General features: G+C 69.9%; 105 protein-coding genes (2 of these 105 cut by a window edge). 48 read left to right on the top strand and 57 right to left on the bottom strand.

What is annotated here, in order from left to right; translation table 11 throughout:
* The 4 genes in view from A4W93_RS20125 to A4W93_RS20140 are tightly spaced (at most 5 nt apart) and all read right to left on the bottom strand, a layout consistent with a single transcriptional unit that may run on beyond the window.
* Nucleotides 1-857, bottom strand: partial view of an FAD-dependent oxidoreductase gene (locus tag A4W93_RS20125; RefSeq protein ID WP_237357587.1) — the 5' portion only. It extends 892 nt beyond the left edge of the window; the window shows 857 of its 1,749 coding nt (coding positions 1-857); its start codon is at nt 855-857; the stop codon falls past the left edge of the window.
* The gene (locus A4W93_RS20130) at nt 850-1,683 is read right to left on the bottom strand and encodes a shikimate dehydrogenase family protein (protein WP_085752301.1); all 834 of its coding nucleotides are present in this window, start codon (nt 1,681-1,683) and stop codon (nt 850-852) included. The genes A4W93_RS20125 and A4W93_RS20130 overlap by 8 nt, the downstream gene beginning before the upstream one ends.
* Nucleotides 1,680-3,428, bottom strand: coding sequence for an FAD-dependent oxidoreductase (locus A4W93_RS20135; protein ID WP_085752302.1), 1,749 nt, complete (start codon nt 3,426-3,428; stop codon nt 1,680-1,682). The genes A4W93_RS20130 and A4W93_RS20135 overlap by 4 nt, the downstream gene beginning before the upstream one ends.
* A gap of 5 nt (nt 3,429-3,433) precedes the next feature.
* Nucleotides 3,434-4,246 carry a sugar phosphate isomerase/epimerase family protein gene (locus tag A4W93_RS20140; protein WP_085752303.1) on the bottom strand — a complete coding sequence of 271 codons (813 nt, stop codon included), beginning with the start codon at nt 4,244-4,246 and terminating at the stop codon, nt 3,434-3,436.
* Nucleotides 4,247-4,337: 91 nt separating this feature from the next.
* Between A4W93_RS20140 and A4W93_RS20145 the strand changes: the two genes are divergently transcribed.
* The 4 genes from A4W93_RS20145 to A4W93_RS29780 all read left to right on the top strand — a co-directional run bounded on the left by A4W93_RS20145 (nt 4,338) and on the right by A4W93_RS29780 (nt 7,967).
* On the top strand, nt 4,338-5,252 hold the full coding sequence (locus tag A4W93_RS20145; protein WP_169726566.1) for a LysR substrate-binding domain-containing protein: 915 nt from the start codon (nt 4,338-4,340) through the stop codon (nt 5,250-5,252).
* 129 nt (nt 5,253-5,381) lie between these two features.
* The gene (locus A4W93_RS20150) at nt 5,382-5,774 is read left to right on the top strand and encodes a hypothetical protein (protein WP_157131710.1); all 393 of its coding nucleotides are present in this window, start codon (nt 5,382-5,384) and stop codon (nt 5,772-5,774) included.
* 4 nt (nt 5,775-5,778) lie between these two features.
* Entirely contained in the window at nt 5,779-7,035 is a 1,257-nt protein-coding gene (locus tag A4W93_RS20155; protein ID WP_157131711.1) for a hypothetical protein, read from the top strand.
* A 65-nt stretch (nt 7,036-7,100) separates the two neighbouring features.
* Nucleotides 7,101-7,967 carry a hypothetical protein gene (locus A4W93_RS29780; protein ID WP_157131712.1) on the top strand — a complete coding sequence of 289 codons (867 nt, stop codon included), beginning with the start codon at nt 7,101-7,103 and terminating at the stop codon, nt 7,965-7,967.
* 69 nt (nt 7,968-8,036) lie between these two features.
* Here A4W93_RS29780 and A4W93_RS20160 read toward each other — a convergent pair whose 3' ends face one another.
* On the bottom strand, nt 8,037-8,849 hold the full coding sequence (locus tag A4W93_RS20160; protein ID WP_085752307.1) for a class I SAM-dependent methyltransferase: 813 nt from the start codon (nt 8,847-8,849) through the stop codon (nt 8,037-8,039).
* Between the two features lie 125 nt (nt 8,850-8,974).
* Between A4W93_RS20160 and A4W93_RS20165 the strand changes: the two genes are divergently transcribed.
* Nucleotides 8,975-11,704: an ATP-binding protein gene (locus A4W93_RS20165; RefSeq protein WP_169726567.1), complete on the top strand. Its 2,730-nt coding sequence runs from the start codon at nt 8,975-8,977 to the stop codon at nt 11,702-11,704.
* A 3-nt stretch (nt 11,705-11,707) separates the two neighbouring features.
* Here A4W93_RS20165 and A4W93_RS20170 read toward each other — a convergent pair whose 3' ends face one another.
* The gene (locus A4W93_RS20170; protein WP_085752309.1) at nt 11,708-13,033 is read right to left on the bottom strand and encodes an MFS transporter; all 1,326 of its coding nucleotides are present in this window, start codon (nt 13,031-13,033) and stop codon (nt 11,708-11,710) included.
* 120 nt (nt 13,034-13,153) lie between these two features.
* Nucleotides 13,154-13,582, bottom strand: a complete 429-nt coding sequence (locus A4W93_RS20175; protein ID WP_085752310.1) for a DoxX family protein — start codon at nt 13,580-13,582, stop codon at nt 13,154-13,156.
* 131 nt (nt 13,583-13,713) lie between these two features.
* Between A4W93_RS20175 and aspT the strand changes: the two genes are divergently transcribed.
* The 6 genes from aspT to A4W93_RS20205 are packed head-to-tail and all read left to right on the top strand — an operon-like array spanning nt 13,714 to nt 21,863.
* Complete coding sequence (gene aspT, locus A4W93_RS20180; protein WP_085752311.1) at nt 13,714-15,399, top strand: aspartate-alanine antiporter; 1,686 nt, start codon at nt 13,714-13,716, stop codon at nt 15,397-15,399.
* Between the two features lie 29 nt (nt 15,400-15,428).
* Entirely contained in the window at nt 15,429-17,096 is a 1,668-nt protein-coding gene (locus tag A4W93_RS20185) for a bifunctional aspartate transaminase/aspartate 4-decarboxylase (RefSeq protein WP_085752312.1), read from the top strand.
* A 3-nt stretch (nt 17,097-17,099) separates the two neighbouring features.
* Nucleotides 17,100-18,494 carry a TolC family protein gene (locus A4W93_RS20190; protein WP_085752313.1) on the top strand — a complete coding sequence of 465 codons (1,395 nt, stop codon included), beginning with the start codon at nt 17,100-17,102 and terminating at the stop codon, nt 18,492-18,494.
* A gap of 19 nt (nt 18,495-18,513) precedes the next feature.
* Entirely contained in the window at nt 18,514-19,527 is a 1,014-nt protein-coding gene (locus A4W93_RS20195; RefSeq protein ID WP_085752314.1) for an HlyD family secretion protein, read from the top strand.
* Nucleotides 19,528-19,530: 3 nt separating this feature from the next.
* Entirely contained in the window at nt 19,531-20,715 is a 1,185-nt protein-coding gene (locus tag A4W93_RS20200; protein ID WP_085752315.1) for an ABC transporter permease, read from the top strand.
* Nucleotides 20,712-21,863, top strand: coding sequence for an ABC transporter permease (locus A4W93_RS20205; protein ID WP_099959944.1), 1,152 nt, complete (start codon nt 20,712-20,714; stop codon nt 21,861-21,863). Before A4W93_RS20200 ends, A4W93_RS20205 begins: the two co-directional genes overlap by 4 nt.
* A 66-nt stretch (nt 21,864-21,929) precedes the next feature.
* On the opposite strand, the gene A4W93_RS30640 is transcribed toward A4W93_RS20205, so the two are convergent.
* Nucleotides 21,930-22,058, bottom strand: coding sequence for a hypothetical protein (locus A4W93_RS30640; protein WP_257790061.1), 129 nt, complete (start codon nt 22,056-22,058; stop codon nt 21,930-21,932).
* A 65-nt stretch (nt 22,059-22,123) separates the two neighbouring features.
* A complete protein-coding gene (locus A4W93_RS20210; protein WP_085752316.1) occupies nt 22,124-23,332 on the bottom strand; it encodes an MFS transporter in 1,209 nt (402 codons plus the stop codon).
* Nucleotides 23,333-23,422: 90 nt separating this feature from the next.
* Between A4W93_RS20210 and A4W93_RS20215 the strand changes: the two genes are divergently transcribed.
* Nucleotides 23,423-24,217, top strand: coding sequence for an AraC family transcriptional regulator (locus A4W93_RS20215; RefSeq protein ID WP_085752317.1), 795 nt, complete (start codon nt 23,423-23,425; stop codon nt 24,215-24,217).
* A 114-nt stretch (nt 24,218-24,331) separates the two neighbouring features.
* Here the strand turns inward: A4W93_RS20215 and A4W93_RS29785 are convergent, their stop codons facing one another.
* The 3 genes from A4W93_RS29785 to A4W93_RS30105 all read right to left on the bottom strand — a co-directional run bounded on the left by A4W93_RS29785 (nt 24,332) and on the right by A4W93_RS30105 (nt 27,505).
* Nucleotides 24,332-25,435, bottom strand: a complete 1,104-nt coding sequence (locus tag A4W93_RS29785; protein WP_157782200.1) for a hypothetical protein — start codon at nt 25,433-25,435, stop codon at nt 24,332-24,334.
* Nucleotides 25,436-25,562: 127 nt separating this feature from the next.
* The gene (locus tag A4W93_RS29790) at nt 25,563-26,507 is read right to left on the bottom strand and encodes an alpha/beta hydrolase (protein ID WP_157782201.1); all 945 of its coding nucleotides are present in this window, start codon (nt 26,505-26,507) and stop codon (nt 25,563-25,565) included.
* 11 nt (nt 26,508-26,518) lie between these two features.
* Nucleotides 26,519-27,505 (bottom strand): hypothetical protein, encoded by a 987-nt coding sequence (locus A4W93_RS30105; protein ID WP_157782202.1) that lies wholly within the window; start codon nt 27,503-27,505, stop codon nt 26,519-26,521.
* 300 nt (nt 27,506-27,805) lie between these two features.
* On the opposite strand from A4W93_RS30105, the gene A4W93_RS20230 reads away from it, so the two are divergent.
* Complete coding sequence (locus A4W93_RS20230; RefSeq protein WP_085752320.1) at nt 27,806-28,156, top strand: DUF2200 domain-containing protein; 351 nt, start codon at nt 27,806-27,808, stop codon at nt 28,154-28,156.
* 16 nt (nt 28,157-28,172) lie between these two features.
* On the opposite strand, the gene A4W93_RS20235 is transcribed toward A4W93_RS20230, so the two are convergent.
* The gene (locus A4W93_RS20235; protein ID WP_085752321.1) at nt 28,173-29,342 is read right to left on the bottom strand and encodes a GGDEF domain-containing protein; all 1,170 of its coding nucleotides are present in this window, start codon (nt 29,340-29,342) and stop codon (nt 28,173-28,175) included.
* A 199-nt stretch (nt 29,343-29,541) separates the two neighbouring features.
* Between A4W93_RS20235 and A4W93_RS20240 the strand changes: the two genes are divergently transcribed.
* The 3 genes from A4W93_RS20240 to A4W93_RS20250 all read left to right on the top strand — a co-directional run bounded on the left by A4W93_RS20240 (nt 29,542) and on the right by A4W93_RS20250 (nt 32,701).
* Nucleotides 29,542-31,083, top strand: coding sequence for a methyl-accepting chemotaxis protein (locus tag A4W93_RS20240; protein WP_085752322.1), 1,542 nt, complete (start codon nt 29,542-29,544; stop codon nt 31,081-31,083).
* A gap of 258 nt (nt 31,084-31,341) precedes the next feature.
* Complete coding sequence (locus A4W93_RS20245) at nt 31,342-32,322, top strand: AraC family transcriptional regulator (protein WP_169726569.1); 981 nt, start codon at nt 31,342-31,344, stop codon at nt 32,320-32,322.
* 61 nt (nt 32,323-32,383) lie between these two features.
* Nucleotides 32,384-32,701, top strand: a complete 318-nt coding sequence (locus A4W93_RS20250) for a cupin domain-containing protein (protein ID WP_085752324.1) — start codon at nt 32,384-32,386, stop codon at nt 32,699-32,701.
* On the opposite strand, the gene A4W93_RS20255 is transcribed toward A4W93_RS20250, so the two are convergent.
* A complete protein-coding gene (locus tag A4W93_RS20255; protein WP_085752325.1) occupies nt 32,698-34,071 on the bottom strand; it encodes a DUF2252 domain-containing protein in 1,374 nt (457 codons plus the stop codon). The two genes, A4W93_RS20250 and A4W93_RS20255, sit on opposite strands and share 4 nt — an antisense overlap.
* Nucleotides 34,072-34,142: 71 nt before the next feature.
* Entirely contained in the window at nt 34,143-35,255 is a 1,113-nt protein-coding gene (locus tag A4W93_RS20260) for a substrate-binding domain-containing protein (protein ID WP_085752326.1), read from the bottom strand.
* A 106-nt stretch (nt 35,256-35,361) separates the two neighbouring features.
* Here A4W93_RS20260 and A4W93_RS20265 point away from each other — a divergent pair, with 106 nt between their 5' ends.
* Genes A4W93_RS20265 through fdhD form a run of 3 tightly spaced genes read left to right on the top strand, consistent with a single transcriptional unit; the run spans nt 35,362 to nt 38,715 of the window.
* A complete protein-coding gene (locus tag A4W93_RS20265; RefSeq protein ID WP_085752327.1) occupies nt 35,362-37,674 on the top strand; it encodes an FdhF/YdeP family oxidoreductase in 2,313 nt (770 codons plus the stop codon).
* The gene (locus tag A4W93_RS20270) at nt 37,658-37,921 is read left to right on the top strand and encodes a hypothetical protein (protein WP_085752328.1); all 264 of its coding nucleotides are present in this window, start codon (nt 37,658-37,660) and stop codon (nt 37,919-37,921) included. The genes A4W93_RS20265 and A4W93_RS20270 overlap by 17 nt, the downstream gene beginning before the upstream one ends.
* Nucleotides 37,918-38,715 (top strand): formate dehydrogenase accessory sulfurtransferase FdhD, encoded by a 798-nt coding sequence (fdhD, locus tag A4W93_RS20275; protein WP_085752329.1) that lies wholly within the window; start codon nt 37,918-37,920, stop codon nt 38,713-38,715. The genes A4W93_RS20270 and fdhD overlap by 4 nt, the downstream gene beginning before the upstream one ends.
* Here the strand turns inward: fdhD and A4W93_RS20280 are convergent.
* The 6 genes from A4W93_RS20280 to A4W93_RS20305 all read right to left on the bottom strand — a co-directional run bounded on the left by A4W93_RS20280 (nt 38,685) and on the right by A4W93_RS20305 (nt 45,385).
* On the bottom strand, nt 38,685-39,776 hold the full coding sequence (locus tag A4W93_RS20280; protein ID WP_085752330.1) for a mechanosensitive ion channel family protein: 1,092 nt from the start codon (nt 39,774-39,776) through the stop codon (nt 38,685-38,687). The genes fdhD and A4W93_RS20280 overlap by 31 nt on opposite strands.
* A 187-nt stretch (nt 39,777-39,963) precedes the next feature.
* Nucleotides 39,964-40,755, bottom strand: a complete 792-nt coding sequence (locus A4W93_RS20285) for a ChaN family lipoprotein (protein ID WP_157782203.1) — start codon at nt 40,753-40,755, stop codon at nt 39,964-39,966.
* Complete coding sequence (gene senA, locus A4W93_RS20290; protein ID WP_237357588.1) at nt 40,745-41,977, bottom strand: selenoneine synthase SenA; 1,233 nt, start codon at nt 41,975-41,977, stop codon at nt 40,745-40,747. The genes A4W93_RS20285 and senA overlap by 11 nt, the downstream gene beginning before the upstream one ends.
* A gap of 107 nt (nt 41,978-42,084) precedes the next feature.
* Nucleotides 42,085-43,470, bottom strand: coding sequence for a hypothetical protein (locus A4W93_RS20295; RefSeq protein WP_099959945.1), 1,386 nt, complete (start codon nt 43,468-43,470; stop codon nt 42,085-42,087).
* Nucleotides 43,467-44,243, bottom strand: a complete 777-nt coding sequence (locus A4W93_RS20300; protein ID WP_085752333.1) for a LytR/AlgR family response regulator transcription factor — start codon at nt 44,241-44,243, stop codon at nt 43,467-43,469. The genes A4W93_RS20295 and A4W93_RS20300 overlap by 4 nt, the downstream gene beginning before the upstream one ends.
* 2 nt (nt 44,244-44,245) lie before the next feature.
* Entirely contained in the window at nt 44,246-45,385 is a 1,140-nt protein-coding gene (locus A4W93_RS20305) for a sensor histidine kinase (RefSeq protein ID WP_085752334.1), read from the bottom strand.
* Between the two features lie 144 nt (nt 45,386-45,529).
* Between A4W93_RS20305 and argH the strand changes: the two genes are divergently transcribed.
* The 6 genes from argH to A4W93_RS20335 all read left to right on the top strand — a co-directional run bounded on the left by argH (nt 45,530) and on the right by A4W93_RS20335 (nt 50,188).
* A complete protein-coding gene (gene argH, locus A4W93_RS20310) occupies nt 45,530-46,927 on the top strand; it encodes an argininosuccinate lyase (protein WP_085752335.1) in 1,398 nt (465 codons plus the stop codon).
* 56 nt (nt 46,928-46,983) lie between these two features.
* Nucleotides 46,984-47,643 (top strand): HAD family hydrolase, encoded by a 660-nt coding sequence (locus A4W93_RS20315; RefSeq protein ID WP_085752336.1) that lies wholly within the window; start codon nt 46,984-46,986, stop codon nt 47,641-47,643.
* Between the two features lie 147 nt (nt 47,644-47,790).
* A complete protein-coding gene (locus A4W93_RS20320) occupies nt 47,791-48,171 on the top strand; it encodes a DUF3597 domain-containing protein (RefSeq protein ID WP_085752337.1) in 381 nt (126 codons plus the stop codon).
* Nucleotides 48,172-48,262: 91 nt separating this feature from the next.
* Nucleotides 48,263-48,646: a hypothetical protein gene (locus A4W93_RS20325; RefSeq protein WP_085752338.1), complete on the top strand. Its 384-nt coding sequence runs from the start codon at nt 48,263-48,265 to the stop codon at nt 48,644-48,646.
* 22 nt (nt 48,647-48,668) lie between these two features.
* Entirely contained in the window at nt 48,669-49,562 is an 894-nt protein-coding gene (locus tag A4W93_RS20330; RefSeq protein ID WP_085752339.1) for an alpha/beta hydrolase, read from the top strand.
* Entirely contained in the window at nt 49,559-50,188 is a 630-nt protein-coding gene (locus A4W93_RS20335) for a nucleoside/nucleotide kinase family protein (protein ID WP_085752340.1), read from the top strand. The genes A4W93_RS20330 and A4W93_RS20335 overlap by 4 nt, the downstream gene beginning before the upstream one ends.
* A 6-nt stretch (nt 50,189-50,194) precedes the next feature.
* Here A4W93_RS20335 and A4W93_RS20340 read toward each other — a convergent pair whose 3' ends face one another.
* The 15 genes from A4W93_RS20340 to fliF form a co-directional block, all read right to left on the bottom strand.
* Entirely contained in the window at nt 50,195-50,437 is a 243-nt protein-coding gene (locus A4W93_RS20340; protein ID WP_085752341.1) for a glutaredoxin domain-containing protein, read from the bottom strand.
* Between the two features lie 86 nt (nt 50,438-50,523).
* The gene (locus A4W93_RS20345) at nt 50,524-51,165 is read right to left on the bottom strand and encodes a glutathione S-transferase (protein WP_085752342.1); all 642 of its coding nucleotides are present in this window, start codon (nt 51,163-51,165) and stop codon (nt 50,524-50,526) included.
* Between the two features lie 44 nt (nt 51,166-51,209).
* Nucleotides 51,210-51,971 (bottom strand): flagellar biosynthetic protein FliR, encoded by a 762-nt coding sequence (gene fliR, locus A4W93_RS20350; protein ID WP_085752343.1) that lies wholly within the window; start codon nt 51,969-51,971, stop codon nt 51,210-51,212.
* Nucleotides 51,972-51,990: 19 nt separating this feature from the next.
* On the bottom strand, nt 51,991-52,260 hold the full coding sequence (gene fliQ / locus A4W93_RS20355; RefSeq protein ID WP_085752344.1) for a flagellar biosynthesis protein FliQ: 270 nt from the start codon (nt 52,258-52,260) through the stop codon (nt 51,991-51,993).
* Between the two features lie 20 nt (nt 52,261-52,280).
* The gene (gene fliP, locus A4W93_RS20360) at nt 52,281-53,036 is read right to left on the bottom strand and encodes a flagellar type III secretion system pore protein FliP (protein ID WP_085752345.1); all 756 of its coding nucleotides are present in this window, start codon (nt 53,034-53,036) and stop codon (nt 52,281-52,283) included.
* Between the two features lie 35 nt (nt 53,037-53,071).
* A complete protein-coding gene (gene fliO, locus A4W93_RS20365) occupies nt 53,072-53,419 on the bottom strand; it encodes a flagellar biosynthetic protein FliO (RefSeq protein ID WP_085752346.1) in 348 nt (115 codons plus the stop codon).
* 15 nt (nt 53,420-53,434) lie between these two features.
* Nucleotides 53,435-53,860, bottom strand: coding sequence for a flagellar motor switch protein FliN (gene fliN, locus A4W93_RS20370; protein WP_085752347.1), 426 nt, complete (start codon nt 53,858-53,860; stop codon nt 53,435-53,437).
* Nucleotides 53,853-54,854, bottom strand: a complete 1,002-nt coding sequence (gene fliM / locus A4W93_RS20375) for a flagellar motor switch protein FliM (protein WP_085752348.1) — start codon at nt 54,852-54,854, stop codon at nt 53,853-53,855. Before fliM ends, fliN begins: the two co-directional genes overlap by 8 nt.
* 37 nt (nt 54,855-54,891) lie before the next feature.
* Nucleotides 54,892-55,476, bottom strand: a complete 585-nt coding sequence (locus tag A4W93_RS20380; protein ID WP_085752349.1) for a flagellar basal body-associated FliL family protein — start codon at nt 55,474-55,476, stop codon at nt 54,892-54,894.
* A gap of 231 nt (nt 55,477-55,707) precedes the next feature.
* Nucleotides 55,708-56,997, bottom strand: a complete 1,290-nt coding sequence (locus A4W93_RS20385; RefSeq protein WP_085752350.1) for a flagellar hook-length control protein FliK — start codon at nt 56,995-56,997, stop codon at nt 55,708-55,710.
* A 20-nt stretch (nt 56,998-57,017) separates the two neighbouring features.
* Nucleotides 57,018-57,491 (bottom strand): flagellar export protein FliJ, encoded by a 474-nt coding sequence (gene fliJ / locus A4W93_RS20390; RefSeq protein WP_085752351.1) that lies wholly within the window; start codon nt 57,489-57,491, stop codon nt 57,018-57,020.
* A 17-nt stretch (nt 57,492-57,508) separates the two neighbouring features.
* Complete coding sequence (gene fliI / locus A4W93_RS20395) at nt 57,509-58,945, bottom strand: flagellar protein export ATPase FliI (RefSeq protein WP_085752352.1); 1,437 nt, start codon at nt 58,943-58,945, stop codon at nt 57,509-57,511.
* Entirely contained in the window at nt 58,942-59,709 is a 768-nt protein-coding gene (locus A4W93_RS20400) for a FliH/SctL family protein (RefSeq protein WP_085752353.1), read from the bottom strand. The genes fliI and A4W93_RS20400 overlap by 4 nt, the downstream gene beginning before the upstream one ends.
* Nucleotides 59,696-60,691: a flagellar motor switch protein FliG gene (fliG, locus tag A4W93_RS20405; protein WP_085752354.1), complete on the bottom strand. Its 996-nt coding sequence runs from the start codon at nt 60,689-60,691 to the stop codon at nt 59,696-59,698. The genes A4W93_RS20400 and fliG overlap by 14 nt, the downstream gene beginning before the upstream one ends.
* A gap of 15 nt (nt 60,692-60,706) precedes the next feature.
* Complete coding sequence (gene fliF / locus A4W93_RS20410) at nt 60,707-62,380, bottom strand: flagellar basal-body MS-ring/collar protein FliF (RefSeq protein WP_085752355.1); 1,674 nt, start codon at nt 62,378-62,380, stop codon at nt 60,707-60,709.
* Between the two features lie 198 nt (nt 62,381-62,578).
* Between fliF and fliE the strand changes: the two genes are divergently transcribed.
* Nucleotides 62,579-62,914 (top strand): flagellar hook-basal body complex protein FliE, encoded by a 336-nt coding sequence (gene fliE / locus A4W93_RS20415; RefSeq protein ID WP_085752356.1) that lies wholly within the window; start codon nt 62,579-62,581, stop codon nt 62,912-62,914.
* Nucleotides 62,915-62,920: 6 nt separating this feature from the next.
* Here the strand turns inward: fliE and A4W93_RS20420 are convergent, their stop codons facing one another.
* Together A4W93_RS20420 and A4W93_RS20425 are read right to left on the bottom strand one after the other, a co-directional pair.
* Nucleotides 62,921-64,096, bottom strand: a complete 1,176-nt coding sequence (locus tag A4W93_RS20420; protein WP_085752357.1) for an AI-2E family transporter — start codon at nt 64,094-64,096, stop codon at nt 62,921-62,923.
* Between the two features lie 36 nt (nt 64,097-64,132).
* Nucleotides 64,133-65,095, bottom strand: coding sequence for a TRAP transporter substrate-binding protein (locus tag A4W93_RS20425; RefSeq protein WP_237357589.1), 963 nt, complete (start codon nt 65,093-65,095; stop codon nt 64,133-64,135).
* A 232-nt stretch (nt 65,096-65,327) separates the two neighbouring features.
* Between A4W93_RS20425 and A4W93_RS20430 the strand changes: the two genes are divergently transcribed.
* Complete coding sequence (locus A4W93_RS20430; RefSeq protein WP_085752358.1) at nt 65,328-66,089, top strand: PA3715 family protein; 762 nt, start codon at nt 65,328-65,330, stop codon at nt 66,087-66,089.
* The gene (locus A4W93_RS20435; protein WP_085752359.1) at nt 66,086-66,832 is read left to right on the top strand and encodes a TIGR02117 family protein; all 747 of its coding nucleotides are present in this window, start codon (nt 66,086-66,088) and stop codon (nt 66,830-66,832) included. Before A4W93_RS20430 ends, A4W93_RS20435 begins: the two co-directional genes overlap by 4 nt.
* Here A4W93_RS20435 and A4W93_RS20440 read toward each other — a convergent pair.
* From A4W93_RS20440 to A4W93_RS20460, 5 genes are all read right to left on the bottom strand, one after another.
* Entirely contained in the window at nt 66,753-67,499 is a 747-nt protein-coding gene (locus tag A4W93_RS20440; RefSeq protein ID WP_085752360.1) for a class I SAM-dependent methyltransferase, read from the bottom strand. The two genes, A4W93_RS20435 and A4W93_RS20440, sit on opposite strands and share 80 nt — an antisense overlap.
* 64 nt (nt 67,500-67,563) lie before the next feature.
* A complete protein-coding gene (locus tag A4W93_RS20445; protein WP_085752361.1) occupies nt 67,564-69,240 on the bottom strand; it encodes an alpha-amylase family glycosyl hydrolase in 1,677 nt (558 codons plus the stop codon).
* A gap of 123 nt (nt 69,241-69,363) precedes the next feature.
* Nucleotides 69,364-70,632, bottom strand: a complete 1,269-nt coding sequence (locus tag A4W93_RS20450) for a lipase family alpha/beta hydrolase (protein WP_157131715.1) — start codon at nt 70,630-70,632, stop codon at nt 69,364-69,366.
* A gap of 61 nt (nt 70,633-70,693) precedes the next feature.
* Nucleotides 70,694-71,305 carry a response regulator transcription factor gene (locus tag A4W93_RS20455; RefSeq protein WP_085752363.1) on the bottom strand — a complete coding sequence of 204 codons (612 nt, stop codon included), beginning with the start codon at nt 71,303-71,305 and terminating at the stop codon, nt 70,694-70,696.
* 59 nt (nt 71,306-71,364) lie between these two features.
* The gene (locus A4W93_RS20460) at nt 71,365-72,288 is read right to left on the bottom strand and encodes a LysR family transcriptional regulator (protein ID WP_085752364.1); all 924 of its coding nucleotides are present in this window, start codon (nt 72,286-72,288) and stop codon (nt 71,365-71,367) included.
* A gap of 115 nt (nt 72,289-72,403) precedes the next feature.
* Between A4W93_RS20460 and A4W93_RS20465 the strand changes: the two genes are divergently transcribed.
* The 3 genes from A4W93_RS20465 to A4W93_RS20475 all read left to right on the top strand — a co-directional run bounded on the left by A4W93_RS20465 (nt 72,404) and on the right by A4W93_RS20475 (nt 75,549).
* Nucleotides 72,404-72,802, top strand: coding sequence for a RidA family protein (locus A4W93_RS20465; protein ID WP_085752365.1), 399 nt, complete (start codon nt 72,404-72,406; stop codon nt 72,800-72,802).
* A gap of 164 nt (nt 72,803-72,966) precedes the next feature.
* A complete protein-coding gene (locus A4W93_RS30725; protein ID WP_099959946.1) occupies nt 72,967-74,508 on the top strand; it encodes a methyl-accepting chemotaxis protein in 1,542 nt (513 codons plus the stop codon).
* Between the two features lie 57 nt (nt 74,509-74,565).
* On the top strand, nt 74,566-75,549 hold the full coding sequence (locus tag A4W93_RS20475; protein WP_085752366.1) for a bifunctional helix-turn-helix transcriptional regulator/GNAT family N-acetyltransferase: 984 nt from the start codon (nt 74,566-74,568) through the stop codon (nt 75,547-75,549).
* Nucleotides 75,550-75,605: 56 nt separating this feature from the next.
* Here A4W93_RS20475 and A4W93_RS20480 read toward each other — a convergent pair whose 3' ends face one another.
* Nucleotides 75,606-76,238 (bottom strand): LysE family translocator, encoded by a 633-nt coding sequence (locus tag A4W93_RS20480; RefSeq protein WP_085752367.1) that lies wholly within the window; start codon nt 76,236-76,238, stop codon nt 75,606-75,608.
* Between the two features lie 103 nt (nt 76,239-76,341).
* The gene (locus A4W93_RS20485; protein ID WP_085752368.1) at nt 76,342-76,920 is read right to left on the bottom strand and encodes a helix-turn-helix domain-containing protein; all 579 of its coding nucleotides are present in this window, start codon (nt 76,918-76,920) and stop codon (nt 76,342-76,344) included.
* A gap of 50 nt (nt 76,921-76,970) precedes the next feature.
* Here A4W93_RS20485 and A4W93_RS20490 point away from each other — a divergent pair, with 50 nt between their 5' ends.
* Nucleotides 76,971-77,435 carry a GNAT family N-acetyltransferase gene (locus A4W93_RS20490; RefSeq protein ID WP_085752369.1) on the top strand — a complete coding sequence of 155 codons (465 nt, stop codon included), beginning with the start codon at nt 76,971-76,973 and terminating at the stop codon, nt 77,433-77,435.
* A complete protein-coding gene (locus A4W93_RS20495) occupies nt 77,432-78,325 on the top strand; it encodes a DMT family transporter (protein ID WP_085752370.1) in 894 nt (297 codons plus the stop codon). Before A4W93_RS20490 ends, A4W93_RS20495 begins: the two co-directional genes overlap by 4 nt.
* On the opposite strand, the gene A4W93_RS20500 is transcribed toward A4W93_RS20495, so the two are convergent.
* From A4W93_RS20500 to A4W93_RS20525, 6 genes are all read right to left on the bottom strand, one after another.
* The gene (locus A4W93_RS20500; protein WP_085752371.1) at nt 78,315-79,670 is read right to left on the bottom strand and encodes a methyl-accepting chemotaxis protein; all 1,356 of its coding nucleotides are present in this window, start codon (nt 79,668-79,670) and stop codon (nt 78,315-78,317) included. The genes A4W93_RS20495 and A4W93_RS20500 overlap by 11 nt on opposite strands.
* Nucleotides 79,671-79,689: 19 nt before the next feature.
* Complete coding sequence (locus A4W93_RS20505) at nt 79,690-80,403, bottom strand: RNA polymerase sigma factor FliA (RefSeq protein ID WP_085752372.1); 714 nt, start codon at nt 80,401-80,403, stop codon at nt 79,690-79,692.
* A gap of 15 nt (nt 80,404-80,418) precedes the next feature.
* Nucleotides 80,419-81,195 carry a MinD/ParA family ATP-binding protein gene (locus tag A4W93_RS20510; RefSeq protein WP_085752373.1) on the bottom strand — a complete coding sequence of 259 codons (777 nt, stop codon included), beginning with the start codon at nt 81,193-81,195 and terminating at the stop codon, nt 80,419-80,421.
* 48 nt (nt 81,196-81,243) lie between these two features.
* Nucleotides 81,244-82,881 carry a flagellar biosynthesis GTPase FlhF gene (gene flhF, locus A4W93_RS20515; protein ID WP_085752374.1) on the bottom strand — a complete coding sequence of 546 codons (1,638 nt, stop codon included), beginning with the start codon at nt 82,879-82,881 and terminating at the stop codon, nt 81,244-81,246.
* Between the two features lie 73 nt (nt 82,882-82,954).
* Nucleotides 82,955-85,045, bottom strand: coding sequence for a flagellar biosynthesis protein FlhA (gene flhA / locus A4W93_RS20520; RefSeq protein ID WP_085752375.1), 2,091 nt, complete (start codon nt 85,043-85,045; stop codon nt 82,955-82,957).
* Nucleotides 85,046-85,048: 3 nt separating this feature from the next.
* A complete protein-coding gene (locus A4W93_RS20525; RefSeq protein ID WP_085752376.1) occupies nt 85,049-86,188 on the bottom strand; it encodes an EscU/YscU/HrcU family type III secretion system export apparatus switch protein in 1,140 nt (379 codons plus the stop codon).
* A gap of 259 nt (nt 86,189-86,447) precedes the next feature.
* Here A4W93_RS20525 and A4W93_RS20530 point away from each other — a divergent pair, with 259 nt between their 5' ends.
* The 8 genes from A4W93_RS20530 to A4W93_RS20565 all read left to right on the top strand — a co-directional run bounded on the left by A4W93_RS20530 (nt 86,448) and on the right by A4W93_RS20565 (nt 96,097).
* A complete protein-coding gene (locus A4W93_RS20530; RefSeq protein WP_085752377.1) occupies nt 86,448-87,881 on the top strand; it encodes an alpha/beta hydrolase family protein in 1,434 nt (477 codons plus the stop codon).
* A gap of 164 nt (nt 87,882-88,045) precedes the next feature.
* A complete protein-coding gene (locus A4W93_RS20535; RefSeq protein WP_085752378.1) occupies nt 88,046-88,948 on the top strand; it encodes a methylglyoxal synthase in 903 nt (300 codons plus the stop codon).
* 91 nt (nt 88,949-89,039) lie between these two features.
* Nucleotides 89,040-91,166 (top strand): metallophosphoesterase family protein, encoded by a 2,127-nt coding sequence (locus A4W93_RS20540; protein WP_085752379.1) that lies wholly within the window; start codon nt 89,040-89,042, stop codon nt 91,164-91,166.
* A gap of 131 nt (nt 91,167-91,297) precedes the next feature.
* Nucleotides 91,298-92,842, top strand: a complete 1,545-nt coding sequence (locus A4W93_RS30730; protein WP_085752380.1) for a methyl-accepting chemotaxis protein — start codon at nt 91,298-91,300, stop codon at nt 92,840-92,842.
* A gap of 97 nt (nt 92,843-92,939) precedes the next feature.
* Nucleotides 92,940-93,572, top strand: a complete 633-nt coding sequence (locus tag A4W93_RS20550) for an FMN-binding negative transcriptional regulator (RefSeq protein ID WP_085752381.1) — start codon at nt 92,940-92,942, stop codon at nt 93,570-93,572.
* Between the two features lie 68 nt (nt 93,573-93,640).
* The gene (locus A4W93_RS20555) at nt 93,641-94,909 is read left to right on the top strand and encodes a hypothetical protein (RefSeq protein WP_157131716.1); all 1,269 of its coding nucleotides are present in this window, start codon (nt 93,641-93,643) and stop codon (nt 94,907-94,909) included.
* A 32-nt stretch (nt 94,910-94,941) separates the two neighbouring features.
* The gene (locus A4W93_RS20560; protein WP_085752383.1) at nt 94,942-95,484 is read left to right on the top strand and encodes a DUF4256 domain-containing protein; all 543 of its coding nucleotides are present in this window, start codon (nt 94,942-94,944) and stop codon (nt 95,482-95,484) included.
* A gap of 7 nt (nt 95,485-95,491) precedes the next feature.
* Complete coding sequence (locus A4W93_RS20565; protein ID WP_085752384.1) at nt 95,492-96,097, top strand: hypothetical protein; 606 nt, start codon at nt 95,492-95,494, stop codon at nt 96,095-96,097.
* Nucleotide 96,098: 1 nt separating this feature from the next.
* Here the strand turns inward: A4W93_RS20565 and A4W93_RS20570 are convergent, their stop codons facing one another.
* The 3 genes from A4W93_RS20570 to A4W93_RS20580 form a co-directional block, all read right to left on the bottom strand.
* The gene (locus A4W93_RS20570) at nt 96,099-96,518 is read right to left on the bottom strand and encodes a GFA family protein (protein ID WP_085752385.1); all 420 of its coding nucleotides are present in this window, start codon (nt 96,516-96,518) and stop codon (nt 96,099-96,101) included.
* Nucleotides 96,519-96,559: 41 nt separating this feature from the next.
* On the bottom strand, nt 96,560-98,476 hold the full coding sequence (locus A4W93_RS30735) for a Cache 3/Cache 2 fusion domain-containing protein (protein ID WP_085752386.1): 1,917 nt from the start codon (nt 98,474-98,476) through the stop codon (nt 96,560-96,562).
* Nucleotides 98,477-98,633: 157 nt separating this feature from the next.
* Complete coding sequence (locus tag A4W93_RS20580; RefSeq protein WP_085752387.1) at nt 98,634-100,268, bottom strand: alkaline phosphatase D family protein; 1,635 nt, start codon at nt 100,266-100,268, stop codon at nt 98,634-98,636.
* A 160-nt stretch (nt 100,269-100,428) separates the two neighbouring features.
* Between A4W93_RS20580 and A4W93_RS20585 the strand changes: the two genes are divergently transcribed.
* Both A4W93_RS20585 and A4W93_RS20590 read left to right on the top strand, forming a co-directional pair.
* Nucleotides 100,429-101,007, top strand: a complete 579-nt coding sequence (locus A4W93_RS20585) for a DJ-1/PfpI family protein (RefSeq protein WP_085752388.1) — start codon at nt 100,429-100,431, stop codon at nt 101,005-101,007.
* An 83-nt stretch (nt 101,008-101,090) separates the two neighbouring features.
* Complete coding sequence (locus A4W93_RS20590; protein WP_085752389.1) at nt 101,091-101,456, top strand: ribbon-helix-helix domain-containing protein; 366 nt, start codon at nt 101,091-101,093, stop codon at nt 101,454-101,456.
* 1 nt (nt 101,457) lies between these two features.
* Here the strand turns inward: A4W93_RS20590 and polA are convergent, their stop codons facing one another.
* Nucleotides 101,458-104,262, bottom strand: coding sequence for a DNA polymerase I (polA, locus tag A4W93_RS20595; RefSeq protein ID WP_085752390.1), 2,805 nt, complete (start codon nt 104,260-104,262; stop codon nt 101,458-101,460).
* Nucleotides 104,263-104,308: 46 nt separating this feature from the next.
* On the opposite strand from polA, the gene A4W93_RS20600 reads away from it, so the two are divergent.
* From A4W93_RS20600 to A4W93_RS20615, 4 genes are read left to right on the top strand one after another with little or no spacing between them, the layout of a single operon-like run.
* Nucleotides 104,309-104,611 carry a hypothetical protein gene (locus A4W93_RS20600; RefSeq protein ID WP_099959947.1) on the top strand — a complete coding sequence of 101 codons (303 nt, stop codon included), beginning with the start codon at nt 104,309-104,311 and terminating at the stop codon, nt 104,609-104,611.
* Nucleotides 104,611-105,573: a homoserine kinase gene (locus tag A4W93_RS20605; protein ID WP_085752391.1), complete on the top strand. Its 963-nt coding sequence runs from the start codon at nt 104,611-104,613 to the stop codon at nt 105,571-105,573. The genes A4W93_RS20600 and A4W93_RS20605 overlap by 1 nt, the downstream gene beginning before the upstream one ends.
* A 24-nt stretch (nt 105,574-105,597) precedes the next feature.
* Nucleotides 105,598-106,410 (top strand): BPSS1780 family membrane protein, encoded by an 813-nt coding sequence (locus A4W93_RS20610; RefSeq protein WP_085752392.1) that lies wholly within the window; start codon nt 105,598-105,600, stop codon nt 106,408-106,410.
* Between the two features lie 4 nt (nt 106,411-106,414).
* The gene (locus A4W93_RS20615) at nt 106,415-107,173 is read left to right on the top strand and encodes an SDR family oxidoreductase (RefSeq protein ID WP_085752393.1); all 759 of its coding nucleotides are present in this window, start codon (nt 106,415-106,417) and stop codon (nt 107,171-107,173) included.
* Between the two features lie 102 nt (nt 107,174-107,275).
* Here A4W93_RS20615 and A4W93_RS20620 read toward each other — a convergent pair whose 3' ends face one another.
* Nucleotides 107,276-109,582 (bottom strand): PhoX family protein, encoded by a 2,307-nt coding sequence (locus A4W93_RS20620; RefSeq protein ID WP_237357590.1) that lies wholly within the window; start codon nt 109,580-109,582, stop codon nt 107,276-107,278.
* 163 nt (nt 109,583-109,745) lie between these two features.
* Nucleotides 109,746-112,106, bottom strand: a complete 2,361-nt coding sequence (locus A4W93_RS20625) for a UvrD-helicase domain-containing protein (protein WP_085752394.1) — start codon at nt 112,104-112,106, stop codon at nt 109,746-109,748.
* Between the two features lie 98 nt (nt 112,107-112,204).
* Here A4W93_RS20625 and A4W93_RS20630 point away from each other — a divergent pair, with 98 nt between their 5' ends.
* On the top strand, nt 112,205-112,731 hold the 5' portion of the coding sequence (locus A4W93_RS20630; RefSeq protein ID WP_085752395.1) for a DUF6502 family protein. Its footprint extends 310 nt past the window's final position; only the first 527 of its 837 coding nucleotides appear in the window; its start codon is at nt 112,205-112,207; its stop codon lies beyond the right edge, outside the window.

The raw sequence follows: 112,731 nt of genomic DNA on the forward strand, positions 1-112,731 counted from the left end.
TGCGGGATCAGCGCGCGCTTGCGGGCGATGTCGTGCGGGAAGCCGCCGCAGGCGAGCACCACGCCGCGTCGTGCGTGCACCTCGTACCGGTGTCCCGAAGGGCCCGTGACACACGCGCCCGTGACCCGTTCGCCGTCGCGCAGCAGCCGCGTGACCGCGCTGTCCACCCGCAGGTCCACGCCGAGGTCGAACGCCGATTTCGCGAGGCGTGCGGCGAGTGCGTTGCCGTTGACGAGGTGCATGCCACGCCCGTGCAGCAGCAGGTCGCGCCCGTGGCGCAGCACCCGCGCGGTCACGTACGCGAAGGACCGCCACGAGCGCATCGCGTTCAGGAAGTGCCGCACGTCGGCGCCCGACGCGATGCCCATGCCCCACAGCGAGATCAGGTCGAGCGGCCGGCGCAGCGCGTGCACGCGGGCGCCGAGTTCGCGCGCGTCGAACGGCGCGGCGCACACCGACCGGCCGCCCTCGCACGCGCCGGGGCTGTGACCGTGGAAGTCGGGCACCGCGTTGCCGTCGATGAACTTCACCGACGTGCGCGACTGGAAGAACTCGACCATGCGCGGGCCCTGCGCGAGGAAGGCCTCGACGCGCGCCGGGTCGTACCGGTCGCCGAGTTCGTGCCGCAGGTACGTGCGCGGCCCGTCTTCCGGCTCGACGATGCCCGCGGCCACCGCGAGCGGGTTGCGCGGGATCCACAACCACCCGCCCGACCACGCCGTGGTGCCGCCGTACACCGGCTCCTTCTCGAGCACGACCACCTTCAGCCCGTGTGCCGCGGCAGTGACGGCCGCGGAGAGGCCACCGGCGCCGGAGCCGATCACGAGCACGTCGCAGTCGACCACGGATTCACCCACGCTCTTGCCCATTCATGGCGAGCGGACCGTCGGCCAGAAGGAAGTCCACCATGCGTTCGCACACGGCCGCGAACATGCCCACGCCCACCTGCGTGTGGCAACCGATGCGGCGCGCGGCCTCGATCAGCGGCGTCACGGCCGGCGCGGTGATCACGTCGCCGACGAAGGCCGAGCGCGACAGGTGCGAGACGTCGAACGGCAGCGGGTCGCCGTCGCGCATGCCGGAAGGCGTGGCGTTGACCACCACGTCGAACCCGGCGGGATCGGCGGAACCCACCGCGACCTTGCCGCCATGGCGCGCACGCAGCCGGCCGATGAGCGCATCGCGGCGGGTGGTGTCGTCGTCGTGGATCGCGAGTTCGCCCACGCCCGATTCGAGCAGCGCCAGCGCGATGGCCGAGCCCGCCCCGCCCGCCCCCGCCATCAGCGCGCGCCGGCCCTCGGGCTTGCAGCCCACGGCCCGCGCCGCCTCGACGAAGCCGATGCCGTCGACCTGGTCGCCGAACCAGCCGCCCTTCGCATCGCGGCGCAGGATGTTGACGGCGCCGAGGAATGCGGCGCGGTCGGTGGTGGCGGCGCAGACGCGTGTCACGTCGAACTTGTGCGGCACGGTGACGATCAGGCCGTCGAAGTTCTTCGCGGCGGTCACGCCGGCGAGGAACGCGGGCAGGTCGGGCGTGGCCACGTGGAACGGCACCACGATGGCATCGCGCCCGCGCTCGCGCAGCGCCTGCGTGACCCCGGCCGGTGATTTCACCTGGGCGATGGGGTCGCCCACGATCGCGATCACGCGCGTGGCGCCGGTCAGGTGGTTCAGGAAGTTCATGGGGTCACCTCATGGAAAGTCGGAGAGGCCGGCGCGGGCGCCGCGCCGAGCGCGTCCCGTGCCGCGATGTAGGCGAACACGAGACCGGGGCCGATCGTGATCCCGGGGCCGGGGTACACCCCGCCCATCACGGACTGCATGTCGTTGCCGCAGGCATAGAGGCCAGGGATCGGGCCGTCGTCGTCGCCCAGCACGCGGGCACGGTCGTCGGTCACGAGGCCGGTGGCCGCGCCGATGTCGCCGGGGACCAGGCGCACCGCGTAGAACGGCGCCGTGGCGATGGGCCCGAGGTTGGGGTTCGCACCGCCGAGGGAGGCGTCGCCCATGTGACGTTCGTAGTCGGTGCTGCCGCGGCCGAACTCGGGGTCGAGCCCCGCGGCGGCATGCCCGTTCATCGCCGCCACCGTGGCCTTCAGGCCCTCCGGATCGATGCGCAGCTTGCCGGCCAGTTCGTCGAGCGAACGGCCTTCGGTGAGGTAGCCGTCGGCGAGGAACGGGGCCAGGCCCTTGCCGCCGGGACGCACCATGCCGAGGCCGTACCGGCGCAACGCATCGGCGTCGCACACGAGGAAGGCCGGCACGCGCTGCGGCGCGTCGGCGCGCATCGCGAGGCCGAAGCGGTGGTACGAGGTGCTTTCGTTGACGAAGCGGCGGCCCGTGCGATCGACCGTGACCATGCCGGGCTTGGCGCGGTCCATCACGAAATGCGGGAACACGGCGGTGGTGCCGTCGGGGCGCTGGCGCAGCGACACCGGGGCCCAGAACGCGTGCGCCGCGTCGGTGGTGCCGAGGCGGGCGCCCGCGGCCAGCGCGAGGTCCTGGGCCGCACCGGTGTGCCCCGGCGCACCGGGACACCACGCCGGGTCCGCCCCCGGCAGCAGTTCGGCGCGGCGCTGCGGGTGGCGGTTGAAGCCGCCGCTCGCGAGCACCACGGCACGCGCCACGTCGACCCGGTGCCGACGTCCGCCCTGCGCGAGCGTCACCGCGGCGATGCGGCCACCCTCGCGATGCAGCGCGTCGACGGAGGTCGACAGCGCGAGCGTCACGTTCGGACGGGCGGACAGCGAATGCAGGAACCGCGCGACGAGCGCGTTGCCCATCACGAGCCGGGTGCCGCGCGGGTGGCTCAGGCGGTCGAGCCCATGCCGCAGCAGCAGGCGCGTGGCGTGGCGGAACGACTGCCACGAGCGCGTGATCGACAGCAGGTGGTTGATGTCGGTGCGGTCCACCATCATCCCGCCCAGCACCGTGAACTCGGGGATCGGCGGGCGCACGAGCGGGAACAGCTCGCCCAGCAAGCGGCCGTCGAACGGCAGCGGTTCGAGCGCGCGGCCGGCCAGCGTCGAGCCTTCGACCTCGGACAGGTAGTCGGGATGTTTCGCACACGCGCGCCAGGCCACCGACGAGTTCGCCTCGATGTGGGCCACGGCCGCGGGGCCGTTCGCCAGCAGCGCCGCGCGCATCGCCTTCGGCGACTGGCGGCCCACCGTGCGGTCGAGGTAGCCGGCCGCGCGCTCCACCGTGTCGTTGCCAGGGACCTCGGTGGCGTGGGTCGTGCCCGGCACCCACGTCGTGCCCGCGGACAGTGCCGTGGTGCCGCCCACGACGGCCGTGTGTTCGACGAGCAGCACCTTCGCCCCGCCGATCGCCGCGAACAGCGCCGCGGCGAGGCCCGCGCCGCCCGCGCCCACCACCACCACGTCGAAGGCCGTGTCGTCGGGCAGGCGGTCGGTCAGCACCTTCATGGCGGTCAGCCCAGCTGCGCGAGCACGGCCCGCGTGCCCGCGAGCGCCCGGCGGGCGCGTTCGACGGCGCCCACCGAACGCGCGAGCGTGTGCGTGGGCACCTCGACGCTCAGCGGCACGTCGGGCGGCATCAGCCGCAGCATCGCGACGAGGTCGAGCCCGCCCTCGCCCGGGAACAGGCGTTCGGCGCGGGCCTCGGCGAGGATCGCGTCCATGTCGGGCGGCAGCACGGCCGGCACGTCGCAGAACTGCATCACGTGCAGGCGCGACGGCGGGATCGTCGCGATGTCGGCGACGCGGCTGCGCGAGCGGCTCAGGTGGAACGGGTCGACCAGCACGCCGCCGTTCGGACGGTCCGCACGCTCGACGATGCGGGCGGCCTGCGGCAGGTCCCTCGCATCGGTCCACGGCATGAACTCGAGGTCGGCGGTGAGGCGGTACGTCGCCGCGAGGTCGCAGAACGCGGCGAAGCGGTCGGTCACCCGGGCCTCGTCCGGGTCGTTGGCGGCCACGAGCAGGCCGCGGGCGCCGAGGCGTGCCGCGCACGCGATGGCGGGTTCGTACGCGGCCACGTCCGTCTCGGGCTTCAGGCGGAAGATCTCCACGTCGAGCACCTGCACGCCGGTGTCGGCGAGGCGGCGCGCCACCTCGCGCAGCAGCGGGGTGTCGCCGACCAGGTCGTACTGCGGTTCGGTGGGCGTCGCGGGGATCAGGCGGATGCCCACGTGCGAGAAGCCGGCATCGGCGGCGCAGCTCACCATGTCGGGCGGGGTCAGTTCCAGGACGGTCAGGGCGGCCAGCGAGATCGGACGGGTCATGGCGGAGCGGTTCGGGAGGCGATGACGGGAAATCTATAGAAAACGAATCCCCTCTAGAACCCGCAAATCGTGGCCTTATGATTCACGAATCGTGAACCTCGACTTCCAGCTCGACGACCTCCGGGTTTTCTGCCTCGCCGCCCGCAAGGCCAGCTTCGCCGCGACCGCGCTGGAGCTGGGCACGTCGCCCGCGTACGTCAGCAAGCGCATCGCGATCCTCGAGAAGTCGCTGGGCGTGACGCTGTTCCACCGCGCCGCCCGGCGGGTCACCGTCACCGAGGACGGCGAACGCGTGTACCAGTCGGCGCAGGAGATCTTCGAGGGCGTCGAGCGCATGGGCGAGACCGTGGCCGGCGGCCGCGTCGACCCGCGCGGGGCGCTTCGGGTCACCACGAGCTTTCGCCTCGGCCGCAAGCACATCGCCCCGGCGCTCTCCGAACTCGCGCGCCGCTACCCCGCCCTCGACATCACGCTCGACGTGGTCGACCGCCGCGTCGACCTGATCGCCGAGAACGTGGACCTCGACGTGCGCATCGCCGACATCGAGGAGCCCCACTTCGTGGCCCACCGCATCGCCGAGAGCCGGCGCGTGCTGTGCGCGGCGCCCGGCTACCTCGCCGCGCGCGGCCAGCCCGCCACGGTGGCCGAACTCGCGCGCCACGACTGCCTCGTGCTGCGCGACCGCAACCAGGCCTTCGGCGTGTGGCGCATCCACGGCCCGGCCGGCGCCGAGAAGGTGAAGGTCACCGGCCGGCTGTCGTCCAACAACTCCGAGATCGTGCGCGGCTGGGCCAGCGACGGCCAGGGCATCCTCTTCGCCGCCCACTGGGACGTGGCCGAGGACCTGGCCGCAGGCAAGCTCGTGCGCATCCTGCCGGAATGCCACGGGCCGGCGGACATCTGGGCCGCGACCACGGTGCGGCTGCGCGACTCGGCGAAGGTCAGGGTGTGTGTGGCGTTCCTGAGGGAGCAGCTGGCGAAGGGGCCGTACGCGCTGGCTGAATGATTCATCGCGTCGATGTGTTGTGCATCCACCGCAAAAGGGGCCGCCATTCACTGCATCCTCAATCTTGCCGAAGCGGACCAGCGAATCGCTCACTAAATTCCGTCGCCATACCAATCATTGGAGGCATCCATGGCGACGAAAACAAGCAGACGAAACAAGCCTGCTAAGAGCGGCAGCATTGGCGGGCAGGTGCAGGTCCAGTTGGACAGGAAAGGCGGCGCATTGATCCGCGCTGATGTATTCGTGTTCGCCGATCCCACGACGCAGACCCCCAGGCTCGTTGCCACACTCCAGTTCAAGGATTTCATGGCGAATCCGGAAACGCAAAGCGTGTCCTTGTCGCCCGGAACCTATGCCGCGAGAACCTTCGTCACTCTGCGCGAAGGCATCAACACAGACTTCGCCTACACCGTGACGGCAGCGAGCCAAGTGGTGGCCCAGCTGGACGGCGACGTGAAGAAACTCTCGGCAACGAACGGTCAGCCCGATCCGCTCGTGCATACGCTTTTCTTCACGGTGTGACGCGATGAGACATCATGCGATCACGCGGGTCTCCGCGATGGTGTTGGCCGCGCTGTTCACCGCAAATGCTCACGCCCAGCAAACTCCGGCAGCCGCGACGTCCTCGGATGCCGCGAAGGACAAGGCCGTCAAGCAGGACGCAAGCGTGACGCTGCTGAGCAAGGGCACGGACAAGACGTGGCAGAACTACCTGTTGGACGATGCCGCTGCCCACGTGTCAGCCGCCTCGATGGTTGGCATCGCACAGTCCGCCGTCACCATCGCCGAGTCGACGCGGGATTTCGGCTTGCTCATGCAAGCCGTCGATCCGAAGAACAAGGGCGGAGGCATCGCAATAACGCCAGCGCGAACCCGGCATCCGTTTCCAAAGATCAATCTGAATGACTACCTGACCAACACCTTGTGGTTGCAGCCCGTAGTCAACCTGACACTCAGCTACGCGCAGGGTGTCAGCGACACAGACGTCGCGAAGTATCGTCGTCGCGCTGTTGCACTCTCCACCAACGGAACATTCGAAAAGAAAGACGATCCCGTCCAGGTCCGCGTGAAGACGCTTGAGTGCGCGGACTCGGCGATCACCGCGGCCGCCGCGGCGGCGACTGCGGCAAGCGGACCAATCGTCCCGAACCCCGGCCCCAACAAGCCAACGGCAGCCCCCAATGCCGGCCTTTCGGAAGCGATCACGACGTGCGAGAAAGCGGAGACGAAGAAGTTCGACGCCCGCTGGTTCCGACCGGTCTGGTCCGTGACCATCGCCACCGGCGATGTGGCCCTCGATTCGTCAGCGGCCAGTTCGGTTGGTTCGGGGACCTCAGCCGTGCTCGCGGCGCGCTACGGACGAGGTTTTTCGAAATCCAACATCGCTGCGGCGTCCGACGCCAAGACATCCGAAGCCACTGAACCCGACTTCGAGTGGGGCTGGGCGCTGAGTGCGAGCGCCCGCTACAACCACCGCGAACCCGTCCTGTCCAGCGTCGGCTCCGGCAGCGTTCAGCGTCAGAGCTCGAACCTGTTCGCCATCCGAGCCGCCGCAGGCACGGACACGGTCCGCCTGCTTGGCGAAGCCAGCAACGCCAGCCCGCGTGCCGTACAAGGCGGAGAGCAGACGCTCAAGAGCGCGCTCGGGATCGACTATCGCATCGCGCCGGGCACTTGGCTGAACTTTCGCTATGGGCGACGGGAGAAGACCTCGGGCAACGGCGACGAATCTGCCGGATTGCTCACGCTAACGCTGAGTCCGTCGGCGCTGATGGTCAACTGAACTTTGGGGAGCCGTTCTCTCGATCACTGGAAACGCTCCACTCGATCGAGAAACACAACGAGACCATGAGGAAACTCTCGATCCGTAAGAATCGCGCCCCCGCGAGTCCCTCACTCGCCGCACGTCTGCGTGATGGACTAGCCATTCCAACGCTCATCCTCGGCGGTCTGTGGGCCGGCGTGCAGTTCTTCTATGACCGCATCATCGCCCCGCAGTTGGAACCATCGCTGGTCCAAATGTCGGGGGCGTCTTCTGTGGTGGGTCGTTCCGACTGCTGCGTGTTGATGGATTTCGAGGTCAAGCTCACGAATCTGGGAAAGCGAGACACGTTTCTCCACACATCTCAGGCCGTTGTCGGCGTCAAGAGGGTAGAAGTGCTTTCACCCATCCCGGAAGATTCCATCAAGACCATCAATCGCACTTTTCAACGCTCGCGCGCTGTCTTGTCCGGCGCAGATTCATCAGAAATGACCTATGGTGCTTCGGGACCTGTCGGCAGTGAGTATCTTCTGCTGGCGTTGGGCAACCTGGTGCCTCCTGGCACCCAAGTCGCCCCAAGTGAATCGATAGTTCGCCACATCGTCGTTGCGGTCCCCGAGGACTTTCCATTCGTGTCGTTCAGATCCAAGGTGCATGTCCTGCACGTTGCGCCTACGGAGCCTGAACTCGACTGGCATTGGGCGGTGAAGCCGGAAAATCTTGAACTCCAGGCTTTGCCGTGGCCGAAAGACCTTGCCTTCTCATTGACGGAACTGATGAAGTGCTCGGTATCCCAGGAGACGCAAACGGCCAGGGACTGCTGGGAACTTGTCGAAAAGCATGGCGAGTCTTATTGGAATAGATTCCGATTGGTAGACAGGCACGCATACATTCTTCCCTGGTCGGTCGATACGCTGGCATTCAGAACGCGAGACCAGAAAGCCCTTCAGTAGGCAATCGATTTAATACTACAGCACCTCCGAGCCGTCATTGGGACGGCGATCCCAGCTTAAGCGCCGGCATTAGCCCATGGCCACAATCACGTGCGCCTGGATCTTCCCGGCCACTGGCCCGTCGCCATGGCGCAGGCCAATCGCCTCCGCCGCCCGGTCCGTGGCGCGCTGCAGCGCGCCTGGGTCGCGGGCTTCGATCTCGTTGCGCAGCGGCGTGCCCTGGCAGAAGGCAATCGCGACGTCGCGGGCCGAGGGTGCGCGGCTGACCGACTCGTACGTCTCGATCACGATGTCAGTGAACCCCGCGAGGCACAGTTCGTCGCGGATCACCGCGACGTTGTGGTGGCCATGGGGGGTGCGGGCGAGGAAACGTGGCGGGTCGTCCGGGAACAGCGTCGCGACAGCGGCGGTGACCTCGTCGGCGAACACGTTCTCCTCGATGCGGTCCCACACGCTGAAGGCGAAGTGCCCACCCGGCCGAAGCACGCGCCGGGCTTCGCCGTAGCCCGCGATGCGGTCGGGGAAGAACATCGCCCCGAACTGGCAGCAGACCACGTCGAACGACGCGGCCTCGAACGGCAGCGCGAGCGCGTCGGCCTGCCGCCACTCGATGCGGGCATCGGCTCCCTGCCGCTGCGCGGCGTAGTCGAGCATGGGCTGGTTGAGGTCCGTCACCACGTAGCGTGCCCCGGCCCCGAGCTTCGGCGCGAGCGCCCGCGTGACGGCGCCGCTGCCCGCCGCCGTCTCCAGCACCGCGCCGGGCGAGAATCCCGACACGAGTTCGGCCATGCGGATGGCGTAGACCTCGAAGATCAGCGGCACCATCAGCGTGTCGTAGAACTTCGGGATGGAGCCTGCGAACACCTTGTCCTTCTCGGCCATGGGACCTCCTGCAGCCACGAGTGCCTCCCGGGATGGTGGTCGCGTCCGCGGGCCTCGTCAACGCCACCCCATTGCTACACTCCCCGCTCCCCTCCGCCCCGCGCCGGCCCAGGCGCCCCGGTCCCATGCCGCCTCCGCCCGACGCCATCGTCACGTTCGGCCCGTTCGTGCTCGACCGCGCCCGGAAAACGCTGCTCCGCGAGGGCCAGCCGGTCCGCATCGGAGGGCGCGCGATGGACCTGCTCGACACGCTCGTCGAGCAACCGGGCGAAGTGCTGAGCCGCGACACGCTCGTGGCCCGGGTGTGGCCCCGCGCCGTGGTCGAGGAAACGAGCCTGCGGGTCCATGTGCTGGCGCTGCGCAAGGCGCTGGGCGACGGCTACATCGCCAACGTGCCCGGACGCGGCTACAGCTTCGTCGCCCCGGTCGTGCCCCGTTCACCGGCGCTGCCGGCGCCCCTGCCCGCGTCCCGCCACCTGCCGGTGCTGCTGACCCATCCCGTCGGGCGCGACGCCACCATCGCCGCGCTCTCGCGCCAGGTGACCGAGCGGCGCCTCGTCACCGTCGTCGGGCCGGGGGGCATGGGCAAAACCACCACGGCGATCGCGGTCGGGGCGGTGTCGGCCGCGGCTTTCCCCGACGGTGTCCGGTTCGTCGACCTGTCGCCTGTGACCGACCCGCGCCGCGTGCCCGCGGCGCTGGCCGACACCCTCGGCATCGTCGTGCCACCCGACCACCCGTGGCCCGCGCTGGACCACGCGCTGCGCCCGATGCGCGTGCTCGTGCTCCTCGACAACTGCGAGCACGTGATCGACGCGGTGGCACTGCTGGCCGACACCGTGCTGTCCGCCGCGGCCGGCGTGCACATCCTCGCCACGAGCCACGAGCCGCTCGACACACCCGGCGAGTGGGTGCACCACCTGCCGCCGCTCGGGCTGCCCGACCCGCACGCCCCCTTCGCGGCGCACGAGGCGCCGGCGGTCGAGCTGTTCCTCGAGCGGGCGCCGGGCGACCGCCAGGCGCTGCTGCGCGAGCCGGCGAACCTCGCGCTCGTGCGGCACGTGTGCCGCCGGCTCGACGGCCTGCCGCTCGCGATCGAACTCGCGGCCACGCGCATCGACACGCTGGGCGTCCAGGGGCTGGCCGACGGGCTCGACAACATGCTGGGGGTGCTGACCCGCGGCCGGCGCACCGCGTCGCCCCGCCACCAGACGCTGCAGGCGACGCTCGACTGGAGCCACGGCCTGCTCGACGACCACGACCGCACGGTGCTGCGGCGCCTGTCGGTCTTCCGTGCGCCCTTCACGGTCTCCGACGCCGTGCGGGTCGCCACGTGCGGGCGGCTCGGCGGCGAGGCCGTGACGGCGAGCCTCGTGAACCTCGTCGCGAAGTCCCTCGTCGCCAACGACACGGCCCACGACCCGGTGCGCCTGCGGCTGCTGGGCACCACGCAGGCCTACGCGGCCACGCGCCTGCGCGAGAGCGGCGAGTTCCTGGCACTGGCCACGCGCCATGCGGAACACGTGCTGCGGCTCGCGGCGGACGCGGTGGCGGAGATCCAGACGGCACCGATCGACACGGTGCAGTCGTGCATCACGCGCCAGGGCCGGGTGCTCGACGACGTGCGGGCCGCGCTCGACTGGGCCTCGTCGCCGTGGGGTGACCCGCGCCTCGCGGCAAGGCTCGCCGGCGCGACGGGCCCGCTGATCATGGCCCTCGGCCGCATCGACGAGTTCCGCCCGCGGATGCAGCTCGCGTTCGAGCAGGCGGTGGCGCTGCACCCGCCCGACCCCGAACTCGAATTCGGGGCCGGCATGGCGCTGTGCCTGATGAGCGGCCACAGCACCGTGTCGCAGGAGCCCCTGCTCGGCCGCCTCCGCGAGCTGGCGGACCGCCTCGGGCCGCCAGCTCGCATGCACCAGGTGCTGGCGCACGAATGCCTGACCGCCTTCACCCGCGGGGCCTACCCCGAATCGCTCGAAGCGGCCCGGCGCGCGCAGGCGCTGAGCGACGGACCGGACGATCCCGCCGCGATCTTCTTCGGCGACCGCATGCTCGCGCAGACGCTGCACTACCTCGGCCGGCACGCCGAGGCGCGCACGCGCGCCGAACGGGTGCTCGGGCACCCGTCGCGGCTCGCCCACCGGACCCACGTGAGCCACATCCCGGTGGCCGTGTCGCTGCGCGTGCTGCTCGCGCGCATCCACTGGCTCGAAGGGCGGCCGGACGATGCCTCGACCCTGCTCGACGACACGCTCCGGCGCGTGCACCTGGACAACCCGCACGAACTGTCGCTCGTGCTGGGCCTCGGGCTGCTGCCCGTCGCCACGTGGCGGGGCGACCTGGACGTCGCCCGCACGGTGCTGGCGCGGTTCCGCGACCATGCGCTGCAGCACTCGCAGTCGTTCTGGACCTCGTGGTCACGCATGTTCTCCGACGCCCTGGGCGACGGGACGGACCCACCCGTGCCACTGGCCGGCAAGGAGGCCGACATGGCCGCCACGCTGCGGCCCGGCCGGCCCGTGCCCGAGGCCCGCCGCCGCGTCGAGGCCGGGACGGTCGGGTGGTGCGCGCCCGAAGTGCTGCGCGCGGACGCGGTGTCGGGACTGCGCACCCGGCGGCTGTCGGCGGACGAGGCCGAGGCCGGGCTGCTGCGGTCGCTCGAACTGGCTCGTGCCCAGGGCGCGCTGTCGTGGGAGCTGCGCACCGCATCGAGCCTCGTCGACCTGTGGGCACCGCGCGGCCGGGGCGCCGAAGCACGCGACCGCCTGGCCGGCGTGCTGGCCCGCTTCACGCAGGGACGACGGACCCGCGACCTCGCCGAAGCCGCCGCGCGGCTCGATGCCCCGGACTGAAGGTCAGGCGACCGGCCGGCGCTGCTGCCCGCGCGGCGACAGGGCCAGCACCGCGAGTGTCGCGACGAGCGCCACCGCGATCACCGCGAACATCGCCACGGCACCACCGCCGCGCAGCAGCGGCAGCAGCACCAGCGGCGCCACGGCCGCACCGACGCGGTTGAGCGCCCAGGCCCCGGCGAGCGACGTGGCGCGCACGCGGGTCGGGAACACCTCGGCCGCGTACAGCGTGAGGGCCGACGTGTAGAGCGACGACACGAGCCCGAACAGCGTGCTGGAGAGGATCAGCCACAGCGGCGTGCCGCTCGCGACGAACACGAGGCCCGAACCCAGCAGCAGCACCGCGCACGCGCCGAGCGCGAGGCGCCGCTCGATGCGGTCCACCACGAACGACGCGGCGAGCGTGCCCACGAACGGGCCGAAGGTGGAGAGGCCGACGAACAGCAGCGTGTCCGACAGCTTGAAGCCCTTCTGCATCAGCACCGCGCCCATCAGCAGCGGGAACGCCACGGTGGACCACGGGCTCAGCAGGAACATCGCGGCCACGCGCGGCCAGGGGCTGCGGGATGGCGCGTCGGGTGCCCCGGCCACGGCCTGCACGGCCGGTTCCGCGCCGGCGGACAGCACGCTGCGCGACCGCTCGAAGCGAGCGCAGGCGGCCTCCGCCTCGTCCAGGCGACCACGTGCCATCAGCCACCGGGGCGACTCGGGCAGGCGGAAGAACATCAGCCCCGCGAGCAAGGACCCGGCCGTGCCCACGTAGAAGGCCCAGCGCCAGGCCTCGATGCCCAGCGGCTGCAGCGGCGTCAGCCACCGCACGAGGAACACGCCGGCCGGCGGACCGAGCGAGGCGACCGCGATGCACACGAGGGTCAGCAGCCCGCGCCGGCGCGGCGGCAGCAGGTCGGTGAGGTACGACATCATCAGCGGCGGGTACGCGCCGAGCGCGAGGCCCGCCAGCACACGCGCCGCCCCCAGCTCGACCACGCCGCGGCTCAGCGCCGCCGCGAGCGACGCCGCCGACAGCCACAGCAGCACGGCGGCGAGCGTGGTGCGGCGGCCATGGCGGTCGGCGCACCAGCCGAGCAGCGGCGCCCCCACCACCGCACCGACGTAGACGGACGACAGCAGCAGCGACAGGTCCCCCGGCGCCACCGCGTGGGGCGGCGCGGAGAACACGGCGGACAGCACGTTGCCGAGGCCGATCTCGAACAGGTCGAACGAGAAGCCGAGTGCACAGAGCGCCACGGCGGCAACGTGGAGCGCGGTGACAGGCAGCCGGTCGAGCCGGTGGCCCACGTCGAGATGGTCGAGCTCGCCCTGCCGCATGCGTGTTCCTCGGGGAATGGGGATTCGCCGCGCACGATACCCGACGGGGCCGCGCGAGGGCGCCCCGCCTCACAGGGATTCACAACGATTCACGCCCCCCCCCGCCGGCGGGTGCGAGGCTCAGTTCCAGCGGCCGGCGGCGCCGCCCACGCTGAAGCGTCCGGCCCCCAGCAGCACCACGGCGAACGCGCCGAACAGGTACATCGCCTGCAGCTCGATGGCCCAGCCGCCGGTGTTGTTCAGCTGGAAGATCTGCCCGCGGTGCACGAGCCCGATGGCCACCAGCATGTTGCCCGCCACGACGAGCGCCGCGGGCCGGGTCCAGAAGCCGGCGATCATCAGCAGCGGTGCGAGCACCTCGCCCACGTAGACGAGGTAGGCGACGGCGGAGGGAAGGCCCGCGTTCGCGACCGCCCCGAGCACGGGGCCGATGCCGTTCTGCAGCTTCGAGACACCGTGGACCAGCACGAGCAGGCCGACGAGCACCCGCAGCACGAGTTTGCCGAGGTCGTCGGAGGACGAGGAAGACAGTGCGACGGAGCGGGTCATGGCGGTCCTTTCATCGAGGGCAGCGGAAGTCCACTGTAGCGCCGGCGGCCGCCCGATGCACCAAAGGCCAATATACAGCTGCCCCCCAGGGGGCCTACCTTGCGCTCCTGATTGTCCACTGGAGGTACGGCATGGAGTGGTTGCACGGCATCTTCCAGAAGTCCCCCGAGGCCGCGCTGTTCCTCAGCCTCGCCGTCGGGTACGCGTTCGGGAAGATCAAGTTCGGCAAGTTCCAGTTCGGCGGGGTTGCCGGCTCGCTCATCGTCGCGGTGATCGTGAGCCAGGTGGGCGTGCAGGTGGACAACGGCGTCAAGTCCGTCATGTTCGCCCTGTTCATCTACGCGGTGGGCTACGACAGCGGGCCGCAGTTCTTCAACTCGCTGAACCGCCAGTCGCTGCGCGAGATCGCGATGGCGGTGTTCATGGCCATCGCCGGGCTCGTCACGGTGCTGGTGGTCGCGAAGCTCTTCCACCTCGACAAGGGCCTCGCCGCCGGCCTGGCCGCCGGGGGCATGACGCAGTCGGCCATCATCGGCACGGCCGGCGACGCCATCGCCCAGCTGGGGCTGTCCGCCGAGGAGACGAAGCGGCTGCAGGCCAACGTCGCGGTCGGGTATGCCGTGACCTACGTGTTCGGCTCGTTCGGCGCGATCCTGATCTGCGCCAACCTGCTGCCGAAATTCATGGGCAAGGACCTGCGCACCGCTGCGCTGGAGGCCGAGGCCGGCCTCAAGGGCGGCGGCACCCGTGCCGGCCCCGGCCAGGCGGCCGCCGCACCGGCGCTCGTGGGACGCCTCTTCCGCGTGGAGGGCGTGGACGGCCGCAACGTGTCCGAAGTGGAAGGCCTCGCGCACGACGATTTCACCATCGAGCGGGTGTCCCGCGCCGGCAAGCCGCTCGACCTGGCGCCCGACCTGCGGCTCGCCAAGGGCGACATCGTGCTGGTGGTCGGACGGCGCGCGCCCGTCGTCGAGACCGCCGCGCGCATCGGCACCGAAGTGCACGACGTCGAGGGCATGGCCCTGCTGATGCAGACGCGCCAGGCGGTGTTCACGCGCAAGGGCTTCAACAACAAGACCATCGACGAGGTGCGGGCGGCGGTGGACCGCAGCATGCGCCACGGCCTCTACATCACGGCCATCACCCGGGGTGGCCAGCCGCTCTCGGTGCTGCCGAACACCGTGCTGCAGCACGGCGACGTGGTCAGCTTCTACGGCACCGCGGCCGACACGGCCCGTGCGGTGGAGGCCACCGGCTACCCGCTCGCCACCGACGGCAAGACCGACTTCGTCTACATGGGCGCCGGTGTGTTCCTGGGCCTGATGATCGGCCTGCTGGTGGCGCACGTGGGTGGCATCCCGCTCACGCTGGGTTCCGGTGGCGGCGCGCTGCTCGCCGGCCTGCTGTTCGGCTGGGCCCGGTCCAAGCGGCCGATGTTCGGGGCGATGCCCTCCGAGGCCGGCCAGCTGCTGCGCGACTTCGGCCTCGCCGCCTTCGTCGCCATCGTGGGCCTCAACTCCGGCCTGCAGGCGGTGCAGACGATCAAGGAAAGCGGCATCACCATCTTCCTGCTCGGGGTGGTGGTGACCGTGGTGCCGCTGATCCTCACGATGCTGTTCGGCCGCTGGGTGCTGCGCTACGACAACGCCGCGGTGCTCGCCGGCGCGCTGTCGGGCTCGCGCAGCGCGAACCCGGCCTTCGGCGAGATCCTCGACAAGGCGGCGAGCCCGGTGCCCACCGTGCCGTTCGCCCTCACCTACGCGCTGGCCAACGTGCTGCTGACCCTGCTGGGGCCGCTCATCGTCGGCCTGGCCTGATCCCCCCCTCCTCCATCACGAGGTCCACCATGAGCGACACCGACCGCCTCCGCCCCCTGAAGACCAGCCGCGAAACCCAGCAGTCGCTGCTCTCGCTGAGTCCTTTCGAACTGAAGGACGAGCTGATCAAGCTCTCCACCGAAAACGCGAAGCCCGGCAACTACGCGATGCTGAACGCCGGCCGCGGCAACCCGAACTGGATCGCCACGACGCCGCGCCAGGCGTTTTTCCTGCTCGGACAGTTCGCCTTGACCGAGTCCGAGCGGGTGTGGAAGGACGAGGGACTGGGCGGCATGCCGGCCAAGGACGGCATCGCCGCGCGGCTGAAGACCTTCCTCGAAAGCCACAAGACCAACCCCGGCGCCGACCTGCTCGCACGCAGCGTGGCCTATGGGGTGGAGACGCTGAAGTTCGAGGCCGACGCCTTCGTGCACGAACTGGCCGACGCGATCATCGGCGACAACTACCCGGTGCCCGACCGCATCCTGCGCCACGTCGAGGTCGTCGCGCGCAAGTACCTCGACCAGGAGATGTGCGGCAACAAGCCGCCCGCCGGCACCTTCGACATCTTCGCGGTGGAAGGCGGCACGGCGGCCATGTGCTACATCTTCGATTCGCTCGAGACCAACGGCCTGCTGCGCAAGGGTGACACGGTGGCCCTCGCGGTGCCCACGTTCACGCCGTACATCGAGATCCCCCACCTCGCGCGCTACGACTTCAACGTGGTCAACGTCGACGCGTCGCCCACCTGCGGCCCCGACGGGTTCCACACGTGGCAGTACCCCGACAGCGAAATCGACAAGCTGCGCGACCCGAGCGTGAAGGCGTTTTTCCTCGTCAACCCGAGCAACCCGCCGTCGGTGATGGTGTCGCCGGAAACGCTGAAGCGCCTCGCGGACATCGTGCGCAACGACAACCCGAACCTCATCGTCATCACGGACGACGTGTACGGCACCTTCGTCGACGGCTTCCGCTCGCTGATGGCCGAGCTGCCGCAGAACACGCTCGGTGTGTACTCGTACTCGAAGTACTTCGGCTGCACCGGCTGGCGGCTCGGTGTCATCGCGCTGCACGAGGACAACATCTTCGACCGGCTGCTGACCGAACTCCCGCCCGGCAAGCGGGCCGAACTCCACGGCCGCTACAGCTCGATCTCGATGACGCCGGACAAGATCAAGTTCATCGACCGCCTGGTGGCCGACAGCCGCTCGGTGGCGCTGAACCACACGGCCGGCCTGTCGCTGCCGCAGCAGTGCCAGATGGCGCTGTTCTCGCTGTCCGCGCTGACCGACACGGCAGACCGCTACAAGAAGCTCACGCGGGCCATCGTGCAGCGCCGCCTCGACGACCTGTGGGCGGGCCTCGGCCTGCCGCGCCCGAAGATCGCGCACCAGGCCGGCTACTACGTGGAGCTGGACCTGATGGTGTGGGTGAACCAGAAATACGGCGCCGAGTTCGCGGCCTTCCTCGAAGCCAACTTCGAGCCGGTGGACTTCCTGTTCCGGCTGGCCGAGCGCTTCTCGATCGTGCTGATGGACGGCGGCGGCTTCGGCGGTCCGAAGTGGTCGGTCCGGGTGTCGCTCGCCAACCTGCCCGACGAGGCCTACCGCAAGATCGGCGAGCACCTGGCCGAACTGGCGCCACGGTACGTCAAAGCATGGCAGGACGCGAAGGCCGGCGGGGGTGCGAAAGCCTGAGCGATGAAGGTGCGGGCCGGGCTGATCGCCGCCGGCTTCGTGCTGTGCACGGGCGCGCACGCGGCCGACCTGGACCTGACCCGTGCGCTGCAGCTCGCGCAGCGCCACTCCGGCAAGCTGGGCGCCGCGGCGGCGGGCACCGAGCAGCGGCGCGAGCAGGCCGAGGCCACGCGGGGCCTCGGCGGCCCGGTGGTGTCGATCGGGGCCATCGGCTACGCCTTCGAGAAGCGGCTCGCGATCCCGCTCGAGCCCTACGCGAGCCAGATCAACGGGCTCATCGGCAACCTGCCGATCCCGCCGTCGCAGCTGCCGATCCCGCTCGACATCCCCACGCTGCCCAACTCCGTCAACCTGCGCCTGCGCGATGAAGGCGCGAGCGGCCTGCTGCTCGGCTTCTGGCCGCTCTACATGGGCGGTCGGTTCGACGGCGTGCGCGACCTCGCGAAGGGGCGCGTGGAGGAATCCGTCGCGGAGGAGCGCCAGTCGGGCGACGAGGTGGCCGCCACGCTCGTCGAACGCTACTTCGGCGTGCAGCTCGCCCGCAAGGCGCTGCAGGTGCGCGTGGCCGCGCGCGACGGCGTGGCGAAACACCTCGAGACCGCGAAGCGCATGGAGGCGGCCGGCCTCATCGCGCGTGTCGAGCGGCTGCAGGCCGACGTGGCCTTCGACCAGGCGCGCCGCGACGCCGCCAAGGCCGCGAACGACCTCGCGCTCGCGGAAAGCGCCCTCGCCCGCACGACGGGCCAGGAGTCGCTGGCGGGCCTCGACCTCGCCACGCCGCTCTTCGTCGACGCACGTCCGCTGCCCGCGCTGGCCGACTACATCGCGAAGGGCGAGGACCACCACCCCGGCATGGCCACCGTGCGCGCCAAGCGCACCCAGGCGCAGGCGCTGAACCGCATCGACGAGGGCGGCCACAAGCCTGTGGTCTACGCCTTCGGCACGAGCGAGATCCGCTCGAACAAGCCCGACTGGATCGTGGGGCTCGGGGTCAACTTCGTGCTGATCGACGGCATCGACCGCAACGCGCTGACCCGATCGAGCCTCGCGGCCGAACGGCGCGTGGACGAGGCGGAGCGCCAGGCCCGCGAGGACATCGCGCTGCTGGTGGAGCGCAACCACCGCCGCACCGAACAGGCCCGCGTGAGCCACGAGGCCATGGAGAGCCAGGAGGCGCTCGCCCGCGAGTACCTGCGCCTGCGCGAGAAGAGCTTCAGCGAAGGGCTGTCCACGGCCGTCGACCTGATCGACGCGCAGCTCAACCTCGCGAAGGTGCTGACCGAACGCGCGCAGGCCGCGTACGACTACGACCTGGCGCTGTCGGCGCTGCTGCAGTCGGTGGGCGAGATCGATCGCCTGCCGGAGATGGCCCGCGCCGCCTCGTGGCGCGTGGAGTGAACGACGAGGACGCCACACGATGGACGACACGCCCGCCCCCCGCCGCCACCTCGGTCCGACGCTCGCGGCCGCGCTGGTCGTCGCCGCGCTCGTCGCCGTCACCGCGTGGGGCATGTGGGCCGGCACGCGTCCGCCACGCATCGTGCTCGAAGGCCAGCTCGACGCCGAGCAGGTCAACGTCGCGGCCAAGGTGCCGGGCCGGGTCGCGCGGGTGCTGGTCACCGAGGGGCAGCGCATCGAGGCGCAGCAGCAGCTGATCGAGATGGACGCCCCCGAGATCGCCGCGAAGTTGCAGGAGGCCCAGGCCGTGCGGGCAGCCGCCCAGGCACTGAACGACAAGGCGCATGCCGGCGCACGTTCGCAGGAGATCCGCATGGCCGAGCTGAACTGGCGCCGCGCGGAGACCGCAGCCGTCCTGGCCGAGAAGACCTTCCGCCGCGTCGACGGCCTCGCGCGCGACGGGCTGATCGCCGCGCAGAAGCGCGACGAGGCCGAGACGCAGTGGAAGGCCGCGGCCGACCTCGCCGGCGCCGCTCACGCGCAGTACGAGATGGCGCAACAGGGCGCGCGGGTCGAGGACAAGGCCGCCGCGGCCGCGCAGCTGCGCCAGGCGCAGGGCGTCGTCGCCGAGGCCGAGGTGGCCGCGTCGGAATCGCGGCTGGCGAGCCCGGTCGGCGGCGAGGTCACGAAGGTCTATGCCAAGCCCGGCGAGATCTCGCCCGCGGGGGTGCCGGTGGCCACCATCACGGTCGTGGCCCGGCCCTGGGTGGTGCTCAACGTGCGGGAGGACCTGATGCCGCGCTTTCGCCACGGCGCGAAGTTCGACGGCGACGTGCCGGCGCTCGCCGAGACCGGCGTCGCGTTCGAGGTGTTCTACGTCGCGGCGCAGCCGGACTTCGCGACGTGGCGCTCGACGAAGTCGGGGCCGGGCTTCGACGCCCGCACCTTCGAGGTCCGTGCCCGGCCGCTCGCGGACCTGAAGGGCGCGCGGCCCGGCATGAGCGTGCTCGTGCCGATGGCTCCGGCGTCCTGAGCGATGGACCGCCCCGGCTTCACGGAGGCGCTGCGGGCCGTCGCCCATCGTGAACTGCGGGCGCTGCGGCACGACGGCTGGCTGCTCGCGCTGGTCACGTGGTGGCCGCTGCTGATGGTGGTGGTCGTGGCCGCCACGTTCTCGGCCGGGCTGCCGCGCGACCTGCCCCTGCGCGTGGCCGACCACGACCGCTCGGCCACGTCGCGGCAGCTCGCCCGGTTCATCGGCCAGGCGCCGACGCTGCGCGTGGACGGTTCGCCGGCGGACGACTCGGACGCCTTCGCCGCCGTGCGCCGCGGCGAGGCCGTGGGCCTGCTGGTGGTGCCCGAAGGCTTCGAGCGGCGGTTGCGCACCGGCTCGCCCAACGCCCTGCAGCTCTTCGTCAACGGCCAGCTCTCCACCGCGGCCAGCGTGATGCAGAGCGACGTGCAAGTGGCCGTCACGCTGTTTTCGGCCGGGGCCGAGCTGCAGATCCGCACCGCGCACGGCGAAGCGGCCGCAACCGCGCTCGGCGCCGTCGAGCCGCTGCGGCCCGGCCTCGTCACCCTCTTCAACGGGGCGATGAACTACGAAGGGTTCCTGGTGCCGGCACTCGGCGCGGCCCTGGTGCAGATGTTCGCGATGTTCACGACGGTGGTGCTGATCGGCCGCGAATTGCGCGAGGCCACCGTGTCCGCGTGGCTGGCCGCGGCCGGCGGGCGGCCCGGCGCCGCGCTGGCCGGCAAGCTCGCGGTGGGGATGCTGCCGCTGCTGGTGATCGGATGGGGGCTCGTCGGCTGGCTCGTGCTCGCGCGCGGCTTCGCGGTGGCGGGTTCGCTGCCCTTGCTGCTGGCCGCGTGGGGCGCGATGGTCGCCGCGAACGCGGCCGTGGGCATGCTCGTGGTCGGTCTCGCATCCGGCCTGCGACTGGGCCTGTCGGCCGCGGGGTTCATCACGTCGCCCGCGTTCACGTACGGCGGCATCGCGTTCCCGGTGGCCGCGATGCCGCTGCTGGCACAGGGCTGGTCGGCCGCGCTGCCCCTCACGCATTTCCTCCGGCTGCAGTCGGAGCAGTGGTGGATGGGGGCACCGTGGGCGGTGTCGATGGGCAGCGCCGCGGTGCTGGCCGGGTTCGCGGTGCTGCCGTGGTTCGCCGCACCCGCCCTCGTGCGGCGGATGGCACGGCCCGCCGCGTGGGGACACTCGTGAGCCGGCGCCATGGCGTGCTCCTGGCGATGCGCCTCACGCTGCGCGCCGTGCTGCGCGACACCGGGGTGCTGCTGCTCCTCGTCGTGGCCGGCGTGGCGTATGCGTTCTTCTATCCGCTGCCGTACGCCCGCGAGGAGGTGACGCGCGTGCCGGTGGCCATCGTCGACGGCGACCCCGGTCCGCTCACGCGACAGCTCGTGAGGTTCGCGAAGGCCTCGCCGAAGCTCGACGTGCGCCTCGTCACCGGCGACGAGAACGAGGCCCGCGAGGCGCTGTGGCGGCGCGAGGTCGAGGGGCTACTGGTCGTGCCGCGCGGCCTGCATGCCGACGTGTACCGCGGCCGTGCGGTGACGTTGCCGGTGATGGGCAACGGGGCCTTCCTGCTGTTGAACAAGACGGTGCTGCAGGGGTTCGCCGAGGTCGTGGGCACCCTGTCGGCGGGCATCGAGATCGCACGGCGGCAGGCCGGCGGCGCCACGCCCGCGATGGCCGCGCTGCAGCGCGCGCCGGTGCGGGTCGTTCCCCATTCGCTCTTCAACACGCGCGACGGCTACGCGAGCTACATCGTGCCCGCGGTGTCGGTGCTGATCGTTCAGCAGACGGTGCTCATCTCGGCCGCGATGCTGGTGGGCACCTGGGCCGAACGCGGGCGGTCGCGCCTGCGATGGCTCGCGCGGCCGCGCAACGGCCTGGGCCTGCTCGCGACGCTGAGCGCGTTCGGCACGCTCACGGGGCTCTTCTGGTTCGGCTTCGTCTTCTGGTTCTGGGACCTGCCGCGCGGTGGCAATCCGTGGGGCGCGGCCGCGCTGCTGCCGGTGTTCTGCCTCGCGTCGGCCGCGATGGGGGTCGCGCTGGGCGCTTGGGCCGGCCGGCGCGAGCGGGTGTTCATGTTGTGGGTGCCGACGTCGCTGCCGCTGATGTTCCTGAGCGGGGTGCCCTGGCCGGTGGCATCGATCCCCGCGCCGTTGAACGTGCTGGCGGCGGCGTTCCCGAGTTCGCCCGGCATCCTCGCATTCGTGCGGCTCAACCAGCAGGGCGCGTCGCTCGCGGACGTGGCGCCGCTCGGCGGGCAGCTGATGGTGCTGTGCGGGTCGTACCTGGTGCTGGCGGCGGCCGTTTCCGCACGGCGGGGGCGTTCGCCACCCTGAAACGAAACAGGCGACCCGGGGGTCGCCTGTGCGTCAGCCGGCTCGAGGCCGGCCGGCGTGAAGGGCTCAGGCCTTCTTCGGCGCGGCGGCGGCCTGGGCCACGGCCGCTTCGCGTTGCTGGCGGTCGTCCTTCTTCTGGTCCTTGGCACGCTTCTGCTTCTGCCGACGGACTGCGCGATGCTTGTCTGCGCTCATGGTGATTCCTCTTCGAGATGAATGGGTCTGGCACATGCCAGCCGCCATTGTCCCATCTCCCGAGGTCACTTCCCCGAAGGCCGGGATCGGGGCAGCAGCGCCGCCACCACCCCGAGCAGCGGCAGCCAGGCGATCGCGTGGTAGACGAAGTCGATGCTGGTGCGGTCGGCGAGCAGGCCCAGCACCGCGGCGCCGAGGCCGCCCATGCCGAACGCGAAGCCGAAGAACAGGCCCGACACCATGCCCACCTTGCCGGGCATCAGTTCCTGCGCGTAGACGAGGATGGCCGAGAACGCCGACGACAGCACGAGGCCGATGACCACCGTGAGCGCCGTGGTCCAGAACAGGTTCGCATGCGGCAGGAGCAGCGCGAACGGCGCCACGCCGAGGATCGACGCCCAGATCACCGGCTTGCGCCCGATGCGGTCGCCCACCGGGCCGCCCACCACCGTGCCCACGGCCGACGCGAACAGGAAGATGAACAGGTGGAACTGCGCCGACTGCACCGACAGCCCGAACTTCTCGATCAGGTAGAACGTGTAGAAGCTGCTGAGGCCGGCGATGTAGAAGTACTTCGAGAAGATCAGCACCAGCAGCACGGCGATGGCGCCCAGCACCACGTTGCGCGGGTACGGCGATTCGACGGCCGGGCGCTTCGCGGCGGCCCGCGCCACGTGGTGCGCCGCGTACCAGCGGCTCACCTGCAGCAGCAGCACGATGCCCAGCAGCGCGGCCAGCCCGAACCACGCGACGCTGCGCTGGCCGAACGGCACGATCACCGCGGCTGCCAGCAGCGGACCCACGGCCGTGCCCGCGTTCCCGCCCACCTGGAACACCGACTGCGCGAACCCGTGCTGCCCGCCCGAGGCCAGCCGCGCGATGCGCGACGACTCGGGGTGGAAGATCGCCGAGCCCAGCCCCACGAAGGCCGCGGCCAGCAGCACCACGCCGAAGCTCGGCGCGAACGCCAGCAGCATCAGCCCGCACAGCGTGGACGCCATGCCGAACGGCAGCGACCACGGCAGCGGCTTGCGGTCCGTGAACAGCCCGATCAGCGGCTGCAGCAGCGAGGCCGTCAGCTGGTACGTGAGCGTGATCAGCCCGATCTGGCCGAAGCTCAGGTGGAACTCGCCCTTGAGGATCGGGTACATCGCGAGGATCAGCGACTGCATCATGTCGTTGACCAGGTGGGACGTGCTGATCGCCCCCAGGATGCCGAAGGCGGGGCCGGAGCGTGCGGGGGACTGGGGCAAGGAAGCGGTGGTCGTGTTCATGGGAAGAAAACGGAGCGGCGTGCCAGAATTCTAGGAACCGGCGCCACGCCCGTCTCGCGCGAACCAACCACGGACCCTTTCGAAAAGGACATGCCCGCCACCCACCGCCCCGCGCCCCTGCCCCAGGTGCTCGTCGAGGTCGACCGCGCCCCGGCGCCGGTGGCCTGCCGCGCCACCGACTACCCGGCAGGCTGGCAGATCGAACCCCACGCCCACGCCAAGCACCAGCTCGTGCACGCCGTGCAGGGCGTGATGGTGGTGCAGGCCGCCGCGGGCCGCTGGGTGATCCCGCCCACGCGCGGCCTGTGGCTGCCGGCGGGCATGGAACACGCGATCCGCTGCATCGGCGAGGTCCACATGCGCAGCCTCTTCGTGAAGCCCGATGCCGCACCGAAGCTGCCGGAAGGCTGCTGCGCGGTGGGCATCTCGCCGCTGCTGCGCGAACTCATCCGCGCCGCCGTCGACGTGCAGCACCCGTACACGCCGAACTCCCGCGACGGCCGGCTGATGCGCCTGATGCTCGACGAACTGCGCGCACTGCCCGTGCTGCCGCTGCACCTGCCGATGCCCACGGACCCGCGGCTCGCCGCCATCTGCTCGCACCTGCAGCAGCAGCTCGACGACCCGTCGACGCTCGCGGACTGGGCGGCGCGCCTGTCGGTGGACGTGAAGACCATCCAGCGCCTGTTCGCGGCCGGCACCGGCATGACCTTCGGGCAGTGGCGCCAGCAGGCGCGGCTGCTGCGGGCGCTGGAGCTGCTGGCCAGCGGCGAGAAGGTGATCGACGTGGCGCTGGCGCTCGGCTACGAGAGCCCCAGCGCGTTCGCCACGATGTTCCGCAGGCAGTTCGGGCAGACGCCGAGTCAGTTCTTTGCTGCTCGGTAAACCCCGCGAGTTGGAAACGTACCTGACAGAGCCGACACAGTGCTCGCTGTTCTTGAGTGCAATGCCGACGCTGTCTCCAACATCGAAACGCCGAGTAGCCGGAATCGCTCTGTTCTAGGGAGCGGCGAAGTCACCGGGTGAAGCCGGCCGGGGATTCTCGTGGAGCAGAAAGATGCAGCTGATATACGGGGCCACCTCGCTCCATGCGGCCTGTCGACCGTAAAACTCCGCAAGGGTGCGACCGACGTCCACGGTCGTGGGCTTTCCGGAAGATTGGTGCGCAGAGAAGGCTGGACGAACATCCGCGTCCGCGTGCAAGTCAGCATCCTGGTGTGAATACGAATGGAACTCTTCGATTGCGCCTGGAGCGAGATGCTTGCCGGCCGAGCCCGGGCAAGTCGCGTTGTACTCAGGCGAACGCCGGCTCACATGGGCCCGCGAAAAGGAGTCCTGGACAGTATGAAGAAGACTACCGAACGCAACCGCAGCAAGATATGCGGGTTTCCGAATGTTGGGATTACCCAAGGTGAATAGATCCTGCACGCTCCAGCCGTTGGCACCAAAAACTTCGGACATCCCTGCGACATTCACCTTCGCGACTATTTCTCCGCCGAGGATGCGCTGGGTGGCAACTTTCCAAGTGAACTCGGACCACATCAGAATTCGTGCGCGTGTAACCTCCGGCGATTCGCCGTCACGTCCGCCCATTGAATGGAGGAACTGCATGTCACCAAAGTGGGAGCGCAGGAGCAGTGGGGCCGACCTTGCGTCCAGCGACTCACCGCGTTTGGCTCGCTTCTTGCCATCGACAAAGACCCGAGCCCAACATTCCGGCTGTACGACGAGGCGAACGGTTTGCCCGGGCGTACATCCGACGTACTTGCCGAAACTCCGCTCGAACCTAAACGGCGGATCGTCGTTCCAGCGGACGCCCGCGAGAATGTACGCTTGGGCGGGATCCCAGTCTGGATCGGCACAGATTTCCGCATCGCCCTCGCAATCAAGCGCACGGTTGGAAATTTCCTCGTGGACAGGAGAACCAAATTTGCGGACGCCGAAACTGGCGATCTTGCCGAGAAGCCGTTGGCCAGTTGGCTGCCCCTGGCTGGCTAAGCGTCTCTCGAACGAAGTGCCGTCTGGCGAGAGTTGAAAAGCGCGCGCGTTAGTAGAAAGAGAAAGCAGGAGCAACGTGCTCAACGCCGTGATGACTCGAAGCATTGGTACCTCCCTGATCATTGCTTTGCTCCAGCAGTCGCCCCCTTGCGATTGCCCACACGATGTGGATCGACGTATCAATCGAGACGAAGCCAAAGTCATTCCGCACAAGACTTGATCCATCGCGTATTCATGTCGGCTGTGCAGTGCAACCGCCACCCACCACTCGCCGCTCTGGAGCCATCCGGCTGCAAACGCCCGTTGATTGCGGCAAGGCAATCTCTTGCAACACCCGCGCGCTCGACATGATGTCGAGGAAGCCGCTGATAAAACCCGCCGCTTTGGCGCTGGCCACAGTGCTCCGCCAGCCCCAGTAGTCGCTGTGGCCCGCCCCCTCAACAGGTTGACTCATGACCCTGCCTGGGGAACATGGCACATCGCCGTGACGCCCAATCGCCGTTGGGAAAAATCCGTCCCCTGCAAGCGTTTGACCGAGAGGGAACGCTCCAGACAACACGATGTCGTCCTTGGAGTGAAGCACCGCCACCTGTTCCGCAGCGGTGAAGGCACTCTCCAGCGTGCCTCCCGGGAACACGGTGAACGTCGGTACCGCGGCAGCGAGCAGACACACCTTGCGGATGGGCGTCTGGAATTTGGGGTCAGCCTTTAAGCGCATGATGGTTTCGAGAACAACCCTGCATCCCATGGAATGCCCGACAAAGCACAGGTTAAGCACGTCGGTTCGCCGCAGAAGGTAGGCGCTCAAGGCGTCCGCGGTTCGTTTGGCACCGGCAATGGTGGCGGGATAGACCAGGAAATCCACGAGATCAAGCGGCCCGGCATAGTTGGCATCGCCTGGCCAGAACGCATCGGCCAGCATCGCCTCAAACCTCTCTCCAGACTCGAGATCCAGCAATCCCTTCTGCAGTTCGCGAAAGCCTGAGTAGGCTTGCTGTGCTTCGCAACGGTTGTTGTTGAAGCCGTGGATGAGTACCACGAGATCATGCTGGGATCGCGGTTGGCCGTTCTGCCATTCCGCCGTGCACGGCACGACGGGTCCACCCTCAGGGTCACGTCGCATGTCGAGCCGCAGGCCTGCGGCGTAACCATCGAAATCTCCCTCATAGCGCGACATCGCGGCCTCAGCTACCTGGAGAATTTGATCGAGGAGATGCTGTTCAGCAGATCCTTCCCGATGGGCGCCAATACCCCCCCGAGGGCGGCCTTCAACAGGAGCCCCAGAACGGAAGTCTGCGGATCGGAGAGGGTTCGCCAGCCAGCCTTTAACGACTCCCATGGATCGAAAGCCGGCTTCTCCACGAATTGTGGATCCGCACCGATGACCAACGCGATGAACAGGATGACGGCCCCGAGCAGCATCGCCCACCATTGATTGAGGTCATCCCAGCGACACGTCGTCACAGTCTGGAACGCATCGAGTTGGCGCCGCATCAACATCCTGATCCGCGCATAGCGATCCGAGTCCTGTTTGGTCGGTCCAGATGCTGGCGGGGATGACATGTAGGCCAGCCAGGCGGCTGCATCGGAGGCATCGACTCCTCGAGTCAGGAATGCGTAGAGGTGGGGATACCGCTGCGGGCCATTGAGCACTGCATCGGCTGCATCCTGGACCTGAGACATCATGCGCGATGTCTCCAACTCGAAAACTGCCCGATCAACGCTGCGCCACCGAACAATCGCATGCGAAGGGTGAGGTGTCGCGGGTTTGGATTGGCCGGATGTCAGATGGAAGAACTCGGCGTAGGCCTGCTCCGGGCTGTAGTCCTTACCCATCACTTTGCGGTAATCGGGAACGGCGTAGTGGTTTCCGCCCCCCAATGCAACGGCCGAAAGGATGCCGGGTTTCGCGAGAGCGAGTTCACCTGTGATCGAGGTGGAATCCTGTGCCAGCCAGCGCATGATGGCTGTGCGGTGGTACTTGCCCCTGACCGACAGCAATTTTTTGTAGGCCTCGAGTAATGCGACGACCAGTGCACTGGTACCCGCGAGTGTCGCCAGGTAGCCGCTGAGCGTACTCGTGAGCTGGGCCAGGGACTCCCCCGTCGAGGCCGCCACGGCGGACACGGAGACTGAAGTCAGCGTCATCACGGCAGCCCACTTCAACGCGCGCATGGTCTCTCCCTCAAATCCCATCGTCGTGGGAACAACGCCCGGCCCCATGCCTCAGGGCTCATCTGCTGATTCTGTTCATTGCAACAACGGCACGAATCATCACAGTTGATGACGCGGCCGCTTCCGTTGGAAGAAGAAGTCTCAAGCCAATGGCAATGGCGGGGACACGCTGTGAGCGTTCGGCCAACAGAGAGAAGGTGATCAACTGGCACGCCCTGAGATGCGACAGTCCAAGGGGCGCCTTGGCGACGTTCGGCGGCGGGTAGCGGGGACAATCACCCACCAACCGAAAGCCCCACCATGCCGGACCACCGCATCTTCTCCACCCCGTTCGCCAAGGTCTACCCGCTGTACGTCCAGAAGGCCGAGCGCAAGGGCCGCACGAAGGACGAGGTCGACCGGATCATCTGCTGGCTGACGGGCTACGACACCGACGGACTGAACCGCCAGCTCGCGCAGGAAACCGACTTCCGCGCCTTCTTCGACCAGGCGCCGTCGATGCATCCGAACAGCGAACTCATCAAGGGCGTGGTGTGCGGCGTGCGTGTCGAGGCGGTCGAGGACCCGCTCATGAAACGGATCCGCCAGCTCGACAAGCTCGTCGACGAGCTGGCGAAGGGCAAGGCGATGGAGAAGATCCTGCGGGCCTGACCCCGCGCGCGCTCGCTCAGGCCGCGTGCGACACGACGGCCGGCCGCACCGCGTTCCGCCCGTCCGCCTTCGCCTGGTACAGCGCTCGGTCCGCCTGGCGCGTGCCCGCCTCCCAGTCCGCGCGCGAGGCGACGCGGCCCGAGACGCCCACGCTCACCGTGCACACGACAGGCACCGCGTTCCCCGGCGCGGCCACCTGCAGCTGACCGACGGCCTCGTTGAGGCGGCGCGCCAACACCATCGCGTCGTCGGGGTGCGCGCCTTCGGCGCAGCCGATCAGGAACTCCTCGCCGCCCACGCGGGCGACGAAGTCGCCGGTCCGCAGGTGCGAGACGAGTGTCCGCGCGACGGCCATCAGCACGGCGTCGCCCGTGGCGTGGCCGTGGGTGTCATTGACCTGCTTGAAGTGGTCGATGTCGAGCAGCATCACCGTGAGCGGGGCGGCGTTCGGGCGCTCGAAGTGCCGGCGCACGCGTTCGTCGAGGCCCTGGCGGTTGAGCACGCCGGTGAGCGGGTCGCGCGCCGCGAGGTCGGCGAGCTGGCCGTTGAGGCGGAGGAACAGCAGCCACAGCAGCGTGAGCCCGACGACCACCGCGTTCGTCGACGCGTACATGTAGTAGACCTTCGCGAGCGGGCCGTGGAACGCGACCGCCATGCCGTCGGCGAAGAGGCTGTGGGCCCGCACCAGCGTCAGTGCGGAGAGGCCGCCCATCAGCAAGGCGAGGAGGCGCAGCGGCGCGCGCAGCGGACGGGGCTGGCGCCCCACCTCGACCGCGATGGTCCACGCGAGGTGGGCGTACAGGCCGCCGATGGCGAGGTTGAGCACGGTGTAGCGGCCCTGGGCACCGAAGGCGACCGTGGCGGCGGCCTCGAGCGACACGGCCAGCGCCCACGCGATGAAGGTGGCCGCCGGCTTCCACGCGGCGCGTCCCGTGAACTCCCGCACGCCGTCGCCGAAACGCAGCACGGCGAGCAGCATCAGGCTGTCGGCCGCCACGCCGACCCCGTCGCCGTGTTCCATGCCGACCACCAGCCGAACGAGGTAGGCCAGGCCGAAGAGGCCGCTGGCCACCCACCACGCCGCGAGGCCCGGCGCCGCCGGCATCAGCCGCCACACGAGGAACAACAGCCCGGCCGTCCCCAGGAGGTGGATGGCGAGCATGGCGATGACGGTGAACGGGTCCATGGGTACTGCGCAGGAGAAACGACATTGTTCGCCAGCGCCGGCTCGGGCGGGCCGCACGGTCGTGAAGTACGACCGGAGATCGGCAGGTGCCGCACCGCAACACAGGAAAGTTTTACAAATCTGGACCGGTTCAGCGGCTCAAGCGGCCATGGGGCTCATCCGATATGCCTCTGAAGTCGCCTCAACCAGGGTCCTCACCATGTTTTCGTTGTCGTCGCTCCGCCTCGGTCCCCGCCTCGCCGTCGGGTTCGGTTCCATCGTGCTGCTGGTGGCTGCCGCCGTCGGCTTCGGCATCAACCGCATCTCCGTCGTGCACAAGCTCGCCGAGGAGCTGGGCACCGTCGACGCCGAGAAGCTCTCCATGTCGGAACGCTGGGGCCGGGCGATCGAATCGAACGCCGCCCGCACGTGGGTCATGTTCTACGCCTCGGACGCCGAGGTGAAGAAGCGGGTGAAGGTCGAGATGCAGGACGTCGTGACCGCGCAGACGGCCCGCCTCAAGCGCATGGTCGAGATCGCCACGTCGGACGAGGACAAGCGCCTGCTCGACAACATCACCACGCAGCGCAACGCCTACCAGGCACTGCGCAACGACCTGCTCAAGCGCAAGGAAGCGGGCGAGGACGTCACCGCCGAGGTGCTCGCGAAGCTGTTCCCGGCCGCCGCCGCGTACAGCGAGTCGGTCGAGAAGCTCATCGTGCGCCAGCGCGAGAGCATGGACGAGACGAAGGCCCGCGCCGAGGCCGCCGCCCAGTCCGGCGCCATCGCGCTCGCCGTCGGCGGCGTGCTCGCGCTGCTGCTGGCCGTGGGCCTCGCCTGGCGCCTGAGCCGCTCCGTCGTGACCCCCATCGCGCAGGCCAAGTCGATCGCCCAGGCGATCTCCGAGGGCGACCTCACCCGCCCCATCACCGTGACCGGCCGCGACGAAGCCGCCGAGCTGCTCGAGTCGCTCAAGACCATGCAGAAGTCCCTCGGCCACCTCGTGGGCCAGGTGCGCGCGAGCAGCGACGGCATCCACACCGCCAGCAGCGAGATCGCCACGGGCAACCTCGATCTGAGCGGCCGCACCGAGCAGACCGCATCGAACCTGCAGCAGGCCGCCTCCTCGATGGAGCAGCTGACCGGCACCGTCAAGCAGAGCGCCGAGTCGGCCCGCCAGGCCAACCACCTCGCCTCCAACGCGGCCGATGTGGCCCAGCGCGGCGGCCAGGTCGTCTCCGAAGTCGTCTCGACGATGGACGAGATCAACGCCAGTTCGAAGAAGATCGGCGACATCATCAGCGTCATCGACGGCATCGCCTTCCAGACGAACATCCTCGCGCTGAACGCGGCCGTGGAAGCCGCCCGTGCGGGTGAACAGGGCCGCGGCTTCGCGGTCGTGGCCGGCGAGGTGCGTTCGCTGGCGCAGCGCAGCGCCGAGGCCGCCAAGGAGATCAAGACGCTCATCGGCACCAGCGTCGACAAGGTCGAGTCGGGCTCCAAGCTCGTGGCCGCCGCCGGCGAGACCATGAACGAGATCGTCGCCTCGGTGCAGCGGGTCTCCGCGATCATCGGCGAGATCACCACCGCCTCGGCCGAACAGTCCGACGGCATCGGCCAGGTCAACATCGCGGTCACCCAGCTCGACCAGATGACCCAGCAGAACGCCGCGCTCGTCGAGGAAAGCAGCGCCGCGGCCGAAAGCCTGCGCGACCAGGCGCAGCGCCTGGCGCAGGTCGTGGGCACGTTCAAGGTCGCCTGACCCGGCCGATCCGGCCGGTCGTCCGCCCACGGTGGCCGACTGGATCAGGACCGAAAACGGGAAGTGAGAAGGAAACCACGGAGGCCTGTTCGGGAGGTTTCCGAGCGAATCGAGAACGTGTAACCCATAGTTACACTCTGGGAACGATACCGTACCAGTGTCCTTTCCTGCCGACCCATGACCCGCCACGGCCCACCCCGTCCCCCCTCCCGATCCGGCGATCCCTGGGACACCGTCCCGGGTGTCCAGGTGCTCCGGATGATCACCGTCCTGCGTCGAACCGGCATCGATGCGGAACCCACGCTCGCCGAGTTCGGCCTGCCTGCCGACCTGCGGTCCGACACCCCCGTCGAGACCCGCCGCATGGTCGCGTGGATGGAGCACCTGCTCGCACGCCATCCGCACCGCGGCCTGGGGCTGCTGTACGGCGAGATGACCAACCCGCTCGACCTCGGCATCGTGGGCCACACCATCGCGTCGGCCACGTCGCTGGGCCAGGCGCTGGACGCCTGGACCGCGTACATCCACCTCGTCCGGCCGCTGATCGAGACCCGCATCGTCCATCACGACGACGTCGTCGAGGTGCAGTTCATCGAGCGGGAGCCGACACCCTACGGCCGCGCGATGCGGGCCTTCTGGCAGGAGGGCAAGCTCGCGGGCTGGGCGTTGGCCCTGCGCCGGCTGACCGGCGTGTCGAACGGGCTGGTCGAGGTGCACTGCGCCTTCCCGGACCCGCAGCTGCCCGACCGCTACCGCGAGGTCTTCGGCTGCCCCGTGTACCACGACCGGCCGCAGACGCTGCTGCGGTTCCCGCGTGCGATGCTCGACCTGCCGCTGCCCCACAGCCACGACGAGGCCCACCGGCTCTGCGAGGCGCAGTGCGTCACGCTCAACGAGGAGATGGAGGCGGCCACCAGCACCACCGCGGCCGTGCGCCGCCTGCTGCTGCGCGACCCCACCCGCCTGCCCGAACTGGGCCCGGTGGCCGAAGCCCTCGGCATGAGCGCTCGCACGCTGCGACGCAAGCTCGGCGACGAGCAGACCCGCTTCACCGACGTGCTGCACGAGGTGCGCATGCGCGCGGCCTGCGACTACCTGCGCACGACCACCGAGCCGGTCGGGCACATCGCCACGCAGCTCGGCTTCTCCGACGAATCGGCGTTCGGCCGCGCCTTCCGGCGCACGTACGCGGTCACGCCGCGCGCGTACCGCGCGCGACCGCCGGCCATCGCGTCCTGAGCGGCCGGGGAACGGCGGCGCCCGCTACGATCGGCGGCGTCGCCCACTCCCCATTCGCCCCATGAACACCGGCAACCTCTTCGCCGACGGCACGCCGCCCGCCCAGGGCGAGCGGTTCGACGTGCTGCTCGACCACCGCAACCTCGTCATCGAGCGCATCGTCAGCTCGGGCGACGTCACGCCGCAGACGTACGTGCAGCCGCAGGACGAATGGGTCGTGCTGGTGAAGGGCGAGGCGCTGCTCGACGTCGACGGGGCGGCTGTCGAGCTGAAGGCCGGGGACCATGTGTTCCTGCCGGCGCACGTGCCGCACACCGTGCAGAGGGTGTCGGAAGGGGCGCTGTGGCTCGCGGTGCACCTGCACCCCGAGGAAACCTAGACCCGGAAATCCGCCGCCATGTCCTCGTCCGTCCGCGCCTCCAGCCGCCCCGAGCGGCACGCGGAGGCGAAGCAGTCGTGGTCCCGCTCGGCCTGGTCGGCGTAGGCGTTCGCGTAGGCGACCAGTGCGTCGGCCATGCGGTCGCTCCTGCCGAGGTATCCCGCGATCTCGGCCGCCCGCCCGCTGCCCTTGGCATGGGCGCGCGCCAGCACCCAGCCGCAGGTCCGCGCGTAGCGTTCCATCAGCTCCGCATCCATCAGCTCCACCTGCACCGAGTACTTCATGTCGCGCAGCTGGCGCACGTGGAAGTGCTGGCCGAAGGGACCGGTGGTCCAGCCGAGGAACAGGTCGCTCGCGGCCTGCATCAGCCGCTGGCCCTCGACCACGCGGCGGCCTTCGTGCGAGGACTTCGGCCCGGGGGCCTTGAAGTAGCGCGCGACGACCGACACCGAGGCCTCCTTGATCTGCAGGAACAGCGGCTTGCCCTGCCCGTCCATCAGCAGCTGGATCAGGCACCGGGTGCCGACGCTGCCGACACCGACGACCTTGAACGCGGTGTCCTGGTGCACGAAATGCAGCAGCAGGCGGCGGCGGTCGGGGGGCAGCGTGCCGAGGTACTCGCGGAAGCTGGACTGGATCACCGCCTCGCGGTCCTGGATGCGCATGACCTCGTCGTCCGCGTCGAACAGCGTGCTGCTGCCGAGGGCGTGGAAGACCGCGGGCGGCGCGTCGAGGATGGTGAGGCGGTCGCCCTCGCGCCGGGTGAGCTTGGGCAGCAGGGCCTCGTGGGTGCGGTCGGCGGCGCGTTCCATGCCGCGGCGGATGCGCTTCTGGATCTCGGGCGAGGGCTCCTCGGCCAGCAGGCGCTCGAAGGTCACCAGGTCGTACCACGTGTCGAGGATGCCGCTCTCGGCGTAGGCGCGCATGCGCGACTGGTAGGTGCGCACGAGGGCGTGCACCAGGTCGTCGGCGACGCCCCGCTTGCGGCGTGTCTGCCGTGCTGCGAGCACGAAACTCGTGACCAGCCGCTTGAGGTCCCATTCCCAGGGGCCGGTGCTGGTCTCGTCGAAATCGTTGATGTCGAGCAGCAGCGTGCGCTCGGGCGTGGCGAAGCCGCCGAAGTTGGCGAGGTGCGCGTCGCCGCAGATGGGAATCAGGATGCCGGTGTGGGGGGTACCCGCGAGGTCGTGCGCCTGCAGGATGGCACTGCCCCGGAAGAACGCGAACGGCGATGCGAGCATGCGGCCGTAGCGCAGCGGCACGAGGCGCCGGATGCGGCCGCGGCTGCTGAGTTCGACCAGGTCGACCGGGTCGCGGTCGACGTTGCCGACGGCGGCGTGTGCGCCGCGGGGGACCTCTCTGCGTGCCATCGCCGCCCTCTCCTTCTCCGGCGACTGTGCGCCGCGCCGCGGCGGGCGTCGATTGCCCTTTGGTGCAGGCCTCAGCCGGTGCGCCGCACCGCGGCCTTGCGCGGCGCACGCGCGCGGAACGTGGCGAAGGCCTCGTCGAGCGTGAACACCCGGCCGGCGTCGTCGGCCTGGTAGCCCGGCAGCGCGTCCACCGCCGACTTGAACGCCGCGCCGCCCAGCAGGTCGAGGAGGCCCTTCACGTCGTCGCGCTCGAGGCTGCGTTCGTCGCACAGCAGGAAATAGCGCTCGCGTTGGCTCGGGATGAAATCGAGCTTGAACTGGCGGGCCGGCGTTTCCACGCCGTAGCCCACGTCGGCCATGCCGCTCGCCACGAACGCGGCCACCGCGGCGTGGGTGTACTCGCACTGTTCGAAGCCGGAGATGCGCGCCGGCGCCACCTTCGCCTGCTGCAGCAGCAGGTCCAGCAGCAGCCGCGTGCCCGAGCCCGGCTGGCGGTTGATGAAGCGGATGCCGGGGCGGGCCAGGTCCTTCGGCTCGTAGACCTTCTTCGGGTTGCCCGGCGCCACCATGAGCCCCTGGCTGCGCACCGCCACCTGGATCAGCCGGTACGGGCGGGCGCTGAGCCACGGGCGGTAGTGTTCGACCACGGGCGGCTCGAACTCGCCGATGGGCACGGCGAACCCTGCCAGTTCGCACACCTGGTTGTGCAGCGCGGCCACGGCCTCGACGCTGCCGCAGTAGCGGAACTCGTTCGGCACGCCCGAGGCCAGCAGCCGGCTGCGCAGGGCCTCGACGGCGAAACCATGGTTCGCGTGGATGCGCAGCAGCGGGGCCGTGGGCGAACTCACCTTCTCGATCTCGGCCTCGAGTTCCGACGCGAGCGAGTCCAGCACCGGCGACAGCCGCGCGCGGATGCGCCGGTCGGCCCACACGAGCTTGTCACCGAGGGGCGTCAGGATCGAGCCCTTGCCGCGCGACATCACGAGCAGCGGCGCCCCCATCAGCGCCTCGCCCTCCCGCAGCAGCTGCCAGGCATGCCGGTACGAGACGTTCGCCGCGTTGCAGGCGGCCAGCAGGCTGCCGTGGTCGTGCACCCCCACGAGCAGGTCGACCAGGCGCTGCGCGAGGGCGGCGCCTTCGGGTCCGGAGATGGTCCACTGGGGCTGGATCGTGACTTTGTGCATGCTTGGCTTATGCTGTCCACAGCCGATGAACTCGGCGGTGTCCCTCTTATTGTGCGTCCAACGATTGGTGGCTACAGTCAAACTGGCCTTATGCCACCCCACACCTATGAGCGAACAGAAGATCGAGTTCTACAAAGGCCCGGCCGGTGGCTGGGGCGCGCTGCGCAGCGTCGCCAAGACGCTGATGAAGGAAGGCGCACCGGGCAAGGGAGCCCGCACGCTGCTGGCGGCGAACCAGCCCGACGGCTTCGACTGCCCCGGCTGCGCCTGGCCCGACCGCAGCCACACCTCCACGTTCGAGTTCTGCGAAAACGGCGTCAAGGCCGTCGCAGCCGAGTCCACGTCGAAGCGTGCCACGCCCGAGGTCATCGGTGAGCACACCGTGTCGTGGTGGGCCGAACAGTCCGACTACGTGCTGGAGCAGCTCGGCCGCATCACCGAGCCCCTGGTGTACGACGCGGTCACCGACAAGTACAAGCGCATCGCCTGGGACGACGCCTTCACGCTGATCGCCGCCGAACTCAAGGCCCTGCCCGACCCCAACCAGGCGAGCTTCTACACGTCGGGTCGCACCAGCAACGAAGCGGCCTTCCTGTACCAGCTGTTCGTGCGCGAGTACGGCACGAACAACTTCCCCGACTGCTCGAACATGTGCCACGAGCCGAGCGGCAGCGGGCTGCGCCCCACCATCGGCGTGGGCAAGGGCACGGTCACGCTGCACGACTTCGAGCAGGCCGACCTGATCCTGATCCTCGGCCAGAACCCCGGCACCAACCACCCGCGCATGCTGGGCGAGCTGCGCGACGCCGCCAAGCGCGGTTGCCGCATCGTCAGCGTGAACCCGCTGCGTGAGCGCGGCCTGGAGCGTTTCGCCGACCCGCAGGACAAGCTCGAGATGGCCACGATGGGCTCCACGCCCATCTCGTCGCACTACGTGCGCATCCGCATCGGCGGGGACTTCGCCTTCCTGAAGGGCCTGTGCAAGCTCGTGCTGGAAGCCGACGAACACGCCCGCCTCAACGGCCTGGCGCCCATCGTCGACTCGGCCTTCATCGCCGAACACACCTCCGGCTTCGACGAGTTCATGCAGGACGTGCTCGACGAGGACTGGGACGTCATCCAGACCGAGAGCGGCCTGACCAAGGCCGAGATCGAGGCGGTGGCGAAGCAGTACATGGAGTCGAAGCGGGTGATCGCCTGCTGGGGCATGGGCATCACGCAGCACCAGCATTCGGTCGCGACGATCCAGATGATCGTCAACCTGCTGATGCTGCGCGGCAACCTCGGCCGCGAAGGCGCGGGCGTGTGCCCGGTGCGCGGCCACAGCAACGTGCAGGGCGACCGCACGATGGGCATCAACGAGAAGCCCACCGCCGCGTTCCTCGACCGCCTGGGCAAGGTGTTCGGTTTCGAGCCGCCGCGTTCGCACGGCCACGACACCGTGGGCGCCATCGAGGCGATGCTCGAGGGCCAGTGCAAGGTGTTCTTCGCGATGGGCGGCAACTTCGCCGCCGCCACGCCCGACACGCTGGCCACGTACCGCGCGCTGCAGTCGTGCGAACTGACCGTCCACGTGGCCACCAAGTTCAACCGCAGCCACGTCGTGCACGGCCAGCAGGCGCTGCTGCTGCCGTGCCTGGGCCGCACCGAGATCGACGTGCAGGCCGGCGGCACGCAGGGTGTCACGGTGGAAGACTCGATGAGCATGGTGCACCTGTCGGCCGGCCTCAACGCGCCGGCGTCCGAGCACCTGCTGTCCGAACCGATGATCGTCGCCCGCCTGGCCGCGGCAACGCTGCCGCACAGCAAGACGCCGTGGCTCGACCTCGTCGCCGACTACCGCCTGATCCGCGAACGCATCGAGGCCGTGTTCGACGACTTCGCCGGCTTCAACGAGAAGATCGCGAAGCCGGGCGGCTTCCGCCTGCGCAACACGGCGTCCGAACGGGTGTGGAACACGCCGTCGGGCAAGGCGAAGTTCAGCACGCACGCCGTGCCGCGCGACACCTTCGTGCACCGCGCGAAGGCCAGCGAGAAGCACCGCGACACCGTCGTGCTCACGCTCGCCACCGTGCGTTCGCACGACCAGTACAACACCACGGTGTACGGCATGGACGACCGCTACCGCGGCGTCTACGGCCAGCGCCGCGTGGTCTTCATCAACGACGAGGACCTGCGCGACATCGGCCTGAAGGACGGCGACTGGGTCGACATCACGAGCCTGTACGCCGACGGCGTCGAGCGCCGCGCCGAGAAGTTCCGCCTCGTCTCGTACGACATCCCGCGTGGCAACATCGCGAGCTACTACCCAGAGACGAACCCGCTCGTGCCGCTGCAGAGCTTCGCGATCGGCGCGCGCACGCCCACGTCCAAGTCCATCCCGGTGAAGCTCACCCGGTGCGATGCCCCGGCCGCTTGACGAACTCGAGACCGCGGTGCTCGCCCGGCTCGCCGAACTCGACACCGGCGACGGCGTGCCGCTCACGCGGCTCGCCAAGCAGCTCGATCAGCGCGTGGCCGTGCTGATCCGCACGTTCACGATGCTGAGCGACGCGCGGCTCGGTGGTGTCGCCGGCCCCGGCTACGCGCGGCTGGCCGAGGACGAAGGCCGCTGGCGCGCGTGGATCACGCCGGCGGGACGCACCACGGTGGAGGCCTCGGCATGACCGATCCCACCCGCGCCGTCCCCGTGCTTCGCAACGGCACGCTCGCCGAGACCGATTCGGTCGCCGTCGAGACCCCCGTCGCGCTCGTCTTCAACGGCATCTCCCACGCGGTGATGATGGCCACGCCGGCCGACCTCGAGGCCTTCGCGCTGGGCTTCGCGCTGTCCGAAGGCCTGCTCGCTTCGCGCGCGGAGTGCTACGGCATCGACATGGTGGAAAGCGACGCCGGCATCGAGGTGCAGATCGAGGTGGCCGCGGCCGCCGAGATGCGTCTGAAGGACCAGCGCCGGTCGCTCGCCGGCCGCACGGGCTGCGGGCTGTGCGGCATCGACAGCCTGACCCGGCTGGACCTCGCCCCTGAACGCCTCGCGCCGCCCGCGTGGGCGGCCACGCTGTCGCCCGTGGTGGTGCAGCGCGCGCTCGCCGGCATGGGAAGCCACCAGCCCATCAACGCGGCCACGGGCGCCTGCCATGCGGCCGGCTGGTCCGACCCGGACGGCGTGATCGCCGACGTGGCCGAGGACGTGGGCCGGCACAACGCGCTCGACAAGCTGCTCGGGCGCCGCGCGCAGGCGGGCCTGTCCAACGCCGACGGCTTCGTGGTGATGTCGAGCCGGGCCAGCTACGAGCTCGTGCGCAAGTGCGCGCGGCTCGGCGTGCCGGCGCTCGCCACCATCTCCGCGCCCACGTCGCTCGCGATCGACATCGCGGCGCAGGCCGGGCTCGTGCTGTACGGGTTCGTGCGCAGCAACCAGGCCGTCCGCTATGCCGGCGGCCCGAGCGGCGAAGGCTGAGGCGCTGCGATCTCGGCCTCCGCGCGCAGGCGCGGCAGGAACTGCGGGTACTCGCGCTGCACGAAATCGATCAGCGCCTCGCGCACGTCGCAGCGCAGGTCCCATGCCTGCGGCGCACTCGCGGCGGTGACCAGGCAGCGCAGCTGCATGGCCGTCTCGCCGCCCTCCACCACCTGCAGCAGCGCGAAGCGGCGGTCCCAGTGGGGGCTGGCCTCGCAGGCGGCCTTCAATGCCTCGCGCAGCGGTGCGAGCGGCATGCGGTAGTCGACCCACAGGAACACGGTGCCGATCAGCTCGGACGTGTTGCGCGTCCAGTTCTGGAACGGGTTCTCGATCCACCACTGCAGCGGCACGACGAGGCGGCGCTGGTCCCACACCCGCACGACGACGTAGGCGCCCGTGATCTCCTCGATCACGCCCCACTCGCCCTGCACGATCACGACGTCGTCGATGCGGATCGGCTGCGTGAGCCCGATCTGCAGCCCCGCGATCAGGTTGCCCAGCACCGGCCGCGCGGCGAAGCCCGCGACGATGCCCACGAGCCCGGCCGAGGCCAGCAGGCTCGTGCCGATCTGGCGCACCGCGGGAAAGGTCATCAGCATCAGCGACGCGCCGATCACGACGATCAGGCCCACGAGGGTCTTGGCGATGGCGCGGGTCTGGGTGTGGATGCGCCGGGCCGCGAGGTTGTCGGCCACGGTCACCGGGTGCGCGGCCACCACCGCGCGGGCCGTGCCGTTCACCACGCGCACCACGAGCCACGTCACCACGGCGATCAGCAGCAGGCCGGTCCAGCGCTGCACGCCGGCGATCCCGGCGAGGTCGTCGGGCGCCCCCTGCCACACGAGGTTCAGCGCGACGAGGCGCAGCACCCAGTGCGAGGGGCCGTGGATGGCCTGCGTGACGGTGACCGCCATCGCGGAGCGGCGGGCCGCGCGGCGCACGAGGCGCACGCCCACCCAGAAGATCGCTTCGACGGCGACCAGCGCCACCAGGGCGACGGCGAGCGTGAGCGCCCAGTGTTCGAGGAGGACGGGGATGCCGTAGGCGATGGGGCTCATGGGGGCCAAGCATCGCCGGGAAGGCGCCGTGGGCCTGTAGGACGACGGCGCGAATCGCTCCTGCCCGCGCCCTTCAAAGAGGCCGTCATCCCGGCAGAGGCCGGGACCTTCGGCGTCGGCCCAGGGTCCCGGCCTCCGCCGGGATGACGACGGTGTGTGATGGGCGAAGCATGAGGTGCGAACCGGGCTACTTCGCCGGTGTCCCCATCTTCGCCTTCAGCGCCTCGCACCGATCCGGACTCTGCGTGACCGCTGCCACTCGCCGCTCGTCCGCCACGAGCCCGTCGGACCCGGGCTCGAACAGCACGACCCGGATCGCCGTGGCCGACACCACATCCGGCTTCACGAGCTGCCACGGCACGCCGCGGTCGCGCGAGGCGTGCTGGGCGCCGGTGAGCAGCACCACGCCGCCCTGCCCTTCGGCGAGCCGGTCGCGCACGACGCCGGCCATGCTGCGGTCGCGGGCGATCTGGACCCGGCGCATGCCGGGTGCCATGTCCTCGGAGAGCAGGCCGCAGTGGCCGTCGCGGATGGCCGCCGTGAGCTTGTCGGCGATCTCGGGCGTCACGGCGGCGTCCAGCGACGTGTTCGTCATCGCGGCGCGCATCTCCGCGCGCGGCAGGTTGCCGCCCCACACCGGCACGCCGGCGCGAACGGCCGCCATCACGACGGGGCCGTACTGGACCCAGGGCCAGCCGCGCTCCTGCTGCCAGCCGAGTGCCTCGCGGGCCGCGGCGTCGTCGGCACCTCGCGGCACCGCGCGGGTGTCGACCCCGCGGTCGGCCATCTCGAGCACCACCGCACGCAAGTGGCCGCGCGCGGCGAGCGTGGCCACGGCCTCGGCCACCTGACGCTGCTGGTCGACCTGGTCGTGCTGCTCGCCGAACACGAGCACCCGCGGCGGCGGTGCGGTGGGGGTCGTCGTCGAGGCGCAGGCCCCGAGCAGCCCGGCCAGCAGGACGGCGGCGCTACAGCGCACAGCTGCGGAAACCGGTGAACTGGTCGTCGCGTTCGGGGCGAAGGAAGTGGCGGAATTTTGCATGGCGCATGCGCTCGCTGGTGGCGAAGGAGGCACCGCGCAGCACCTTGTGCGTTCCGAAGGCGGGCGGCGAATGATGGAGGTCGGGGCCGGGCTGGAAGCCGTCGAACGGGCGGAAGGTGGTGGCGGTCCACTCCCACACCTGCCCCCAGCGGAAGCCACGCGATGCCCCCTGGTGGGCGGCCAGTTCCCATTCGACCTCGGTGGGCAGGCGCCGGCCCGCCCAGCGGCACCAGGCGTCGGCCTCGTACCAGGTGAGGTGCATGGCGGCCTGGCCCATGGGCACGCGCACGGCCTGGCCGAAGCGCTGCACCAGCACGCCGTGGCGCAGCTGGTCGACGTGGCGCGGCGACCGCCGGCCCTCGCGCTGCACCCAGGCCCAGCCGTCGGGCGACCAGAAGCGTGCGTCGTCGTAGCCGCCGTCCTCGACGAACTCGGCGTACTGGGTCCAGGTCACGGCCTGGGCGTCGATCTCGAACTCGAGCACGGGCTCGACGTGAACCGGCCGCTCGTTGTCGAACGAGAACCCGCCGGGGCTGCTGCCGAAGGTCCACGTGGACGCGGGAAACAGCAGCGGGTCCCGCGGCGCGAAGGCCACCGGGGACGGCAGCCACGGCGCGGGCTGCCCGAGGGTCTGCGACAGGGTGGCGAACACCTCGTTCTGGCGGTCCTCGTGGAACAGCGCCAGGCGGAAGAAGTAGAGGGCGTCGTCGTCGGACCCCGCGTGCTCGAGCAGGTCGAGCGTGGTCTCGAGCGTGGCGACGAGGTACTGCCGCGTGGCGTCCAGGTCCGGCGGCTGGAGCTGCCAGCGCACGTCGAACGGCGCGTGCTGCGGGTCGAAGCAGCTGTCGGAGGACGGGTCGATGGAAGCGAGCCGCGTGGACTTCGGGTCGGCGCGTTCCCCCTGCTGGCGTTGCAGGTTGCGCGCGATCCAGAACTCCTGGAACCAGCCGAGGTGGCCGATGGCCCACAGCGGCGGGTCGCACGGCTGCACTTCGGCCATGGGCCCGAGACCCCAGCGGGAATTGCCGAGCGCCTCCTCGTTCGCGCTGGCCCAGCGGAGCGTGCGGTTGCGCGTGTCCATCAGCGCCAGCGACAGCAGGTCACGCCCCGCGCGGCGCATCTGGTCGGCGGGGATGGGAGGGGCTTCGATGTCGAGCAAGGAGAGGATCTCCGCACCGGATGGCTGGGCCTGCAAGCATACCAATGCAATGCGGCCGAGGCGGTGACCGCCCCGGGGTCAGGGGATCTCCGCGTGCGCCCGCGGGGTCAGCGGACCCGCGGCACGCTGGGCGCCGCGTCGGCGGAGCGCACCAGCGCGTCGCGCACCTGCCGGGCCTCGCGGGCCCAGTCGGCGACGGAACGTCCGGACGCGCGGACACGTTCGCGCATGGCACCGATCTCGCCGAGCTGGCCCACGCTCGTCAGGTGCTGGCCGTGGCGCCGGATGCTCTCGCAGCTGAGCGACTGTTCGCTGTCGAGGGACGTGGCGGCGGCATGCATGACCGCGTCGCGTTCGTCGCGCGCGGCCTGCTGGCGCTCGGCCGGCCAGCCCACGCGCGCGCCGAGCGCGAGCGCGATGTTCCAGTCGAACAGGGTGGTGCCTCGCGACCACAGCGTGTCGGCGAACGCGGCGCACTGCTGCAGCCGGTTGGCGTCGCGCACGGCAGTGGCCGAACATTCGCCCGACAGCACGCTGTACCCGGACAGCCCCGGCAGGTAGAGGAAGAAGGTCTGCGAGGCGAGTTCGAACGTCTCGAGCGACGGCGTGGCGCCCGGGGTCCTGCCCCCCTGCCCTGCGCCCTGCTCGATCAGGCGCTGGCTCAGGCTGCCCACCCGCGCGTTCATCGACGTGGCCAGACCCACGCGGTACAGGGCCTCCGCGACACCGGCGCGGTCGCCTCGCGCCTTCGCCCGCTCCGCCACCGCGAGCCAGGGCACGCCGTTGCCGGGGTCCAGCCGCGCCCATTGGTCGGCCGACAGCATGTGGCACGACGAACCGGCGTCGTCGCCGCCCTGCATCTCGCAGACGTTGTACGCGAGGGCATAGACCTCGGGGTTGCGCGAGCCCAGCGCCAGCTGCACCAGCTGGTCTCGCGTGGCGACGTGGGAGGCAAAGCGCCGCTTGCGGGCCTGCGGCGACTCGATGCGCGTGGGAATGGCGGGGCATCCCTCGCCTTCGCACGCCAGGGCTTCGTCGAGTTCGACGTCGCCGCCATAGGCCTCCAGCGCCAGCGCCACCGCGTGCGACACCTCGTCGCCCCGCGCCTTGAACGCCGCGACGGCCTGGCGGCGCGCGGCCGCCATCGAGGCCGCGCGGGCCTCGATGCTCGCCTGCCCCATCCATTCCGATTCCTTGACCAACCCGATCCCGCAGACGTCGAGCCAGCCCGGCGGCACGTCGGCGGGTGCCGAAGCGGCCGCTGCCACGGCCTCGGCGGCCACGGGCGGCGGCGGCGGCGTGGTGGCCCAGACGTCGCGCAGCCGCACGGTCTGGCGGAGGCCCGGCGTGCGGTCGGGAGCCGCCGGCGTGCCGGTCGCGAGCCAGGCCAGCACCCCCACGACGACCACCACCAGCACCCCGCCCAGCACGGCGGAGACGCGGACGCGGCTGCCCTCCTCCGGTTCGTCGAGCACCACCGGGGACGGTTTCACAACCCACCCTCCGCGATGGCGTCCTTCACCGCGGCCACCTGGCGGCGCGACACCGTGAGCCATTCGCCCACCGGCCCCACGCGCACCGCCCATCCTTCGGCGACGTCGTCGGCGCCGTCGCCCGGCACGAGCCGCCGCTCGAGTGCCTGCATGGCCCCGCGGGCCACGAGCGCGTTGCGGTGCACGCGCAGGAACCGCGGGCCGAGGCGCTGCTCGAGGTCGGTGAGGGAGTCGTCGAGCACGTGGGTGTGCGTGGCCGTGCGCAGCGTCACGTACTTCAGTTCCGCCTTGAGGTAGAGCACGTCGGACACCGGCACGCGGATGCGCCGGCCGAGGTCGTTGACGAGCAGCACGCCGGCATCGGCATCGCCGCCCGTCGGCGGGGCCGCGGCGGCCGGAGGGCGCACGCGGGTGGCCACCCGCTGCAGCGCCGCCTGGAGGCGGTCGCGGCGGACGGGTTTGGTGAGGTAGTCGACCGCGTCGAGTTCGAAGGCCTGCAGCGCGTGTTCCGCGTGAGCCGTGACGAACACGATGGCGGGCGGGTCGTCCTGGGCGCGCAGCCGGCGGGCCAGCTCGACGCCGTCGAGGCCAGGCATGTGGATGTCGAGCAGCACCACGTCGCAGCGGTTGGCCGCGAGCCACTCGAGGGCCTGCCCGGCATGGGCGGCTTCGCCCGCCACGGCGGCCGCCGGCGAGGCGCACTCGGCCAGCAGCGTGCGCAAACGCGCACGCGCCAGCATTTCGTCGTCGACCACGAGGACCCGCAACGCCAATGTCACAGCGGCACCACCATCTGAACCCGGAAGAACTGATTGTCGGCACGAACCTCGAACTGCGCCGTCACATCGTGCATCAGGCGCAGGCGCTCGCGGACGTTGCGCAGCGCGATGCCGTTGCCCGGCCGGGACGGCTTGCCGGGCATGGTGTTGACGATGATGATCACCGCGTGGGCGCGCTTGACCCGCGTCCGGATGCGGATCTGGCCGCCTTCGGGCGCCGGCTCGACGCCGTGGCGCACCGCGTTCTCGACCAGCGGCTGCAGCAGCAGCGGCGGCACGCGGGCCTGGCCCGCGTCCTCGTCGAGCTCCCACGTCACTTTCAATCTGTCACCAAATCGCACCTGCTCGATGGCGAGATAACGTTGCGCCAAGGCCACTTCCTCGGACAGCGTGACGGCCTCGCCACTGTCGTTGAGCGCCACGCGGAACAGTTCGGCCAGGTCTTCGAGCAGGGTTTCGGTGCGGGCCGGGTCGAGCCGGGCCAGCGCGATGGCGGTGTTCAGCGTGTTGAACAGGAAGTGCGGGCGAATGCGGGACTGCAATTCCGCCAGCCGGGCTTCCACGTGCGCGGGCAGCCGCGCGCGCGCGCGCAGCGTGAGCCAGTAGAACAGCGCCGCGGCCAGCGCCCCGCCCGCGGCGGTGGGCCCGGGCCAGTGGATGCCGCCCAGCAGGTCGAGCGACCCGGCGTCCTGCAGCACGTAGGCGCCGGCGCCGCAGGCGGCACCGAGCGCGACGGCGGCGACCCATTGCAGCCACGGCACGAGCCGGCCCAGCTGGCGCTTGAGCAGGCAGGCCACCACCAGCCAGGCGAGCGTGGCCGGGAGCGCGAGGCCCGCGCCGATGGCGAACCGGTTGAGCCAGGCGTCGATCGACTTCGGGCCGAACGCCACGCCCACGGCCAGCACGCCGTGCACGAACAGCACGGCCCGCAGCAGCACCCCGACGTGGCACACGTCGAACGCGGAGGCCACGCGGGGATCCGGCGCGAGCGCGGAGCCGCCCGGGCCGAAGCCGGTGGTGGTGCCGAACGCGCTGCTGTGGTTGCGCAGGTCGCCGGGCCGGGTGCTGTCGCCCCAGGACGGCTCGGAGGGCCGGCGGGGGGCGCGGTCGGACTCGGGCGGCGGGGGGTTGGCCATCGGGACTGGGAGGGACGGGGAGGAATCGGGAGGGGGATTTAGAATCCGGGCTCCAGCCCGGACCGTGGCGCATTGTCGCCAAGTCGGCTCCCGCGGCAATCCCTTGTTCCCCGGCGTGCCCCGCACTCCCGCCTCCTTTTCGCCATGTCCTCCAACCAACTCGACAAGAAATCCCAAGCCTGGTCCGCGCTCTTCTCGGAGCCGATGAGCGAGCTGGTCAAGCGCTACACCGCGAGCGTCTTCTTCGACAAGCGCCTGTGGAAGGCCGACATCGCGGGCAGCCTCGCACACGCCGAGATGCTGTCCGCCCAGGGCATCATCCAGCCGAAGGACCTGGCCGACATCCAGCGCGGCATGGCCCAGATCACCGCCGACATCGAATCCGGCGCGTTCGAGTGGAAGCTCGACCTGGAGGACGTGCACCTGAACATCGAGGCCCGCCTCACGCAACTGGTGGGCGACGCCGGCAAGCGGCTGCACACGGGCCGCTCGCGCAACGACCAGGTGGCCACCGACGTGCGCCTGTGGCTGCGCGACGAGATCGACACGCTGCTGCCGCTTCTGGCCGACATGCAGAAGGCGCTGGTGGACGTGGCCGACCGCAACGTCGACACCATCCTGCCGGGCTTCACGCACATGCAGGTGGCGCAGCCGGTGAGCTTCGCGCACCACCTGCTGGCCTACGTGGAGATGTTCGCGCGCGACGCCGAGCGCCTCCAGGACGTGCGCAAGCGGGTGAACCGCCTGCCGCTCGGCGCCGCCGCGCTGGCCGGCACCAGCTACCCGCTGGACCGCGAGCGCGTGGCGAAGACGCTCGGCTTCGACGGCGTGTGCCAGAACAGCCTCGACGCCGTGAGCGACCGCGACTTCGCGATGGAGTTCAGCGCGTTCGCGTCCATCACGATGGTGCACGTGTCGCGCCTGGCCGAAGAGATCGTGCTGTGGATGAGCCAGAACTTCGGTTTCATCGACCTCGCCGACCGCTACTGCACGGGCAGCTCGATCATGCCGCAGAAGCGCAACCCCGACGTCGCCGAACTGGCGCGCGGCAAGAGCGGCCGCGTGGTGGGCCACCTGATGGGCCTGATCACGCTGATGAAGGGCCAGCCCCTCACGTACAACAAGGACAACCAGGAAGACAAGGAACCGCTGTTCGACACCGTCGACACGGTGCGCGACACCCTGCGCATCATGGCCGAGATGGTGGGCGGCATCACCGTGAAGACCGAGGCGATGGAACGTGCCGCGCTCAAGGGCTACGCCACCGCCACCGACCTCGCCGACTACCTCGTCAAGAAGGGCCTGCCCTTCCGCGACGCGCACGAGGTCGTCGCACACGCCGTGAAGCAGGCCATCGCCTCCGGCGTGGACCTGTCCGAGCTGCCGCTGGCCACGCTGCAGGGCTTCCACGCGTCGATCACCCCCGACGTGTTCGACGTGCTGACGCTGCGCGGATCGCTCAACGCGCGCAACGTGCTGGGCGGCACCGCACCGGCCCAGGTGCGCCAGCAGATCGCCCGCCACCGCCAGCGCCTGGCATAACGTCATCCCGGCGAAAGCCGGGACCCACGGCCGCCCCTCGGAGCGGCATCTCTCCCATGCCCAAAGCCATCCTCTTCGACCACGACGGCACGCTCGTCGATTCCGAACCGAGCCACCTCGCCCTCTGGAACGAGGTGCTCGAACCGCTCGGAGTCACGCTCCCCGAGCCGCTCTACAAGGACCTGTACGCGGGCATGCCCACGCCGGCCAACGCCGTCGACATCGCCGAGCGCTTCGGCCTCGACGTGGCGCCCGCCGAACTCGCCGAACGCAAGGCCGAGGCCACCCGCGCCTTCCTCGCGGCCCGGCCGTTCCCGCTGATGCCCGGCACCCGCGAGGTGCTCGACCGGCTGCAGGCCGCGGGCCTGCGCCTCGCGGTGGTGACGGGCGCGGCCCGCGACGCCACCCGCGCGTCGCTCGCGGCCCACGGCCTCCTCGACCGCTTCGAGACGATCGTCACCGCGGACGACGTCGCGTTCAGCAAACCGGCCCCCGACTGCTACCTGCTGGCCGCGCGCCAGCTGGGCGTGTCTCCGGCCGAGTGCGTGGCCATCGAGGACTCCGAACACGGCCTGCAGGCCGCGGCGGACGCGGACGTGCCGTGTGTGGTCAAGCCCACGCCGATGTCCGCTCACCACGACTTCGCGCGCGCCACGGTGCGCGTGGACGACCTGCACGCGGCCGCCGCCTGGATCCTCGCCCGCGCCGCGGCCTGACCCGTCGGAGCGGGCGCCGGTGAAATCCCGGTGACTGGCCCCTTCCCCAACAGGGCTTTCCCGCCGCCCGGCCCGGCTCTCGGCTCATGATCCGTCGTCCCCCGGCCTGCCGGCCGGCCATCCATCTCGACTCAGGGGAGCGACACCATGGGCATTTTCAGCAAGATCCTCGCGAAGATTTTCCCGTCTGACCACCCGGCCGTCACGGCCCCGGCCGACACCGCACCCGCAGCTCCGGCCGCCGCAGCCCCCGCTCCGGTGGCGCTGCCGCCGGTGGACGTCGAGGCCATCCTGAAGGACTTGTCGGCAAAGAACCCGGGGCCCGCCAACTGGCGCACCTCGATCGTCGACCTGATGAAACTGCTGCAGCTCGACAGCGACCTCGCCTCGCGCAAGGAACTCGCCAAGGAACTGGGCTACACGGGTGACACGGCCGACTCCGCCAGCATGAACATCTGGCTGCACAAGCAGGTGATGGCCAAGCTCGCGGCCAACGGCGGCAAGGTGCCCGCCGAACTGAAGGACTGACCGGCCCGGCGGACCGGCCCGAGCGGCACGGTTCGCCTCCGCCTTTGCTACAGTGGTCCCGCCCGGAGCCCGGGCGACCCGAGGACGCCGCATGACTCCCGAACTGCGCAACATCCGCAAGCGCCTGATCGACGGCATGGTCGACTACATGACGCCGGACGCCGACGACGACGAGGCCGATTCGTCCTTCGACCCGGGCTACACCCAGGCCGAGATCGACGAATGCGGGCGCATCCTCGACGACCTCCTCTCCTCGCTCGACGAGGTGAAGGGCGCGGGGCACGACGAGGCCATCCTGAAGGTCGTGCACGCCACCATCGAGCGGCTCAACGAACTCAACGAGCGCAGCGACTGCGCCCTCATCGAGACCGAGCAGCGCGAGGACCTGTGCGAACTCATCAACACCAGTGCACGGCAGGCCGGACTGAAGGCCGCGCCGACCGAGGACATCACCGAGGAATGGCGTGAGTGGTAGACCGCGGTTAAGCTGCCGGTCCATGACCTTGCCGTACCCCTCGCGCCGCACCACGCTCGCCCTGCTCCTCGCCGGGCCCCTCGCCGCCTGCGCACCGGTGACCCCGCTGAACGTGCTGGCCTCGAGCAGCACCTACGTGCTGACCGAAGGGGTCCCCTACGGCTCCCTGCCCCGCCAGCAGCTCGACGTCTACACCCCGGTCCTGCCGGCGCCCGCGGGCGGCTGGCCGGTGGCGGTGTTCCTGTACGGCGGCACGTGGACCGACGGCAACCGCAAGGACTACCGCTTCGTGGGCGAGGCGCTCGCGTCGCGGGGCATCCTCACGCTGGTCGCCGACTACCGGGTCTACCCGGAGGTCAAGTACCCCACCTTCCTGGAAGACAGCGCGGCCGCCGTGGCGTACGCACTGCGCGAGGCGCCGCGCCTCGGCGGCAACTACCGCCGGGTGTACGTGGTGGGCCACAGCGCGGGTGCGTACAACGCCGCGATGGTGGCCCTCGACGACCGCTGGCTGAAGGCCCAGGGCACCACCCCCGACGCGCTGGCCGGATGGGTGGGCCTGGCCGGCCCGTACGACTTCTACCCCATCGAGAACACCACCGCGCAACCGGTGTTCGACCACCCGAACTACCCGCCCCGCTCGCAGCCGGGCGAGTTCGTGTCCGCGCGTTCGCCGCGCACCTTCCTGGGCTCGGCCCGCACCGACAAGGTCGTGAACCCGCAACGCAACACCGTGGCCCTCGGCGACAAGCTGAAGGCCGCGGGCGTGCCCGTGCAGGTGCGCCTGTACCGCCACCTGGGCCACGTGGGCGTGGCCGCCACGCTCGCCGCGCCGCTGCGCTGGCTGGCGCCGGTGCTCGACGACGTGGCGAACTTCATCGACACCGGGCGCCCGGCACGCCGGACGGTGTCGTGACGACACCCGCGGTCCCCGAGGCCTGGCTGGACCGGGTCCGCGGCCTGCTGACGTCGAAGCCCCGCGTGCTGCTGGGGCTCGTCGGGGCCCCGGGGTCCGGCAAGTCCACGCTGGCCGAGGCCCTGCTGCACGCCTTCGCCGACGTGGCGCAGGTCGTGCCCATGGACGGCTACCACCTCGCGAACGTGCAGCTGGAACGCCTGGGCCGGGCCGGCCGCAAGGGCGCTCCCGACACCTTCGACAGCGCGGGCTACGTGGCGCTGCTGCGCCGCCTGCGCACGCAGGCGCCCGACGAAACCGTGTACGCGCCCGAGTTCCGGCGCGAGATCGAGGAGCCGGTGGCCGGCGCCATCGCCATCCGCCCGGAGACCCGGCTCGTGATCACGGAGGGCAACTACCTGCTGCTGGACGACGGCCCGTGGCGCGACGTGCGTGCGCTGCTGGACGACAGCTGGTACGTGGAGACCGACGACACGCAGCGCCGCGAGCAGCTGGCCCGCCGCCACGAACGCTTCGGCCGCAGCCGCGAGGACGCGCTGGCCTGGGTCGAGAACACCGACGAGCCGAACGCCCGCCGCATCGCCGCGAGCCGCCCCGCGGCCGGGGCGGTGTTCCGCTGGGCCTGATCCGCCTCAGCGGCCCAGTTGCACCAGCGCGGCCTGAAGGCCGGCGAGGCCACCCACGCGCTGGTCATTGATGAAGATCTGCGGCATCTGCCGCACGGACGGGCCGCACTTCTCGTAGAACGCGAGGCGCTCGGCCTCGTCGTCGATCTTGATTTCCTCGAAGTCGAGGGACTTGGTCTTGAGGACCATCTTGGCCGAATCGCATTGCGGGCAGGCCGATTTGGAGTAGACGACGATCTTGAGGTTCATGGGGCGAGTTTATTCGCCTGCGACCGGAGCGTGTTCGGTGGCGGGGTTGATGCTGACGGCGGCGCTGGCTCGGGTCTCGCGCACGGTCAGCCAGACACCGGTGGCAACGGCTTGACCATGCAGGCGGCGAACAAGTCGCTGCCCAGCCACGCGCCCAGCCAGGCGTGGAGCGCGGGCAGCGGCAGCATGTCGAACCCGGCGCGGTCCACCGCCGCGAACTGGCGAACGAAGGGGAAGACCGCCAGGTCCGTGGCACACGGCGCCGAACCGCCCAGCCACGGCGCCGCCGACAGGCGGCCCTCCAGCGGCACGAGCAAGGCCACCACGGCACGGGACCGTGCGATGTCGCGGCGGGCCACCCCGTCGCCCTCGAAACGTTCCGGGTACTTGAAGCGATCCAGCCAGTGCTTGAAGTCGCCGTCGTTGCGGTGCAGCAGCGCGAGGTTCTCCGCGGACTGCGCTCGCGACCACCAGCCCTCGCCGTCGCCGTCGGCCCACGCCCACCGCATGATGTCCCAGCTCTCCTCGAGCACGCGCCCATCGGGCAGCTGCATCACGGGCACGGTGCCCTTCGGGGACAGCCGCAGCAGCGCGGCGGGTTTGTCGCGCAGGCTGACCTCGACGGGCTGGAACGGCCGGGCCGCCTGCAGCAGCGCGAGGCGGGCCCGCATCGCATAGGGGCAGCGGCGGAAGCTGTAGAGGATCGGGGTGGACGGCACGGGGAACATCGCGAGGAGTCCTCGCAGGCTACCTCAACCCGCACCGGCCGGGATCACTGGAACTTCACCAGCATCTGCTCCAGCGCCATCGTGAACGGCGCCTGCATCATCGGCAGCGTCAGCAGCACGCCCACGAGGCCCACCGACACGGTGACCGGGAAGCCGATCGAGAAGATGTTCATCTGCTGCGAGACGCGGGAGATCACGCCCAGCACGAGGTTGGTGAACAGCAGCATCGCGATCATCGGCAGCGCGATCCACAGGCCCAGCTTGAAGATCTCGATGCCCCACAGCTCGGGGCGCAGCTGGCGCAGGAACTCGAAGGGCTCGGGGCCCACGGGGAAGGCGACGAAGCTCTGGCACAGCGCGGCGATCATCAGCAGGTGGCCGTTGATGATGACGAACAGCAGCACGGTCACGGTGCCGTAGAAGCGGCTCACGGCGGTGGTCTGGCCCATCGTGGCGGGGTCGAAGAAGCCGGCGAAGTTCAGGCCCATCTGCAGGCCCACGATCTCACCCGCGAACTCGATGGCGGCGAAGACGATGCGGGCGGCGAAGCCGAGCGAGATGCCGATCAGCACCTGCTGGATCACGACGAGCACGGTCACGGCCGAGTCGAGCGGGATCACCGGCATCGCCGGCAACGAGGCCTGCGCGCACACCGAGATGATGAACGCGAGCGCCACCTTCACGCGCACCGGCACGCTGCGCTGGGACAGCACCGGCGCGGAGGTGAACATGGCCAGCGTGCGGAGGAACGGCCACAGCAGCGGCGTGATCCACTCCAGCACCTGGGCTTCGGTGAAGGTGAACATCGGCGGTCGAGCGGGTCGATCAGCCGACGACGGTCGGGATCGTCTGGAGCATGCGCTGCAGGTACTCGACCAGCGTCGTGAGCATCCACGGCCCGGCGAAGCCGAGCACCGCGACGGCGGCGATCAGCTTGGGCACGAACGAGAGCGTGGCCTCGTGGATCTGCGTGGCGGCCTGGAAGATGCTGACGACGAGGCCCACGCCCAGCACCACGAGGAGCACGGGGGCGGAAACCATCAGCAGCAGGTAGAGGCCCTGCTGGCCGAACGTGAAGACTTGTGCGGCGTCCATGAGTGCGCGTCCGTTGAAGGTCAGGTCGAGAAGCTGGCGGCGAGCGAGCCGAGCAGCAGGTTCCAGCCATCGGCCAGCACGAACAGCATCAGCTTGAACGGCAGCGCCACGAGCACCGGGCTCAGCATCATCATGCCGAGGCTCATCAGCACGCTGGCCACGATCATGTCGATGATCAGGAACGGGATGAAGATCAGGAAGCCGATCTGGAAGGCGCTCTTGAGTTCGCTGGTGACGAAGGCGGGCACCAGCACCTTGAACGGCACGTCCTCGGGCTTCACGCCCGGGTCCACCTTCGCGAGGCGGGCGAACAGCATCAGGTCGGCCTGGCGCGTCTGCTTCATCATGAAGGCGCGCATCGGCACTTCACCGCGCTTGAGGGCCTCGTCGAACTGGATGCGGTTCTCGGCGTACGGCTGGTACGCCTCGGCGTACACCTTGTCGATCGTCGGGCCCATCACGAAAAACGTGAGGAACAGGCTAAGGCCGATGATGACCTGGTTCGGCGGCGCCGACTGCGTGCCCATGGCCTGGCGCAGCAGGCCCAGCACGATCACGATGCGCGTGAAGCCGGTCATCAGCAGCAGCACCGCCGGCAGGAAGCTCAACGCGGTGAAGAACAGCAGCGTCTGGATGGGCACCGAGTAGCTGGTGCCGCCCGCGCCCTGGCCGATCACGAGCGGCAGGCTCGGCGCGGTCTGGGCTAAAGCCGCTGCAGGAGCAGCCGATAACACCGTCAGCGCAACGAGCGCGGCGCGGTGGCGACGGGCCGCCAAAAAAAGGTTGGCGAAACGGGGTGACGAAACAACAGTCACTTCGAGCTTCCTTGGTCGCCGCGCAGTTTGTTCAGGAGCTGCGCGAAGGGCGGCACGGCGGGTTGGCCGTTCGAGGGCGCGGCATCCGCACCCGGTTCCATGGTGTGCAGCGTGGTGATCTGCTGCGGCGTGACACCGAGCACCAGCCACTTGCGCTGGTCGCCCTGCCCCACTTCCACCGTGATCAGGCGCTGGTTCTGCGACAGCGGCAGCGACGCGATGGCGCGCATGCCCTGGGCCGCGCCACCGCCCATCGGCGAGCGCTTGAGCAGCCACAGCGCGACGGGGATCAGCGCGATGACGACGATGAACCCGAGCAGCGAGCTGAATCCGGACGTGGGCATTCGGTCGATCTCCGGTCAGGCCGCGCGGCTCAGGCGGCGCATGCGCTCGCTGGGCGTCACGATGTCGGTGAGCCGGATGCCGAACTTGTCGTTCACGACCACCACCTCGCCCTGGGCGATCAGGTAGCCGTTGACGAGCACGTCCATCGGTTCGCCGGCCAGCGCGTCGAGTTCGACGACGGAGCCCTGCGCGAGTTGCAGGATGTGCTTGATGGGAATGCGCGTGCGGCCGAGTTCGACGGTGAGCTGGACGGGGATGTCCAGGATCATGTTGATGTCGTTGGTCGCCGCGTTCGCGCCGGCGGCCGAGAAGTCGGTGAACGCGACCGGCGCGGCCGGCGGCGAACCCACCTCGGACGCGACCTCGGGCTTGGCCTCCGCGAGGGCCGCAGCCCACTCGGCTGCCATGTCGTCTTCGGCGGAATTGGTGGTATCAGACATTCTGGTCTCCGATCCAGCCCATCGTCGAGCTGGACAACATGCGATCGACCTTCAACGCGTACTTGCCGTTGGAGGTCCCGTAGTGGCATTCGAAAATGGGCACCCCGACCACCTTCGCCTCGATGCCGGCGCTGAGGTCGAGCTCGATGAAGTCACCGGGCTTGAAGGCGAGCAGCTGCTCGACGGTGGCCGGCGCGTGGGCCAGTTCCGCCACCACCTCGACCTCGGCCGACTGGATCTGCTGCTTCATCAGGTTGACCCAGCGGCGGTCCGGCTCGTTGCTGTCGCCCTGGATCGTGGAATACAGGACGTCGCGGATCGGTTCCAGCGTCGAGTACGGAATGCAGAAGTGGATCGTGCCGGTGGTGTCGCCGATCTCGAGCGTGAAGCTCGTGGCCACGATGATCTCGCTCGGCGTCGCGATGTTCGCGAACTGCGGCTGCATCTCCGAGCGCTGGTAGTCGAGCTCGAGCGGGTAGATGCCCGCCCAGGCCTTCTTGTATTCCTCGGTCACCACCTCGACCAGGCGCGTGATGATGCGCTGCTCCGTGGGCGAGAAGTCGCGGCCCTCGATGCGGGTGTGGTACTTGCCGGCGCCGCCGAAGAGCGCGTCGATCACCGCGAACACGAGCGTCGGGTCGCACACGATCAGGCCGCTGCCGCGCAGCGGGCGCACCGAGACGATGTTGAAGTTCGTGGGCACCACGATCTCGCGCAGGAAGGCGCTGTACTTCTGCACCTTGATGCCGCCGATCGAGATTTCCGGGCTCTTGCGGATGAAGTTGAACAGGCCGATGCGGATGTTCCGCGCGAACCGTTCGTTGATGATCTCCATCGTGGGCATGCGCCCACGGACGATCCGCTCCTGACTGGCGATGTCGTAGTTGCGGATGCCGCCGGCCTGCACCTCTTCCTGCTCGAGCTTCTGGCTTTCGCCGGTGATGCCCTGGAGCAGCGCATCGACTTCGTCTTGCGAGAGGATCTGCTGGTTCATGACGTGGACGTGGCTGAGGGTCGCGACGCGGTGCCGGTCACTGGACGATGAAGTTGGAGAAGTGGACGGCGGAGACGGGGTTGTAGACCGCGCGGCGCTTTTTCTTCTTGCCCTTCTTGGCCGGCGCATCGTCCTCGTCGTCGATCTCGATGCCGAGCGGCAGCACGGACTCGCGCAGGATCTCCTTCTGCAGGGCGATCTTGCCTTCCTGGGACAGCAGTTCCTGCGACGTCTTGTGGGCGAGCACCATCAGGATGCCGTTGCGGATCGCCGGCATGTAGGCCTTGAGTTCCTCGGCGAACTTGGCGTCCTCGACCTCGAGCGTGACACCGACCTGCGCGAAGCGGTCGGCTTCCTTGTCGGCGAGGTTCACGACGAACGGCTCCAGCGGCACGAAGGTCGGCGGGTGCTTCGAGTCGTGCTTCTTGGCTTCGGCGTGGGGTGCGGGGGCTTCACCCTCTTCCTCGTCGTCACCGGCGGCCGCGGCCGCGGCGGCCTTCTGCTTCTGGATGTAGGCGAACGCACCGCCACCACCCAGCACCAGCAGCAGCACGGCCGCGATGATGATGATCAGCTTCTTGTTGCCCTTCTGGGGGGCATCGGCAGCGGGGGCGCTCGACATGGAATCTCCTTCAGGCGCACGGGCGATCCGGGCGCATGAGGGAAATTATCGAAACAGAGGGGGTCGGCCGATGGCCGGAATAGCGGGCGGAATACCCGTCATCACCTGACGGAGGTCGCCCCCTCCCCTGGTGTCATCCCGGCGCAGGCCGGGACCTCGGGCATCGTTCACCGCACAGGGTCCCGGCCTGCGCCGGGATGACAGTGAGTGTTTTGCGAGGCGCGCGGCCGATCAGGCGTAGACGTCCACGCCACCCGCACGAACCGTGCGCTGCGTCACGCGGACGGGTTCTGCGGCCGCGCCTTCCACACCACCACGGCCCCGGTCACCCTGGCCCCGGCCGGACGAACCGCCGTCCCGCTCGCGGGACGCCTGCTGCTGGGCCTGGCTGTGCACGCCGCCACCGGACAGCGTGAAGCCGGCGTCGCGCAGCGCGGAGGCCAGTTCCGGCAGGCCGTTTTCGATCAGTTGCCGCGTCGCGGCCGAATCGGCGCCGAAATCGACCTTCGCTTGATCGCCATCGATCGCGATCTGGATCGAAATGGAGCCCATCTCGGCCGGATTCAGGTGCAACTCCGCCTGCTGGATGCCATCTTTCGCGAACACGCTCAGCTGGGCGCCCAGCACCTGGGAGAAGTCGGGGGCGTCCGCGGGCGTCGGCATGTGGACGACTGTGGGCTCGGCCATCTGGGCGGCCGGACGTTCGGCGGCCGGGGCCGTGCCCGAGAGGGCCGCCGCGGCGGCGCCCGGGTCGGCCTTGGCGGTCTCGGCCACGCGGGCGCGGGCCTCGACGGCCGGGGCCACGGCCTGTTCCATCGCGGCCTGCCAGGTGGCGGGCAGCGGGGACATCGGCTGCGCGTCGGCGCGCGGGTCGGTGACCTTCGTCTCGAGTTCCTTCGGCTGCTGGCGGCGGGCGGTTTCGCTGACGCCGGGTTCGGCCGACACGTCGGGCGCGGGGCCGCGGCGGGCGGCGGGGCCGCGTGCGGCCTTGTCGGCGGCGGCCAGGTCCGGCGTCGCGACCGCGGCCTGCGCGCGCGGATCGGTGACTTCTGGCGCGGCGGCCTCGCCGGCGGGCGGGGTCTCCGGCGGGGCAGGCGGCAGGTTCAGCGTGGCCAGCCAGTCGGCCAGGGCCGGGTCGACGGGTTCGTCGTCGGCGGCGGCCGGCTTGCCCTTGGCGGACGCGGGAGTCGCCACCGGGTCCACCGGCTCCTCCGCCACCTTCGGCTCACGGGGCGAGGCCTCGGGGCCCTGCGCACGCTGGCCGTTCTGGCGGTTGGCGCGCAGCTGGCGCTGCCGGGTCTCGTCGGCCGAGCGGTTGGCCTGGGCGCGGTCTTCCTCGCCGGAGTCGGGCGCCTCGGCCTTCGGGCCTTCGGGGGCCGGCGCAGGGGCGCTCTCGTTGCGGCGCGCGTCGAGCATCCGGGCGAACTCGGCGCCACGGGCGGGGGCCGGGCCGGGAACCCCGACGAGGCCGGTGATCACGTTCGACGGCAGGACGGGGTAGGACGAGACGGAGGCGGTCATGGAGTCGGTCGGGTGGACGATCAGACGGTGGGCGAGGCGGCCTGTTCGGCGATGCGGTTCCAGGCGGCGCGACTGGCGAATTCGTCGGTCTGCTTCTGGTCGCGGCGGTCGGCCGCGAGGCGGAGTTCGGCGAGGCGGCGCTCGATCAGCTTGCGCACCGAGGCCACGCGCAGCTCCTGCTCGCGCACCACCTGGCGGGCGGCCTCGACCCGGCGCTCGGCCTGGGCCACGACCCCCTGCTGCTGGTCCACGGCCAGCGAGAGGCGGCCCATGAAACCCTGGTAGGTCTGGAACTGGTCGATCGAGGCCTGGCGGCTGAATTTCTCGCGGTAGCGCGCCTCGTAGTCGAGCCGGTAGGCCACCAGCTGGTCGGCCTGGCCGAGGGCGGCGTTCAGCGCGGCCTCGACGCGGCGGGCCGCGGCGACGGCGTCGTCGCGTTCGCGTTCGGCCTGGCCCAGGAGGGCCAGCAGGGGCGACAGGGAGGGATGGCTCATGGTGGATCAGTCCGGGTTCAGGCGACGAGGGCGCGCAGGTCGCGCACGCTGTGGGGCAGGCTCGCGGGCTGGTGCATGCCCTGCTGGAGCAGGTCCACCATCCTGGGATGCAGGCGCACCGCGTGGTCGAGTTCGGGGTCGGCGCCCGGCGTGTACGCGCCGAGCTGGATCAGGTCGCGCGCCTTGTTGTGGCGGGCGTAGAGCTGGCGGAAGCGGCGGGCCGCGTCGATGTGTTCCTGCGGGCTCACGTTCGTCATCACGCGCGAGATCGACTTCTCGACGTCGATGGCGGGGTAGTGGCCGGCTTCGGCGAGTTCGCGCGACAGCACGATGTGGCCGTCGAGAATGCCTCGGGCCGCGTCGGCGATGGGGTCCTGCTGGTCGTCGCCTTCGGACAGCACGGTGTAGAAGGCGGTGATCGAACCCACGCCATGGATGCCGTTGCCGCTGCGCTCGACGAGCTGCGGCAGCTTCGCGAAGCAGCTGGGCGGATAGCCCTTCGTGGCGGGCGGCTCGCCGATGGCCAGTGCGATCTCGCGCTGCGCCATCGCGTAGCGGGTCAGCGAGTCCATCAGCAGCAGCACGTGCTGGCCGCGGTCGCGGAAGTGTTCGGCGATGGCGGTGGCGTAGCTGGCGCCCTGCATGCGGGTGAGCGGCGGCGCGTCGGCCGGCGCGGCCACCACCACCGAGCGGGCGATGCCTTCCTCGCCGAGGATGTCCTCGATGAATTCCTTGACTTCACGGCCCCGTTCGCCGATCAGCCCGACGACGATCACGTCGGCCGCGGTGTAGCGGGCCATCATGCCGAGCAGCACCGACTTGCCGACGCCGGTGCCGGCGAAGAGACCGATGCGCTGGCCGCGGCCCACGGTGAGCATGGAGTTGATGGCGCGCACGCCGGTGTCGAGCGGCTGGCGGATGGGGTCGCGGTCCATCGCGTTGATGGGGCGGCGGACCAGCGGCTCGTTGTGCACGTGCTGCAGCGGGCCGCGGCGGTCCATCGGGTGGCCGTGCGAGTCGACCACGCGGCCGAGCAGGCCGTCGCCGACCGGCAGGTGCAGCGTGCGGTCTTCACCGCGGCGCCACGGGTGATGGGGCGCGCCGAGCTTCATCGGCACGATGGGCGACGGACGCGGCACCACGCGGGCGCCGCTGGCCAGGCCATGCGTCTCGCCCGTGGGCATCAGGTAGGCGCGGTCGCCCGAGAAACCCACCACCTCGGCCAGCACGGGCGGCTGGCCTTCCTGGCGCGGGTCGTCCATGAAGATCTGGCACACGGAGCCCACCGGCACGCGGATGCCCGCGGCTTCCAGCACCAGCCCGGCCACGCGCACGAGCGTGCCCTGGGTCTCGAGCGCCACGGGCTCGGCCGAGAACGTGGTCATGTCGCTGAGGTAGCGCTGCCACTTGTCGGTAGCCTGGACGGCGCTGGTCTCGTCGGCGGAGTTCTTCATGCGTCGGTGTCCTCGGGGGCGGGCGCGTCGTTCCAGGTGGCATCGCAGCCGATGGTGGCCGCGGCACGGCGCCAGCGGGTCTCGATGCTGGCGTCGATCACGCCGATGTCGGATTCCACGAGGCAGCCGCCGCGTTGCACGGAGCCGTCGCTGACGATGCGCGCGCCGCGGGCGGCGAGCACGTCGGCGGCACCCTGCGACACGAGGGCCACGTCGTCGGGGTTCACGCGCAGCGTGATGTGGCGGGCGCTCAGCAGCAGCGTGTCCACCGCTTCCTGGGCCACCGTGGTGACCACCTCGGGGCGCTGCTCGATCTCCGTGCGCACCATCTGGCGCGCGAGGTGCGTGGCCGACACGGCCAGCGCGCGGGCCATCTGCTGCTGCAGGGCGTCGAGCTGCTCCATGTACGACTGCGTCACGGCGGCGAGTTGCGCGGTGATCTGCGTGGCGTAGCTCTGCTTGAAGCCTTCGAGGGCCACGAGGCCGTCGCGGTAGCCGTCCTGGTAGCCGGACTTGCGTGCAGCGGCCGTGGCTTCGGCGAGCACTTCCTCGTGCGACGGCGGCTCGGGCTCCGGCGGCGCGGGGCGCTGCACGCCCTTGTCGGCGGGGGCGGCACCATCGAGCGAACCGATGTTCCAGGCGGCGAACGACGAGAGTTCCTCGCGGGGGATGAAGCGGCCGTAGCTGGTGGGCTTGGCGGGTTCGCCCCCGCGGTTCGGCGGCGGCGGCGCGGGACGGGACGGCCCGTTTTTAGAGGAACTCATCGTCGCCTCCGCTGGCAAGCATGATCTGGCCTTCGTCGGCCAGGCGACGGACGATCTTCAGCATTTCCTTCTGCTCGGCTTCCACTTCGCTCACGCGCACCGGGCCGCGGCTCTCGAGGTCCTCGCGCAGCGTCTCGGCGGCACGGCTGGACATGTTGCGGAACACCTTCTCGCGCATCTCCGGCGTGGCGCCCTTGAGCGCGATGATCAGCGACTCGGACTGCACTTCCTTCAGCAGCGTCTGGATGCCCTTGTCGTCGAGCTTCTCCAGGTCGTCGAACGTGAACATGTTGTCCATGATCTTCTGGGCCAGCTCGTTGTCGGCCTCGCGGATGTAGTCGAGCACCGAGGTCTCGATGCTGCCGCCCATCAGGTTGATCATCTCCGCCGCGGTCTTCACGCCGCCGAGCGACGCCTTGCGCAGCTTGTCGCCACCGGCGAGCACCTTGCTCATCACTTCGTTGAGGTCCTTCAGCGCGGCCGGCTGGATGCCGTCGAGCGTGGCGATGCGCACCAGCACTTCGTTGCGCTGGCGTTCGGTGAAACACTTCAGCACCGACGACGACTGGTCGAAGTCGAGGTGCACGAGGATGGCGGCCACGATCTGCGGGTGTTCGTTGCGCAGCAGCTCGGCCACCGAGCCGGCGTCCATCCACTTGAGGCTCTCGATGCCGCTGATGTCGCCGCCCTGCAGGATGCGGTCGATCAGCAGGTTGGCCTTGTCGTCGCCGAGCGCCTTGCGCAGCACCGACTTCACGTACTCGTCGGTGTCGGTCACGAGCATGCTCGACTCCGAGGCCTCGGCGGCGAAGCGCTCCAGCACCACGTCCACGCGCTCGCGCGGGATGGACTTCATCTTGGCGATGGTCTCGCCGAGCGCTTGCACTTCCTTCGGCGACAGCAGCTTGAAGACCTCGGAGGCTTCTTCCTCTCCGAGCGACATCAGCAGGATGGCTGAATCTTCGAGTCCCTTGGTGTCCATGGCGTGGGGCTCCGATCAGGCGGTTTCGCCGTTGACCCAGCCGCGCACGATGTTCGCGACGGCGGCAGGGTTGTCCTTGGCGAAGGCGCGGGCGCCGTCGAGGTGGGCGCTGACGCGCGGGGCCTCGATCTGCGTGAGCTTGGTCTCCTCGATGGCCGGCAGCACTTCGTCGTCGGCCACCACGTCGAGGTTGGCGCCCTTGGTCTCCTTCTCCACATTGGCGGCCTTCAGCGCCGGACGGATCAGGCCGAACACGATGGCCAGGGCGACGACGGCCAGGGCCGTGGGGACGGCGGCGGCGCGCAGCAGGTCGAGCGTCTGCGGTTGCTTCCAGAACGGCGTGTTGTCGACGGCGACCGGCTCCACCTTGAACGGGGCGTTGATCACCTTGACCGAGTCGCCTCGCTTCTCGTTGTAGCCGACGATCTCGCGCACGAGGGTCTCGAGCTTGGCCAGTTCTTCCGGCGTGAGCGGCACCGTGGTGGTCTTGCCCTTCGCGTCGGTCTTGGTCTGGTGGTTCACGACCACGGCGGCATTGATGCGGCGCACGGTGCCGGTGGCGTTGCGGGTCACGCGCACGGTCTTGTCGACCTCGTAGTTCGTGACAGCGTCCTTGCGGCTCGTGCTGTTCGTGGCACCGCCACCCTGGGCGGTCTGCAGGGGCTGCGAGGCGCCGGTCAGCGGCGCGGTGGCGGCGATCGGGGGCTGGTTGGACGTGGCGCCCGGGATGCCGGTGGCGCCGGTGCCGTTCTGGCCGGTCTGTTCGGTGCGCTGCATGCTGCGCACGGCGGCTTCGGCGTTTTCACCCTGGTTCGGGCGGAACTCTTCCGAGGTGGATTCGACACGCGAGAAGTCGACGTCGGCGGTGACCTGGGCACGCAGGTTGTCGCGGCCCACCACCGGGTCGAGGATCTCGAGGATGCGCTTGTTGAACGTGGACTCGATCTGGGCGACGTACTGCAGCTGCTGGGCGTCGAGGCCGGCGGCGTTCTCTTCGGGGGAGCCCGACAGCAGCGCGCCGGTCTGGTCCAGCACGCTCACGGCCTTCGGATTCAGTTCGGGCACGCTGCTCGACACCAGGTGCACGATGCCGGCCACTTGGGCGCGGTCGAGCGTGCGGCCGGGGAACAGCGTGAGCATCACCGAGGCGCTGGGCTTCTGCTGTTCGCGGAAGAAGCCGTTCTGGTTCGGCAGGGCGAGGTGGACACGGGCGTTCTGCACCGAGGCCATCGACGTGATCGAGCGGGTCAGTTCGCCTTCGAGGCCGCGCTGGAAGGTGAGGCGTTCCTGGAACTGGGTCTGGCCGAACTTGGCGCCGTCCATCAATTCGAAGCCCACCACGGAGCCCTTCGGCAGGCCCTGCGAGGCGAGCTTCAGGCGCAGGTCGTGGACGCTGGCGGACGGCACGAGGATGGCGCCGCCACCCTCGGAGTACTTGTAGGGCACGCCCATCGACGACAGCTGGGAGATGATGGCCCCGCCGTCCTTGTCGGACAGGTTGGCGTACAGCACCTTGTAGTCACCCTGGCTGCTCCACAGCGTGATGGCGGCCAGCACGGCGACCAGGGCGGCGACACCCAGGCCCAGGCTCACGCGGCTCTTGACCGGCAGCGCAGCCAGGCGCGCACCGAACCCGGGGGCGGCGGGAACCAGCGTGGTCGGTTGGGCCAGGGCGACGGCGTTGTCCATGGGTGTTTCGTTTCAGGCAATGGCGGGCACAGGCCCTCCGGATGAAACGGATTATTCGGAAACTTGAGGGGGCCGGATCGGCCGAACAGCCGACCAAACCCCCGTCAGTTCCCAGCACCCCTTGATACAGATTTCCCTAAAGTCACACCATCCCACGGCCGAGCCCTGTGCCCGGCCCTCAGCTTCCGGAGCCCATCCATGGACGTGACCCTCAAACCCTTCAATTTCGCCCAGGCCGCGGCCCGGGCGGGGCTGGGCGTGGACGGCATGCCGCTGGCCAACCGCAACACGGCGGCCACCCAGGTCAAGGGACCGGGCTTCCAGCAGGAGCTGACCAAGGCGCTCCGGGGCGTCAGCGACACCTACAACGACGCCAGCGAGATGCAGCGGCAGGTGCAGCTGGGCAACCCGACGGTGAGCCTGGAAGAGACCATGGTCACCATGCAGAAGGCGCAGATCGGGTTCCAGGCGACCATGCAGGTGCGGAACAAGCTGGTCTCGGCTTATTCCGAGATCATGAACATGACGGTGTGACGCACGTCACACTCCTTCGCTGTCATCCCGGCGAAGGCCGGGATCCTGCACAGTGTTCGGAGGCACGGGGTCCCGGCCTTCGCCGGGATGACGGGAGATGGGAATCTCCTCCGGCACCGCCGTCCGCTCCACGATGTACAGGTCCCACACGGCCATGAACATGGCCGCGATGACCGGCCCGATCACGAAGCCGTTCAGCCCGAAGATGGCCATGCCGCCCAGCGTGGAGATCAGCACCACGTAGTCGGGCATCTTGGTGTCCTTGCCCACGAGCACCGGGCGCAGCACGTTGTCGACCAGGCCGATCACCAGCACCCCGTAGGCGATCAGGATCACGCCCTTGGCCACCGCCCCGGTGACGAGGAAGTAGATGGCGACCGGCGCCCAGATCAGGCCCGCACCCACCGCCGGCAGCAGCGACAGGAAGGCCATCAGCACCGCCCACAGCAGCGCGGCGTGGATGCCGAGGAACGCGAACGCGATGCCGCCGAGCGCCCCCTGGGCGATGGCCACCAGCACGTTCCCCTTCACGGTGGCCCGCACCACGGTCGCGAACTTCTGCGACAGCTCGCGCTTGTGGGCGTCGTTGAGCGGCACGGCCTCGCGGATGCGGCGCGACAGCGCGCCGCCGTCGCGCAGCAGGAAGAACATCAGGTACAGCATCACGAAGAAGCTGACGACCAGGTCCAGCGTGTTCTGCCCGATGGCGAGCGCCTGGGCGCCCACGAACTGGCCGATCTGCTGAAGGCTGGCAGTGAGCTTGGCCTGGAGCTCGGCGAGGTTGCCGAGGCCGGCGCGGTCGAGGAGCGACGTGACCCAGGTGGGCAGCGCGTCGTAGACCTGGGCGAAGTACAGCGGGAAGTTCAGCTCGCCGCTCTGGGTGCGGGCGTAGACCGTGGCGGCCTCGCGCACGAGCGCCCCGGTGATCATCACCGTGGGGATGATCACGATCACGAGGATCAGCGCCAGCGTGACGAGCGCCGCGGGCGTCCGCCGACCGCCCAGCTTGGGCACGAGGCGCCGGTGGACGGGGGAGAACAGGATCGCCATCACGACCCCCCAGAACACCGCGCCGAAGAACGGCACGAGGATCCATCCGAAGCCGATCGTCACGGCGATCAGCAGCAGGATGAAGGTGCGGGATTCCAGCCGGGTGGACCTCGGAGGGCGGGGTTCAGTCATGGGGCCGGATGGTAACCCGTGCCCCCGGTGCCCCCGTCAGTTGGACAGAATCGTGAAGAGCTCCTGCCGGGTGACCGGATCCTGGAAGTACTTGTCGTGCAGCGGGCGCATCTTCGTGACGAGCGGGCCGTAGTCCTTCATCGTCGCGAACTCGGAGCCCTGCTTGGTGGCCGCGGCGCGGGCCGAGTCCACCTTGGCCTTCCACAGCTGGCGCATCTTCACCGCGGATTGCTGGCCGGCTTCCTTGAACGCCTTGCGGTCGGCTTCGGACAGCTTCTTCCACAGAGGCACCGAGATCACGAGCACCTCGGGGCTCACCGTGTGGTTCGACAGGTAGACGTACTTGGCGACGGCCATGTGGCCGGCCGACTCGTACGACGGCAGGTTGTTCTCGGCGCAGTCGATCTTGCCGCTCTTGAAGGCGTCGAGCACTTCCTTGTACGGGATCACGACGGGGGTCATGCCCATCAGCTTGGTCATCTCGATCGCCGTCTCGGACTGCTGCACGCGGATGCGCAGGCCCTGGAAGTCGCTCGCCTGCTTGACGGGCCGGTTGCAGTAGAGGTGGCGGGCGCCCCCGTCGTACCAGCCGAGCACGATGTAGCCCGCGGCCTCGAGCTTGACCTCGAACTGGTCGCCCAGCTTGCCGTCGAGCAGGCGGAACATGTGCTCGGAGTCTCGGAACACGAACGGCAGCGTCAGCACCTTCGCGGCCGGCGCGGCCTCGGCGACCGGGTTCAGGCTGAACTCGGCGAGGTCGATCTCGCCCTGCTTGAGCATCTGGACGGCCTTCGGCTGGTCGCCCAGCACGGCATTCGAGAAGACCTTGACCTTGTAGCGGCCGCCGGTCTGCTTCGCGATCGCCTCGGCGAACCCCTCCAGGGCGACGGTGACGGGGTAACCTTCGGGATGGATGTTCCAGGCGCGGAGTTCGGTCTGGGCCTGCACCGAAGACGTGGCGGCGAGCGCCAGCAGGAGAGTCGCGAGATGCCGTTTCACAGGGCCCTTTCAGGTGCGGGAAGTCTTGTCTGTCGTCGCACAACAGCGGGCGATTCTGTGCGCCTGTTCTCGCTCCAGCCCGAGGGTTTTCCCGTGATTTCGGGGGGAAAGTCCGGGAAAACGAGAACTATGTCGTCCGACGACCGAATCGGGTCCCACGTGGGATCACCCTGAGCCCCTCACGCTGCACGGGCGTTCACAATTGCCCTTCCGTTCCACGCCCCACCCCGCCATGCGCCTGCCCGCCCTGCTGACCGCCTCGCTCCTCGCCGCCGTGTCGCCGGCCCGTGCCGAGTACTGCGCCGACCAACCCTGGCAGGCACTCGGTGCCGCCTACGGCCACGCCCGCCTGCCCGACCAGATCGAGGACCAGTGGGTGCGCTGCCAGGCCCTGCCCCGCTCGCCCGGCCAGGCCGCGGTCGCACTCGTCTATCCGGGCCCGGGCGTGGCCATGCCGGCGAACCCCGGCGATCCGCTGCCCGGCTACGTGGCCGAGCTGCTGCTGGTCGACGTGGCGAGCGGCCGCGTGCTCGCACGCCAGACGTCGCAGAGGGACGTGCAGGCCGACGGCACCGTGCTGACCGGTCTCGAGATCGACCCCGAACCGCTGGCCCTCGCCCCGCGCGTGCGCAGCGTGGGGCTGCGGCTGCAGCACGGCGGGGTGGTCCCCGAGAAGCTCGCGTCGCGCGAGACACTCACGCTCTATGCCATCGAGGGCACGTCGCTGCGCCGCGTGGTGGACCGGCTCACCATCTGGTCCGTCCGCGGCGAGTGGGACACGAAGTGCGCCGGCACGTTCACCGAGGCCCGCACGACGATGAAGGTGGCGCCGGGCGCCGGCAAGGGCTGGGCCGACCTCGTGCTGCGCCGGACCGAGGACCATCGCACCGCCCGGCTCCAGGGCAAGGCGTGCGTGGACCGCAAGGCCGCGCCGGTCGTGCGCCAGACGGCGCTGCGCTACGACGGCGAGGTCTATCCGGTGCCGGCCCCATGACCTGGCACACCCCGTTCCGCGTGCTGGGCCTGACGGTGCTCGGGTTCGTCTCCGCGGTGCTGCTCTACCTCGGCACGGCCTTCGGCCTCGCGCTGATCCCCGGGCGGCCCGTCCCGCCGCCCGACCATGCCGAGGCCTACGTGGTCTCGAACGGCGTGCACACCGACCTCGTGCTGCCGGTGCGTGGCGGTCCCGTCGACTGGGCCACGGTGTTCCCTCCGTCGCACTTCCCGTCGATGCCGCCGGACACCGCGTACGTGGCCGTGGGCTGGGGCGACCGCGAGTTCTACCTGCACACGCCGGAGTGGAAAGACCTGACAGCGCGCCGCGCGTTCGGCGCGCTGTCAGGCACCGGGCGCACGCTGCTGCACGTCACCTGGCTGCGGCCCGGCGAGCTGGGCCGCAGGGCCTGGCGACTGCCGCTGGACACCGCGGGGCACGAGGCGCTCGCGCGGCACATCCGCGCATCCCTCGCCCCGGACGCCGACGGCCGCGCCGTGCCGGTGGCCGGCGCCCACTACGGTCGCGTCGACGCGTTCTTCGAGGCGCGCGGCGCCTACGACCTCTTCACCACGTGCAACACGTGGACCGGCCGCGCGCTGCGCGAGGCCGGCGTGCCCGTGGGGCCATGGACCCCGTTCGCACCGAACGTGGTGTGGCACCTCATGCCGCTCGACGCCACGGTGCCCGATACAGCCACACGGGCCGGCCGTCGGGGCAACGGAACGTCGCGGTCGGCGTGAGCCCCGGGGCCTCGAACTCGAGGCTCGCGAGCCACGCGCCCGGCCGGAGTTCGGCCGCGGCCTTCTCGATCGCGCGGGGCATGCTCTCGGGCCGCTGGAACAGGTAGACGAGGTCGTGCGTCGACCAGTCGGCGCGCCAGATGTCGGCGCGGCGCACACGCGCAGGCACCCCTTGCAGCCGGCAGCGCAGGGCACAAAGCAGCGTGAGCGGCCAGCTCCATTCGAGGCCGTCGAGTCGCGCATCGGGGTACGCCGCATGCAGTTCGCGCAAGCCGTCGCCGAGGCCGCAGCCTGCGTCCATCACGCGGGCACCGACCGGCAAGGGAGCGAGTGCCGCGAGCCCCTGCAGCGCACCGCGCGGCGTCGGGAACACCGGCGCATCGCGCCACGCATGCACCGGGTACAGCGCGAAGACGGCCGCAAGCGGGAACAGCCACGCCCAGGCGGGCACCCCCGCGGCGAGGCCCGAGGCCAGCAACGACAGCGGGAACCCGAGCGCGATGAAGACGGACCGCCAGCGCGTGCTGCCGAAGAGCGCACAGCAGGCGCCCAGCGCGGCGGCCAGCAGCAGCGCGACCCACGCGGGCGCGCCGGCGACCTGGTGCAGCCCGAGGTACAGGACCCAGGTGGCCGCCCAGGTCAGCAGGGCCGGGAGCGGCCAGATCATGCGGGGAAAACGAGGCGGGGCATGGGGCGATTGTCACCCGGGCCCCGCCGCCCCGCGGCCGGCGTCAGAACTTCAGGAAGCGGCCGGTCAGTGCCGGCACCGTGATGGCGTAGCCATCGGTGCCCGCGGTGAGCGTGGTGCCGTCGACGAGGTCGGTCAGGTCGCCGGGCGAACCGATCACCGAGGCCTTCAGCGTGACCGAGGCCTCCGACGTGCCGGTGTTCAGCACGAACAGCACGCGGTTGGCGCCGGCGTCCTTGCGGTCGATGTAGAGCGTCTTGTCCGAATACACGTGCGTGCGCGAGCCCACGGCCAGCGCCGGGTTCGTGTCGCGCAGCGCGAGCAGCTTCGCCACGTGTGCCTTCAAGTCCGACTCGCGGGCCGACAGGCCGGTGGTCTTGCCCGCGGTGCGGCTGACGTGGTCGTCGCAGAGGCCGGCCACGGCGCAGTTGTTGGTCACCTGGGCGGCGAAGCCCGGGACCTCCTGGCCGATCTCGTCACCGTAGTAGAGCGTCACCGGCCCGCTGTGCGCGGCGAGGAACGCGAACGCGGCCTTGTGGCGGAGCCAGTAGCCGTCCTGGTCGGGGTTGCCGAGGCCGGCGCGCTGGATCAGGTCGCCGAAACGCACGAGGTCGTGGTTCGTCAGCATCAGGTTCGGCATCGCGTGGTCGGGGTACGCGGCGTACGTCGCGTAGACCTCGCCGAGCGTGGTGGCGGGCAGGTTCGACTTGCGGCTGCTGGCGACGGCCTCCTCGCCCGCGAGCGTCTGCACCACGCGGTAGCGGCCGGGGAAATCGAACGACGACTGCAGCGCCGGGGCCGCGTTGGTGCCGTAGCCGCGGGCCTGGATGTCGTTCTCGCCGGACCAGATCTCGGCGACGAGGTGGCCGAGCGGGTTCACGGCGGCGTTCGCGGCGTTCGTGTAGGTGGTGGCCGCCGACGCGGTGGCCACGGTCTGGCGCAGCGCGGCCCACGAGGCCACGGGCACCTGGTACGCCTGGTCGAGGCGCCAGCCGTCGATCTTGTACGTGGTGATCCAGTGCGCCGCCACTTCCTGGAAGAAGGCGAGCGTCGCGGGGTCGGCGTAGTCGGCGCAGGCCTGCAGCGTGCCCGGCGCGTAGCTGCCGCCGCCCACGTTCGTGCAGCTGCCGTTCTTCGGCAGCTTGCCCGTGGGCGAGGCCGCGAGGTTGCTCTTGTAGTGGCCGAACACACCATCGAGGAACACGTACAGGCCGCGCGCATGGGCCGCGTCCACCAGCGCCCGGAACTGCGCGTCGGTGCCGAACTTCGGGTCCACCTTGAAGAAATTGCTGGTGAAGTAGCCGGTGGCATCGAGTCGGCTGGCCCACTCGTCCTGCCCGGTGATGCGCGCCGACTCGAAGATGGGCGTGAGCCAGATCGCATTGACGCCGGTGCTCTTGATGTCGTCGAGCGCGTTCGTGATGCCCGCGAGGTCGCCCTTGTGCGGGCTGGTGCCGTAGCCCGTGCCGTAGTCGGCCGCGGGGTCGCCGTCGGCGAACGCCTCCACCATCACCTGGTAGATGCGCAGGTTGCACTCGGTGTTGGCGACACCCTTGAAACACGCGAGCCGGCTCTCGGGCGCCCCCGCCGCCGCCGACACCACCACGGGGCCGGTGGGCGTGGGTTCCGGATCGCTGCCCCCGCCGCCCCCGCAGGAGATCAACGGGAACGAGAGGCAGGCGGCCAGCAGGCCGGTACGGAGCTTGAAGGGCAACAGCATGGGGAGTGGAGCACGCGGGCAGAGGTCGGTGACAGACGCATTCTGAATCGGTAAAGAGCGCTGTCAATAGGGGGCTGCCGACTGGCGCGCGGAAAAATTGGCGGTTCGGGGGGGCCGCGACGCTCAGCGACTCGCCCGTGTCGCATCCGCCCCCGCGAGGATCTCCGCGAGGCGCGCGCTCGTGGCCTTCGCGGCGAGGATGCTCATGTGGGTCTCGTCGAGCCCCAGCACCGAACTCGCCTGCGCCTGCGCGGCCGGGCGCAGCTGGCTCGCCACCGGCACGGTGCCGTCGCTGCTCGCGTGGGACAGCGTGCTGGTGTTGAGGTAGCCGAACATCATGTGATGGGGCACGCCCTCGGGCAGCGGCGTGGCGAACAAGCCCTCGAGGAAAGGGCTGGCGGGGTCGAGGTCGCGCCACACCGGCACCACCACCGGTGCGTACGCCACGCCGACGTGCGCGGCCTCCATGCCGCCGAATGGCGAAGAGATCGACGTGTAGCTGCGGACGTAGCCGCAGCCATGGGCGTCGTGGCACGTCTTGAGCATCGCCCGGGTCACGAGGCCGCCCATGCTGTGCGCCACGAGGTGAAGGTCCTGGAACCGGTACTCGGCCCACAGCCGGTTGAGCATCGTGAGCGCGCCCGACCCCAGCACTTGAAGCTCGAGGCCCGACGGGTAGTACAGCACCCAGGGCTGGTACTTCTCGCGGTCCAGCCCGGCGATGAGCGGTTCGAAGTCGCGCGGGTTGCCGAAGATGCCGTGCACGAACAGCACCGGCGTCTTGTGCGGCGAGTAGGGCTCGAGGAAGTAGATGCCCGCCAGCTCGCGCCGCATGAAGGTCAGCGGCTGCCACACACCGAGCGCCGCGTTCTCCGCGCTGAAGCGCGCGTCCCCGAGGCGGGTCTCCTTGGCGAGTTGCACGGGCACGCCCGCGACGACCTGGTTGCGCAGCGCGAAGAGGTGCTGCGCGGTGGCCACCGCGGCGCCCGGTGCCCCCGGCGCCAGCGACAGGCGGACCGGCGCCGACGTGTCGCCGTCCGCCGGCCAGGTGTGCCGCGCCGAGAGTTCGTCGCCGTCGAAGCCGAGGTTCGCGTTGCGGTCGAGGAAGGCGAAGAGCCCCTTGGCCCGGCGGCTCGCCATGAAGTCGAACGAGCCGCCCCGCTCGAAGACCCGGTAGCTGACGGCCTCCCCGTCCGGACCGGTGATCACGACGACGATCGTGCAGTCGCTGCAGTCCGGAGCCACCAGCTCGACCTGCACGCGCATGACGTTCTGGTCGTAGTCCTGCAGCTCCTGCTTCAGGGACATCATCCGTCCGCAGCCGGCCAGCAGGCAGGCGGCGGTCCACAGCATCAACAGGCGAAAGGGTCTCGTCGTGGGCAGTGCGGGCATCGGCATTCCTGGCGGGGCGTCAGCGCGAGCGTACCGCCTTCCGCGCCCACCCGCGCGCCGCTCACGACACCGCGTTCGCCTGCCGTGCGATCAGCCCGCGCTGCGAGGCGATCCACAGCGCCTCCGTGCGGCACCGCGCGCCGAGCTTGGTCATGATGCCGCGCATGTGCGACTTGACCGTGCCCACCGAGATCTCGAGCGACCGCGCCACCTCCTTGTTGTTCTGCCCGCGGTTGACCAGCGCCAGCACGTCGCCCTCGCGCGGCGTCAGCACCGGCTGCGTCAGGCTGTCGGCCATCAGCAGGGTCGCCGCCGGGCAGAGGTAGCGCCGCCCGGCCGCGACGGCCCGCGCCGCGGTCACGATCTCCTCCGCCGCACCGCCGAGGATCACGTAGCCGCGCACCCCCGCCTCCCACGCCCGCCGCACGTCGGTCTCCTGCGCGGCCATCGCGACCACGATGACGTGGGGGTTCGCGGACACCCCGGGCCGGCGCCGGGCCAGCCGCTCGGGGGCACCGTCGGGGTCGAGCACCACGAGGTCAGGCTCGGGCGCCGGTGGGTGCGACGGCCGGACGTCGAACTCGGGGGACGTCTCGAGGATGCATCGGATCCCCGCCTCGATGACGGCATTCTGGTGAACCACCTCCACCACGGTGGGTCGGCTCAAGGGCATGGCGACTCTCCATCTGTCTGGGTAGATGGATGTTGGTCCACGGGCGGCTGCAAAACCAGTTAAGCGCTGTTAATCCGCGTCAACGAACTTCGCGCCATCACTTCGACCACCCAGTCGATGAACACCCGCAGCTTCGTGCTGACATGCCGGTTCGGCGGGTACGCGATGGACAGCGGCATGGGGTCGATGTGCCACCCGTCGAACAGCGGCACGAGTTCGCCACGGGCCACGTGCGCCTCGGCCATGTAGTGCGGCAGCCAGAGCACCCCGAGTCCGGCCACGCCCGCCGCGAGGTAGGCGTTGCCGTCGTCCACGGCGAACGCATGGCGCCCGTGCACCTCGAGCTGCTCCGCGTCGCGGTGCATCACGGTCGGCAGGACCTTGCCCGTGCGTGAACGCAGGAAGCCGACGATGCGGTGGTACGTGTCCTCCAGCTCCCGCGGATGCGCGGGCACGCCGGCGAGCGCGAGGTAGCCCGGCGAGGCGTAGACGCCGATGGGCAGGTCGCCCACCCGGCGGGCGACGAGCGAGGTGTCGGCGAGTTCGCCGCCGCGCACCACGCAGTCGACGTTCTCGCCGAGCAGGTCCACCATGCGGTCGCTCACGCCCATGTCGACCTGGATCTCGGGGTAGCGTGCGTGGAAGCCGGGCAACGCGGGCACCAGGATCAGGCGGGCCAGCGGACTCGGCACGTCCACGCGCAGGCGGCCGCGCGGCGAGGCGGAGGCGACCGACAGGCTCGTCTCGGCATCGTCCATGTCGGCCAGCAGGCGCACCACACGCTCGTAGTAGGCCGCGCCGTCCGCCGTCACCTGGACGCGGCGCGTGGTGCGGTGGAGCAGCTTCACGCGCAGCCTCGCCTCCAGCTGCTGCACCAGCTGCGTGACCGTGGCCCGGCTCAGCCGCAGCGTGTCGGCCGCCTTGGTGAAGCTGCCGGCCTCCACCACCCGGGCGAAGGCCAGCATCGCATCGAAACGGTCCATCGGCACTCCTGGAGATTGTTCGGGATCCGCAAACAGTGATTGTGGCTCGGCCCGGTTTATCTCGGGGGTCCGTGTCCCTAGAGTCCTCCCATCGCAACCTTTTCCGGGACTTCCCATGCCGCAGAGAGACGTCGTCTTCCCCGCGGGCCGCCAGGCCCTCTACGAAAAGAACCGCTATTCACCGGCCCTCCGGTCCAACGGCTTCCTGTTCGTGTCCGGCCAGGTGGGCAGCCGCCCGGACGGTTCGCCCGAGCCCGACCTGGAGGCGCAGGTGCGGCTCGCGTTCGACAACCTGAACGCGATCCTCCGCGCGGCCGGTTGCACGTTCGACGACGTGGTCGACGTCACCCTGTTCCTCGTCGACCCCGAGTCCACCTTCGACACCGTGTGGAAGGTGCTGCCCGACTACTGGGGCGAGGCGCCCCACCCGACGCTGACCGGCATCGGGGTCACCTGGCTCTACGGCTTCCGCTTCGAGATCAAGGTGATCGCGAAACTTCCGGAGCCGGCCTGATCCGCCCTCGCCATGGCCTGTCCTGCACATCTGACAGGCGCGTGCGGACTTTCCTCACACGCCTTCGGTAAATCCGGTTGATCCAGGTCAAGGGTCGATGCCAGCGGCCGAGAACCCCGGTGAGGCGGCCACCCGGGCCGGCTCGTGGAACCCTGGAGTCACCGATGAAAACACTGTCCCTCACCATGCGGCTGCGGCTCATGGCGCTCACGATGACAGTGGCGATGCTGGGCGTCGCGGCCTATGCCGCCCTGTCCTACTACAACGCCTCGATCGAGCAGCGGCTGAGCACGACCCGTGCGGTCGTCGAGCAGTCGATCGCGATCGCCAAGAAATACAACGAGGAAGAGAAGGCGGGCCGGCTGAAGACGGCCGAGGCCCAGGCGAAGGCCAAGGCCGAGGTGATGGCCATCCGCTACGAGGGCTCGGAGTACGTGTTCATCGTCGACATGCACCCGCGCATGGTGGGCCACCCGATCAAGCCCGAGTTGGACGGCAAGGACGTCACCGCGAACAAGGACCCGAACGGCAAGCAGCTGTTCGTCGAGTTCGTCGCGACCGTCAAGGCGCACGGCAGCGGCTACGTCGACTACCTGTGGCCCAAGGTCGGCAGCGACAAGCCGGTGCCGAAGCGCTCGTACGTCGCCGGCTTCGCGCCGTGGGGCTGGGTGCTCGGTTCGGGCGTCTACACCGACACCGCCATGGCCGCGGCCTGGCGCTTCGCGGGCGTGACGCTCGCGGTGGGGCTCGCCATCGGCCTCGTGATGTTCGTGTTCGTGCACCGCTTCGCGAGCGCGCTGCAGCGCCGGCTCGCGGCCGCCGAATCGGCGCTGGGCGCCATCGCGGAGGGCGACCTGACGGCGTCCGTCGCACCGGGCCCCGATGACGAACTGGGCCGCCTGATGCGCTCGGTGGACCGCACCCGCGATGGCCTCGCCACCGTGATGCGCGACGTGCGTGCCTCGACCGGCAACGTCAGCTCGGCGAGCAGCGAGATCGCGCTCGGCAACCAGGACCTGTCGGTGCGCACCGAGACCATGGCCTCGAACCTGCAGCGCACGGCCAACGCCATGAGCCAGCTCGCGAGTGCCGTCAACCAGTCGAGCGACGCGGCCCGCCAGGCGAGCCAGCTCGCCACGTCGGCCGCCGACGTCGCGCAGCGCGGCGGCCAGGTGGTGGCCGAGGTCGTGGCCACGATGCAGGGCATCCACGACAGCTCACGGCGCATCACCGACATCATCTCGGTGATCGACGGCATCGCGTTCCAGACCAACATCCTCGCGCTCAACGCGGCCGTGGAGGCGGCGCGGGCCGGGGAACAGGGCCGCGGCTTCGCGGTGGTGGCGAACGAGGTGCGCACACTGGCGCAGCGGTCGGCCTCCGCAGCGCGCGAGATCAAGGGCCTGATCGGCGCGTCGACCGAACGCGTGGACACGGGCTCGCGCCTCGTGCAGGACGCGGGCGCCACGATGAGCGAGATCGTGGGCAGCGTGCAGCGGGTCAACGACATCATCGCGGAGATCTCCGCCGCGTCGAGCGAACAGTCCGGCAGCATCGGGCAGATCAACGGCTCGGTGACCCAGCTGGACCAGGTGACGCAGCAGAACGCCGCGCTGGTCGAGGAATCGGCCGCCGCCGCGGAGAGCCTGCGCGACCAGGCAGCGACCTTGTCGGACGTGCTCGGGCGATTCCGCCTGCCGGCATGATTTCGCTCAGGCAAGCAATTCCTTGCCAAAAGCAAATAAAGAGCCGATGATGCGCGGATGGACCCATCCGACCGCATCGAGGCCGTCCGGCGCTTCAACCGCTTCTACACGCGACGCATCGGCGCGCTGAACGAAGGCCTGCTCGACTCCGAGTTCACGCTGCCCGAATGCCGCGTGCTCTGGGAGCTGGCCCACGCCGACCCGGTGGCGGGCCTCACCGCCACCGACCTCGGGCGTGTGCTCGACCTGGACGCCGGCTACCTCAGCCGGCTGCTGCGCGGCCTCAAGGACCGGCAGCTGGTCGAGGCCCGCCGCAGCCCGAACGATGCCCGCCAGTCGCTGCTGCAACTCACGGCCGCGGGGCGGCGTGCGTTCAAGCCCCTCGACCGCCGTTCTCAGGAGCAGGTCGCGGATCAGCTCGCCGCACTCGGCGACGGCCAGCAGGTCGAACTGCTCCAGGCCTTCCAGCGCGTGCAGGACCTGCTCGCCGAACCCGGCGACAAGCCCGCGAAGAAGAGCTTCGTGCTGCGCCCCCACCGCCCCGGCGACCTCGGCTGGATCGTGTCCCGCCACGGTGCGCTGTACGCCCGCGAGTACCAGTGGGACATCGGCTTCGAATCGCTGGTGGCCCGCATCGCGGCGGACTTCGTCGACCGCTTCGACCCGCGCCGCGAAGCGTGCTGGATCGCGGAGCGCGACGGCGTGAACCTCGGCTGCGTGTGCCTCGTGCAGGCGCGCGACGAGGCGACCGATGCGCCCCTCGAAGGCACGGCCCAGCTGCGCCTGCTCCTCGTCGAGCCCACTGCACGCGGCATGGGCCTCGGTGACCGCCTCGTGGCCGAATGCCACCGCTTCGCCCGCGAGGCCGGCTACCAGCGCGTGAGGCTCTGGACGAACAGCCTGCTCACGGCCGCACGCCGCATCTACGGCAAGGCCGGCTACCGGTTCGTGTCGAGCGAACCGCACCACAGCTTCGGGCAGGACCTCGTGGGCGAGGTCTGGGAGCTCGACCTCACCACCACGTCCATCGGATCCCTCTGATTCGACCCAGGCACGCCCTGCTCTCGCATTCGTTCGCCGATGGCGACAACGGAACGTCACGCCCGCCGGTACAACGCCAGCAGGGCGGCAAATGATCCGAGGACAGCCGCGCAGCCACGGTTGAGGCGCCGCATGGCGTTGGCCGTGAGAAACCGGACCGCATGCGCACCGCCGGCGGCGTAACACACCATCGCCAGCGCATCCAGCACCGCCGTGCAGGCGGCAAGCAGCGCGTACTGCGGTACCAGCGGGGCGGCCGTGTCGATGAACTGGGGGACGAACGCCGAGAAGAAGAGCAGGCCTTTCGGGTTCGACAGCGCGACGAACAAGCTGCGCCGGAAGGCCCGGCCGACCTCGTGCCGGGAGCCGCGGGGCGGTGTGTCCCCCGCGATGACCAGCGGGACGGGACCGCTGCGCCACAGTTGCATCGCCAGCCAGCAGAGGTAGGCCACACCGACCCACTTGACGACGCGAAAGATCGTCTCGGAGGCCGTCAGCATGGCCCCCAGGCCCAGGGACACGGCGGTGATGAGCAGCACGTCCGACAAGGCGGCCCCCAGGATTCCCGCGGCGATGACGCTGCGCCGGCCCGTCGTGCCGTTGGCCAGGGCCAGCAGCATGGTCGGCCCCGGCAGCACCGTCACGGAGAAGCAGGCGACCCCATAGAGAAGCAGTACGGTGAGCGACATGAGGAAGAAGCGGTGGCTTGCGGCGGGCGCAGCTTTTCATGCAGAGCTTGCAACGTCAAGGGCGTCTCCCTCGGGTCGAAAGGGGCGCGCGGGACCCTCGACCTCAGCACGAAGCGGGGTCGTGGCGCTTCACCACCAGGTAGCGCGCCACCGCCGGCCCGTCATTGCGGAACGCGTGCTCCCGGTCCGCGTCGAGCCGCGCACAGTCGCCCGGCCGCAGTTCGAAGCGAACGCCACCGCTGTCGAGCACCAGCACCCCTTCGAGCAGCAGCACCTGCTCGTCGGACCGCAGGCTGGCAGACGGCGAGAAGGTCACGGCCTTGCCGGCCGGCAGCTCGATGGCAACGACCTCCACGTCGCCCTCGCCGCCAGTGGGTGACACGAGGCGGCGCACGTAGCCCGTCTCGGGATCGACCCACACCGGTTGTTCACCCACGCGGCGCAGCGCGGGCGCGGCCGCGCGCGGGGCGCTCATCAGCGACGACAGGCTGACGCCCATGGCCGCGCCCAGGCGGGCCAGCAGCACGGCGGTGGGGCTGCTCTCGCCGCGCTCGATCTTCGAGATCATGGCGCGGCTGACCCCGGCGCGTTCGGCGAGCTGCTCCAGGGTCCAGCGGCACCGCTGGCGCTCCTCGCGGACGCGCCGGGGGATCAGGCTTTCGGGAGAGTCGTGTTCGGCCATGAATTCCACTATAGTGGATAATCCACGATCGTGGAATTCCGCAGCCCCCCATGAAGATCGCCCTCGAACCCGCCAACCAGCCGGACGTGCTGACCCTCATCGACGAACTCGATGCGTACCAGAAGCCGCTCTACCCCGCCGAAAGCCACCACGGCATCGACATCGACGCGCTGAGCCAGCCCAACGTGCTGTTCGCGGTGGCCCGCGACGACATGGGCCGGGCCGTCGCCTGCGGGGCGCTGGTGGTGGGTGAGGCGTACGCCGAGCTGAAGCGCATGTACACGCTGCCGTCGCATCGCGGCCGGGGCCTCGCGAAGGCCGTGCTGACGCTGCTGGAGGACACGGCCCTCGCACGCGGCTGCGCCGTGTTCATGCTGGAGACGGGCTACCTCCAGCCCGAGGCCATCGCGTTCTACGAGCGCGCCGGCTACCGCCGCCGCGGCCCGTTCGGCGACTACGCGGACGATCCGAACAGCATCTTCATGGAGAAGCCCGCCCCCGGCCGCGCTGCATGAATTCCGCCGTTCACCCGGCGCCCGTGCTGGCGCTCGTCGTCAACGCCTTCGTCTGGGGCGTGTCGTGGTGGCCGTTCCGCCAGCTCCAGGCCATGGGGCTGCACCCGCTGTGGGCCACCGCGGTCATCTACGTGCTGTCGGCCGCCGTCATCGGGCTCTGGCGGCCCGGCGCCTGGCGGCTGCTGCGCACGACGCCCGCGCTCTGGCTCATCGTGCTGGCCTCCGGCACCACCAATGCGTCGTTCAACTGGGCAGTCAGCATCGGCGACGTGGTGCGGGTCGTGCTGCTGTTCTACCTGATGCCGGTGTGGGCGCTCCTGCTGGCGCGGGTGATGCTTCACGAGCGGTTCACCCGAGACGCGATCCTGCGCGTCGCGCTCGCGTTGGCCGGCGCCGTGCTCGTGCTCTGGCCGGCGGACCACCGCTTCGCCACCGCGGCGTTCTCGCTGCCTGACGTGCTGGCGGTGCTGGGCGGCTTCGCGTTCGCGCTGAACAACGTGATGCTGAGGCGCTCGGCCGGCATCCCGCAGGAAGGGCGTGCGCTGGCGATGTTCCTGGGCGGCGCGTCGGTGGCCGGCACGGCGGCGGCGCTGCTGTCGTCGGGGGCGGCGGGCGCCGCCATCGGCGTGGGCTGGCCCGCGGCATCGCTCGCCTGGCCCCTGCCCGTGCTGGGCCTGGCGCTGGCGTTCCTCGCCGCGAACCTGTGCCTGCAGTTCGGCGCGTCGCGCCTGCCCGCGACGGTGACCGCGGTGGTGATGCCGTGCGAGGTGCTGTTCGCCGCGCTGACGGCCGTGTGGTGGGGTGGCGAGACGCTGCACGCCACCGTGCTGGCCGGTGGCGCGCTGATCCTGTCGGCGACCCTGCTGAGCCTGGTGAAGCTCAGAAGTTGAAGGCGAGGCGCAGGCCGCCCCAGTGGCGGCCGTTCACCGTGATGGGCGCGGCCGCTTCCTTGAGCATCACGAACTTGCCGCCGCCCATGTCGCGGCGGTAGGTCTGCAGCAGGAACGGACGTTCGTTGCGTGCGGACGCGAGGCCCGTGCGGTCGTTGAAGATGCGGCGGTAGCGGCTGTTGGCGGTGTCCCACGCCAGGTCGCCGCGCTGCGGGTTGCAGTAGACCTTGTTGTGCGTGGCCACGTAGCCGTTGCGGTCCACGGCGATGCAGAACACCGCCTTCGCATGGGCTTCCAGCACCCGCTCCTGCACCTGCGGGAACAGGCGGTCGGCGAGGTCGACGAACCGCGTGGTGTGCTGGGCCGGGTTGGTGCCGGCGATGGGGCGGTAGGCCTCGTCGAAGAGGTCGGCGATCGTGACGGCGTTCGAACGCACGGCGTCTTCCAGCAGCGCGCCGATCTGGGCGGCGGCGTCGGTCACGGCGCGGATGAACGGGGTGTCTTCCGTCTCGAGACCGCACTCGGCCACGAGCTCGATCAGGTGTTCCGACACCTTCAGGAAGGCTTCGCTGCGGGTCATCGCCGAGTCGAGCGCATGGCTCGACCGGGTCATCTCGGTCTCGATCTGGGCCATCTGGCCGTTGAGCCCCTCGCACACCTCGCGGCTGCGGTCGGCCGCCGCGTTGATGCTGGAGACACCCGACTCCACGTCGCCCAGCGCCTTGTGGAAGGCGCCCTGGTCGGCGACGGTGTCGGCCTTGACCTGGATCTCGCGCGACAGCGCGGCGATGCGGCTGTCGAGCTGGCCCACGGTGCTCATGATGGCCTTGGACGATTGCTCCACCTTGGACGCGAGGTCCTTCACGGCGTCGGCGACCACGCCGAACCCGCGGCCGGCCTCGCCGGCGCGCTTGGCTTCCACCGACGCATTGAACGCGACGAGGCGGGTCTGCAGGGCGATCTGCGTGATCTCGCCGGCGGCGTTCGCGACGTCGCGCAGCGAGTCGACGATGCCGGCGACTTCCTCGCCCACGGCACCCACCGCGTCGCGGGCCCGGCCCACGGCGCCGAGGCTGCCGGTGGCGACGCCGCGGATGTCGGCCTGCGCGGCCGTGATGTTCTGGAGTTGCTGCGCGAGCGCCGCGACGGCCTGGGCCTGGCGGGCCGAGACCTTGATGGCGTCGTCGAGCTGGCCGCGCACTTCGGCGGCCTCGCGGCCCATGGTGGCCGACTGGTGGCTGATGGACTTCACCGCGGCGCGCAGGTCCGGTTCGGACGAGGCGGTCACGGGCGCCGTGGCGAGCACCGGTGACAGCGCAGCGGGCTTCTTGAAGAGTTGGAGCATGGTGGCACGCAGGGTCGTCTTACCACTCGCGCAGCTTCACGCGCAGCCGGGCGATCGACTGGCTGTGCAGCTGGCAGACACGCGACTCGGTGACCTTCAGCACCGCCGCGATCTCCTTCAGGTTCATGTCGTGCTCGTAGTACATCGACATCACGTACTGCTCGCGCTCGGGCAGCGTCTTGATGCCTTCGACCAGGGCCTCGCGCATGCGGTGGTCCTGCAGCTGGGCGAGCGGGTTGCCCGCCTCGTCGGCCACGTGGCGGTCGAGGAAGTCGTTGTCACCTTCGTCGCCGCTCATGTCTTCCAGGTACACGAGCTGGGTGCCACGCACCTTGCCGAGCAGTTCCTGGTATTCGACCAGCGTGACCCCCATCTCGCGGGCGATCTCGCTTTCGGCGGGGGCGCGGCCGAGCTTCTGCTCGAGCTTGTGCACGGCCGATTCGATGCTGCGCTGCTGCTTGCGCACGCCTCGCGACAGGTAGTCGTTGCCGCGCAGTTCGTCGAGCATCGCCCCGCGGATGCGCTGGGTGGCGAAGGTCTCGAACTGCACGCCCTGCTGGGCGTCGAAACGGCTCAGGGCGTCGGTCAGGCCGATCATGCCGACCTGGATCAGGTCGTCGAGCTCGACGTTCGCCGGCAGCTTCGCGATCATCTGGTGCGCGAGGCGGCGCACCAGCGGGCTGTACTGCTTGAGCATCGTGTTGACATCAAGTTGGCCTTTGGCGGTGTACATGGTGGCTCCGAGAGGTCAGTTCAGCACGTGCTGGTTCATCTGTGTGGGGCGCGTCATCGCGGTGCCGTACGGCGTGGACGGCGTGAGCACCTCGCGCGCCCAGCGGCGCAGCGCGGGGGCCGGGGCCTCGCGGGCATCGGACGCGGGGTCGACGTGCAGCCAGTCGCGCAGCACGGCGCCCAGGAAGCTGTCGGCGCACGACGCGAGCTGCGCGGCGATGCGTTCGACACGCGGTGACGTGGGGGCGGCGCACAGCAGCAGGTCGTGCACCATGAGGTTCGCGCGCTGCGTGAGCAGCTTCATCGCGGCGTAGGCGTGGGTCACGCTGGCCGGACGGTCGTCGGCCAGCAGCAGCGGGCGGGCCTCGCTGCGCATGAAGAGGCGGCACAGGTCCGATTCGCTCGCGTGCACCAGCATCACGTCCACATGGGGCATCACGTCGGACACCGCCTGCAGGAAGCCGGCCGTGGAGCCGGCCGAATCGACGTAGCGCAGCGGGAGGCCGCGCGCGGCCATGTACGACACCTGGGGGGACAGCGTCTCGATGCATTCGCCGAGGTCCATCACCGAGAGTTCGGAGGTGGCCGGGGCGCGGTCGGAGCAGTCGACCACCATCACGTGGGCGCCCTGTTCGGCGAAGGCGGTGCACAGTCGTTCCAGCATCACCCCGCCGAACGCCATGTGCGGGTTCGCGACGACCGGCACCATGCGCACGCGCGCGTGGGCGAACATCTGGCGCAGGCCGTGGGCCTGGTCGTGGGGGTAGTTGGAATCGGCGTAGTCGTCGTGCATGGCGGCAGGATCTGGGGAACGCAAGGTGTCGAGCGGATCAGGCGTGGATCAGGCGTGCAGTTGCGGGCGGGCGCGCTGGGCCTGCTGGCGGGCCGTGAAGATCAGGCTCACGTCGTCGGCGTCCATGCGGTAGGCCGGGTTGACGGCGGCGCGCAGGGCGCGGTGCACCAGGGCGTGGGCCGACAGGCGGTGCCAGTCTTCCGGCACGCGCTGGCCGTTGGCCACGCCCACCACCTTCAGCTTGTGGCGGATCACGGCGTCGAGGGCCGGGGCGAGCTTCACGGCTTCGTCCATCTTCGACAGCACGATGCCTTTGCACGACGCCGCCTTGTAGGCCAGCATCACGTCCTCGATGGTTTCACCCTGGGCCGAGGCGTTCACCACCAGCAGCTTCTGGATGGAACGGTGGGCCAGCATGTCGAGCAGTTCGCGGGTGCGGCTGTCGCGCTGGGCCATGCCGGCCGTGTCGATCAGCACCATCTTCTTGGACGACAGCAGTTCGAGCAGGTCTTCGAGCGAAGCACGGTCGTGGGCGGTGTGCACCGGCACGCCGAGGATGCGGCCGTAGGCGCGCAGCTGCTCGTGGGCGGCGACGCGGTAGGCGTCCAGCGTGATCAGCCCCAGGTTGGCCGCGCCGTACTTGGCGGCGAACGCGGCGGCGATCTTGGCGGTGCTGGTGGTCTTGCCGACGCCGGTGGAACCGATCATCGCGTAGACACCGCCCTGGTCTTCCAGGGCCGCTTCGTTCTCGCCGGTGAGCAGGTTGCGCTCGAGCACGTTGGCGGCCCAGGCGGTTTCGTCGGTCACGTCGGTGGGCAGGCTTTCGGTCAGCTTGCGGATCAGGGCGGGCGAGAAGCCGCAGTCGAGCAGCTTCTGGATCAGCTGGGCCTGCGCCGGGTGGCGCTGCATCTTTTCCATGAAGGCCAGCGCGCCGAAGCGGTCTTCGATCAGGCCCTTCATCGAACGCAGTTCGTTCATCATCGCCTGCTGTTCGCGGCGGGCGTTTTCCATCGAGGCGTTCGACAGCGCGTTGTCGGCGAGCGACGGCACGGGCATCGCGGCGGCGGCGGGCGTCATCGCGGCGGCCACCGGGGCCGTGGCGTGCACTTCCTCGCGCAGCACCGGCGGAGCGCGGTGGGTGGCCTGCTGGCGCACCGGGGCGGGCGCCGGGGCCGGGGCCACGTCGACGGGCTGGGCGGCCTTGGGCTGCATGGGCACCACGCGGGCGCTCAGGCGCTGCTCGAGGGCGGCCGGCAGTTGTTCGGGTTCGGCGGCGAACGTGGGTTCCTGGTGGCGCTGCTGTTCGGCGCGGATGGCGGCCTGGCGGCGCTTGAGCATGCGCTCGCGCACGTAGTCCTGGAAGGACAGCGTGCTCATCGACAGGCGGGCCACGTCGTCGGTCACGTCTTCCTCGGCGTGCTGCTGCACGGGCTGCTGCACCGGGGCGGCAGGGCGGGCCGCCGGCTTCGAGCGCGGGGCGGCGGCACGGGCCGGGGCCTGGGCACCGGGCATCGACGAGGCCGACAGGCGCTCGATCTGCTGGATGCTTTCCGGAGCCATCGCCAGCACTTCCACACCTTCCGCGCACGGCTTGGTGGACAGCACCACGGCGTCTTCGCCGAACGCCTGACGCACCAGGGTGAGGGCGTCGCGCGAGGTGCGCGCTGTAAACCGTTTGACGTTCATTTGAAGGTGCCTCCGAGGCGGGGAAAACGCGAATTCGAAACTTGACTAACTTGGGCGACTGGTGCGGCGCGGGTCATGGCGTTCCCCCGATGATCGACCCGATGCGGATCGAATGCGTCTCGGGGATCTCGCTGTGGCCGAGCACCTTCAGGCGGGGCGCGGCGCGCTTGAGCAGGCGGGCCATCGGGGCGCGGATCAGGTCCGGCACCAGCAGGCAGGCGGGGTGCCCGAGGTCTTCCTGGCGCTTGGCGGACTGGGCCGCGCTGCGGGCCAGCGTGTCGGCCACGCCCGGATCCAGCGCGGCGCCGTGCGGCGAGTTCAGGGCCTGGGTCACGATGCGTTCGAGTTCGGGTTCCAGCGCGATCACGTCGAGCTCCTGCACGGGGCCGTAGATCTGCTGGACGATGGAGGGGGCCAGGCTGATGCGGATGCGGCGGGCCAGTTCGGCCGGGTCGCTGACCACGGAAGCGTGTTCGGCCAGCGATTCGACGATGGAGCGCATGTCGCGGATGTGCACGCCCTCTTCCAGCAGCAGCTGCAGCACTTTCTGCAGGGCCGGAATGGCGACCATCTTCGGGACAACGTCTTCGATCATCTTGGGTGCCAACTTCGTCACGTGTTCCACCAGTTGCTGGACTTCGACGCGTCCGAGGAGTCGGGCCGCGTTCACTTGCATCAAGTGTGAAAGATGGGTGGCCACCACGGTCGAGCAATCAACGACGGTAAATCCGTTCATTTGGGCGGACTCGCGCTGGCGCTCCTCGATCCAGACGGCCGGCAGGCCGAAGGCCGGGTCGGTGGTCTTGGTGCCGATCAGGTTGGTCGTGGCACCACCGGGGTTGATGGCCAGCAGCATGCCCGGGAAGGCCTCGCCCTCGCCCACCACGGCGCCGCGCAGCGTCAGGCGGTACATGCTGGGCTTGAGTTCCAGGTTGTCGCGGATGTGCACGGGCGGCGGCAGGAAGCCGACGTCCTGGGCGAACTTGCGGCGAACGCCCTTGATGCGCTGCAGCAAGTCGCCCTGGCGGGCCTTGTCGACCAGCGCGATCAGGCGGTAGCCCACTTCCAGGCCCAGGGTGTCCACCGGCAGCAGGTCGTCCCAGCTGGCTTCGGCGTTCGGTTCCTGGGACGGCTGCACGGCGCGCGGCGGCGGTTCGGCGGCCTTGCGGAGGTTGCGCTTGTGCATCCACCAGGCGCCGTAGCCCAGCCCGCCCGAGATGATCAGGAAGACGATGTGTGGCATGCCCGGGATGATCCCCAGGAGGCCGATCACGCCGGCGGTGATGCCGATGGCGCGCGGCGAGCTGAACACCTGGCCGGAGATCTGCGTGCCGACGTCCTGTTCCTTGCCGACACGGGACACCACCAGGGCGGCCGCCACCGAGATCAGCAGCGCGGGCACCTGGGCGACGAGGGCGTCGCCGATGGCCAGCAGGATGTAGCTGTTGGCGGCCTGGGCGGCCGACAGGTCGTGCTGGACGACGCCGATGATGAAGCCGCCCACGATGTTGATCGCGAGGATCAGCAGGCCGGCCATGGCGTCGCCGCGCACGAACTTGCTGGCACCGTCCATGGAGCCGAAGAATTCCGCCTCGTCGCCCACTTCGGCGCGGCGGCGCTTGGCCTCGCGTTCGTCGATCAGGCCGGCGTTCAGGTCGGCGTCGATGGCCATCTGCTTGCCGGGCATGGCATCCAGGGTGAAGCGCGCGCCGACTTCGGCGATGCGCTCGGCGCCCTTGGTCACCACGACGAAGTTGATGACCACGAGGATGGCGAAGACGATCAGGCCGACCGCGAAGTTGCCGCCGATCAGGAAGTGGCCGAACGATTCGATCACCTTGCCGGCCGCGCCGGTGCCGGTGTGGCCTTCGAGCAGCACCACGCGGGTGGAGGCGATGTTCAGGGCGAGGCGCATCAGGGTGGTCAGCAGGATGACCATCGGGAAGGCCGAGAAGTCGAGCGGCTTGACCATGTAGGCCGCCACCATCATCACCATCAGCGCGATGGCGATGTTCATCGTGAACATGAAGTCGAGGGCGAATGCCGGCAGCGGCAGCACCATCATCGACAGCAGCAGGATGATGAAGATGGGCGCCATCAGGGCCTTGATGGCCGTGGCGTGGGGGCCCAGCAGGGCCTGCAGTTTGGCGATCAGTGCGTTCATCGATCAGCGCCCTGGTTTGTGGTGGGGGTCGAGCTCGACCGGGACGTTCAGTTCGGGCAGCGCGCCCGGCATGGCCATGCGGCCGGCGAGCGCGGCGCGCAGCTGGTACACGTAGGCCAGCACCTGCGCCACGGCGGAGAACAGCGCGGCGGGGATCTCACGGTCGACCTCGGCGTGGGCATACAGCGCACGGGCCAGCACCGGGGCCTGCAGCACCGGCACCTGGGCTTCCTTGGCCACGTCGCGGATCTTCATGGCCATCAGGTCGGCGCCCTTGGCGATCACGCGGGGGGCGCCCATCGCGGCCTCGTCGTACTTGAGGGCCACGGCGTAGTGGGTCGGGTTCATCACGACCAGGTCGGCCGAGGGGACCGCGGCGATCATCCGGCGGTTGGCCACCTCGCGCATGCGCTGGCGGATCTTCGCCTTCATCTCCATGTTGCCCTCGATGTCCTTGTGCTCCTGCTTGACTTCCTCGTGGCTCATCTTGAGCTTGTTGGCGTGCAGGTACTTCTGCAGCGGCACGTCCACGACCGCGAACACCACCAGCGCCACCAGCAGCAGCACCAGGCCGCCGAGGATCACCGAGCCGGCGTGCGACAGCGCGGCCGGCAGCGGCATCGCGAGCGCGCCGCCGAACGATTCCACGTGGCCCTTCAGGTAGAACGCGCCGATCGTTCCGAGGATCAGCGCCAGCAGCGAGGCCTTGAGCGCGTCGATCAGCTGCTGCTTCGAGAACAGGCGGCCGATGCCCGAGATCGGGTTCAGCTTCATCAGGTCCGGGGTCATCGGCTTGAAGGTCCAGACCCAGCCGCCGATGGCGATGCTGGCGCCGATGCCCACGAGGGCCATCAGGGCGCCCATGGGGACCACGATCATCAGCATCTTCATGGCCAGGTCGAGCAGGCGCTCGCCCATGAAGCCGGTGTTCTGCACGGAACTGGCGTTGAACGTCAGGCCGCTGGCCAGCAGGTCACGCAGCCAGGCCGACGCCGTGGGTGCGCCCGCCACCAGCACCCCGCCACCCACCGCGATGGCCGCGAGGTGGCCGAAGTCGCGCGAACGGGCGATCTGACCGTCTTCGCGGGCCTTCTGCAGCTTTCTCGCTGAGGCGGGTAATTGCTTGTTGTCTTGGTCGGACATGGCGGAGGGGAGGAATTCCTTCCGTCATTGTTCCAAGCGGGCCCGAAAACTTGAGGCCGATCAGAGGGGGAAAGGGGGTGCTGTTCCAACCACCGGGGACCTCGCACGGCCGCGGCGGGCTGGCGGTTCGTGAACGACCGCACGGATGCCGAAGCGGTATTTCTGCCCGACATTCAACGTATACGCAATGTCGTCATCCGTATATCATCATTCGACTGAACGCACGTTCGTTTGTCCGATGCTGTCTTCTGGAGTTCCCATGAGCCCTGCCGTTCCCCTCCCCCTCCGCCGGATCACCCTGCTGGCGTCCACCGCCGTCCTCGTCGCCTGCGGCACCCCGGCGCCCACGGCCCCGACGATCGCCGCCGCACCCGTGGCCCCCGCCCGTGCGCCGGGCGACGCCTGCGAGCGTCCCATCGACCACGAATCCCCCGCGCCGGGTTCCGACGCCTGGAAGGCCCGCGACGCCGCGAACTTCCAGTGCGCCCGCCAGCGCCTGGCCGACCTCGCCCAGCAGCCCGCGGCCTTCTTCCCGCCCGGCAAGATGCCCGTGCTGGACGCCTACCGCGTGCCCACCCGCAACGCCGGCGTCCGGTTCCGCTTCGAGCAGGTCACCACGCCGAACCGCTCGGGCCAGCCCATCACCGTCGAGATCTACCGACCCTGCGCCACGGGCGACTGCCCGAACCTGCCGGCCGGCCTGAAGCGGGTCGACGGCCCCTACCCCACGGTCGTGATCGTGCACGGCGGCTACAGCTCGCGCCGCCTGCACTGGTCCGCCGCCCAGGCGCTGGCCGAGGCCGGCTACATGACCGTCTCGCTCGAGACCACGGCACCGATGAACGTGCACGCGCTCGACACGCAGGACGTGGTCGACTGGCTGTTCGCCACCCCGCAGGCGCCGCTGGCCAGCGGCGGCCACTTCCCCCGCTGGCAGGACCTCGACCGCAAGGCGGTGGGCATCGCCGGCCATTCGCAGGGCGGCAGCACCGCGAGCCTGCTGGGCCAGACCGACGCCCGCCTGTCGGCCATCGTCGCGTGGGACAACCTCACGGCGCTGAACACCGGCTGGGTCGACAAGCTCGGCACCGACCCCAAGCCCGGCACGCCCATCCGCACGCCCGCGATCGGCATCGGCGCCGACTACTACTTCAAGCCGGTCCCCTACGACGCCGCGCCGGAACCGGCCCCGTCGAACGCCCAGGGCGGCCGCGGCCGCGGCGACGGACCGCACCCGAAGGACCTCGGCTTCCAGGAACTGAAGGCCGCCGGCGTGGACACCATGCTCGTGATGCCGCGCGCGGCCACCCACCTCGACTACTCGCTGTTCGGCGGCGGCACCAGCCGCTACGGCGAGGCCGTGATCCAGTACTACACGCTCGCCTGGTTCGACCGCTACCTGAAGGGCCCGCGCGACGCGGCCGTGGCCCGCGACGCCTACCGGCGCCTCACCGCGTCCACCTTCGACGGCTCGATCGACCGCCACAACATCAGCCAGGGCCTCTACGACAAGGCCGCCGCCACCGCCGCGGGCGACCCGTACGCCGGCAACCGCCCGTACACCCTCGACGGGCAACCGGTGCACGACCGGCTGTCGTTCTACTTCGCGTCGCGGTGCAGCCTGACGGAGCCGGGGACGGGGGCGAAGGCCACGTCGGACGACCTGCGCGGCAAGGGGTGCCCGGCGCGCTGATCGCGATAAAACATGTTGTCATCCCGGCGAAGGCCGGGACCTTCGGCGGGGGCCCAGGGTCCCGGCATTCGCCGGGATGACATGCGCTTGGGGGCGGGCAGCATTGCGGGATCGGTCCAGTACGGCAAGAATCGGCCCGTCCCATTGCCTCCTTCCCGACCCCGATGCCCACCTCCCCCGCCCGCCGCTTCGGCCTCGCCGCCAGCAAACTCCACCGCGCCTCGCCCGACGGCGGCCTGCTTTCCTGGTCACGCCACAGCGGCGCGGCCATCCGCGCGATGGGCCTGCGGCTTCATGCGGTGGGCGGCGCGTACGCCACGCTCTCCCGCTCGGCCGACCTCGGCGGCTACGAGGGTCTGGTCGCCTACCCCTCGGGCGGCGAAGGCGGCCTGATGCGCCTCGTCTCGCACATCGCCGGCGGCGCCTACGAGAACCAGGAGATCGACGGCATCGTCTACCTGATCGACCCCGTCGACCCGTCCACCCTGTACCCCGAGGCCCAGGCCCTCAAGCGCCAGTGCGTCACGCACCAGAAGCCGTTCATCTCCACCGTGGCCGGCGCCATCGAGTGGATGGCGGTGGAGGCCGTGCACGCGGGCCACGTCGACGACACGACCCGCCAGTTGCTCGACGTCTCGAAGCGCAACCTCGCGCTGATCGCCCACGACGCGCTGAAGGACCGCATGGTCGAGTTCGCCGCCGAGAACTTCGACCTCCTGAGCCGCGCCCCCACCCGCGTGGCCACCGGCACCACCGGCCAGCGCCTCAACGAACTCGCGTGGTCGCGCGGCTGGCCGCAGGGCACGCCGTGGGTGCACCGCTACCTGAGCGGCCCGCTGGGTGGCGACGCGCAGATCGCCGAACTCGTGCTCGACCAGCGCTGCGACAAGGTGCTGTTCTTCGAGGACCCGCACGTCGCCCGCCAGCACGAGGCCGACATCCAGCTGCTCGAACGTTCGGTGTGCAGCGTCACGCGCCACGCCACGTGTGCGAACTCGCCGGCCATGGCGCGGCGGTGGGCGCAGGCGGTCACCCTCGCGTCGGGAACACAAGCCGTTCGCACTTGATCGATCTGGCGCGGCATGCCGCGCCGGTTCGTCACACGCGAGTCACCGTGGGTCGCGAGCATCGCGGGTTTTCAGCATTGGAACCCGTTCCATGACCCACGTCTCCAGCCGCCTCGCCGCCGCGTGTGCCCTGCTGGCCCTCGCGGCCTGCAACAGCGACTCCAGCACCACCCCCACGCCGCCTCCCGCCGCATTCTCCCCGTCGGTCGCCTTCATGACCGACGTGCACTTCGAGAACGTCTACGGCGACTTCAAGACCACGGCCTTCACCGGCATCCCGCGCGCCGACGGCAAGAACGCGACCATCCGGACGATGTACGCGCAGCTCACGTCGACGCGGCTCTTCAACGAGAACTACTTCGCCTTCCGCGCCGCCCTCGACGACGCGAACGCGAAGGGCATCAAGTTCGTGGCGCTGCCGGGCGACTACTCGGACGACGCCCAGCCGGTCAACATCGACGGCATCGCCGAGATCCTTCGCGAGTACCAGGCCAAGGGCATGCGCTTCTTCCTCGCCCCGGGCAACCACGACCCCAACGAACCGCACGACGACGACGAAGCAGGCAAGAACGACTTCCTGACGAAGGACGGCAAGGAGCAGAAGGTCTACGCCACCGGCAACGCCGCGTGCAAGGCCGCCGACCCGACCGTCGCCTGCACCGACCAGCTGAAGGAGTTGGGCTACGAAGGCCTGCTGAACCGCCTGGGCGCCTTCGGCTTCGCACCGAACGCGAACGACGTGCACTGGGAAACCCCGTTCAGCAAGTACCCGAACGGCACGTACTCGTACACGGAAGCGCAGAAGAGCGCCGAGTTCACCAACCGCCAGTTCGAGCTGTGCCTCGAAGGCGAAGGTGGTGCGTACAAGCCCGCGGGCGCGGCCTACACGAGGTGCAGCAGCGTGACGGACGCGAGCTACCTCGTCGAGCCGGTCAAGGGGCTGTGGCTGCTGTCGATCGACGCGAACGTGTACCTGCCGAACGCGAAGTTCGACGCCACGAACCCGAAGAGCTTCAAGGGCTTCGACAGCGCGGGCAACGCGGGCTGGAACAAGGTGCTCACGCACAAGAAGCACCTCGTCGAATGGATCGCCAGCGTCAACGCGCGCGCCAAGGCGCAGGGCAAGCAGCTGATCGCCTTCTCGCACTACCCGACGATGGACTTCTACGCGAACCAGACGGACGCGATGAAGGCCGTGTTCAAGTCCGGCGCCTTCCAGACGGCCCGGGTCCCCGAGGTGGCCACGACCACCGGCGTGGTCAACACCGGCCTGCGCCTGCACGTGGGCGGCCACATGCACTTCAACGGCACGAACGACGTGGCCGACGCCGCGGGCAACTGGCTCGTGAACGTTCAGTCGCCGTCGCTCGCCGTGTACGGCGCGGCCTACAAGATCGTCACGTACAAGGACGCCGACACCGTGGACGTGCAGACCGTCGCGCTGAACGACGTGCCGCGCTTCAAGGAACTGTTCCCGCACTACGAGGTGGAGTACGCCTACCTGCAGAACAGCACCGCCGCCGCCGACATCGCCAAGCGCTGGAACCACGGCGTGCTCGACACGACGAGCTATGCCGACTTCACCCGTTACTACTTCGGCGAACTCTCGCGCCTGCGCTTCATGGATGAATACTGGCCCTGCGAGATGAAGGAAGCCGCCACCACCCTGAACCTCGCGCAGATGCTGACGATGACGCAGCTGCAGACCTCGGTGAAGGTGTCCGAACTGAAGGACCAGACCGGCGTGCTGCCGCTGACCGCCACGTGTTTCGCCGCGGGCACGGCTTCGGGCGCCCCCGCCGCGGCCGGCCAACTGGCCGCCGACTGGGCCACCGCCACCACGAAGGCCCGCCAGCTCGCCACCGCCGCGGGCGTGGACTTCGACGCGATGGCCAAGGTCACCGCCTACGACTTCCACGGCGACTTCCACCGCACCGTGTACGCGGGCGAACTGGCGCTGCGCGGCATGGGCGAGGCCCGCGTCAAGCAGTACAAGCTGCTGATGTCGGCGTTCCCGGCCAGCCCCGCCGCGCCGGTGAAGATCGCCGACAAGCTGTCGGACCAGAACGCGGTGCAGGTCGCCTTCCAGTCGCAGTTCAAGCAGGTCTTCTCGATCCTGAAGGGCCTCGGCTCGGGCAAGCCGAGCGACCACTTCGTCATCGACTACAAGAAGAAGACGCTGACCAACGCCAACACGGGGGCGGTGAGCTTCAACTGAGGGACCCTCTCGCGTGAGTGGACGTCCGTCCACTTCCGCGGGACTCTGGAATCGATTCCAAAAGGGGTTCAGACGCGGAGGAACGTGCCGATATCCGGGGTTTGAACGCCCCTCTCACCCGGCCCGTCCCCATGAACAACCTCTCGATCGGCAAACGACTCGCCCTGGCCTTCGGCCTGGTGCTGCTGCTCACCGCGATGATCACGCTGCTCGGCCTGTGGCGCCTCCAGGGCACCTCGCAGGCCACGGCGGAGATGATGGCCGAGCCGCTGACCAAGGAACGCCTGATCGGCGACTGGTACCGCAACATCCAGACCGGCGTGCGCCGCACCACCGCCATCGTCAAGAGCAACGACCCGGCGCTGGCCACGTTCTTCGCCGAGGAGGCCAAGGCCTCCTCGAAGGCCTCTGGCGAGTACCAGAAGTCCATCGAGGCGCTGCTGCGCACCGACGAGGAGCTGGCCCTCTTCAAGAGCATCTCGGAGCACCGCAAGGTCTACCTGAGCTCGCGCGACGAGATCTCGAAGTTCAAGAAGGATGGCGACGTGGCCCAGGCCACGAAGGTGTTCGACGACGTGTTCACGCCGGCATCCAACGCCTTCATCGCCGACGTGCAGAAGCTGCTGGACCGCCAGCGCGAGAGCATCGACGCCAGCGCGAGCCGCATCCACGACACCAACGCCTCCAGCCGCAACCTGATCCTCGCCCTCGGCCTGCTGGCCGTGGTGGTGGGCGGCGTGTTCGCCGTGGTGATCACGCGCGGCGTGACCGGCCCCATCGCCTCGGCGGTGAGTGCCGCCCAGCGCGTCGCCGCCGGCGACCTCGGCCAGTCGATCGACTCCACGGCCCGCGACGAGACCGGTGTGCTGCTGCGCGCCCTCAAGGACATGCAGGGCCGCCTGCAGACCGTGCTGCGCGACGTGCGCGACAACGCCGAGGGCGTGGCCACGGCCTCGGCCGAGATCGCGTCGGGCAACAGCGACCTGAGCGCCCGCACCGAACAGCAGGCGAGCGCGCTGCAGGAAACCGCCGCGACGATGGAGCAGCTCGGCATCACCGTGCGCAACAACGCGGAGAACGCGAACCACGCCAACCAGCTGGCCCGCGAGGCCAACACGCTCGCGACGCAAGGCGGCGAGGTCGTCGGCCAGGTGGTGCGCACGATGAGCGACATCAACGCCGGCTCGCGCAAGATCGGCGACATCATCGGCACGATCGACGGCATCGCCTTCCAGACCAACATCCTCGCGCTGAACGCCGCCGTGGAAGCCGCGCGTGCCGGCGAACAGGGCCGCGGCTTCGCGGTGGTGGCCTCCGAGGTGCGGTCGCTCGCGCAGCGCAGCGCGCAGGCCGCCAAGGAGATCAAGACGCTCATCAACAGCAGCGTCGAGCAAGTCGAACAGGGCACGGCCCTCGTGGACCAGGCCGGAGCCCGCATGGGCGAGATCGTGGGCGCCATCCAGCGCGTGAGCGACATCGTCGCCGAGATCAGCTCGGCCAGCGCCGAGCAGCGCTCGGGCGTCGGTCAGATCGGCCAGGCCGTCGACCAGATGGACCAGGCGACGCAGCAGAACGCCGCGCTGGTCGAGGAAGGTGCCGCCGCGGCCGAGAGCCTCAAGCACCAGGCCGCCCGCTTGCTGCAGACGGTGGGTGTGTTCAAGCTGGCCGCCGCCTGACGGCCCCGGCATGGCGCGGGGTTCAACCCGCGCTATGCCAACCGCGGTTTTTTGGGCAAAGTGGGGGCTGTCGTTCCATCCTCTGCACAGCCCGCCCATGTACGTCCCCCCGCAATTCGCCGAACCCGAGGCGGACGCCCTCCACCGCATCATCCGCGAGCACCCGCTGGGCATGCTCGTGACCCACACCGGCGCGGGCCTGGACGCCAACCACGTCCCCTTCCTCTTCGACGCCGACCAGGGCGAGCACGGCGTGCTGCTCGCCCACGTGGCCCGCGCGAACCCCGTCTGGCGCAACGTCGCGGACGGCGCCCCGGTGATGGTGGTGTTCCGCGGCGCGCAGGGCTACATCTCGCCCAACTGGTATCCCGGCAAGCAGGAAACCCACCGCCGCGTGCCCACGTGGAACTACGAGGTCGTGCACGCCCACGGCACGCTCCACGTGCACGACGACGAGAAGTTCGTGCGCGGCGTGGTCGCGCGGCTGACGCGCGAACACGAGGCGAAGCAGCCGGAGCCGTGGAAGATGGGCGACGCACCGGCCGACTACCTGGCGGAGGAACTGCGCCACATCGTCGGCATCGAGGTGCGGGTCACGCGGCTCGACGGCAAGCGCAAGCTGAACCAGCACTACGACCTGGCGGACCGCGAAGGCGCGATCCGGGGGCTGGAGGCCAGCGGCCAGTCCGCGCTGGCGCACGTGATGAAGGACACCCTTCCGAAGGCGTGAGGACGCTGCCGCGAACCCTTAGACTGGCGCGGCTTCCAGCGAACGACAACACACCCCGGGAGGTGACGGTGATTCGACGATCCAGGCACGCGGGACTCGCCGCGGCACTGCTGCCGCTCGCCTTCGCGCTCGTGTCCCTGCCCGCCGCTGCGGCCCGGCAGCTCTGGCTCGCCGCCCCGGGCACCCCGGCCGTCGACCTGCACGGCAGCGGCTGGCACGCCATCGTGCTCGACGGCACGCACCTGGTCGTCGCGCCGGTCACCGGCACCCGCCCCGCCGACGGGCGCACCGCCAGCGCGAAGACCGAGGCCGATCTCCCCCGCCTCGCCGCGGCGGACTTCCAGCCCGAAGGCCCGGCGCTCGACCTGCCCCCCGGCGCCCTCTTCGCGGCGCAGGCCACCGACGACGACGCGACGACACGCGGGGTCCTTCCCTATCCGCCGGGACGCCACCCCTCGCTGCTGGACGCCCCGGCACGCCTGCGCCCGGGCTGGTCGGCCACGGTGCGGCTCGGCGGTGGGCCGGTCACCGTGTCGGCGCGGGGGCCCCTTCGTCCCGACGGCGTGCCCCTCGATGGGGGCCTGGCCCTGTACACGTCCGCCGCGGGCAAGGACGCCACGGTGCTGCTGCCCCCGGCCCACGGGACGGGCTACGCGCTCCAGGAGCTGCTGTGGCTCGGCGATGCGAACGGCGACGGGCTGGCGGACGTGATCGTGCGGCGCGTGGCGCCCTCCGGGCAGGTGGACCATGCGGTCGTGTTCGGCGGGCTGGTCGCCTCCGCGAGCATCGACCCGGACCACCCGGCCACCGCGTTCTCCTCCGGCGCCGACGAGGCGGAGAACCCGGAGACCGCCGCGATCGGCGTCTGGCGGCACGCCGGCGACACCCGCCCCCTGCCCCCGCCCCGGTTCGGCACCGCGGCCTTCACGGTCTCCTCCGAGACCTGGTTCGCCGCCACGGCGGGCCCGCCGGCCCTGCCCGCCCGTTTCGTCGACCGGCAACTGGACCTGGCCAGCGAGAGGTTGCGGTTCACGCTCGACTACCAGCCGCTCGCGGGGTACGACGCGGCCCTCGGTTCCAGCGCACCGGAGGGCGCCCACCACCTGGGCCCGGTGCTCGTGCGGGTGCACTTCCGCCAGCGCACGCAGGTGCTGATGCAGGCCGCCGACCCCGATGGCGCCCCCTTGCGGGTGCAGGTGGACCAGCTCGGCGGCCAACCCGCCATCGCCATCGACTACCAGCCGCACTACAACAACCAGTACCGCATCACGTGGCTCTGGAACCCGGCAACCGGACGCTTCGAGCGGTCGTTCATCCGCCACTCGCAGGGTTGCTAGAGAATCGGCGCTCCACCCCTCGAAAGCCACCCATGACACCGCACGAGAAGGACCTGCTCCCGGCGCTGGAAGCCCGCTTCAGGAAACACGCGAAGCGGCACCCGGGCATCGCCTGGTCCGACGTCCTGGCCAGGCTGGAGAAGCGCCCCGAGGCGCTCGTGTCCCTGCAGAAGATGGAAGCGACGGGCGGCGAACCCGACGTGATCGGCCAGGCTCCGGACGGCGCCGGCGTCGTCTTCGCCGACTGCGCCGCCGAAAGCCCCGCCGGCCGCCGCAGCACCTGCTACGACGCCGACGCCCTCGAGGCCCGCAAGGAGAACAAGCCTGCCGACAGCGCCATCGCGATGGCCGACGCCATGGGCATCGCACTGCTGACGGAAGCGCAGTACCGCCACCTGCAGACGCTGGGCGAGTTCGACCTCAAGACCTCCAGCTGGCTCCTGACGCCTCCGGAAGTGCGCAAGCTCGGCGGCGCGCTGTTCTGCGACCGGCGCTACGGCCAGGTCTTCACGTACCACAACGGCGTGCAGTCGTACTACGCGGCGCGGGGCTTCCGCGGCTGGCTGCAGGTCTGAGGCGATCGTGCGCCCCGGCCCGCCCATCGAACCCCGACGAGTCACGCTCGACGAGCTCCGCCTGTGGGTGGCGGGCCGCGGCAAGCACGTCCTGACCTTCCTCGGCTACTCCGGCGCCGGATACGAGACGCCCGACGGCATGCTGGCGGACGCCGAGGCCGTGCTCGCCAGCCATGACCCGGACCGCGTGATCGTCAACGTCGGCGCGACGGCGATCGGCATCGGCGCCGTCTACGTCCCGGCCCGGCAGCGCGGCTTCGAGACCCTGGGCATCGTCTCGTCCCGGGCGCTGAAGGGAAACGCCCGATGGTCGCCGGCCGTGGACCACGTCTTCGTCATCGAGGACGACACCTGGGGCGGCACCGACGCGGACGGCCACCTGCACCCCACCTCCGCGGCCATCGTCGCCGTGAGCGACGAACTCGTGGCGATCGGCGGCGGCGACATCTCCCGCGCCGAACTGTGGGCCGGCCGCGGGGCGGGCAAGCCCTGCCGCTTCATTCCCGCCGAGTTCGAGCACGAACTCGCGTTGCGCTGGGCCCGCGAAGCCGGCAGATCGGCGCCCTCGCACTTCGCCAGCGTGATCGGCGAGGCCGCCTGGCGCTTCCCCTAGATCAGGGCGTCTCGAATTCCGGGTACTGGGGCAGCCCGTCCGTGATGTCGAACCAAGGCGCCTTCGACGCCACGTGGATGTGCACCGTGGGCCGCAGCGACGGCGCCTCGTCCAACGAGCCGTAAGCGACGTGCGCCCAGGCGCCTTCGCGCACGATGGAGTACAGCAACGAGCCGCACGTGCCGCAGCGCACGTCGTGGCACGCGTCGTCGCCCACGACGAGCACGCGGTCCGTGCCCTGCGTGAGGCGCACGCGGTGGCGTTCGATGCCACCCAACGGCTTGAAGGCCGAGCCCGTCGCGCGCCGGCAGCGCGAGCAGTGGCAGTTCAGCGCATAGACGAAGGCATCGGCGACGGCGTAGCGCACGGCGCCGCACTGGCACCCGCCCTGAAGCGGTCGGGCGGAGGGAGATTCGGTCACGGCATCGCTCCTGCGAAAGACCGCAGGAGGATACCGCTCTCTTACAGCTTGAAGGCCTCCATCGCCTTCACGACCTGCTGCGCCTGCGTGCGCAGGCTCTCGGCCGCGGCCGCGCTCTGCTCCACCAGCGCGGCGTTCTGCTGGGTCGTGCGGTCCATCTCGGTGACGGCCATGCCCACCTGCTCGACGCCGGCGTTCTGCTCGCTCGTGGACGCGCTGATCTCGGCCACGATGTCGCTCACGCGCTTGATCGCGGCGACCACTTCCGACATCGTCGCCCCCGCCTGGCCGGCGAGCGCGCTGCCCTGCTCGACGCGCGTGACGCTGTCGCCGATGAGGGCCTTGATCTCCTTGGCGGCCTCGGCGCTGCGCTGTGCGAGCGAACGCACCTCGCCCGCGACGACCGCGAAGCCGCGGCCCTGTTCGCCGGCACGCGCCGCTTCCACGGCCGCGTTCAGCGCGAGGATGTTGGTCTGGAAGGCGATGCCGTCGATCACGCCGATGATGTCGGCGATGCGCTTGGCGCTCGCGTCGATGCCCTTCATCGTGCCCACCACCTGGTCGACGACGTCGCCACCGCGCGCAGCCACGTCGCTCGCGCCCTGCGCCAGCGTGTTGGCCTCGCGGGCGTGGTCGGCGTTCTGGCGCACCGTGGAGCCCAGCTGCTGCATCGACGCGGCCGTCTCCTCGAGCGCGGCGGCCTGGCGTTCGGTGCGCTGGCTCAGGTCGTTGTTGCCCTGGGCGATCTCGGCGCTGGCCACCGCCACGCTGTCGGCGTTGCGGCGAACGCTGCCGAGCGAGTCCATCAGCTGCACGCGGAAGCCTTCCATCGACGTCATCAGCTGGCCGATCTCGTCCGTGCTGCGCGCGGCGAGCGGCCGGGTCAGGTCGCCCTGGGCGAGCTGCGTGAGGCGGGACTGCAGGTCGACCACGGGCCGCACGATCAGGCGGTTCGACACGAACACCAGCACGCCGGCCGTCGCGGCGAGCGTCGCCGCCACCGCGAGCCACAGCAGCTTCAGGATCTGCTTCGTGTCGGCCGTGATCTCGGTCACCGGCACCTCGGCGACGAGCGCCCAGTTCCATGCCTTGTTGCGCACGAACACGCGCCGCACGGCGCCGGACGGACCGTCGACGACCGTGTCGCCCGACTCGTCGGCCTGCAGCGTCTTCAGGAAGGCCTGGTCGGCCTCGCTGCCCTTCGCGAGCGTGCGCGCCTCGTCCTCGCCGAAGACGTTGCCGAGGCTCGTGCCCGGGCGCAGCTCCACGGCGTAGAGGCGGCCGGTCTCGAACAGCGGGCGGGCCTGCATGGTCTTGCGCAGCTGCGCGAGGTCGTCCGTCATCGGCACGCCGATGTAGAGCACACCGATCGTGCGGTCGCCCTGGCGGATGGGTTCATAGACGTGCATGTAGGTCTTGCCGAACAGCGCGAAGCGGTCCACGCGCGTGCGGCCGTCGATCATGTCCTGGTACGCGGGCGACTGCTTGCCGAGCAAGGTGCCGAGCGCGCGGCTGCCGTCTTCCTTCTTGACCGACGTGGTGATGCGCATGAAGTCGTCGCCCACGCGCGCGAACACGGTGGCGACCGACCCGGTGGACGCGGTGAAGCGGTCGACGATGTCGTAGTCGCCGTTCACGGCCTCGCCGCCGTGCATCAGCTGCGACGCGGCCTTGCCGTCGGCGGTCTCGCGCTCGACGAGCTGGAAGGCTTGCGGGAACGAGGCCTTGAAGATGCCGAAGTCGCGCAGCGCCGACTTGCGGAAGTTGGTGTCCGACGTGGTCAGCAGCATCGACGCGGTTTCGACCGCGCCCTCGATGCGCCGTTCACCGGCATCGGCGCCCTGGCGCCAGAGGGTCAGGCTGACGAAACCGATCGCAGCAACGAGCACGAGAGCGGTGGCACCGATGGCGCTCGCGGAAAGTTTGGCCCCGATGCTGCGGGAGGTGAGGTTGAACATGGAACAGGTTCCAATCGCGGGAGAGGGGGCCGTCCCGGGCTGGACGACTCGTCCCGCAACATCGGCTGGGCGACCGGATCCTTGAGGAAAATCAAAGGGTAAACCCCAGATTTCCGATGGGCCGCGCAATCGTTCACGGACCGCGCGGCCACTTCGGTCAACTCCCGCGCGGCGACAGCGCCTTCCGGTAGATCGACGTGCCCTCGAGGTCGCGCAGGTCCACCACCAGTTCGCCGCTGCGCCCGTCGATGTTGACCTCGCCGAAGAACTGCATGCCGGCGTAGGGCGACAGGTTGGCCTGGCCGGCCGCCGGCGCCTTCACGAAGGCGAGCTGCGGCCCGAAGGTGCCGTCGAGCGCGTTCGGACCGAAGGTGCCCGCGTTCAGCGGGCCGGCGACGAACTCCCAGAACGGCTCGAAGTCGCTGTACGCGGCGCGGTTCGGGTCGTAGTAGTGGGCCGCGCAGTAGTGCACGTCGGCCGTCAGCCACACGGTGTTGCGCACCCGGCGGCGCTGGATGAAGGTCAGCAGCTCGGCGATCTCGAGTTCGCGGCCGCGGGCCGGGCCGTTGTCGCCGTTGGCGATGGCCTCCCACTTCGCGTTGCCCGCCGCGTCCTTGCCGTCGGGCACGTGCAGGCCCACGGGCATGTCGGCCGCGATCACCTTCCACGTGGCGTTCGAGCGGGCCAGCTCGCGCTTGAGCCAGTCGAGCTGCTCGCGGCCCAGGAACGCGGTGTCGTCGCCCGGCTGCTGCTGCAGGTTGGCGGAGTTGGGGCCGCGGTACGAGCGCATGTCGAGCACGAACACGTCGAGCAGCGGGCCGTGGGACACCTTGCGGTACACGCGCTGCGATTCGCGCGCGTCGAACGGGCGCATCGGCGCGTAGTCGAGGAAGGCGCGGGTGCCGCGGGCGGTGAGCAGCGGCACGCTCTTGACGGTGTAGCGGGCGTCGGCCGACAGGTCCTTCGAGTCCGACCAGTTGTTCGTCACCTCGTGGTCGTCCCACTGCCAGATCTGCGGCACCTCGGCGTTGAAGCGGCGCATGTTCTCGTCGAGCAGGTTGTAGCGGTAGCGGCCGCGGTACTCGTCGAGGGTCTCGGCCACCTTCGAGACCTCGGGGGTCACGAGGTTGGTCCACAGCCGGCCGTTCTCGGCCGTGACCGACGCGGCGATGGGGCCGTCGGCGTAGATGGTGTCGCCGCTGTGCAGGAAGAAGTCGGGGCGGCGCTGGCGCATCGCCTCGTAGATCTTCATGCCGCCGAAGCCGGGGTTGATGCCCCAGCCCTGGCCGGCCGTGTCGCCGCCCCACACGAAACGCACGTCGCGGGCGCGCGGGCGGTGGCGGCCGTTCGTGTCGTCGCCCTGCAGCGGGGCCACGGTGAAGCGGCCGGTGACCGGCGCGCTGAGCGAGCGGGCGCTGTCGAGGCCCTGGAAGGTCACGCGCACGAACACCTCGCGGCCTTCTGGCAGGTTGGCGAGGTCCTGCCGGGCGATGAAGTCGGCGCCCTCGAGGGCGTGCGGGCCCGTGATGCGGCGGGCGTTCGTGAACCGCTCGTCGAACGCGACGTCGACCAGCATGCGGGCGGGCCGGTCGGCGCGCGACCACACCATGACCGAGCCGCCGAGCGGGTCGCCGAGCTGCAGGCCCTGCGCGGCCACCGGGCGTTCCGCGTCGGACGCGATCACGGCGGGCGCCTGCTGGGCCGCGGCCCAGGACGGCAGCAGCAGGCCGGTGGCGGCCTGCAGGACGGTGCGGCGGGTGGGCGAGGCGTTGTCGTCTTCGCGGAAGGACATGGCGGGCTCCGGCGTGAGGGGTGGATGGGAGGCCCCATGCTCCGAGGCCCCCATGACGTCCGGATGAACAACAGCCGGCTGTTACCCATGCCGTCCGTGCCGTTTCCAGAATGGGGCCCTGCCGCCGCATGGTGCGGGGGCACGAGACAGGAGAGATTCGATGGGCAAGAAGATCCTGATGCTGGCCGGTGACTACGCCGAGGACTACGAGACCATGGTGCCGTTCCAGGCGCTGCTGGCCGTGGGACACACGGTGCACGCGGTGTGTCCCGACAAGAAGGCCGGCGATTTCGTCCACACGGCGATCCACGATTTCGAGGGCGCGCAGACCTACTCCGAGAAGCCGGGCCACCGCTTCGTGCTGAACGCCACCTTCGCCGACGTGAAGGCCGAGGACTACGACGCGCTGGTGATCCCGGGCGGCCGCGCGCCCGAGTACCTGCGCATGAACAAGGCCGTGCTGGCCATCGTCCAGCACTTCTCGCGCGCTGACAAGCCCATCGCCGCCGTGTGCCATGGCGCCCAGCTGCTGGCCGCCGCGGGCACCATCCGCGGCAAGAAGGTCTCGGCCTACCCGGCCTGCGCGGCCGAGGTGGAACTGGCCGGCGCGACCTACGCCGACATCCCGGTGGACCAGGCCGTGACCGACGGCAAGCTCGTCACCGCCCCGGCATGGCCGGCCCATCCCGCGTGGATCGGCCAGTTCCTCGCGGTGCTCGGCACCACCATCACGCACTGATCGATCGACAGGGGAATTCCCCCAATCGCGGCACGGGCTCCGGAAGGTCCAAGATGTCGTCTTGGCCGAACCCGGAGTCTTCCATGTGCGAGATCTTCATCAGCGCGAGCCCCGAGAGCTACGAGTCGCGCACCCGCTCCGTGCGGCTGCACGGCGTGGTCACCAGCCTGCGCCTCGAGAACCTCTACTGGGACGTGCTGGGCGAGATCGGCGAGCGCGACGGCATGACCGTCACGCAGCTGCTGGAGCGCCTGTACGACGAACTGGCGTCGTCGCGCGGCGAAGCGGTGGGCAACTTCGCGTCGTTCCTGCGGGTGAGTGCGCTGCGGTACATGGCGCTGCAGGCGCACCAGCGCATTCCCACGGACGTGAACGTGCCCATCCGGTCGCTGGATGCGCGCGAGGTGCTGGCCGACTGGCAGGACGTCCGCGAATCCGCGGCCGCCTGACTCAGTGCGCCTTGTCCCAGTTGGGGCCGACTCCCACCTCGGCCAGCAACGGCACCTTCAGTGACGCCACGCCGGCCATCAGGCGTGGCACCTCCGCCTTCGCCCAGTCGAGTTCGGCGTCGGGCACCACCAGCACCAGTTCGTCGTGCACCTGCATCACCATGCGGGTGGCCCGGCCCTGCTGGTCCAGTTCGCCCTGCACCGCGATCATCGCGAGCTTGATCAGGTCGGCCGCCGTGCCCTGCATCGGCGCGTTGATGGCCGCGCGTTCGGCTCCCGAGCGGCGCGGGCCGTTCGGGCTGTTGATCTCGGGCAGCCACAGGCGGCGGCCGAACACGGTCTCGACGTAGCCGCGTTCCTTGGCGGCGGCACGGGTCTCGTCCATGTAGCGCTTCACGCCGGGGTAGCGCGCGAAGTAGCGGTCGATGTACGCGGTGGCCGCGGCCCGCTCGATGCCGAGGTTGCTCGCGAGGCCGAAGGCGCTCATGCCGTAGATCAGGCCGAAGTTGATGACCTTCGCGTAGCGGCGCTGTTCGCTCGTGACCTCGGCGGGCGCTGCGCCGAAGATCTCGCCGGCGGTGGCGCGGTGGACGTCCATGCCCTCGGCGAAGGCACGCAGCAGGTTCGTGTCGTCGCTGATGTGCGCCATGATGCGCAGTTCGATCTGCGAGTAGTCGGCGCTCAGGATCGAGTGGCCCGCCGGGGCGATGAACGCCTCGCGCACGCGCCGGCCCTCGGCCGTGCGGATCGGGATGTTCTGCAGGTTCGGGTCGTTGCTGGAGAGCCGCCCCGTCACCGCCACGGCCTGCGCGTAGTTCGTGTGCACGCGGCCGGTGTCGGGGTTGACCATCAGCGGCAGCTTGTCGGTGTACGTGCCCTTGAGCTTGGCGAGGCTGCGGTGCTCCAGCAGCTTGGCCGGCAGCGGGTAGTCCTCGGCGAGCTTCTCCAGCACCTCCTCGTCGGTGCTGGGCGCGCCGCTCATGGTCTTCTTGATGACCGGCAGGCCCAGCTTGTTGAAGAGGATCTCGCCGATCTGCTTCGGCGAGCCCATGTTGAACGGCTGGCCCGCGAGTTCGTGCGCCTCCTGTTCCAGCTGCATCATGCGTTCGCCGAGCTGCTGGCTCTGCTGGGCCAGCACGGCGGGATCGATCAGCACGCCGTTGCGCTCGATGCGCTGCAGCACGCCCGACACGGGCATCTCGATGGACTCGTAGACGTAGCGCAGTTGCGGCTCGGCCTCCAGGCGCGGCCACAGCGTCTGGTGCACCTGCAGCGTCATCTCGCTGTCCTCGCCCGAGTACAGCGTGGCGCGTTCGACGTCCACCTGCGAGAACGGGATCTGCTTCGCGCCCTTGCCACACACGTCCTCGTAGCTCAGGCCCGCGCGGCCGAGGTGGCGCGACGCGAGGCTCTCGAGGCTGTGCGGCTTGTGCGCCTCGAGCACGTAGCTCTGCAGCATGGTGTCGTGCCGGAAGCCCTTCGCGGTGATGCCGTGGTTCGCGAACACCTGCACGTCGTACTTGATGTTCTGGCCCACCTTGACGTTGGACTCGTCCTCCAGCCACGGCTTCAGGCGCGCGATCACCTCGTCGAACGGCAGCTGTTCGGGTGCGCCGGCGTAGTCGTGGCGCAGCGGCACGTAGGCGGCCACGCCCGGTTCGGTGGCGAACGACACGCCCACGATGCGCGCGCGCATCGGGTCGAGCGAGTCCGTCTCGGTGTCCACGGCCGAGATGGGGGCGGCGCGCAGGCGCTCGATCCAGCCGTCGAGCACGCCGAAGTCGATCACGGTCTCGTAGCGCTTCTCGAGCGCGGGACCCTCGGGCACCGGCGGGTCGGCGAACAGGTCGCCGGTGGCCGGCTGCCCTGCCCCGCCATTCACGGCCACGCTGCCGCGCGCCATCGAGGCCTCGAGGCTCTTGAGCAGGGTCTTGAAGCCATAGCGCTTGTAGAACTCGAGCAGGCCTTCCTGGTTCACCGGGCCGAGGGCCAGGGACTGGAAGTCGGGCCAGTCGGGCACGTGGCCGCTCAGGTCGCAGTCGTTGACGATGGTGATCAGGCGGCGGCCCTGCGGCAGCCAGTCGAGCGCGCGGCGCAGGTTCTCGCCCGCCACGCCCTTCATCGTGGCCGCGGCGGCCATCACGCCCTCGAGCGAGCCGTGTTCGGCGATCCACTTGGCCGCGGTCTTCGGGCCCACCTTGTCGACGCCGGGCACGTTGTCGACCGCGTCGCCGATCAGCGTGAGGTAGTCGATGATGCGCTCGGGCGGCACACCGAACTTCGCGGCCACGCCGGCGATGTCGAGCGACTCGTTGCTCATCGTGTTGATCAGGCTGACCCGGTCGTTGACGAGCTGGGCCATGTCCTTGTCGCCCGTGGAGATCAGCACGTTCAGGTTCTGCTTCGCCGCCACGCACGACAGCGTGCCGATGGCGTCGTCGGCCTCGATGCCCGGCACCGACAGCACGGGCCAGCCGAGCAGCCGCACCACCTCGTGGATGGGCTCGATCTGCTTGGCCAGGTCTTCCGGCATGGGCGGGCGGTTCGCCTTGTACTGGTCGTACCAGGTGTTGCGGAAGGTGTCGCCCTTGGCATCGAAGATGCAGGCGCCCAGGCGCGCCGGGTACTGCTCGCGCAGCAGCCGCATCATGCCCACCATGCCGTGCAGCGCCCCGGTGGGGAAGCCGTCGGGGCCGCGGAGGTCGGGCAGCGCGTGGTACGCGCGGTACAGGTAGCTGGAGCCGTCCACGAGCAGCAGCAAACCGGGATCGTCGGCGGGGGTCGGGGCTTGGTTTTCGGCGTTCATCGGGCGATTGTCGGGGATGCCGGGCGAGCCTGCCTACAATGGAGGGATGAAGCGCCCCGCCCTCCTCCTGATCACCCTGACGGTGCTGGCCGCCGGCGGCGCCCGCGCGGCCGACGCGCCCGCGCCGGCCCCGGCCGAACCGCCCCAGAAACCCGAGCCGGTGGTGGAGTACACCATCATCGAGGACGACGGCGCGCGCATCGACGAGCTGAAGGTGCGGGGCGAGGCCCAGGCGGTCTCGGTGCGCCCGAAGGGCCCCCTCAAGAGCCCGTACGAAATCGTGATGTCCAAGCGGGGCAGTTCGGGTGGAGCGGTCGGCCAGCGCGTCTGGCACGTGCTGTCGTTCTGATGGCCGTCTTCACCGAAGTCGGCTTCGACGCCGCCGCCTCGCTCGCCGACCACCTCGGCATCGGTCCGCTGACCGAGCTCAAGGGCATCGCCTCGGGCATCGAGAACACCAACTACTTCGCCGACACCGCGAAGGGCCGGTACGTGCTCACGCTGTTCGAGCGCCTGACCGCCGAGCAGCTGCCGTTCTACCTGCACCTGATGAAACACCTCGCGGTCAAGGGCATCCCGGTGCCCGAACCGCAGGCCGACGCCAGCGGCGAGATCCTCCACGCGCTGTGCGGCAAGCCGGCGTCCGTGGTCAACCGCCTGGTGGGCGGCCACCAGCTCGCCCCCGACGTGATCCACTGCGAACAGGTGGGCATGATGCTCGCCCGCATGCACCTGGCCGGCGGCGACTACCCCCGCCACCAGCCCAACTTGCGCGGCCTGGACTGGTGGACCGAGACGGTGCCCGTCGTGCTGCCGCACCTGACGCCCGAGCAGGCCGAGCTGATCTCCTCCGAACTCGCGTTCCAGCAGCACCTGGCCGGCACGCCCGCCTACGCGTCGCTGCCGCGCGGCCCGGTGCACGCCGACCTGTTCCGTGACAACGTCATGTTCGACGGCCACCGGCTCACCGGCTTCTTCGACTTCTACTTCGCCGGCATCGACACCTTCCTGTTCGACATCGCGGTGTGCCTGAACGACTGGTGCATCGACCTCGACACGGGACGGATGGAAACCGAGCGCGCCGCCGCATTCGTTGCCGCCTACCACCGCGAACGGGAACTCTCGGGCAGCGAACGGCGTCTGATGCCCGCGCTGCTGCGGGCCGGCGCGCTGCGGTTCTGGATCTCCCGCCTCTGGGACTTCCACCTGCCGCGCGACGCGTCCATGCTCAAGCCGCACGACCCCACCCACTTCGAACGGGTGCTCCGCCAGCGGATCGACGATCCCTGGCACCCCGGCCTGACCACCTGATCGTTTCCTGATCGTTCCCTTCCCATGCCCGTCGAGATGAAGCTGCAGCACGTCCCCGCCTCCCGCGGGGCGATGTGGGTGCGCCAGGGGTTCCGCGCGTTCGCGCTGCGGCCGCTGGCGTTCATGGCCCTGTTGTTCACCTACACGTTCGCCAGCCTGCTGCTGTTCCAGCTGCCGTGGATCGGGCTCGTCGCCCTCGCCTGCCCGCCGCTGCTCGCGCTCGTCTTCATGATCGGCACCCAGCTCGCGCTGAACGGCCGCATCCCCACGCCCGCACTCTTCGCCGCGCCGTTCCGCGTGAGCCGCGCCCAGAGCTTCGCGCTGGCCAAGCTCGGGGTGCTGTTCCTGCTGCTGTCGGTCGGTGTGGTGCTCCTCGGCCACTGGGCCGACGGTGGCAGCCTGGTCCGTGCGATGGGGCTGATGTCCCGCCAGGACAATCCCGCCGCGCAGAAGGAGCTGGCCGAGCTGTTCGTCTCGCCCCAGCTGCAGTTCGGCGTGCTGCTGCGCTTCGGCCTGATCGCGTTCCTGATGCTGCTGTTCGCGCACGCGTCGGCCCTCGTGCACTGGGGCGCCCACGGCACGGCCAAGTCCCTGTTCTTCAGCACGGTCGCCGTGTGGCGCAACAAGGCGGCCTTCGTCGTGTACGCCGCCACCGGTTTCCTCGTGCAGATGGGGTTCTCGATGCTCACGTCGGTGCTGTTCGCGATCGCCCCGCAGATCGCGAGCCTCGTCATGCTGGTCACGAGCGTCGTGCTCGCCACCGTGTTCTGCACCTCGCTGTTCTTCACCTTCGTCGACAGTTTCGAAGCGTCCATCACCCCGCCTGCGGAGTCCTGACCCCATGAGCACCCCGAGCAAGATCGCCCTCGTCACCGGCGCCGGCACCGGCATCGGCCGCGCCACCAGCCTTGCGCTGCTGCGCGCGGGTTACGCCGTGGCCCTCGCCGGCCGCCGCGCCGAACCGCTGCAGGCCGTCGTCGCCGAGGCGGGTGAACTGGGGGTCCATGCGCTCGCGGTGCCCACCGACGTGGGCGACCCCGACTCGGTCAAGGCGCTGTTCGCAGCCATCGACGCGCGCTTCGGCCGCCTCGACCTGCTCTTCAACAACGCCGGCTCCGGAGCGCCCGCCGTGCCCCTCGACGAACTGCCGTTCGAGACGTGGAAGAAGGTCGTGGACGTGAACCTCACCGGCCCCTTCCTGTGCACGCAGGAAGCCTTCCGCATCATGAAGCGCCAGACGCCGCAGGGCGGGCGCATCATCAACAACGGCTCGATCTCGGCGCATGCGCCGCGGCCGTTCACGGCACCGTACACGTCGACCAAACACGCGATCACGGGCCTCACGAAGGCCACCTCGCTCGACGGCCGCGCCTGGAACATCGCCTGCGGCCAGATCGACATCGGCAACGCCGCCACCGAGATGACCGAACGCATGACCCGCGGCATCCTGCAGGCCAACGGCCAGACGGTGGTCGAGCCGCGCATGGACGTCCAGCACGTGGCCGACGCCATCGTGCACATGGCCGCGCTGCCGCTCGAATCGAACGTGCAGTTCATGACGATCATGGCGACGAAGATGCCGTACATCGGGCGCGGTTGATCGCTGCGCCCGTGCCCAGGGTCCCGGCCTTCGCCGGGACGACCCCGAAGTGAAACGGCCCGCAGGCTTGCGCCTGCGGGCCGTTGTCACGTCAGGAGACGATCAGCTGCCGATGCGGCCGCCGTCGTTCTTCGTGATCGCGATCGTGGCCGAACGCGGACGCGACGTGGCGTTGCCCGCCGTGGCCTGGTAGCCGGCGTTGCCCGGCCAGTGGCTCTTGTACTTCGACGGATCGCCGATGTCGGCCGGCGACAGGCCTTCGCCCGGGTGCTGGATGTTCGCGAACAGCGTCTTGCCGTCCGGCGTTTCCGTGCAGCCGGTGAGTTCGCACTCGACCGGGCCCACGAGGAAGCGCTTCAGCGTCGTGGCGGTAGGCTGCTTGCCGACGAACGTGTCGACCGTGCGCAGCGTGGTGACACCGGTCTTGTCCTTGTAGGTGAGCGTCGTCTTCGCACCGTCGCCGACCACACCCGGAACGCCGACCAGCATCATGCAGTTCGTCGCGTCGGTGTAGGCGCCATCGTCGGTCTGGATCCAGCACAGGCCGGTGTTCTGGCTGAACCAGAGGCCGTCCGGGCTCGAGAAGTCGTTGTCATCGGTCAACGCCGAGATGTTGATCGTCGACAGCTGCGGCTTCTCCGCCACCGTTTCCGGCGTGGCCTGCGCGCCGAACAGATAAACGTCCCACTTGAACGTGAGCGCGGCCGCCTCGCCACCCGTCTCGGCCATGCGGATGATGTGGCCGTTGACGTTGCCGCCCTGGTTCGCGCCGTTCTTCAGGTCATCGTATGCGCGCGGGTTGGCGGCATCGACTTCCTGCGCGGCACCCACCGTGATCGAACGGTTCGAGTTGTTCGTCAGCGTGTAGTAGATCTCGCCCGTGGTCGGGTGCACCGCGCACCACTCCGGACGGTCCATCTTGGTCGCACCGACGGCGTCCGCGGCGAGGCGAGCGTTGACGAGCACGTCGGCCTGGTCGGCGAAAGCGTACGTCGCGTAGCCCGAGATGGCGGCGTTCGCGATGTTCAGTTCGATCCAGGTGCCCGTGCCGTCGGCAGCGAACTTGGCGACGTACAGCTTGCCCGTGTCCAGGTACGCGTCACCGGTGGTGATGCGGTTGGTGGGGTTCGCGTCGGCGGCGTTCCAGGTCTTCGTCGAGACGAACTTGTAGATGTACTCGCCACGCGAGTCGTCGCCCATGTAGACGGCCAGCGGCTTGCTGGCCACGACCTTGCCGAAGGCGGCGCTCTCGTGGGCGAAACGACCGAGGCCCGTGCGCTTCTTGACGGCCACGGCCTTGTCGAACACGTCCATCTCGACGATGTAGCCGAAGCCGTTCAGCTCGTTGCGGTAGTCGTCGGTGCCGTCGGTGCTGGCGCCGGTCTTTCCGATGAAGAAGCGGGCGGCGCGGTCGTCCGTCGCGGCGTCACCGGTGGCGGGCACGGTTTCCCAGCCGTGGCGGCTCGAGGCCGTCTGGTTCACGCCGTAGCGGTTCAGCGAGGCCACGCTCTTGTCGTTGCCGCGGATCGTGTTGTCGGTGGTGTGGCCGGCGCGGCTGCGGGTGAAGTAGCCCGCCCAGTTTTCTTCGCCGGTCAGGAACGTGCCCCAGGGGGTGCGGCCGGTGCCGCAGTTGTTGATGGTGCCGCGGATCTTGGTGCCGTCGACCGAGTACTTCGTCTTCACCAGCGCGTTGCCGCGGACGGGACCGGACAGCTGAAGTTCCGTGAAGGGCGTGACGCGGCGGTTCAGCGCGCCGGCCTGCACGTAGGCCCACTGGCCGTTCGTCTTCTTGACCTCGACGACCGACAGGCCGTGGATGTCGATTTCCTTGAGGGCTTCGCTGGCCGGACGCGGGTTCACCGTGCCGCCGTTGGCGTGCAGGTAGAACGAACGCACGTCGGCGTTGCTCGTGGCCTCGTGGTTCATCGCCAGCAGGCCGCGTTCGGAGTTGTTGGCGTCGGGCGCATTGCCGGTGGCGGCCAGGCCGAAGTACTCCATGCCGTCGTGGTGGTCGCCGGCGCGCTTGTCCATGTCGACGTCGGTGCCGTCGTTCTTGTACGCCGCGACACCCGCGACGATCGGGTCACCCAGCGCGTAGATCGGGGCGGCGGTGTAGCCGACCGGCACGGTGACCTTGTCGTCCCGGCTCTTCGCCACGGCCGCGAAGGCCAGCGAGGTGATGGCCGACGGCGCGGCGGGCACCGGGGTCACCGGCTCGTCGTCGTCGCTGCCGCAGGCGGTGAGGCCCCAGGTGCCGAGCACGGCCGTGGCGGCGGTGCCGACACCCCCGCGCAGCATCGAGCGGCGGCTCAGGCGGGCGTCGAGCACCGTCAGGAAGCTGTCGTTGCCGGAGGTGTTGAGGTCGATGTCGTCGTGGTCGACGGAGAGGTTTTGGACTTCGTTGTTCACTGCAGGGCTCTTTTGTGAAGAAAGATTTCGTACCGCTGCAGGTTAAAAAGCGACCGTGAAGAGTCCGTGACAGTCTCGAGACATTCCTGTCACATCGGTAGCCCGATCGCCCTCCGTCCACCGGCTCATCGCACGCCTCCCGGCGCGCGAACCGGCCCGTTCGTCAATCCACCGGCGTCAGCTTCGCGATGCTCAGCTGGAGCCACTTCATCCCGTGGCGGCCGAAGTTCACCTGGGCGCGGGCGTCCTCGCCCTGCCCTTCGATGGTGAGGATCACGCCCTCGCCGAACTTGTTGTGGAACACCGACTGGCCGGACTTCAGGCCCTGGGCCGTGGTGGTCTTCGGTCCGGCGCTGCTGGCGGTGTTGAGCGTGTTGGGCCGCGGTGCCTGCTGGCCGGCGCCCACGATGCCCGACAGGCCGGAGCCCTTCTGCCAGGCCGACTGGTATTCGCGCGCGAAACCCGAGCCGAAGCCCTGGTTGCGCGGCGTGAGCCAGCGCAGCGTGTTCTCGGGCAGCTCGTCGAAGAAGCGGCTCTTGACGTTGTAGCGGGTCTGGCCGTGCAGCATGCGCGTCTGGCTGAAGCTCAGGTACAGCCGCTTGCGCGCGCGCGTGATGGCCACGTACATCAGCCGGCGCTCCTCCTCGATGCCGTTGATGTCGGCCACGCTCTTCTCGTTCGGGAACAGCCCTTCCTCGAGGCCGGTGATGAACACCGCGTCGAACTCGAGGCCCTTGGCCGCGTGCACGGTCATCAGCTGGATGGCGTCCTGCCCGGCCTGTGCCTGGTTGTCGCCGGCCTCGAGCGAGGCGTGCGTGAGGAAGGCCGCGAGGGGCGACATGATCTCGCCGGTCTCGGCGTCGGGCGTGAGGTCCACGGCGGCCACGGCCACCGGGAGGCCCTCGGCCAACGCGCCGGCGTGTTCGTCCACCGGCAGGGCCACGGCGTCCTTGCCGAAGCCTTCCTGCGTGACGAAGGCCTCCGCGGCGTTGACCAGTTCCTCCAGGTTCTCGAGGCGGTCCTTGCCGTCCTTGTCCGTCGTGTAGAACGTGACGAGGCCCGAGTGGTGCAGCATGTGCTCGATGATCTCGCGCAGCGTGAGGCCGCGCGTGCCCTCGCGCATCGCGTCGATCAGGGCCACGAAGCCCTGCAGGTTCGAGCCGCTCTTGCCGGCCACCGCGCCCACGCTCTGGCTCAGGCTGCGGCCGCTGGTGCGGGCGGCGTCCTGCAGCTGCTCGACGCTGCGCGCACCGATGCCGCGTGCGGGGAAGTTCACCACGCGCAGGAAGCTGGTGTCGTCGTTCGGGTTCTCGATCAGGCGCAGGTAGCTCAGCGCGTGCTTCACCTCGGCGCGTTCGAAGAAGCGCAGGCCGCCGTACACCTTGTACGGCACGCCGGCATTGAACAGCGCGCTTTCCATCACGCGGCTCTGCGCGTTGCTGCGGTACAGCAGCGCGATGTCGCTGCGGTTCACGCCGTCCCGGTGCAGCTGTTTCGCCTCGTCGACGAACCACTGGGCCTCGGCGAAGTCGCTCGTGGCCTCGAACACCCGCACCGGTTCGCCGGGGCCGGCCTCGGTGCTGAGGTTCTTGCCGAGGCGCTTGGAGTTGTGGGCGATCAGTTCGTTGGCCGCGTCGAGGATGTTGCCGAACGAGCGGTAGTTGCGCTCGAGCTTGATGACCTGCTGCACCTTGAACTCGCGTTCGAAGTCGGTCATGTTGCCCACCTGGGCGCCCCGGAACGCGTAGATGCTCTGGTCGTCGTCACCCACCGCGAACACCGCGGTGTGGGGGCCGGCGAACATCTTCAGCCACGCGTACTGAAGCTTGTTGGTGTCCTGGAACTCGTCGACGAGGATGTGGCGGAAGCGGTGCTGGTAGTGGTCGCGCAGCGCGGCGTTGTCGCGCAGGATCTCGTACGTGCGCAGCATCAGCTCGGCGAAGTCGACCACGCCCTCGCGCTGGCACTGGTCTTCATAGGCCTGGTACACCTCGGCGAGCACGCGGCTCTGCGCGTCGTGCACCTCGATGTCGCCCGGGCGCAGGCCCTCTTCCTTGGCGCCGGCGATGGCCCAGGTGATCTGCTTGGGGACGTACCGTTCCTCGTCGAGGTTCATCGCCTTGATCACCCGCTTCACGGCCGACAGCTGGTCGGCCGAGTCGAGGATCTGGAAGCCCTGCGGCAGCCCGGCGAGTTTCCAGTGCGCCCGCAGGAAGCGGTTGCACAGGCCGTGGAACGTGCCGATCCACATGCCCCGCACGGGCATCGGCAGCATCGCGCCCAAGCGGGTGAGCATTTCCTTCGCGGCCTTGTTCGTGAAGGTCACCGCCATCACGCCGCCGGGCGACAGCTGGCCGGTCTGGATGAGCCACGCGATGCGGGTGGTCAGCACCCGGGTCTTGCCCGACCCCGCCCCGGCCAGGATCAGCGCGGGACGCGCCGGGAGCGTGACGGCCGCGAGCTGTTCCGGATTCAGGTTGTGCAGCAGCGGGGACGTCGGATCGGAGGAAACAGGGGAATGCATTCCCGCATTCTATTGAGCCGCGGCTGGCCCGAACGAGGGAGCCAGATCCGTTCCTTTTTGGCTGGACACTCGCCGTTTTTGGGATTATTTTCCCAATTGTGTCCGAAACGCCCACCCTGCCCCGCGCCCTCGAACAGGCGCTGACCCGCCTGTTGCGTCCGCTGTGCCGGCTGATGCTGCGGCACGGCATGTCCTTCGGCGCCTTCCAGGCGGTGGCCAAGCGGACGTACGTCGACGTGGCCATGACCGAGTTCGCCCTGCCCGGCAAGAAGCCGTCGATCTCCCGGGTGTCGATCCTGTCGGGCCTCACCCGCAAGGAGGTGCAGCGGCTGCTCGCCGAACCCGCCGAGGCCGATGCCGTCGGCGCCGAGCGCTACAACCGCGCCTCGCGGGTGCTGACCGGCTGGGTGCGCGACAGCGACTACAACGACCCCCAGGGCCAGCCCCGGGCGTTGCCCGTGGAGGGCGATGCCAGCTTCGCCACGCTGGTGCGCCGCCACAGCGGCGACATGCCGGCGCGGGCGGTGCTCGACGAACTGATGCGGGTGGGCGCGGTGCGCCGCCTCGACGACGCGCGCGTGGCGCTGGTCGCCCGCGCCTACGTGCCGCAGGCGAGCGTCACCGA

This window comes from Piscinibacter gummiphilus (genome assembly GCF_002116905.1).
Taxonomy (GTDB): domain Bacteria; phylum Pseudomonadota; class Gammaproteobacteria; order Burkholderiales; family Burkholderiaceae_C; genus Rhizobacter; species Rhizobacter gummiphilus.

Bases quoted from the DNA above. Each gene is read 5' to 3' on its own strand.
- A4W93_RS20130 (WP_085752301.1), bottom strand. From the start codon at position 1,683: ATGAACTTCCTGAACCACCTGACCGGCGCCACGCGCGTGATCGCGATC.
- A4W93_RS20135 (WP_085752302.1), bottom strand. From the start codon at position 3,428: ATGAAGGTGCTGACCGACCGCCTGCCCGACGACACGGCCTTCGACGTG.
- A4W93_RS20140 (WP_085752303.1), bottom strand. From the start codon at position 4,246: ATGACCCGTCCGATCTCGCTGGCCGCCCTGACCGTCCTGGAACTGACC.
- A4W93_RS20150 (WP_157131710.1), top strand. From the start codon at position 5,382: ATGGCGACGAAAACAAGCAGACGAAACAAGCCTGCTAAGAGCGGCAGC.
- A4W93_RS20155 (WP_157131711.1), top strand. From the start codon at position 5,779: ATGAGACATCATGCGATCACGCGGGTCTCCGCGATGGTGTTGGCCGCG.
- A4W93_RS29780 (WP_157131712.1), top strand. From the start codon at position 7,101: ATGAGGAAACTCTCGATCCGTAAGAATCGCGCCCCCGCGAGTCCCTCA.
- A4W93_RS20160 (WP_085752307.1), bottom strand. From the start codon at position 8,849: ATGGCCGAGAAGGACAAGGTGTTCGCAGGCTCCATCCCGAAGTTCTAC.
- A4W93_RS20165 (WP_169726567.1), top strand. From the start codon at position 8,975: ATGCCGCCTCCGCCCGACGCCATCGTCACGTTCGGCCCGTTCGTGCTC.
- A4W93_RS20170 (WP_085752309.1), bottom strand. From the start codon at position 13,033: ATGCGGCAGGGCGAGCTCGACCATCTCGACGTGGGCCACCGGCTCGAC.
- A4W93_RS20175 (WP_085752310.1), bottom strand. From the start codon at position 13,582: ATGACCCGCTCCGTCGCACTGTCTTCCTCGTCCTCCGACGACCTCGGC.
- aspT (WP_085752311.1), top strand. From the start codon at position 13,714: ATGGAGTGGTTGCACGGCATCTTCCAGAAGTCCCCCGAGGCCGCGCTG.
- A4W93_RS20185 (WP_085752312.1), top strand. From the start codon at position 15,429: ATGAGCGACACCGACCGCCTCCGCCCCCTGAAGACCAGCCGCGAAACC.
- A4W93_RS20190 (WP_085752313.1), top strand. From the start codon at position 17,100: ATGAAGGTGCGGGCCGGGCTGATCGCCGCCGGCTTCGTGCTGTGCACG.
- A4W93_RS20195 (WP_085752314.1), top strand. From the start codon at position 18,514: ATGGACGACACGCCCGCCCCCCGCCGCCACCTCGGTCCGACGCTCGCG.
- A4W93_RS20200 (WP_085752315.1), top strand. From the start codon at position 19,531: ATGGACCGCCCCGGCTTCACGGAGGCGCTGCGGGCCGTCGCCCATCGT.
- A4W93_RS30640 (WP_257790061.1), bottom strand. From the start codon at position 22,058: ATGAGCGCAGACAAGCATCGCGCAGTCCGTCGGCAGAAGCAGAAGCGT.
- A4W93_RS20210 (WP_085752316.1), bottom strand. From the start codon at position 23,332: ATGAACACGACCACCGCTTCCTTGCCCCAGTCCCCCGCACGCTCCGGC.
- A4W93_RS20215 (WP_085752317.1), top strand. From the start codon at position 23,423: ATGCCCGCCACCCACCGCCCCGCGCCCCTGCCCCAGGTGCTCGTCGAG.
- A4W93_RS29785 (WP_157782200.1), bottom strand. From the start codon at position 25,435: ATGCTTCGAGTCATCACGGCGTTGAGCACGTTGCTCCTGCTTTCTCTT.
- A4W93_RS29790 (WP_157782201.1), bottom strand. From the start codon at position 26,507: ATGTCGCGCTATGAGGGAGATTTCGATGGTTACGCCGCAGGCCTGCGG.
- A4W93_RS30105 (WP_157782202.1), bottom strand. From the start codon at position 27,505: ATGCGCGCGTTGAAGTGGGCTGCCGTGATGACGCTGACTTCAGTCTCC.
- A4W93_RS20230 (WP_085752320.1), top strand. From the start codon at position 27,806: ATGCCGGACCACCGCATCTTCTCCACCCCGTTCGCCAAGGTCTACCCG.
- A4W93_RS20235 (WP_085752321.1), bottom strand. From the start codon at position 29,342: ATGGACCCGTTCACCGTCATCGCCATGCTCGCCATCCACCTCCTGGGG.
- A4W93_RS20240 (WP_085752322.1), top strand. From the start codon at position 29,542: ATGTTTTCGTTGTCGTCGCTCCGCCTCGGTCCCCGCCTCGCCGTCGGG.
- A4W93_RS20245 (WP_169726569.1), top strand. From the start codon at position 31,342: ATGATCACCGTCCTGCGTCGAACCGGCATCGATGCGGAACCCACGCTC.
- A4W93_RS20250 (WP_085752324.1), top strand. From the start codon at position 32,384: ATGAACACCGGCAACCTCTTCGCCGACGGCACGCCGCCCGCCCAGGGC.
- A4W93_RS20255 (WP_085752325.1), bottom strand. From the start codon at position 34,071: ATGGCACGCAGAGAGGTCCCCCGCGGCGCACACGCCGCCGTCGGCAAC.
- A4W93_RS20260 (WP_085752326.1), bottom strand. From the start codon at position 35,255: ATGCACAAAGTCACGATCCAGCCCCAGTGGACCATCTCCGGACCCGAA.
- A4W93_RS20265 (WP_085752327.1), top strand. From the start codon at position 35,362: ATGAGCGAACAGAAGATCGAGTTCTACAAAGGCCCGGCCGGTGGCTGG.
- A4W93_RS20270 (WP_085752328.1), top strand. From the start codon at position 37,658: ATGCCCCGGCCGCTTGACGAACTCGAGACCGCGGTGCTCGCCCGGCTC.
- fdhD (WP_085752329.1), top strand. From the start codon at position 37,918: ATGACCGATCCCACCCGCGCCGTCCCCGTGCTTCGCAACGGCACGCTC.
- A4W93_RS20280 (WP_085752330.1), bottom strand. From the start codon at position 39,776: ATGAGCCCCATCGCCTACGGCATCCCCGTCCTCCTCGAACACTGGGCG.
- A4W93_RS20305 (WP_085752334.1), bottom strand. From the start codon at position 45,385: ATGGCCAACCCCCCGCCGCCCGAGTCCGACCGCGCCCCCCGCCGGCCC.
- argH (WP_085752335.1), top strand. From the start codon at position 45,530: ATGTCCTCCAACCAACTCGACAAGAAATCCCAAGCCTGGTCCGCGCTC.
- A4W93_RS20315 (WP_085752336.1), top strand. From the start codon at position 46,984: ATGCCCAAAGCCATCCTCTTCGACCACGACGGCACGCTCGTCGATTCC.
- A4W93_RS20320 (WP_085752337.1), top strand. From the start codon at position 47,791: ATGGGCATTTTCAGCAAGATCCTCGCGAAGATTTTCCCGTCTGACCAC.
- A4W93_RS20325 (WP_085752338.1), top strand. From the start codon at position 48,263: ATGACTCCCGAACTGCGCAACATCCGCAAGCGCCTGATCGACGGCATG.
- A4W93_RS20330 (WP_085752339.1), top strand. From the start codon at position 48,669: ATGACCTTGCCGTACCCCTCGCGCCGCACCACGCTCGCCCTGCTCCTC.
- A4W93_RS20340 (WP_085752341.1), bottom strand. From the start codon at position 50,437: ATGAACCTCAAGATCGTCGTCTACTCCAAATCGGCCTGCCCGCAATGC.
- A4W93_RS20345 (WP_085752342.1), bottom strand. From the start codon at position 51,165: ATGTTCCCCGTGCCGTCCACCCCGATCCTCTACAGCTTCCGCCGCTGC.
- fliR (WP_085752343.1), bottom strand. From the start codon at position 51,971: ATGTTCACCTTCACCGAAGCCCAGGTGCTGGAGTGGATCACGCCGCTG.
- fliQ (WP_085752344.1), bottom strand. From the start codon at position 52,260: ATGGACGCCGCACAAGTCTTCACGTTCGGCCAGCAGGGCCTCTACCTG.
- fliO (WP_085752346.1), bottom strand. From the start codon at position 53,419: ATGCCCACGTCCGGATTCAGCTCGCTGCTCGGGTTCATCGTCGTCATC.
- fliN (WP_085752347.1), bottom strand. From the start codon at position 53,860: ATGTCTGATACCACCAATTCCGCCGAAGACGACATGGCAGCCGAGTGG.
- fliM (WP_085752348.1), bottom strand. From the start codon at position 54,854: ATGAACCAGCAGATCCTCTCGCAAGACGAAGTCGATGCGCTGCTCCAG.
- A4W93_RS20380 (WP_085752349.1), bottom strand. From the start codon at position 55,476: ATGTCGAGCGCCCCCGCTGCCGATGCCCCCCAGAAGGGCAACAAGAAG.
- A4W93_RS20385 (WP_085752350.1), bottom strand. From the start codon at position 56,997: ATGACCGCCTCCGTCTCGTCCTACCCCGTCCTGCCGTCGAACGTGATC.
- fliJ (WP_085752351.1), bottom strand. From the start codon at position 57,491: ATGAGCCATCCCTCCCTGTCGCCCCTGCTGGCCCTCCTGGGCCAGGCC.
- fliI (WP_085752352.1), bottom strand. From the start codon at position 58,945: ATGAAGAACTCCGCCGACGAGACCAGCGCCGTCCAGGCTACCGACAAG.
- A4W93_RS20400 (WP_085752353.1), bottom strand. From the start codon at position 59,709: ATGAGTTCCTCTAAAAACGGGCCGTCCCGTCCCGCGCCGCCGCCGCCG.
- fliG (WP_085752354.1), bottom strand. From the start codon at position 60,691: ATGGACACCAAGGGACTCGAAGATTCAGCCATCCTGCTGATGTCGCTC.
- fliF (WP_085752355.1), bottom strand. From the start codon at position 62,380: ATGGACAACGCCGTCGCCCTGGCCCAACCGACCACGCTGGTTCCCGCC.
- fliE (WP_085752356.1), top strand. From the start codon at position 62,579: ATGGACGTGACCCTCAAACCCTTCAATTTCGCCCAGGCCGCGGCCCGG.
- A4W93_RS20420 (WP_085752357.1), bottom strand. From the start codon at position 64,096: ATGACTGAACCCCGCCCTCCGAGGTCCACCCGGCTGGAATCCCGCACC.
- A4W93_RS20430 (WP_085752358.1), top strand. From the start codon at position 65,328: ATGCGCCTGCCCGCCCTGCTGACCGCCTCGCTCCTCGCCGCCGTGTCG.
- A4W93_RS20435 (WP_085752359.1), top strand. From the start codon at position 66,086: ATGACCTGGCACACCCCGTTCCGCGTGCTGGGCCTGACGGTGCTCGGG.
- A4W93_RS20440 (WP_085752360.1), bottom strand. From the start codon at position 67,499: ATGATCTGGCCGCTCCCGGCCCTGCTGACCTGGGCGGCCACCTGGGTC.
- A4W93_RS20445 (WP_085752361.1), bottom strand. From the start codon at position 69,240: ATGCTGTTGCCCTTCAAGCTCCGTACCGGCCTGCTGGCCGCCTGCCTC.
- A4W93_RS20450 (WP_157131715.1), bottom strand. From the start codon at position 70,632: ATGCCCGCACTGCCCACGACGAGACCCTTTCGCCTGTTGATGCTGTGG.
- A4W93_RS20455 (WP_085752363.1), bottom strand. From the start codon at position 71,305: ATGCCCTTGAGCCGACCCACCGTGGTGGAGGTGGTTCACCAGAATGCC.
- A4W93_RS20460 (WP_085752364.1), bottom strand. From the start codon at position 72,288: ATGGACCGTTTCGATGCGATGCTGGCCTTCGCCCGGGTGGTGGAGGCC.
- A4W93_RS20465 (WP_085752365.1), top strand. From the start codon at position 72,404: ATGCCGCAGAGAGACGTCGTCTTCCCCGCGGGCCGCCAGGCCCTCTAC.
- A4W93_RS30725 (WP_099959946.1), top strand. From the start codon at position 72,967: ATGAAAACACTGTCCCTCACCATGCGGCTGCGGCTCATGGCGCTCACG.
- A4W93_RS20475 (WP_085752366.1), top strand. From the start codon at position 74,566: ATGGACCCATCCGACCGCATCGAGGCCGTCCGGCGCTTCAACCGCTTC.
- A4W93_RS20480 (WP_085752367.1), bottom strand. From the start codon at position 76,238: ATGTCGCTCACCGTACTGCTTCTCTATGGGGTCGCCTGCTTCTCCGTG.
- A4W93_RS20485 (WP_085752368.1), bottom strand. From the start codon at position 76,920: ATGGCCGAACACGACTCTCCCGAAAGCCTGATCCCCCGGCGCGTCCGC.
- A4W93_RS20490 (WP_085752369.1), top strand. From the start codon at position 76,971: ATGAAGATCGCCCTCGAACCCGCCAACCAGCCGGACGTGCTGACCCTC.
- A4W93_RS20495 (WP_085752370.1), top strand. From the start codon at position 77,432: ATGAATTCCGCCGTTCACCCGGCGCCCGTGCTGGCGCTCGTCGTCAAC.
- A4W93_RS20500 (WP_085752371.1), bottom strand. From the start codon at position 79,670: ATGCTCCAACTCTTCAAGAAGCCCGCTGCGCTGTCACCGGTGCTCGCC.
- A4W93_RS20505 (WP_085752372.1), bottom strand. From the start codon at position 80,403: ATGTACACCGCCAAAGGCCAACTTGATGTCAACACGATGCTCAAGCAG.
- A4W93_RS20510 (WP_085752373.1), bottom strand. From the start codon at position 81,195: ATGCACGACGACTACGCCGATTCCAACTACCCCCACGACCAGGCCCAC.
- flhF (WP_085752374.1), bottom strand. From the start codon at position 82,881: ATGAACGTCAAACGGTTTACAGCGCGCACCTCGCGCGACGCCCTCACC.
- flhA (WP_085752375.1), bottom strand. From the start codon at position 85,045: ATGAACGCACTGATCGCCAAACTGCAGGCCCTGCTGGGCCCCCACGCC.
- A4W93_RS20525 (WP_085752376.1), bottom strand. From the start codon at position 86,188: ATGTCCGACCAAGACAACAAGCAATTACCCGCCTCAGCGAGAAAGCTG.
- A4W93_RS20530 (WP_085752377.1), top strand. From the start codon at position 86,448: ATGAGCCCTGCCGTTCCCCTCCCCCTCCGCCGGATCACCCTGCTGGCG.
- A4W93_RS20535 (WP_085752378.1), top strand. From the start codon at position 88,046: ATGCCCACCTCCCCCGCCCGCCGCTTCGGCCTCGCCGCCAGCAAACTC.
- A4W93_RS20540 (WP_085752379.1), top strand. From the start codon at position 89,040: ATGACCCACGTCTCCAGCCGCCTCGCCGCCGCGTGTGCCCTGCTGGCC.
- A4W93_RS30730 (WP_085752380.1), top strand. From the start codon at position 91,298: ATGAACAACCTCTCGATCGGCAAACGACTCGCCCTGGCCTTCGGCCTG.
- A4W93_RS20550 (WP_085752381.1), top strand. From the start codon at position 92,940: ATGTACGTCCCCCCGCAATTCGCCGAACCCGAGGCGGACGCCCTCCAC.
- A4W93_RS20560 (WP_085752383.1), top strand. From the start codon at position 94,942: ATGACACCGCACGAGAAGGACCTGCTCCCGGCGCTGGAAGCCCGCTTC.
- A4W93_RS30735 (WP_085752386.1), bottom strand. From the start codon at position 98,476: ATGTTCAACCTCACCTCCCGCAGCATCGGGGCCAAACTTTCCGCGAGC.
- A4W93_RS20580 (WP_085752387.1), bottom strand. From the start codon at position 100,268: ATGTCCTTCCGCGAAGACGACAACGCCTCGCCCACCCGCCGCACCGTC.
- A4W93_RS20585 (WP_085752388.1), top strand. From the start codon at position 100,429: ATGGGCAAGAAGATCCTGATGCTGGCCGGTGACTACGCCGAGGACTAC.
- A4W93_RS20590 (WP_085752389.1), top strand. From the start codon at position 101,091: ATGTGCGAGATCTTCATCAGCGCGAGCCCCGAGAGCTACGAGTCGCGC.
- polA (WP_085752390.1), bottom strand. From the start codon at position 104,262: ATGAACGCCGAAAACCAAGCCCCGACCCCCGCCGACGATCCCGGTTTG.
- A4W93_RS20600 (WP_099959947.1), top strand. From the start codon at position 104,309: ATGAAGCGCCCCGCCCTCCTCCTGATCACCCTGACGGTGCTGGCCGCC.
- A4W93_RS20605 (WP_085752391.1), top strand. From the start codon at position 104,611: ATGGCCGTCTTCACCGAAGTCGGCTTCGACGCCGCCGCCTCGCTCGCC.
- A4W93_RS20610 (WP_085752392.1), top strand. From the start codon at position 105,598: ATGCCCGTCGAGATGAAGCTGCAGCACGTCCCCGCCTCCCGCGGGGCG.
- A4W93_RS20615 (WP_085752393.1), top strand. From the start codon at position 106,415: ATGAGCACCCCGAGCAAGATCGCCCTCGTCACCGGCGCCGGCACCGGC.
- A4W93_RS20625 (WP_085752394.1), bottom strand. From the start codon at position 112,106: ATGCATTCCCCTGTTTCCTCCGATCCGACGTCCCCGCTGCTGCACAAC.